Source organism: Aporhodopirellula aestuarii (assembly GCF_023701485.1).
Classification (GTDB): Bacteria; Planctomycetota; Planctomycetia; order Pirellulales; family Pirellulaceae; genus Rhodopirellula; species Rhodopirellula aestuarii.
Window position 1 is genome coordinate 1 of record NZ_JAMQBK010000011.1, and the last position, 81,707, is coordinate 81,707.

The 81,707-nt window shown below is 54.7% G+C and carries 47 protein-coding genes; 9 read left to right on the forward strand and 38 right to left on the reverse strand.

The window, feature by feature from the left end:
• Nucleotides 1-461: 461 nt before the first annotated feature.
• From NB063_RS02965 to NB063_RS03005, 9 genes are all read right to left on the reverse strand, one after another.
• Nucleotides 462-1,973, reverse strand: a complete 1,512-nt coding sequence (locus NB063_RS02965) for a sulfatase family protein (RefSeq protein WP_250927254.1) — start codon at nt 1,971-1,973, stop codon at nt 462-464.
• Entirely contained in the window at nt 1,970-3,025 is a 1,056-nt protein-coding gene (locus NB063_RS02970) for a glycoside hydrolase family protein (RefSeq protein ID WP_250927255.1), read from the reverse strand. The genes NB063_RS02965 and NB063_RS02970 overlap by 4 nt, the downstream gene beginning before the upstream one ends.
• Nucleotides 3,025-4,506 carry a sulfatase family protein gene (locus NB063_RS02975; protein WP_250927256.1) on the reverse strand — a complete coding sequence of 494 codons (1,482 nt, stop codon included), beginning with the start codon at nt 4,504-4,506 and terminating at the stop codon, nt 3,025-3,027. Before NB063_RS02975 ends, NB063_RS02970 begins: the two co-directional genes overlap by 1 nt.
• Nucleotides 4,507-4,726: 220 nt before the next feature.
• A complete protein-coding gene (locus tag NB063_RS02980) occupies nt 4,727-6,505 on the reverse strand; it encodes an arylsulfatase (RefSeq protein ID WP_250927257.1) in 1,779 nt (592 codons plus the stop codon).
• Nucleotides 6,506-7,293: 788 nt separating this feature from the next.
• A complete protein-coding gene (locus NB063_RS02985) occupies nt 7,294-8,508 on the reverse strand; it encodes a zinc-dependent alcohol dehydrogenase (RefSeq protein ID WP_250927258.1) in 1,215 nt (404 codons plus the stop codon).
• Nucleotides 8,509-8,974: 466 nt separating this feature from the next.
• Nucleotides 8,975-10,549: an alpha-L-fucosidase gene (locus NB063_RS02990; protein ID WP_250927259.1), complete on the reverse strand. Its 1,575-nt coding sequence runs from the start codon at nt 10,547-10,549 to the stop codon at nt 8,975-8,977.
• Nucleotides 10,550-10,895: 346 nt separating this feature from the next.
• Complete coding sequence (locus tag NB063_RS02995; protein WP_250927260.1) at nt 10,896-12,386, reverse strand: sulfatase-like hydrolase/transferase; 1,491 nt, start codon at nt 12,384-12,386, stop codon at nt 10,896-10,898.
• Nucleotides 12,387-12,779: 393 nt separating this feature from the next.
• Nucleotides 12,780-13,547, reverse strand: a complete 768-nt coding sequence (locus NB063_RS03000) for a histidine phosphatase family protein (RefSeq protein WP_250927261.1) — start codon at nt 13,545-13,547, stop codon at nt 12,780-12,782.
• A 140-nt stretch (nt 13,548-13,687) separates the two neighbouring features.
• Nucleotides 13,688-15,133 carry an alpha-L-fucosidase gene (locus NB063_RS03005; RefSeq protein WP_250927262.1) on the reverse strand — a complete coding sequence of 482 codons (1,446 nt, stop codon included), beginning with the start codon at nt 15,131-15,133 and terminating at the stop codon, nt 13,688-13,690.
• 128 nt (nt 15,134-15,261) lie between these two features.
• Between NB063_RS03005 and NB063_RS03010 the strand changes: the two genes are divergently transcribed.
• Nucleotides 15,262-15,507: a hypothetical protein gene (locus NB063_RS03010; RefSeq protein WP_250927263.1), complete on the forward strand. Its 246-nt coding sequence runs from the start codon at nt 15,262-15,264 to the stop codon at nt 15,505-15,507.
• 147 nt (nt 15,508-15,654) lie between these two features.
• Here the strand turns inward: NB063_RS03010 and NB063_RS03015 are convergent, their stop codons facing one another.
• Nucleotides 15,655-17,064, reverse strand: a complete 1,410-nt coding sequence (locus tag NB063_RS03015) for a sulfatase family protein (RefSeq protein ID WP_250927264.1) — start codon at nt 17,062-17,064, stop codon at nt 15,655-15,657.
• A gap of 540 nt (nt 17,065-17,604) precedes the next feature.
• Here NB063_RS03015 and NB063_RS03020 point away from each other — a divergent pair.
• Nucleotides 17,605-20,433 (forward strand): PAS domain-containing hybrid sensor histidine kinase/response regulator, encoded by a 2,829-nt coding sequence (locus NB063_RS03020; protein ID WP_250927265.1) that lies wholly within the window; start codon nt 17,605-17,607, stop codon nt 20,431-20,433.
• Between the two features lie 72 nt (nt 20,434-20,505).
• On the opposite strand, the gene NB063_RS03025 is transcribed toward NB063_RS03020, so the two are convergent.
• The 4 genes from NB063_RS03025 to NB063_RS03040 all read right to left on the reverse strand — a co-directional run bounded on the left by NB063_RS03025 (nt 20,506) and on the right by NB063_RS03040 (nt 30,797).
• A complete protein-coding gene (locus NB063_RS03025; RefSeq protein WP_250927266.1) occupies nt 20,506-23,916 on the reverse strand; it encodes a GH116 family glycosyl-hydrolase in 3,411 nt (1,136 codons plus the stop codon).
• Between the two features lie 172 nt (nt 23,917-24,088).
• Nucleotides 24,089-26,275: a right-handed parallel beta-helix repeat-containing protein gene (locus NB063_RS03030; protein ID WP_250927267.1), complete on the reverse strand. Its 2,187-nt coding sequence runs from the start codon at nt 26,273-26,275 to the stop codon at nt 24,089-24,091.
• Nucleotides 26,276-26,775: 500 nt separating this feature from the next.
• Complete coding sequence (locus tag NB063_RS03035; RefSeq protein WP_250927268.1) at nt 26,776-29,466, reverse strand: GH116 family glycosyl hydrolase; 2,691 nt, start codon at nt 29,464-29,466, stop codon at nt 26,776-26,778.
• 371 nt (nt 29,467-29,837) lie between these two features.
• A complete protein-coding gene (locus tag NB063_RS03040; RefSeq protein ID WP_250927269.1) occupies nt 29,838-30,797 on the reverse strand; it encodes a family 43 glycosylhydrolase in 960 nt (319 codons plus the stop codon).
• 733 nt (nt 30,798-31,530) lie between these two features.
• Here NB063_RS03040 and tnpA point away from each other — a divergent pair.
• The gene (gene tnpA / locus NB063_RS03045) at nt 31,531-31,983 is read left to right on the forward strand and encodes an IS200/IS605 family transposase (protein ID WP_250927270.1); all 453 of its coding nucleotides are present in this window, start codon (nt 31,531-31,533) and stop codon (nt 31,981-31,983) included.
• A 227-nt stretch (nt 31,984-32,210) separates the two neighbouring features.
• Here the strand turns inward: tnpA and NB063_RS03050 are convergent, their stop codons facing one another.
• The 4 genes from NB063_RS03050 to NB063_RS03065 form a co-directional block, all read right to left on the reverse strand.
• Nucleotides 32,211-34,700, reverse strand: coding sequence for a glycoside hydrolase family 95 protein (locus tag NB063_RS03050; RefSeq protein WP_250927271.1), 2,490 nt, complete (start codon nt 34,698-34,700; stop codon nt 32,211-32,213).
• Nucleotides 34,701-34,866: 166 nt separating this feature from the next.
• Nucleotides 34,867-36,273, reverse strand: coding sequence for a sulfatase (locus tag NB063_RS03055; RefSeq protein ID WP_250927272.1), 1,407 nt, complete (start codon nt 36,271-36,273; stop codon nt 34,867-34,869).
• Between the two features lie 424 nt (nt 36,274-36,697).
• A complete protein-coding gene (locus tag NB063_RS03060) occupies nt 36,698-37,552 on the reverse strand; it encodes a sugar phosphate isomerase/epimerase family protein (protein ID WP_250927273.1) in 855 nt (284 codons plus the stop codon).
• Complete coding sequence (locus NB063_RS03065; protein WP_250927274.1) at nt 37,536-38,552, reverse strand: hydroxyacid dehydrogenase; 1,017 nt, start codon at nt 38,550-38,552, stop codon at nt 37,536-37,538. Before NB063_RS03065 ends, NB063_RS03060 begins: the two co-directional genes overlap by 17 nt.
• Nucleotides 38,553-38,670: 118 nt before the next feature.
• Here NB063_RS03065 and NB063_RS03070 point away from each other — a divergent pair, with 118 nt between their 5' ends.
• Both NB063_RS03070 and NB063_RS03075 read left to right on the forward strand, forming a co-directional pair.
• A complete protein-coding gene (locus NB063_RS03070; protein WP_250927275.1) occupies nt 38,671-39,726 on the forward strand; it encodes a LacI family DNA-binding transcriptional regulator in 1,056 nt (351 codons plus the stop codon).
• Nucleotides 39,727-39,852: 126 nt separating this feature from the next.
• Nucleotides 39,853-41,544, forward strand: coding sequence for an alpha/beta hydrolase (locus NB063_RS03075; RefSeq protein WP_250927276.1), 1,692 nt, complete (start codon nt 39,853-39,855; stop codon nt 41,542-41,544).
• A 63-nt stretch (nt 41,545-41,607) separates the two neighbouring features.
• On the opposite strand, the gene NB063_RS03080 is transcribed toward NB063_RS03075, so the two are convergent.
• The 3 genes from NB063_RS03080 to NB063_RS03090 form a co-directional block, all read right to left on the reverse strand.
• The gene (locus NB063_RS03080; protein ID WP_250927277.1) at nt 41,608-42,384 is read right to left on the reverse strand and encodes a 3-ketoacyl-ACP reductase; all 777 of its coding nucleotides are present in this window, start codon (nt 42,382-42,384) and stop codon (nt 41,608-41,610) included.
• A gap of 168 nt (nt 42,385-42,552) precedes the next feature.
• Nucleotides 42,553-43,731 (reverse strand): Gfo/Idh/MocA family protein, encoded by a 1,179-nt coding sequence (locus tag NB063_RS03085; protein WP_250927278.1) that lies wholly within the window; start codon nt 43,729-43,731, stop codon nt 42,553-42,555.
• Between the two features lie 170 nt (nt 43,732-43,901).
• Nucleotides 43,902-45,254 carry a glycosyl hydrolase gene (locus NB063_RS03090; RefSeq protein ID WP_250927279.1) on the reverse strand — a complete coding sequence of 451 codons (1,353 nt, stop codon included), beginning with the start codon at nt 45,252-45,254 and terminating at the stop codon, nt 43,902-43,904.
• Nucleotides 45,255-45,668: 414 nt separating this feature from the next.
• Between NB063_RS03090 and NB063_RS03095 the strand changes: the two genes are divergently transcribed.
• From NB063_RS03095 to NB063_RS32405, 4 genes are all read left to right on the forward strand, one after another.
• Complete coding sequence (locus NB063_RS03095) at nt 45,669-46,775, forward strand: class I mannose-6-phosphate isomerase (RefSeq protein WP_250927280.1); 1,107 nt, start codon at nt 45,669-45,671, stop codon at nt 46,773-46,775.
• Nucleotides 46,776-46,925: 150 nt separating this feature from the next.
• Nucleotides 46,926-48,677 (forward strand): sodium:solute symporter family transporter, encoded by a 1,752-nt coding sequence (locus tag NB063_RS03100; protein ID WP_250927281.1) that lies wholly within the window; start codon nt 46,926-46,928, stop codon nt 48,675-48,677.
• Nucleotides 48,674-49,429 carry an SDR family NAD(P)-dependent oxidoreductase gene (locus NB063_RS03105; protein ID WP_250927282.1) on the forward strand — a complete coding sequence of 252 codons (756 nt, stop codon included), beginning with the start codon at nt 48,674-48,676 and terminating at the stop codon, nt 49,427-49,429. Before NB063_RS03100 ends, NB063_RS03105 begins: the two co-directional genes overlap by 4 nt.
• Nucleotides 49,430-49,578: 149 nt before the next feature.
• Nucleotides 49,579-51,705 (forward strand): heparinase II/III domain-containing protein, encoded by a 2,127-nt coding sequence (locus NB063_RS32405; protein ID WP_250927283.1) that lies wholly within the window; start codon nt 49,579-49,581, stop codon nt 51,703-51,705.
• Nucleotides 51,706-52,184: 479 nt separating this feature from the next.
• Here the strand turns inward: NB063_RS32405 and NB063_RS03115 are convergent, their stop codons facing one another.
• The 17 genes from NB063_RS03115 to NB063_RS03195 all read right to left on the reverse strand — a co-directional run bounded on the left by NB063_RS03115 (nt 52,185) and on the right by NB063_RS03195 (nt 80,635).
• Nucleotides 52,185-52,619 carry a hypothetical protein gene (locus NB063_RS03115; RefSeq protein ID WP_250927284.1) on the reverse strand — a complete coding sequence of 145 codons (435 nt, stop codon included), beginning with the start codon at nt 52,617-52,619 and terminating at the stop codon, nt 52,185-52,187.
• The gene (locus tag NB063_RS03120) at nt 52,616-53,611 is read right to left on the reverse strand and encodes a polysaccharide lyase 6 family protein (RefSeq protein ID WP_250927285.1); all 996 of its coding nucleotides are present in this window, start codon (nt 53,609-53,611) and stop codon (nt 52,616-52,618) included. Before NB063_RS03120 ends, NB063_RS03115 begins: the two co-directional genes overlap by 4 nt.
• Nucleotides 53,612-53,735: 124 nt before the next feature.
• Nucleotides 53,736-54,983 carry a DUF1559 domain-containing protein gene (locus NB063_RS03125; protein WP_250927286.1) on the reverse strand — a complete coding sequence of 416 codons (1,248 nt, stop codon included), beginning with the start codon at nt 54,981-54,983 and terminating at the stop codon, nt 53,736-53,738.
• A gap of 1,046 nt (nt 54,984-56,029) precedes the next feature.
• The gene (locus NB063_RS03130; protein WP_250927287.1) at nt 56,030-57,892 is read right to left on the reverse strand and encodes a glycoside hydrolase family 97 protein; all 1,863 of its coding nucleotides are present in this window, start codon (nt 57,890-57,892) and stop codon (nt 56,030-56,032) included.
• Between the two features lies 1 nt (nt 57,893).
• A complete protein-coding gene (locus tag NB063_RS03135) occupies nt 57,894-58,853 on the reverse strand; it encodes a family 43 glycosylhydrolase (protein ID WP_250927288.1) in 960 nt (319 codons plus the stop codon).
• A gap of 12 nt (nt 58,854-58,865) precedes the next feature.
• Complete coding sequence (locus NB063_RS03140) at nt 58,866-60,299, reverse strand: alpha-L-fucosidase (protein WP_250927289.1); 1,434 nt, start codon at nt 60,297-60,299, stop codon at nt 58,866-58,868.
• Nucleotides 60,300-60,366: 67 nt separating this feature from the next.
• Nucleotides 60,367-62,220: an alpha-L-fucosidase gene (locus NB063_RS03145; RefSeq protein ID WP_250927290.1), complete on the reverse strand. Its 1,854-nt coding sequence runs from the start codon at nt 62,218-62,220 to the stop codon at nt 60,367-60,369.
• 59 nt (nt 62,221-62,279) lie between these two features.
• On the reverse strand, nt 62,280-63,719 hold the full coding sequence (locus tag NB063_RS03150; protein ID WP_250927291.1) for a sulfatase-like hydrolase/transferase: 1,440 nt from the start codon (nt 63,717-63,719) through the stop codon (nt 62,280-62,282).
• A 728-nt stretch (nt 63,720-64,447) separates the two neighbouring features.
• Nucleotides 64,448-66,004 (reverse strand): arylsulfatase, encoded by a 1,557-nt coding sequence (locus NB063_RS03155; protein WP_250927292.1) that lies wholly within the window; start codon nt 66,002-66,004, stop codon nt 64,448-64,450.
• A 385-nt stretch (nt 66,005-66,389) separates the two neighbouring features.
• A complete protein-coding gene (locus NB063_RS03160; protein ID WP_250927293.1) occupies nt 66,390-69,479 on the reverse strand; it encodes a sulfatase-like hydrolase/transferase in 3,090 nt (1,029 codons plus the stop codon).
• A 591-nt stretch (nt 69,480-70,070) separates the two neighbouring features.
• Complete coding sequence (locus NB063_RS03165) at nt 70,071-72,353, reverse strand: right-handed parallel beta-helix repeat-containing protein (RefSeq protein ID WP_250927294.1); 2,283 nt, start codon at nt 72,351-72,353, stop codon at nt 70,071-70,073.
• A 56-nt stretch (nt 72,354-72,409) separates the two neighbouring features.
• Nucleotides 72,410-73,939 (reverse strand): alpha-L-fucosidase, encoded by a 1,530-nt coding sequence (locus tag NB063_RS03170; protein WP_250927295.1) that lies wholly within the window; start codon nt 73,937-73,939, stop codon nt 72,410-72,412.
• A 63-nt stretch (nt 73,940-74,002) separates the two neighbouring features.
• A complete protein-coding gene (locus NB063_RS03175) occupies nt 74,003-75,214 on the reverse strand; it encodes a putative glycoside hydrolase (protein ID WP_250927296.1) in 1,212 nt (403 codons plus the stop codon).
• 240 nt (nt 75,215-75,454) lie between these two features.
• Nucleotides 75,455-75,643, reverse strand: coding sequence for a hypothetical protein (locus NB063_RS03180; RefSeq protein WP_250927297.1), 189 nt, complete (start codon nt 75,641-75,643; stop codon nt 75,455-75,457).
• Between the two features lie 159 nt (nt 75,644-75,802).
• A complete protein-coding gene (locus tag NB063_RS03185) occupies nt 75,803-77,026 on the reverse strand; it encodes a DUF1559 domain-containing protein (protein WP_250927298.1) in 1,224 nt (407 codons plus the stop codon).
• Nucleotides 77,027-77,742: 716 nt separating this feature from the next.
• Entirely contained in the window at nt 77,743-78,705 is a 963-nt protein-coding gene (locus NB063_RS03190) for an alpha/beta hydrolase (protein WP_250927299.1), read from the reverse strand.
• A 109-nt stretch (nt 78,706-78,814) separates the two neighbouring features.
• Complete coding sequence (locus tag NB063_RS03195) at nt 78,815-80,635, reverse strand: alpha-L-fucosidase (protein ID WP_250927300.1); 1,821 nt, start codon at nt 80,633-80,635, stop codon at nt 78,815-78,817.
• Nucleotides 80,636-81,707 lie beyond the last annotated feature (1,072 nt).

Genomic DNA, 81,707 nt, shown 5'->3' on the forward strand with positions numbered 1-81,707 from the left:
TAAAAATCAAAATGCTCTAGTAACGGACACATTGTTGGAGGAGTATGGCGGGCTGTTCCCCCAACCGGTGCTGCCTGGGAGAACTTCGCCCCTTCCGAACCCCTACCCCCCTAATTGATTCAGACGCCAATTCGCCCAAACGCAACGAGGCAGCGAGCCCGAGACCCCATTTGTACCGTAGACCCATCGCGTTGATGGATTCCCTTGCCCTGATCGCTTTACTGGCGGCGGATTTGGATTCCGCCAGTTATTCTTATTTTGATGTCCCCGACACCTCGGCTGAGATTCTGATGGTCTGCCGTTCGCTGCGGCTCGAACCGCGACGGAAAAACGGACGACCTCGGCGCCGGGCGGGTCACGCTACGACGTCTACGATCAAGAACGACTCGACCTGCCGCATTGACCGGCCGGCGTTAACAGGCCATGGTCAAAGCGGTGGCGGGTCGATTCGTTCAAAAAGACTACTTTCTAGTTTTGCCCGCGATCGGACTTTTGAGTCTGACCGGGACATCGTTCGATCGTTCTGGCCCGTCGGTGCTGCGGCCGCGGTTCACGTCTGATTTGAGTTGCGCCAGTAGCTGATCGACCACTTCGGGATGGCTGCTGTAGAGGTTGTTTTGCTCTCCAGGATCGGCTTCCATGTCATAGAGTTGCGCCTCGGCATTGTCGGACTGCTTTTCCTTTGTCCATCCCCCCGAGCCCTTTGTAAGAAGGAGTTTCCATTTGCCTTGGCGATAGGCAAACTTCCCTCCGATCGAATGGTGAATCACGCCCTTCCGACTCGAAACGATTGGCTGGCCGCGCAGCGCGGGTAGAAAGCTAACACTGTCTTCTCCCGCCGTCTCAGGCAGCTTGGCTCCGGCCGCTTCGGCACAAGTTGCCATCAAGTCGGTCAGGCAGATCGTCTGATCGCACTTGCTGCCAGCGTCGACCACGGCAGGCCAACGGACGATGAACGGAACACGATGGCCGCCATCCCAGAGATCCGATTTGTAACCACGGAATTGGGCGCTGGGATAATGGCCTTGCTTTTCCAACTCATCTGCCTTCGATGGCTTGGCGGAACATCCGTTGTCGCTGGTCACGATGATCAGCGTGTTTTCAGCGAACCCCGACGCATCCACCGCCGCAACAATCTGTCCGATCACCGCGTCGGTGTGCATCACAAAGTCACCATACTCGCCCAGCTCACTCTTTCCTTTCCATTCGTCCGAAGGCACGATCGGTGTATGGGGTGACGTCAGTGCGATGTACATGAAGAACGGGGTGTCCGCGCTCTGCTGTTGAATGTATTGAACTGATTGCCGGCCGATTTTGGGTAAAACATCCACCGCCTCCAGATCCGGATGTGCCGGTCCTTTGCGATTGGGATGGAATTCTTTGATCGCCGTCGCTTCTCCGACAAAGCGATCGTTCTTGATAAAGATGTAGGGAGGCATATCGAGCGACGCGGATATGCCGTGATAGTAGTCAAAACCCAGATCGACCGGTCCGCCGCTGATGCGTCCCTTCCAATCCACGTTCTGCGGGTTTCTGCCTCGGACGGAGTTTTTATCGGTGGTGGGAAGCCCCAGCCCAAGATGCCATTTGCCGATGCAGGCCGTGTGGTAGCCGTGCTTCTTGAGAAAACCGGCGACGGTTAATCGATCGGGAGTGATCAGCGGTTCGTTGAAACCGAATAGCACACCGCTTTGCAAACGCGAACGCCAGTTATAGCGTCCGGTCAATATTCCATAGCGGGTCGGGGTGCAAACCGAGGAGCTTGTATGAGCATCGGTGAAGTGCATGCCCTCGTCCGCGAGTCGATCCATCTGCGGCGTGGCGATTTTGCATCGCTCAGGATTCATACAACGCACATCGCCGTAGCCGAGATCGTCCGCCAAGATGAAGACAACGTTCGGTCGCGCCGCAAAGCATGTTGATGCAAACGCAACGAACGTGATCGCCGTCGCCAGCGATAGCCGCGAAATCATTTGTCTTCTCCGTTCCAGTCCGTGATTCTCAAAAAGTAACCAGCAGATGGTTTGTCATCATGACAGGCGAGGAACAGACACTCCGGTTTACCATCTTTCCACAAGATGCTCGGTCGTTCGCTGCGAGCGAGCGGGTCGCCGAAGTAGATTTCGTTGGTCTGGTAGCCGATCTTTGGACGGCCCCAGTCGATCCCATCTTTGGACTGATAGATCAGCCCAGGACGTAACCCGCCAGGGCGTCCTTGAGGTGTCTTGCCGGCCAGCATGTCGGCGACTCCACGCCGGTCTTCTACGATCATGTAGTACATGCCGTTGTAATAGAAAGCATAAGGATCTTCGATATCCAGCTTCTCGTCAGCATAGCTGATCACCGGATTTTTCTCGTAGTTCACATAGGGCCCCTCGATTCGATCGCTGATTGCAAGCGATATCTCGCGGATGGCTTCTTTGCGGGAGTATTTGTCCGTCATCGATTTGTAATAGATCCGGTACTTCCCATCTGGTGCCGCGACAAACGTGGGGTTGGATGCATGAACGATGTTTGCCCCTTTTAAGACACCCGATGCAGGGATTACCGGATTGAGCGGGCTTTCGGTCCACGGACCGCTCAGCGACTTGGCCGTGGCGAGGCCAACTTCCTGTTTCGAGCCGTTCTCGTTGAACCTATTAAGCAAGAAGACGAGCACATAGGTGTCGCCGACCTTTTTGATCTGAGGGTTGTGATAGGAAGCTTCATCGCTGGCAAACGTATCCTCTACAAACGTGTAGGGACCCTCGGGTTTGTCTGCCGTGTAGTGTGCGATTTTGCTGTTTTTGACCCAACTGCCGTTCAACGGAATGATGGAATTGAACACGTGCAGTTTGCCGTCGTCGTCGTAGATCGGTGCCATCCCCCAATTCCAATTGCCTTCCTCGGCGGGGATCACATAGGACCCGGGCACCAAAGACTTGGAAAAAGAGGACTCTTCCAACTCCTCGGATCGAACCTGTCCGACAAACGCGAACAGAACCAGGACGACTAATTGGGTGCAGGTGAGTTTGGGAATCATCATTACTTTTCGCTTTTCCAAAGGTCGATTTTGTCGATGTCGTTTTCCGTTGCTGCGCCGTCGGTGCTGCGTCCGCGCGCGACATCGGTTTCGAGCTGTTTCAGCAAACGAGCAGCGATTTCGGGATGTGAATTGTAAAGGTTGGTCGTTTCACCGGGGTCAGCCTCCATGTCGTAAAGCTGCGCGACCGGGCTGTCTGCGGGCATTTGCTTTTCGTTAGGCGAAGTCCAACCGCCGGATCCCTTCGCCAGCGACAGTTTCCACTTGCCCTGACGATAGGCGAAGTGCCCGCTGATCGAATGATGAATCACACCGGCGCGTGAAGACACAATCGGTTCTCCCTTCAACGCTGGCAGGAAGCTAACACTGTCTTCAGCCGATCCTGCAGGAACCGACGCATCGGTCAGTTCGGCGCAGGTCGCGAACAGATCCGTCAGGCAGATGAGTTGATCGCTGGTCGTGCCCGCCGCGACCTGACCTGGCCAACGCACGATGAATGGAACGCGATGTCCGCCGTCCCAGATGTCGGCCTTGGATCCACGCAAGTGTGCACTCGGATAGTGCCTCTGGGCTTGCAGCTGTGGAATTCCCGCCGCCTTCGAACAACCGTTGTCGGCGCTGAAGATGACAAGCGTGTTATCGCTTAAGCCGTTGCGGTCGAGCGCGTCCAGAATTTCGCCGAAGCCAGCGTCTGTTTGCATCACGAAGTCGGCATACGCTCCGAGTCCGCTCTTGCCTTGCCACTCTTGGGTCGGAACGATCGGGGTGTGCGGCGAACCAAACGGCACGTAGAGAAAGAACGGTTCGCCAGGGGCGTTCGCCGCCCGATGATCGATGTACTGCACCGCTGTGCGAGTCAGACGCGGAAGCATATGTATCTCATCTTCATGCTTGATCACCGTGTCGTTTTCGATCACGCCCTTCATGTCGCCGGCATGATGAAATCCGTGGTAATAATCGAACCCGCGGTCGACTGGCCCGTCTGGAATCTTGCTTCCGACCGGCGCCAGCCCTTTGTCTTTACCTTTGCCTTTGCCGCGTTTAATCGGTTTTTTCGTCGCAGGATCGGAATACTGGAAGTTGAGGTGCCATTTCCCGACAATGCCCGTGTGGTATCCCTGCGATTTGAGGAAATCGGCAACGGTCGGACGATCCTCCGTGATCAGGCAGGGTGCGAACCCTTGAACCACGCCGCGTTGCAAGTGGGTTCGCCAGCTGTAACGCCCAGTCAGCAGTCCATAACGCGTCGGCGTGCAGACCGCTGACCCGGCATGGGCATCGGTGAAAACGATCCCTTCCTTGGCGAGCCGATCCACGTGTGGTGTGGCAATCTTGCCGCGCTCAGGGTTGAGGCAATGGACATCGCCATAGCCAAGATCGTCACACAGGACGACAACCACGTTGGGCTTGGATGCTTGCACGCTGCTGCAGGCAAAAATCACCAAGCCATAAACCAGGAAGGTCTTCAAGTATTTTTGAGTCATGTGTTTCTAATGCGGTTCAATGAATCGGATGGATATTCCAAGCAAACGACGTTGGCGATCGAGGCTGCGTGTTTATTTGCCAGTGGCGAAGCAACGTGGCCGTTTGCTCCGCAAACGGAGATGTAAGTGCACGCTCGTTCGCGGAGCGAACGGCCACGTGAATAAATTCACTGCCTAGGCGGGGTTGTCGCTGCCTGACTCAGGGTGTTCTCATAACGGGCTATGGAAGCCATTCTACTTCGGTGAAATACGCGCCTCCAGCCTTTCCTCTTTTGTCATAGAGCCATGTCACGAGCTCGGTCGGTCCGGCGGGTAGATTGACGTCAAACACTACCCCCTCACTTCCAGGCATCACGTCACGTTCCTCCTCCTCGCCGGCGATCTGTAACTTGGCGCGAACCGCTACGACCGGCTTGTTCGCTTCCTCAGGATACTGACGCAGCGTGATCCGATATCGCCCCGCATTCTTCACCTCGACCATCCACGGTCCCGTCACTTTGGGAAGCCTTGCAATGGAGCCAAAATTCCAGGGAGGATTTCCAGTCGGCATGTACCAATCCTGTGAACATAGAACAGTTGGGTTTTGCGCCGGATTGCCCAAATCGATCCGCACGGGACTCAGGCGCGGGGCAACCTTGTCCCAAAACGGCTGATAGGCGTCGCGCAACTGCTGAACCACTTCGGGATACTGCGCGGAGACATCTTGACGCTGGGCTGGGTCGGCCTCGATATCAAACAGCGTCTGGCCGTCTGAGTTCACTAGACGCCAACGCTCAGTCAACACCACTGAATACTCATAGGGTTTTGCCGGCAGCGCGGTTCCGCCAGCCCCGCCATGAAACTGAACCACGTGATGCTTACGCTCCAATGGTACTTGAGAGCCATTCAGTAATGGCTTGAGGGAGATTCCATCCGGATCGTAGCCATCCAAAACGGGAATCTCGCACAAATCCGCCAAAGTTGGCAGTACATCGATATGTGCGGCCAACGTGTCGATGTCTCGTCCGCCGGTCAGCCCGCCTTTGGGCCAGTGAATGAAGAACGGCACGCGGTGGCCACCGTCGTAGACCGATGACTTTTTACCCCGCATTCCGGCGTTGTATCCCAACAAGGCCTCCGAATCCAAGCCTTTGAATTTGGCGCCCGCCGCTGTTCCGTTGTCGGTCATGAAAATGAGGATCGTATTCTCTTCCAGTCCGAGTTCGTGCAAACGTCGGCGCAAGATCCCCATGTTGTGATCGATGTTGGCGATCATCCCGTAGAAGTTCGGATTAGAAACTTGCTTGTTGCCCTGATAAGGCTCAGCCCATTGCGGTGGAACGCGATACGGCCCGTGCGGCGCATTGAGCGGAAGGTAGAGGAAGAACGGTTTGTCACGGTTTTGTTCGACAAAGCGAAGGCCTTCCCGGAACCAAACGTCCGTGCAGTAGCCCTCAAATTTCTCGAAGCTGCCTTGCTTGTTGTTGACGGAGGCTCGCTCGTAGGTGTCGTCGAAATAATCGTTGCCCCAATAGTCAGACGCTTGCCCCACTCCGCCACACCGGTGCCAGACAACATCCTGGAAGCCGCGGTCTTGAGGACGGTGCGGCGCGTTGTCGCCCAAATGCCACTTGCCGACCATGCCGGTGGCATAGCCAGCTTCCGCAAAAAGATGCCCCATTGTTTTTTCGTCCGGGTGCAGCATCGTCCGCCCCGAACTGGTGCGATAGGCCCCCGTGTATCCCGAATGGTTTCCTGTCATCAGCGACGCCCGCGTCGGCGTGCAAAACGGACTGACATGGAAGTCGGTGAAGCGGATCGATTCGGAGTACAGCTGGTCTAACTCCGGTGTCTTCAGGATTGGATTCCCGTGGCAACCGAGGTCTCCGTAACCCTGGTCGTCCGTCATGACCAGGATGACGTTCGGCTTGCTTGCCGCAGTGTCATTGGGAGCCGCATTCACGGCAGTAGCAATCAAACACAACACACACGATAAGAACTGTGGTAGGTGAGTTTTCATGGAGATAGTGGTCATGTTTGTATTGAGGCGAGCTGGAAGCCGCCACGTGGTTGATCTGAAGTGGTTGGTGTCGGGAGTGTTAGAGCAGAAGTGCAAATCGGGACGGGCGACGCGGCAAACGCTTTGCTTAACTTGATCTTTCGGTTTGTTGGAAGCGAAAGGCTGACGCCATAAATCTTAGCGGAACGGCGCGAGCCGTCCGGTCTCACTCCAAAATTGAATGCTGACCAAGTACGGATACTTTCCTTTCTCAAACGTTCTGATTGTCGAAACCGGAGGGTTCGCATCCTGCCTTCAAAAATCTTAGCGGAACGGCGCAAGCCGTCCGGTGCCACGCGAAATCTAAATGCTGACAAATCACTGACGGCGCCTCGAAAACCTTCTCACGGGATTTGGGTGTTCCTTGCCTGCACGACAGGTGATGCACAAACATTTGACGAGCAAAGTCATGCCCTGAAGGCGTGTTAACATGAAGCGTCTTTTCCATCCGATGAAACGGAGCTTAATTCCTTCAAGTCGAATCATTCCTACATAAGTGAGAGAGACACGTTGTCTCATTCTGGCGGATAGGTTGTGACTCCATTCGCCAGGGGACGTCGATTGTTTTAGTGCCTTTTTTAGCGGAACGGCGCAAGCCGTCCGGTCCCGTGTTACCGGACGGCTCGCGCCGTTCCGCTACATTTGAAATCCTTCAGTTTTACAATCGATGTCTCCTGCAAACGAAGGCTAATGGTACGCTCGTTCGCGGGAGCGAACGGCCACGTGGATGAATTCACCGCCTACGAGCGTCACCTCGCTTCCACCATCACTTTGACGCCTTCCTGTCGTAGATTCACCTCAAAGGCTTCCTGTATTTGATCCAACGGGAACTTGTGGGTGATCAACGAAGTAACCGGCAAACCAATCTGCTCGGCCCGCTGCAAGAAATGGTAGGCGTTGGGATATTCAAAGCTATTGTAAACCCAGCTGCCGATCAGCGTGATTTCCTTGCGACAGATATCGTGGTGCGGGTTGATCGCGCATTCACCTCCATCTACAAAGTGTCCGACTTCGCAGATGCCACCTCCTCGGCGGATGCATTTGAACAAGTTTGAGAAAGCAGTCGGGACACCGGTGACTTGAAAGCCGAAATGAGCCCCCAGACCCTTGGTTAAACTTTGCACTTTTGCCGCGAGATCATCTATGCCGGCATAGTCCTTGTAATTCAGCAAATCGTCGGCTCCCAGCGTTCTCGCCATCTCGAGTCGGTTGGAGTTGCCGTCAATCGCAATGATGTTGTTGATCCCGTAGGTTCGTAGCACGGCGATCATGAGCAGTCCGATCGGGCCACAGCCTTGGACTACAACACGCGAGCGAAAGTTCAACGTCGAGCCACAGTTTTTGGCGCGTTCGAGCGCGTGACAGACGACCGCCGCCGGTTCAATCAGACAACGCAAGTCGACGCTCATCTCGTTGACGACAAAGACTGAAGAGTTGGGGCGAATGATCAAGTACTCGCCGAAGTATCCGTTGAAGTGATTGTCAGGTTCGTCCGGTAGGAGCCCGTAGACTTTCAGATCGTCACAGAGATTGGATTTGAGCGGATTGTACTTGGCGATCATGCAGGCGTCGGAGGTGTCCAGAATGCTTGTCACAATCCTGTCGCCTACGCGGACGGGCTTTCCGACGCTATCCATCTTGACGTCGCGGCCGACTTCGATCACTTCTCCGGTGCCTTCATGGCCAAGGACCACGGGAGCCAAGTTAAACGGATCTGACTTGTAGCAATGGATATCTGTGCCACAAACGCCGCAGGCTTCGACTTTGACGAGAATCTCATCGGGACCGATTTGGCGAAGTGGGAACTCGCTTATCTCGATCTTGCCCGCTGCCTTCATGACCGCTGCGCGGCCCAGTTTGGCGCCAGTAGACTCCCCACGTTTGCTGTGGTCACCTGACTGTGACTTCACCTGGCGGAGGATATCACTGACGATGCGATCGATTTGCTGTTCGTTCGGATTCATGGAATGACTCAATGGTGGTGTGGTCACAGCGGACCATCAATGTGTAGTCGGGGCGTCGTTCGGTGGTCCTGTATCGGCCTTAAAATTTGTCTCGATCATAATCGCAATCGTGCGAATGAGGTTGCGACTTTCCGGCGCCGGAGCGGTTGAGCATTGAGGATACTGGCGTAATCCTCATTATCGAACTTGTAGAAATAACTATCCGACGCGTCGAAGACGCCGCCGGGCGATTCTGACTTGCTTTTCTGGACTAACTCGCGGGTTTCCAATATTGACGCCACCCTGCCCCCCGGGATGGGCGAGCGACGCGAGGGGGAGGGGCGAAGCCGGGTGAATGCCTCCCTCGCCGCCTCGCAGAGGTGACGGCGACTTGTGTCGCATGGCCTCCGTGTTCGCGTATCATGTTTTTGCCCCGCCAGGACGTTCGTAAAAGCGGCTGGCGGAACTCACATGCCGCCGCTGACTTTCAATCAACATTTCCGTCGAGATCCACCGCTTTGGTCCCCTTCAAAACCGCCGAAGCGTCGGTGGCAGCCGCGTTGGGGTGATGTTGTTCCTCGGTGGTCACGATTTCAAATGACCACGCATACTCACCGGAACCTAGGTCAGCCGGCGGAGTGATTCGCAAACCGGCGTCGGTCATTGTCCAGGTCACTTCGTCGCTCGAGCCGAGCAGTTTCACAGATTGGACTTGATCGGCACCCCAACCTGCCGTGGCGTTGATCGTGAACGGGTTTGTCGGTTTCTGAAGTGCGATGGCGTAGAGGTTCTTGCCTTTCGTCGTGAATGCGAGGTGGGCTTCTTTTTGCTCGTTTACCTTCCAGTAGCGCGAACCATAGATGGCATCCCCGTTGACATTGAGCCATTTCCCCATCGCATGCAGACGCTCGACCTGAGGTTCGGGGATCGTGCCGTCCGCTTTGGGACCGATGTTGACCAGGAAGTTACCGTTGCGGCTGATGACTTCGATCATCTCATGGATGACGCTTTCAACAGTCTTGTATTTGTCGCCTTCGAGATAACCGAAGGAGGTGCCAAATGTCGTGCAGCTTTGCCATTTCGGGCCGATCACTTTGAGTTTCAAGTTGTCTTTTTCCAGACAACCGACGCCATCGGGCCAGTTGCGGTTGCCGCCCTTGTTGTTGCAGTACACCGCTTGCCCTCGTGCGGCACCATCATTCATGAAGTCCGTGATCATCAGACGGCACTGATCGTAGAAATATTGCACTTCCGGTTTTGCTTTTCCTTGAAGCACTTTGTTTCCGTCACGCGTCCAGATGGGCACATCATCGATCCACAAAAAGTCGGGCTGATACTTGGCTTGGATCTCTTTCCAACGAGCCACATAGTCGTCCACGAACTCCTTGTCGATTCCAAACGGACCATACAGAGACGCCGCTTCCGGGACCCGTTCGATCTCCTTGGCAATATCCGTCTGGGGCTCGGCGTCGACCACATATAGCTTTTTGGCGAAGAATGATGCGTGACGCTCACGATGATAAGACGGGGCATATTTAAGTCCCCGCTTACGAAGGGCTTTGCCCAAGTCACCGACGAGGTCGCGTTTCGGCCCTTTGTCCACCGCATTCCACGGGGTCAATTCCGAATCCCAGTTGGCCCAGCCATCGTGGTGTTCGGCGGTCATCACGACATATTTGGCGCCGACTTCTTCAAAGAGAGTCGCCCATGCGTCTGGATCCCAGTTCTCGGCTTTGAACTCAGGGATGATGTCCTTGTATCCGAACTCAGGTGGCGTCGCCCCCCATCGCTGCTGCATGTAGGGATAGTAATGAGCCGAGTCGGCATAGAACATCTTGGGCACATGCTCTGAGTAACCGCGGCCGCCCTTGCGGTAGCCGATCACGCTGTATGGCCCCCAGTGAATGAAAATGCCGATCTTTCCATCGTCAAACCATGCCGGTACCGGCATCTTCTGAAGCGATTCCCAAGAGCCGTCGTACGGTTTGGGGTCTTCAGCCTGACTCGGCGAGGTGAACACGAGCAACGCTCCGATGACGGTTGCGATAAACGTGGTTTTCATTGCTATTTTCATTTTTGGATTCGTCGGTTGATGGGAAAAGACACTTTCACGGGCATCCGCGTAGGATCTTTAGATCGATGGGCGGCAATGGCTTCCAGCCTTTGACAATCCATCAATTGAAATTGTTTTGTCAGGCCAACGGCCAGTTCGTCTTTTGGGGATCAGTCTCAAACGTATGGGGTATCGATTTCAAATTTGTGTCGTTGGCAAACGGTTCAAGACTCACCGTGGAACGGTAGCTTCACGCGGTGCCTGGCTTGACCTTGAATATAGCTAGCAACCTCTCCAGGCTTCGAATGGCTGATAACGAAATCGCAGTACCCGGTTTGTCGTGAGAGAAAAACGTTCAACTTTCGCTCGGATCCGCACTGTCATTCGCAAAGCGATTAAAGAGTTCTTCGGTCTTTTTTCGAAGCTCAGCGAGGATGCCGGAGTACTCGGGATTGTTGACCAAGTTGTTCTTCTCCAGCGGATCGTTTTCCAAGTCGTATAACTCTTCAATCACGGGCGAGTGCTCGTTGTAAACGAAGTATTTAAAGCGTTTCGTCCGGACTCCTCGGCTGCGATACGATTTGTTCTCAGCAATCAATTTGTTGTTTGTCTTGTCGAGCTGCTCCACTTTCTTGAGTCGTGCAGTGAACATGGCCTGCAGGAACAGGTTTTCCATGAAGACGGTGTCTCGCCACTGCGACATATCCTGCGTTTGATTCAAAATTCCAGTGAAGTCACGTCCCTGCATGCTCGCAGGGATTTCCACATTTGCGAGTGAAAGGATCGTTGGTGCGAAATCGGTGGTGGAAATCATTGCCGATTCACGGCGGCCTCGCTTCTGTTTTGCGACCCGACCGTCAAATACGATCAACGGAGCCTTTACGGATTCATCGTAGAGCAAAGCCTTGTCGTAGAGACCATGCGACCCATGGAATCTTCCGTTGTCGCTCGTGTAGATCACGATCGTGTTATTCAAGACACGCATCTCTTCTAGTTTTTCGATCAGTCGGCCGACCTGTTGATCGACTGTGTATCCTTGCGTCGCAAAGCGTCTCGCGAGTTTCTGATAAAGCTCGGGTGTTGAGGTGCGGCCGCGATGGAGCGGAACGCCGCGAGCATTTTCTTTGACGACTTTGGGCAGACTCTCGTTATCGCCTTCGACCCAGTTTCCTGGCACCGAGAAGACTTTGTCTTTGAAAATCTCAACATGCGGTCCATACATGTCGCTGTCACGATCGTTCTTAACCGCGTCGAAACTGACCGAGAGGCAGAAAGGTCGATCTTCCGGTTGCGTGTCGAGGAAGTGAATCATGGCGTCACCTTTCTTGATGGTGCGCTCTTTGGGATCCCGGTCAGCTCGAAAAATGTTTTGCAGGACGGCATCGTCTTTTGGATATCTCGCTGCTCCTACCGCGTAGTAGTCGAAATAGTTCTCCATCTTGAAGCCTCCCGCGGTGTAGATACCGAACTTTCCAATGAAGCCCGTGCGGTAGCCCGCTCTTTTGAGTCTCGCAGGATAGGTGTCGTCGAAATCCGCAGGAGTCAATTTCACGTCAAAGGGATAGGTGAAGCCGGATTGGTGACTCGCGAAGTAGCGGCCGGTCATGACCGTTGCGCGGCTGGGCGCGCAGATCGCAACGGCGTGAAAAGCGTTATCAAAAATGACGCCTTCTTGGGCAAGCTTGTCGATGTTTTCAGTTTGGAACTCAGGACGTCCGTAACAACCGAACGTGTCCCAACGCTGGTCGTCGGTCATCAAATAGACGATGTTCGGTTTGTCATTGTCCGCATAGGCGGTCACAACGGAGATGAGGAAGAGACCGAACACGAGAAGAAGTGTTTTCATGGTTGCTGTCATCAAATTGGGGCCGTGCTCAATATTGGATTGGGGAGTAGCTGGACAGCGCCACTTTCTGGCAGACGTATCGGAGTTTTCGACGTTCACGTAGCGGAGCCTCTCCGGGGCTGTGAATCTATTCGCCAGAGGCGAAGCAATGTGGTCGTTTGCTCCGCAAACGAAGCTTACGGGAACGCTCGTTCGCGGAGCGAACGGCCACACTAATAACTTCACAGTCTGCTCGGGGCTCCCAAAGCGGGTAACGCCCGCAATTCTCGGTCTCGGAAAGACCGAGCTACGTGAGAAGTGGCGATGTCCAATTAGCCACGGCGTTGTTTGCATGTTTGGTACACCGGATGAGCCAAGGGTGAGGCGTTCGTCCCTGCTGGGGCCGGTCATCGTTTAGAGCTCTTGGTCGTTATAGATCTTCAAGTGATAAGTCCCGTCGTCTTGTTGTGCGACCATCCACATCCCGGTGCTGTTGAGGCCTCTCTTAATCGCTGGTTCTTTCCCGAGAAGGAGCTTGAGCAGAGAGACCCCGGAACTATTGTGCCCGACCAGCAAAATCGACTTGTCTGTTCCGCCAAATCGCTCTTCGATGAGTTTGATCGCATGCAGCGAAGCGTGCTTGGTGTAGGCGACCTTCAGATTCTCGTCACTACCTTTTGGGGCCGACTTGTAATCATTGGGTGAGTCTTCTCGAAGTACCAAATTGCCCTTTTCATCGTCGGGTACGTCGATCGGGTCGCCGAGGTTTATTATCTCAATCTCTAGGTCGGGAATGTCTTCGGAGAGAATCGTGACCATGCCCGGGCCTTCTCTGAGTTCAGGCCAGACTTCGGCAGACTGCTGCGTCGCTCTGAGATAGGGCAAGATCGTATTACGGGCTCGCCAAATGCTGCTGCAAGCGATGAAGTCGAACTTGTAATCTTGCAGTTTCTTGGTCGCGGCAATCACCTCTTTCTTGCCACGGGGAGTGAATTCATTCGGATTGCCGACATAGGACGGCCATTCGGATTGGGGGATGGCTTTCTCTTCCCACTCCTTCTTCACATTGTGCCCGCCCTCGGCGTGCCGCATGTAATAGATTTTGAGTTCTGCATGCGCTGGGATCGAAAACGCAAGCTGAATGATGATTGCAAACGCTGCGAGTAACGCGGGATGTCTCATTGGACGCTCATTGATGTCGGTGGGTGGGGCCAAGCGAGTAATTGGTTTCGTGAACCGACGCTTGTTGAATGGATGCCTCGTTTGCGATCACCGAAGCGATCGCAAAAGGGCTGGTTACTGCGCATCACTGGCAGGAAGTCCTAGTTGCCGATCACAGCCTTCGGTAATTCAAAGTTCCCCGCGTTTGCACGGTTACTGATCTTGGAGTGACGCTTGCTCCGCGTAGTGTACCAATGATACGTGCCCGTCGCATTCTGATCGGCCACGATCGGCGTCTCATATTCCACGGCGATCACCGTGTTGCGTTGGTCCGGCGCGGTTGCCGGTACTGCGATTTTGGTGACATGCCCGTTGGCGTCGTAGGTCATAGGCAGGGCCGTACGTTTTGGATCTGCTAGGAAATAGGCTTTGGCTGGCTTGCCGACGATGCCGTTAAACTCGATGCCTTCCGGTTTCCACTCCAGAACGTGTAGAAACAATGTCTGGTCCTTTAGAGTCATCGCGCCCCACCAGAAATCGAAGTCCACGGGGGAGTAGTTTGTCGCGTAGATCGCTTCACCGTTGACATCCATCCATTGACCAACTTCTTTGAGACGCTCGATCTCTTCAGGAAGCAAGTTGCCCTGCGAGTCGGGACCTACGTTGAGCAAGAGGTTTACACCTCGGGCAGCACATAGCGCTAAAAACTCGATGATGTCTTTAGAGCTTTTCCAGTGGTCATCGTTCCGGTCGTAGCCCCAATTGTGACGCATCGTCATGCACGTCTCGGTGTCTTGCGTCATCCGCTCGCTCGGAAGCATCCGATCTGGAAGTGACTCGAAGTCTGCGTACTTGCGATTGTTCTCTGGGACCCGGCGGCTGTAGAGGCGACTGCAAATGACCGCGTTTGGCTGCAACTCGCGAACCCGTGCACCTTGCTGATCGGCTTCGATCACGTTGTTGCCGCCGACATCAAACCACAAGACCGCCATCTCGCCGTAGTTGGAGAGTAACTCATCGAGATTTTTTTCGACGAGCTCGAGGTATTCGTCGTTACTCATCGTTCCTGGTTTCCTTTGGAACGAACGATGGTACCAGTCTTTGAACTGCGAATAGTAGACGCCGAACTTCAAACCTTGCTTGGCGCACTCTTCAGAGAGTTCCTTGATGATGTCGCGTTTGAACGGCGTGGCGTCCATCACGTTGTAGTCCGTGGCGTCGGTATCAAACAAGCAAAAACCATCGTGGTGCTTGGACGTGATGACCATGTATTTCATTCCCGCCGCCTTGGCGATCGACACCCATTCTTTCGCATCAAATTCCGTCGGATTGAACTGCGGTGCCAGTGTGCTGCGATACTCCTGCCCCGGGATCTTGACGCTGTTCATCAACCATTCCGCGCTGGCACCGCCCTGTTCTTTCCCGTAATCCTTGCCCTCCCATTCGCCTCCGGCGATCGAATAGAGCCCCCAGTGGATGAACATGCCGAAGCGGGCGTCACGCCACCACTCCATGTGGGAATCGTCAGTGGATTGCGAGAATGCCGATACAGGCATGAGCGTCAAGAACACGATCAGCACGCATTGGGTTGTTTTTCTTGCGTTCATAATGTTCGCTGGTTTGAGGTTGTCCAAGAGTTTGATGAATGTTTCTGATACTTCGTGCTTCCCGACGGATGCTGATTGCTGCGGTCAGAAATGGGGGCGTGTAATGGTTTTCACGAAGGTCCAAAAAAATGTGGAAAGCTATTCCGAACCGCGACAAAGCACCTCACCCAACAGACTTTGTCGAAGTCAGAGTCAGGTACCTCGCACCCGTTCGCATCGACTGCATCGTGGATCATGACTTGGTCGCTCGGCTCGTCCCCATGGACCTTCCATGGGCGAGTCCGGTCGACGCCTATGCCATTTATTTTGGAATTACGCCGGTGGGTAGGCTGGCGAGAGCGACATTATGGTCGACAGAAACCGCCGCGGAGTAATGAACTGCGACATGTCGATGACGAAATGCGTTATTTCCCAAAAGTGACGCGGCGGAGGTGTGCGGGAGAGCGGCGAAGGCGATGTCGGCGGTCGTTTATTGACTCCGAAGGCAGGTATTGCTTCATCGAAGTCGCGGGCGTTTTCGCCTAGCCCTTTTCGTTGGGGTTAATCAGTCCGTGAGGCCGCTGATCTGAACCTTGGATATGGACATCGCCAATCTCGGCGCGGATGCGGTCGGCTTGTTTCATCAATTCAGTCACCACTTCGGGATGCTGTGAAACGACGTTCTGTGTTTCGCTGATGTCACTTTCGAGGTTGAACAACAGCGGTTGATTCAGCGAGAGATAGGGTTTGCGAACACTGTCTCCCTTTTTGGCCCAGTACGGCTGATCGGCTTTGGTGCGGGGCAAATGAAGTTTCCACTTGCCTTTGCGGACGGCCTGTAAGTTCAAACCGTTGTAGTAGTAAAACCACTCGTGCGGACTTTGGTCGGTTTCGCCTGTTAAGAGATCGATGATGTTCTTTCCGTCAATCGTTCGGTCGCTCGGCGGCGCGACTCCTGCCACGTGACAAAAGAGCGGCAACAAATCCATGCTGGTGATCAAAGCGTCCGAGACTTGCACGGCCGGGATTTTACCGGGCCAACGAAAGATTCCAGGCACGCGATGACCGCCTTCCATGGTGACGTACTTGCCTCCAGTCAACGGCTCTGCCGATCCGTCTCGGGCCGGTCCGTTATCGGACATCAGAACGATCAACGTATTTTCCGCGATCCCCGATTCCTCTACCGCGGCCCGTACCCGTCCGACGCTGTGGTCGAGTTCCGCGATGAAGGCACCGTAGGCAGCCGCCCGTCCTTTATCGGCTGGGTTCTTGAACGGTTTGCTGGGTAGAATCGGAGAATGGGCAATGTGATGTGAGAAGTAGATGAAGAATGGCTCTCGTCGATCACCCTTGATAAACTCGACGACTTCATCGGTGTACAGCTTCGTCACTTTCTCGAAATCGACATGGGCTTCTTCCACCTCGCGGTTCCGGTAAAGCGTGTCGGCATCAGCAACCGTGTCGGAGTAGTTGCTGTGAAGCCCCAAGTATTCGTCGAAACCGGCGTCGAGTGGATGGGAGCCTTCGACGTGAAACCCGAGGTGCCATTTGCCGACCATTTTGTTGTAGTACCCGGCGGATTTGAGAAGTTCCGCGATGGTCAACTCGTCGGGAGCGATCCCGTATTGTTCGTACTTAGGAGTGTTGTGCCTGGAAATGGGATGCCCGCAGCGCATCGGGTATCGTCCGGTCATCAGTGCGGCGCGCGAAGGCCCGCAGACGTTCGCGGCGACAAGACAATCGGTCGAGCGAAAACCGTCACGTGCTAAACGGTCGATCTCCGGGGTCTTTCGATTCGAGCCATAGCAACCTAGATCCCCATATCCGACGTCGTCAACGAAGAGGAGAATTATGTTCGGCTTTTGAGACGGCTGCTCCGCCCACGCCAAATTCGCCCCAAAGAGAGTCATGCATGCGGCCGCCAACGCGAGTATTTGATGACAACGTTTCATTCCTGGTACTCTCTTTTCGTCAAGGGGTTCGCGTCGGCTACAAGTTCAGTGATCCGAGCTTTCTGTCTTGGGGTGAGTAACGGAGTTGACCGCATCGCCTCTTCTCAAGCCCATGCATCGCCCCCTCGGGAACGATCGGTTACTGCTCATATTCAAAACAACAATTCAATTATAGACGAGATGCGTTGACGCGCAACGGAGCCCGGTGAGGTGGTTCTGAATTGTCCTGTCCCCGCGAACATCGCGGTTTACCAAACTTGAACTTTCGGGCTGCTGGAACCGGAGAGCTCGCGCCCTGCCGCTAAGAGAACTCGCGGAACGGCGCGAGCCGTTTGTTTGACCGCAAGTTTGAACACTGATCGAGTTTGTAGCAGTTTGGCGGCGATCCGCCGGCTGTCGAAAGCAAACAGGAGTTTGGTCATCTCAACTCTCGGAGTTCTGCCGTCGAGTTAGCGTGAATTGCGTACGCCGCTGGCGATAAATAGGTAGGATTGAGTGCAACGCATGAAGGGTCGACCCGTTTGCTGAAAAGATAAACCCATGAATCTATTCGATACCTCTGGATTTCCTCCCCGTTGGTCGTGTGGTTGGGCGTGGGCCGAACAGCCCTGGGTTGGATGGATGCACATCCTTTCTGACTTGGTGATCTTTGCCGCGTACTTTGCAGTTCCAATCGTTGTGATGTATTTCGTGAGGCAACGCAATGATCTGAAATTCCCGCCCATCTTCTATGGGTTCTTGGGGTTGATTTTCTTTTCCTGCGGCACCGTTCACCTGGTCGAAGCGGGAATCTTTTGGTGGCCGGTTTACAAACTCTCGGCCGTGGCAAAGTTGGTTACGGCCGTATTCTCCGCCAGCGGTGTGGTTCTGCTTGCACGTGTTCTGCCCCTGGCATTGGAGCTCAAAAGTGGGGCGGCGTACGCCGCGCTGGTCGACGACCGACGCAAGACCGAAGCGATGCTCAAGCGTGAACAGTTCCTGCTGGGGACGATGATGAAAACGGTGCCGGACCTGATTTACTTCAAGGACACCCACAGTCGCTTTACCCACGTCAGCGATTCGTTTGCAAGGTTCATGGGAGTGGATACTCCTGAATCGGTAGTTGGCAGAACCGACTACGACTACTTTCCGAAGGATTTTGCGGACGAAACGCGCGCTGAGGAAGTCGAGCTGATGCGGACTCGTGAGCCTATGATCGGAAAGGAAGAACCCGAACGCTCAGCAGCTGGCGAACAGATCTGGCTATCCAGTACCAAACTGCCGCTGCTCGATGAGTCAGGCGAAGTCATCGGACTCTTTGGTCTATCCCGTGACATCACCCCCCAAAAGCACGCTGCCGAAGTGATGGAAATTGCCAAGGAAGCGGCTGAGTCGGCGAGCCGCGCGAAAAGCGATTTTTTGGCCAATATGAGTCACGAAATACGCACCCCCATGAATGCGATCATGGGCATGACTGAGTTGGTTCTGGATACCGACCTGACGCCGTCGCAGCATGACTTCCTTTCGATTGTCTACGAATCGGCTGAAACTCTGCTGTCGGTGATTAACGAAATCCTTGACTTCTCAAAAATCGAAGCCGGAAAGCTGGAACTGACTGCTGAGGACATCTCGTTACGAGACGAGGTCGGGAACACTCTCAAGAGTCTTGGGTTGCGAGCGCATACCAAGGGAATCGAGTTGGCGTGGCAGGTGCATGCTGACGTTCCCGAGCACTTTCTGGCGGACCCGGTGCGACTCCGACAGGTGTTGGTCAATCTGGTCGGGAACGCCATTAAGTTCACGTCCGAAGGGGAAGTGGTTGTTGAAGTCACGCTGGAGAAAATGCAGTCCGATGTTGCGCGACTTCACTTCATCGTCAGTGACACAGGTATTGGGATTGCTGAACACAAACTGGATTCCGTGTTTGATGCGTTTGAGCAAGCTGACCAGTCCACCACGCGTCAGTTCGGCGGAACCGGGTTGGGGCTCGCGATCTCGAAGAAGATTATCCAAGCGATGAACGGTCGCATTTGGGTGGAAAGCACTCTCGGCAAGGGCAGCGAGTTCCATTTCATCGTGGAACTTCCATTGGGGGAAGTGCCTCCGGACGGGACCTCACTCGCGGATCTGGATCTCTCGAGAATTCCAGTGGTGATTGTGGATGACAACGCCACCAATCTTCGTATCTTGACCGAAGTTTTGCAAAGCTGGAACATGACTGTCCAAGCTGTCGCTAACGCGCCTGCCGCTTTGGAAGCGATTCACGAAACGCTCGCGTCCGAAGGCGAGTTGCCGCTATTGATCAGTGATTCCCAAATGCCTGGCATGGATGGTTTTACCCTCGCCGAGAAGATCCGAGCGAGTGATGAATTGCGAGAGACCGTGATCATCATATTGACATCGGGCGCCCATTCCAGTGATGCGATTCGGTGTCGTCAGCTAGGTATCAATGCCCATATGATGAAGCCGGCGAAACAATCTGAGTTGCAACAGGCGATCACACGCGTCCTTGGCCGACGGCCGTTGCCGAGTCGACCTGCGGCTGAAAAAGCAGGTCTTGATCGACCCGCCGGCCGATCGCTTCAGATCCTGGTCGTCGAAGACGGATACGCGAATCAGAAACTGGCCATGGCTCTGCTTGAAAAATGGGGGCACCAAACAACGCTCGCCGAAAACGGTCAACAGGCGGTCGATGCTTGGCGAACAGGTTCCTTCGACGTGATCTTGATGGACGTACAAATGCCAGTGATGGACGGGCTCACCGCGACTCGCACGATCCGTGATTTGGAGCGAGCGTCGCAGACCGGCAAGCACGTTCCGATCGTGGCGATGACAGCCCGGGCGATGAAGGGGGATCGCGAAAAATGCCTTGAGGTGGGCATGGATGACTACGTGACCAAGCCGATCCAACGCGAGGAATTACTCAACGTGTTGGAATCGCTCGTCTCATCCGGCATTTTGTCAGAGCATGACGATGCGGAGCCAACCAGTGACACGGCGACGGGCCAAGGCATCGCTTCCGGCCAAGGCACCGCTTCCGGCGGTCTCATCGATTGGAACGTCGCGCGTAAAAACGTCCAAGGTGATGAGGAGATCCTGAAAGTGATCGTCGAAGCGGCGCTCGATGAATTTGCGAAACTCATGGCAGAGCTTACCGCGGCGATGGAAGCAGGTGACGCACCGACGGCGCTACGCTGTGCTCATACGCTCAAGAGCACCGCCAATACCTTTGGTGCCACGCTATTGCAGGAGTGCAGTTTGGCAATGGAAACCGACGCAAGATCAGGAGACTTGGATGGCGTCCGCGAACGGCAACCGGAAGCCGAACGGTTGTGCCAGCAGATTCTGATGGAACTGAAAGACCGCTTGGCGTCGATGGACTCGAACTAGATCACTACGTTCGCCAGAACGTGTCCCACCCTCTGGGGCCGGTGGCGACAGCAAAAGTCAAATCTCTTTCGTTCAAGCCAACTCAACGTCAATCTCCAGTTGCTGTCCGGCCGTTAAAGTGATCGCGCTTTCGAATTCCAAGGTCAGAGTGCTGCCATTCACTTCGACGCGGGGCGTCACTGAATTGCCACCGCTCGTCACCCGGACGGACTGGGGAAGTTTGCTTTTGGTTGCGGCCATAGACACCTCGCTCAGGCGAAGCTGACCTTCCCGCAGATCCAGAGTCGCTTTGAGCTGGTTCGCCTCCTGAACCTGGGTATAAAGCCCATAGCCCTCGGCGACGGTAAAGAAGCTGGCGTGGTCTTCCGGATTTAAACGAGGCCGGAAGCCGATGATTCCCGCCGGTCCGTCGTATTGAAAGCCTTGCAAAGCAATCAAGGCTGACCAGACGCTAAGGGAACGGCCGTAGAATTTGCCACACTCATCGTCGCCGTAAGGATTGCCCGAGTATCCCCAGGCACCGTTCGCAAAATCGGAGACCCCTTCGGTCCGCAAGCGGCCGTTGTAGCGATCCGAGATCACCTTCAGGAGCATCAGGCCCTCATGCAGCATGCCGTTCTGAATCAAGGACACCGCGGCGCTGTATTCGAAACCGGTCATCACCTCGTCCCCGTATTTCATTCCGGGGATCGGCTGAGGGTTATTGGGCCACGTAATCATCTTCATGCCGCCATCATCGACTTCGCAGTACTGACGCGGCTTGAGCGATTGACCATGGAAGTCGGCGAAGAAGTTGTGCTTCAGCAGAGCCTGCATCGCCTGGTGGGAGCGATCGGTTGGAAAGTTCCGATCAATGCCAACTTGATCGGCCCACCACTCGCCCAGGATCTGATCGATATGGCAACCGTCCAAATAGTCTTGGATTCGCTTCTCACCGACTTCTTGGATGTAGTATTCACCGTTCCACAAACGGTCGTTTTGGAGCTTCTTGCCGGACTCGCGAATCCTGCGGTATTCCGCGGCGGCATCCGGTTCGCCCATCGTGTCTGCCATGCGTGCACCGGCTTCGAGGGAGGACAGATACAAGCTACCGATCCAGGACGAGCAGCCTGTCATATCTCCATCGAGCGTGTTGTGCTGAACGGTCTGCAGGAATCCGTCGCGTTTGGGGTTGTAATGATTGATGCCCCAATCGATCGCCTTCTTCACCTTCGGCCATTGTGACTTGAGCCAGCTTTCGTCTGTCGCGCAGAGATGCTCTCGGTAAGTGTTGAGGATTGTCCCAAAGTGACCATCGGCAGCTGAACTCTGATTGGTATGTCGATACGGCGTCAGACCGCTGGGCAGTTGCATCGAATAGTCTTGCTCACGCATTTTACGCCCAAGTTCAGGCAGAAGTCGTGCGTGAGCTTGAGCGTAGTGCCAAACGTGCGTGCAGTTGCCAGCACAGCATCCTTTTGTCGGATTGCAGCCCTCCCAAGCACCGAAGTAACCATCGGCGGCCCACCAACAAGTTTGGCTGCGCAGAACCGCCAGCTGCGAACTCATCCGATCCAACAACCACACCGGAAGTGTTGACTCGTAAAGTGTGTCGTGGAAAAGGCGGGTCCGAGCGATCAGCTCAGCCAGGTTTTCTTGCAGGTATTCCGCCAAACCGATTGCGTTTGGCCACCAATTGGTGTAGTTCTGGCCCGCGCGATTCCACTTGCCCCCCTTGGAGCCTCCTTCTCCTTCCAAATTCCTTCTGGCTTTGCCTTCGCCATGTCGGCCACCTTCGAAATACCACGTCAGTGCAAAAGTGACCGACTTAGTCTCGCCAGGAGCGAGCTCAAGCGGCACCGACAGCGCGCCGTTAACCGTTTTGCCAGCGGCGGAGATCTCTGACGTTGCAGGACCCTTACACGAGCCGTCTGCGTCAAAGGCACCATGTAATTCCTCCACGCTATCCCACGAGGCACAGCCCGATGCACCAACAGCCCGCGTCATCAGCACCATGTCCGATCCGGCTATTCCGCTGCGGGTCATGTGCAACAGTGTGGCATCGCCTTCTTGCTTGACGCGATTTTGGTTCTTGCCAAAGTTCCCGCCGTTGCCTTCGGCGTAGCCGAGTGCGTTCTTTTGTGCTGCCAGCACGTCAACCTTCACCGCGGACGGCGAAGGATTGGTAACCGTTGCCGTATAAATCGCACAGGGAATCGCCGAGTTCTTCAGGTCCATCGGGATGAAGGGGTTGAAGACTTCCAACTCCACCTCCAGCGGCAACGCTGGTTCTTCAAATCGATATTTGGCAAGGGGATACTCGCCTTCGAATTTCAACGAAGACATCGCCGCAAAAGGACCGACCGATTCGGTTTGCAACGCGCGAATCACTGGTTCGCCACCCGCGGTTTGAGCCCGCACCGCGAGAAAACTGTCAGCGATGCGTTCTTCCGAATAATTACAGGCGATCTGCCAAATGGCAGGTTCAGCTTTGCCGTTGAACTGAATGCCGCCGGCACCGATACCACCGACGGTGAAGTTGATCGCATCGAGATGCTCGCCTTCGTAGACGCGAGTTTTCCCCGGGGCGGTCAGCGCGGGGTCGCTTAGGATTGCCTGCGTCTTGCGAGCCCGGCGGGCGTTGCGTTCGGCCTCGACGCGAGCAACGATTTCCCCCGATTCTTTTAGACGCTGCTCCCATCCTGCGGCCCGAAGATGGTTCTGGAAATCCGCCAATGTCAAACCCTCGGCGTAGCACGCGACTTCGTCGAGACAGACATCGGTTGAGCCCCAACCGTTTACTGTGGTCGATCCAAACGTCATGGTCGATTTGGCTGGCCCCCTGCGCGTGAATTCAAATGCACCGCCCACCAGGCTGCACTCGTAGCCATCCACATAGGCCCGCAGGTCGAGATCGAAACTGGTGATCCCCAAGTGGTACCACCGCCCCACTTCGATCGGCTGGTCGGTGGGCAGATTGATCGTGGTCAGCACATCCCCGTTGACGTTTTGATAGATCAGTGCGGATAGGTCGTTCTTGACCCCGACGATGTACCGCGCCTGTTGCCCGGCGGTTTGTGCAATGATCACCGGATCTTCCACACCCTGCGGCGGCGAAGCGAGTTTGAAGAACAACTCCAGAGTCGCTGATCGGCCTCTCAGGTGATCGGTATTCTGCACCGCAACCGATTGTTCTGGCATCAAACAAATCGCTTTGCCATCCACAACGCCCTCGGCAAACGAAGCTGAGCCCTGGCCTTTAGCGGGGGCCTTGCCCATGGCGTCGACCAGATCGCCATCAAACTGCCAATAGCCACGCAACGACGCATGTGCCTTGACCGCGTCCGAATAGTTTGCCTGTTGCCCAGCGGCCAGCAGCGGACGGGTGCTCAACCCTGCAGTCAGAACGCTAGCGGCGACAAGGAATCGACGTCGGGACATGTCGAGATTGGAGTCGCAGCATACTGAGTCGTTCACGGAATCGTTGAGGACTTTGAGGTGCATGTTTCATTGCCAGGTTAGTAGATGTGGTGGATTTCGCCAGGAATCCCGTGACGACAGATTTTGCGTGGTGGTTTTGCCAGAACTCCTGTGGCGTCTACGCGTTCCCGATATCTTGGAATTCTGGCGAGTCCCATGACGATTTCCTGCTGCTTGGGAACTCTGGCGAGTCCCACTACGATTTTTTGCGTTTTACATTCCTGGGCGTCTTTCCATTTTGCGGCTTAGTAGCCTTGTTGGGAACGTTCGCGGCGGGCTCGTAGGATGTTCGGCTCAACAGCCCACTCGGAAGCCCCGACACTTTGATTTCGGGAACGACGGAAATGGGGCTGTACTTCTTAGCAAACTGCTCCGCGCGGGCCATCGTTTTTGGAACATCGATACCGTAGGGCATCCAATCACTTCCTGCGGACCAGCCTTTGTCCCGATAGTCGTAGGCACCTCGATAGGTTCCCAGGTCCGTCACGCCTTCGGCGATCAATTTGGGGGTGGGGGCAACGCCACCTTCGACGATCCTATTGGATGGGACTAAATTCAGACCGCCCAAGTTTCCGTTCGTGAAGATCGTTGGCTGGAACCCGGTCAGATTGCCCTGAATGTCTCCTCGATCTTTGACGCGGATGTATTTGCCTGTTTTCCTCTCCGGATGAAGGGTGCCTTTCGCTTTCGATTGATCAAATGGCCCCTTCTCGCTAGGCCCGACACTGTCCGCGAATCGATGCACTAGGTTGTTTAAGACATTCCAGTCATCAATCGGCGGGAAGCTCGTATCGTTGCTCACCATTTGTGGGTTGGATCCCTTTGGTTTCGAAACGACGTTTCTGATCAAATCGCAGGCTTCCTTGTTGCGATAGGAGGTGTTGTTGTAGACGTTGAATTTGCCGTAGCCTTCAATGCTCATTCCCCGCTTGCATGACCAAAAGACATTGTGATGCACCGTGAACTCTTCACCTGCTTGGTCGAGACGCACCCCGTTTCCCTTGACGTTGTGCACCCAGTTGTGGTGGAACTCGGTGTAGTGCTGGCTCATTTTCGGAAAGTATGCTCCCGATACGTCGCTGTTGTAGATCCCCGCATTGCAAATGTTGTTGTAGGACACATCAGGATTGCGGCTTTTTTCATAGTCGTCTTGAAAGCCAATCCGTATCGCGTCCGAACAGTTATTGAAGAACGTGTTGTGCGTCACGAGGTACGTGCCGCTGGCGCTGATGAAAAGCGGCACACTTTGAAAATTCCCATGGCGATTGTTTTCAGCGAAGACACAATTGCGGACATAGAGCAAGGAACCCACCAAATTCAGGGCTGTATTATGGGCCCCAGCGAACAGGCAATCGTCGAAACCAATCCGCGTACCCGCAACGTGAATGGGCTTGGATGCTCGTTTGCCATTGGGAGTATCGACAAAGAGAGGCTCTGCACCGATGTAGCTGAAGTGAACGTCGCGGAAGACGATCTGTTGATTGGCCGGGTTGGCCAACTTGACCGAGGTAGCCAAAAAATCGACGCCTACAATCGTTACCTCGGACAAAGCGTCTCCTTGGTAGATGGCATAGTCATTTGTCTTAATCAGAATATCTGCGGCATTGGGCTGCCTTCCCCCAGGGGCATGGAAATACAAGGTGCCGTCCTTCGCGAACCATTCACCTTCGCTGTCGAGCAAGTCGAGTGCTCCGGCGAGGAAGAACATTCCTCGAACCCCCTTGGCTCCTTCGGCAATTGCCATCCGACCACGTTTTCCATCTTCTCCAGTGAACAGCCGGTTGTAGAAATTTGTGTCATCCCACAACAGCGTCGTGCCATCAAATCCTTTGATCGCCCTGCTGTAGCAGCTGTTTCCTTTGGCGTAGCGAATGAAGCAATACGCGTCGGTCAAATCAAGATCCCGAAATCCGGCAAAGGCTTTATGGTTCAGGGTCCCCAAGCCGGCTGCACCGCTGACCCACTTTTTGCCCCGGTTCCAGTTTTCTGACCACTGTATGTTTGGCCAACGGGCCCAGGTCATCGGTTTGTTTTTGTAGAACAATTGTTTGGGATCCGTGCTGACATCGATCTTGTAGATGTTTCCCGAGTGCTTTTCGAAATTTCCCTGCAAGGGTTCTGCGCCGCTGAAGACCACCCTGCGTGGGTTCTTGGCCCCGATGGTGATTCCTGATTTCAGCTTAAGCGTACCGGTGTAGACGCCATCCAACACCACCAGCGTGTCTCCGGCCTTCATTCTATCGATGGCATGTTGCACCATCTGGAATGGTTGAGCTTCGGAAGTTCCCGAGTTGGAATCACTGCCCAAGGGAGAAACGTAGAAAACATTCGCCAGTGCGGTGCCCCCGATGGCGATCGACGATGTGATCGTTAGAACGATCATCAATATTTTTGTCATTCTCCTGGTCGCCTAGTTAATTGTCTTTGGTGTGGGATGTGCTGGAATCGCTTTGCCGCAAGGGACTTCAAAAGGTCCCTAGGAATGATTTTGGTGATTTCGCATAAGTCGTTTGGTGTTAGCACCGGTTGTACGTTGGATCCGCGGCCGACGGTCTGTTGATTTGATCGAGATTCGAGATTGAACGAACAATTCATTACCCGAGGCGTGAATATGGCCGTTGGCCAAATGATGCCGTGTTTCGATGTACTCCAGGGGCGTTGCTCCTGGCTATGATGACAATGGCCTTTGGCCAAGAATCATTGTGGCAAAAAACGCAACTTCTAAACTCATGCTTCGCGTTAATATATTAGCAGCCCGCTGACGCCAAATCGATTGATAAGATGAAAGACTCCTGCTGACTTGTTTACCGTAGCGGACGTCGCCAGACTTCCTTGTGCCGTTTCGATGTTAACGGAATTCGGGCGAATCCCACGACGCTATTTCTATCCCTCGAACTTGATTTCTAAACGCTGGTCCGCAACGAGCTGTAGCGGATTGGTGAATCGCAAGACGTGCCGATCGGCTTCGTGAAGGAAGTTCGCTTCAACGGGCTCACCGTCGACTTCCACCTTGGCCTGGCTCGCGGAGGTTCCCTTCACTTTATCAAGTGCGAACTCCTTCAAAGTAAGTTTACCGTAACGCAGTTCTAGCGTCACGGATTGTTGACCGTCGGTAACGTTCTGGGACAACCTGCCCCAGCCTTCTGCGGTTGTGAACGCGGCGCGGAAATTCTCTGGGCTCAGCCGCGGGCCGAAGGCTAACTTTCCTTCGGGACCGTCATAGCGATACCCGCATGCGGCTAGGTACGCTCCATAGCTGGCCATCGCCCGTGAATAGTGGTCGCTGCATTCGACTTCGTTGTAGGGATTGCGAGCGGCGGGCCGATACCGGTCGTAGATTGCTCTGCCAATCGCTAAGCCTTCCTGAATCATGCCTTCCCAGATCATGTGCGCGGCGACCTGCCATTCGAACCCGGTCATGCACTCGTTGAGATAGCCGGCATAACTCGCCTTGCCGCTCTTGGGTTCGATCTTGCCAAACGGGAAGCTGCACATGACCAACCCCGCGTCACCCGCGGCGGCGTACCAGCGCCCATTGGTCATCACTTTGCGGAACGCACCGACGTTCGGTGTGAAGTTGTATTTCCACAGGGACTGCAATGATTGACGGATCTTGTCTTTCGGCAAAATCGGTTCGATCCCGACGTTGTACAGCCACGAATCTCCCAGCACCTGATCGATATGACAGCCGTTGGTCGATCCGTGCTTCTGGTCATCAGGATCGCCGGGCTTGTGAACGAAGTAGCCGAAGTCATCGTTCCACAACAGGTCCACCATCGCGGGGACGCCCTTTTCGACAATCCGCTCGTAGCGACTAGCGGCCTGAGGTTGATTCATCTGCCGAGCCATCACCGCCGATGCCTTCAGCGCCGCATGGTAGAGATTGATCAACCAATGCACCTGACCGAACCACGGCTCGTCGAGCGTGTTGTGTTGGGAACCAGCGAGCAGGCCATCTTCTTCCGGGTCCCATTTCTGAATGACGTGATCCATCGACAGCTTCACACGTTCCCAAATGCTTTCCAGAAAGCGGTAGTCCGTCGTCATCTGGCTTTCACGCAGCACACGCAGGATGGTGCCGCAGTTGCCATCGATGGCATCACCGAACCGTCCTCCCATGTAACGATGCGCAATCGCTCCAGTGTTCGAATCAAAGCCCAATCCATATTCAATCTTGTCGCGGTTCTCGCGTTCGATCATTGGGAAGACACGAGCCAAACCTTGAGCGTAGTGCCAAACGTGAGTGCAGTTGCCGGGACAGCACCTGACGCCTTCTTCGAAATTGTAGATCTCGGTGTCGTTGTCCTTAGGAAACACCCGCTGGCCCATCTGCGTCTGCACGCAATTGATAGGGATAAACGTCCGCTCCAAAAACCAATATGGCAACGTTGAATCGTACCAAGTCTCCACCCAGGTCTTGGTTGCGCTGTGGAGTTCGCTCTCACGGATAGCCAGTTGGCTGGCGGCGTCCGAAGCAGTCGGCCAGATCGTTGCATAGTGATTTCGACCGAGAGACGTCCCACGTGGTCCGAAGGCGGTACCGTATTGGACATACGGCAGTCGCCACGAAACGGCGAAGGACACCGTTCGAGACTCACCTGATTTTAGCTCGAAAGAGCGGCCCATTGATGCGAAGGCGGCTTGCTTGGCATCCTGTTCCGTACGGGCGCCGTCTTGCAATGTAATGTCCGTATCAAAGACGTCGTCGGGGCCAGGATTCGTTTTCGCCAGATTCAACAGTTCCGGTTTCTCTTTGCCAAGGATACCGAGCGCGATTGCATTGGCGTTCTTAACTTTTGCCGAACATTCGACCGCGGAGACCTCATCGAGTTCACGATACAGGCACGTTTTCGCGCCCTTTGAACCGTTGGGGTTGTTCTCGATCCAACCCGCAATGGACACCTCTTGCGGTGTGGATGATACATTCGTCACTGCGTACCGCATGACGATGACCGGGTAGCTGGATTCGTCGCGGTTGAGCGGAATGAAGGGTGTGTAGGCTTCCAGTTGCACTTGCACGGGACAAGCGTCGTCGGCATAGTCCACGCGACCCATCGGGTATTGATTGGTGAATTTGACGTTTTGAAAACCGCTGGCGTCGAGGGTGTGGACCTTCCCGCCTACTCGCACCGCAAAACCTTGGCCCGTCGACGGTCGAGCCACGTCGGGCTGCATGTAGCGAAGGCCTTTGGGCGTGTGCTTCCGGTCCTTCGTCGCGTTGAGATTCCAGTTCCAGAGTCGACCGTCGCCAGAAAGATAAACTTGCCCGGTGCAGATTCCATTGATGGGCATGCCGATGTACTTCAGATCATCACCGGTTGCGGTCAACGCCTCCCCACGTGCATAGAGACTCGCGATCCATTCCTTGCTCAGCTTTTTGTCGGCGGGAATGATGTTGTCAAAATCCGCCGCATCGAAGGGGCCAGCCATCACATCGGTCTGACCGGCGATCAGCATCGCTGCGGTCAGCCCTGTTGCTTTGACGAATTGGCGACGATCGACAGTTGTGTCTACCTCTCCACAGCAACCGGGGGTGGTGCAGCAGCTTTCAGACGCTTCAGATTTGTTGTGCATGGTTTGAGTTCCAATGTCGCGGAAGCCGCGGAGGCATTCGATTTCGGTAGCAAAAAGCGAACCGCGTTTTGGTGGTCATTGAGCGTGGACGAAAGCTTTCGGCCTTCGTCGATTTGGTCACGTTCGACATTCGCTCCGAGGTTAGAAACGTATGCACGTGGCCGTTCGCTCCTAGCCTGTGAGCTATCCGCGTGGCCGTTCGCTCCGCGAACGAGAGTTTTTGAGGGCGTTCGTTCGCGGAGCAGACGGTCACGTCGTTTCACCTCCGGCGAATAGACTCACTGCCTATCCGTGAACGCTCTTTCTCAAGAGCAAAAGGCGACCATCCCTTTCTGAATCGGATTGAGTCAACAAGCTGTCCGTGGCTTCCTCTACTTGACGGTGCATTCAAAACGGCCGATGAACGGGAGGTGTCCTTTGGCTCTTCCGATCTCGACGCCCCACTCGGGAATCTCTCCTTCGCCGCTTTGCGTGAACGCCTCCGGACGATAGGCGCCGCCTGCCCAGGGTCCGTTTTCGACGTTGTGGGTTTTGGAAAAATGGACTCCATCTTCGGCGTACTGGATCGTGTTCGTGATCTGTTTGGGCCCGGTGGTGCCGATCATCGCGGCAACGCCTTTGCCCTGCGGCCACACCAAAACTTCGTGGTTTCCGGGAATGACAGGATTCGATTCATGTCGTACATACGGGCCTTGCGGGTGATCCGCAATCGCCAACCCCATTTGGGTTTGGCCTGGACTTTTGCCCAATTGACGACCTTTGTAATAGAACCAGTATTTCCCGTCGCGAACGATCAGGCACGCGTCATCAACCAAGTGACTGTCGAAGTCTTCCGGATTGTCGCTGTTTTTCAATGCCGGGTTCGTGTCCAGTCGCTCCCAAGGCCCATCGGGTGAATCTGAGACGGCGATCCCGATTTTCGAATCCGGGTTGAATTGCTTTTTGAAAGGTCTCGAAGTCCCCGTGTAGAACAGCCAGTAACGTCCCTCGGCAACGAGGATATTGGGCGTAAAGACACTCGCCCCGTCCCACCCGCCGGCTTCCCCCTTGGCTAACGCTTCTCCTTGCTCGGTCCACACGTGGCCATCGGTCGAAGTGGCATACCACACGGTCGCGTCGTAGCCGGGAGAAATTTTGCCCTTGGAATACCAGACGTAGAAGAGATCGCCGACCTTGATAATGTCGCTGGGGTCACGCCGCATGACACCCTTCTCAGCACCGATTCCGGTGAGCTCAGAGTGAGTTACTGTCACAGTGCCGATTTCTTGTCCTTGGGCTACGGACGACACAACGACCAAGCTTAGCAACAACAGGGTTTGCAACGACTTCATACCCAACTCTTCAAAAGACGTTCCGAGTTGATGACTAAGTTGCTTAAGTGATCGTCTGGCCAATTGTCGACTCCAGTAGAAATGGGGAAATCGCCACGCACATGACAACAGATCGGATCAAGCTCTCTGAGCGATCCAGCGGCATGCCACAGAGGTTGGGCGAGTGACTGGTGAGATGAACACTTTAGTCTACTGACTAACGTCCAAGGTAACAATTTGCGACTCGGCGGTGCTGCTTTGCGGCAAATTAGCCAGCGTTGAGGTCGCCATGTTGTGGATTTGCGACGTGCCGTGAGGTGCCTGGGGAGTTGCCCGAGGCTACGGTGATTGTGGCCGTTGGCCACAGGGATTTTGGCTCTCAGTCATGCTGAAATTCGCCGTTCTTATATTGGCCAAAGGCCTTCTGTCACCGTAGCCAGGGGCAACGCCCCTGCGACGTGAAGGACGCAACAAACGGTTTGGCCAACGGCCATATTCATCGTTCCACATCGGGGGAAACCGGGTGAATATGGCCGTTGGCCAACATTCGGTCACCGGTTTTCAAGGTCCTGGGGCGTTGCCCCAGGCTATGGTGATTGTGGCCGTTGGCCACCGGGATTGTGGCTGTAAGTCGTGTTAGAATATTCCGGTCTGATGTTGGCCAAAGGCCACTCGTCACCGTAGGGACGTGAAGGACGCATCAAAACGGCTTGGCCAACGGCCATATTCACCATTCCGCATCGAGAGGCCAGTCATGCCGCAATCCCATTCCGCGTTGTACGCCCATTTGATCTTCAGCACAAAAGATCGCTTCCCATTCTTGAAGGATGTTCTCCGCCAGCGAACTCACGCATATCTTTCAACCCTGTTTCGTGACATGGGATCGGCTTTTGTGGTCGTGGGGGGCGTAGCCGATCACGTACATGTGTTATTCGATTTGGGACGGATTCATGCAGCGAAGGACTTTGTTGAACAAGTCAAACGTGAGTCTTCGAAAATGATAAAGACGTGGGAGCCAAACTTGGACAAGTTCTATTGGCAACGCGGATACGGGATCTTTTCGGTCAGCCCCACGCATCGAGAATCGGTTGAGGCGTACGTCCGGAATCACGAGGAGCACCATCGCAAGAAATCGTTTCAGGAGGAGTACCGTAATTTCCTCAATCGATATGGCATTGATTTTGACGAGCAATACGTATGGGATTGATTTGTCCGCCGCGACATGGCCGCGGGGGAATCAGGGTTGAATATGGCCGTTGGCCAACATTCGGTCACCGGTTTCCGTGCTCCTGGGGCGTTGCCCCAGGCTACGGTGATTGTGGCCGTTGGCCACGGGAATTTTGGCTAAAAGCGGTGGCAGATCTGCGAGTCCGGGGAAAGGCCAAAGGCCTTCTGTCACCGTAGCCAAGAGCAACGCCCCTCGAGAGAATTTGCCTACGGACGCGAAGGCCATGTGATTGACTGGCCTTTTTTGAGTGAAATCACTTGGCTCAGTTTGTGTTGCGCGTAGATCCGCAAGTTGGTGTCGCGGTGTGCTTGAATGGTTGATTGGGTGAGCTGGCCGTTTTTCCATTGGAGATCGACTTCGAGTCCACCGCGCGCTTTCAGTCCGTTGATTTGTCCGTTGGGCCAAGCCGATGGGAGTGCGGGGAGCAGGTGCAGGATGTAGGGGGCGTCGGCCAGTTTCTCGTCGGGAGTGACCGGTATGAAATGTTTTGGCTCGTTCGGATCTTTTTGGTAGGCCACAAATGCGGCTTCTTCGATCGTTTGGGCGTCCGCGTTCACGCTGCGGAGATGACTTTGCAAAAGCATTTCGCAAACGCCAGCGGCGCCGCCGAAATTGCCATCGATTTGGAACGGCGGGTGGAAATCGAACAGGTTGGGGTAAGCCCTCTTAGACGTCAGGAACTGGTAGATTTTGTGTGCGCGGTCGCCGTTGTGGAGACGTGACCAGAAGCAGGTTTTCCAACCCGTGCTCCAGCCGGTGGACTCGTCGCCGCGATGCTTCATCGTGACGAGAGCTGCCTCGTGCAATTCCTTCGTCGTCAGCGGCGAGATATCCCGACCGGGATGCAACGCAATCAAATGGGAGATGTGACGATGCGTGTCTTTGGGGTTGTCCCAGTCTTCAGGCCACTCTTGTAGCTGGCCGTACTGGCCAATCTTTTGCGGGCACAGTTTTGGGATCATGTCCTGTAGCGTCTTGCGGAAAGCCTCGTCACGGCCGAGCACCGTGGACGCCTCGATACAGTCCGTGAACAGATTCAGCACGAGTTGCTGGTCCCAGGACGCGCCATAAGCCTGCTTGTTTAGCTTGCCGTACTGCTTGACCAAGTAACTATTCTCGGGCGACCAAGTGGGATAGACAACCAAACTGCCGTCCTTCCACGGAGCGAGATACTCGACGAAGAACTCCGCTGCGCCCTTGAGGATTGGATAGATCTCTTCGAGATACGCACGATCTTGGGTGAAGGCGTAGTGGTCGAAAAGGTTCTGGCAAAGCCAATGTCCGGACTGCTGGTTGCGGCGGCCGTGTTCGTTCTGCGCGGTGAAGCCAAAAACATTGCCGTTGAGTCCCATGCTCCAGCCTTGGTTGATGCCAAAGGTTTGACGTGCGGTATGAACGCCGGATTCAGCGAGAACCTTTGACCATTCGACAAACGGGCGGAACGACTCCGAGAGGTTTGCCGGATCCACCATCCAATAATTCATCTGCACGTTGATGTCGGTGTGGTAGTCGCAATTCCAGGCGGGCTTGAGGTCCGAGTTCCAGAGACCTTGAAGGTTGGAGGGGACTGGAGCCCCACGCGAACAGCTCAATTGCAGATAGCGGCTGTAGTGGAAGTACAGATTTTCTAGCTCCAAGCTTCCACCGCTGGCTACCAGTTCGTCGGTGGTGCTGCCCGAGGGCTTGAACTCCAGTTCCAATCGACAGCGGTCCATCAGAGATGAGACGTCCTCGACATGAGCTTTCTTGAGCGACTCAAACCCCAGTTGGGTCGCTGCCGAGATCGTTGTTTCGCAGTCTGTTTCGTAGTCGCGGCCATTGAATGAAGGATAGACGGGCAGGTAATCGCAGTAACCCGCTAAGTAGATCGTTACCTCGCTCGCGTCAGAAATTTGGATCGAACCATCGGCTTGCGGCGTGACCTCTCCGTCTTCGGCATCGATTTGAACGATCTGCATGAACTCCACATCATCTTGAACCATGCTCGCTTGGCCGCTCAGAACGATTCGGTTTTCAATTGCATCGGTGTGCGCCCCTTTATGCTTGGTGGTTGCGGAAATGGTCAGATTCAGCTCCGAGTTTTCCGCCGCATAACGAGCCACCACCACATCGTGCGGATAGCTGCAGAAGAATTCTCGGGTGAATGTTCCCTCGCCGAGCGAATAGCTGACCGTTCCCAGACCCGTGCGTGAATCGAGCGAGCGGTGGTAGTCGCGTACCTGGGCGGGATCATGTCCGGTGGAAATCAACACATCGGTGAACGGTGCGTAGTTTCCCAGCGGTTCGGTGCTGCTGAGGTATTTTGTGGACTGACTTTCCATGCTGCCCGGTTTGGTGCCGTACTTACCGTCCCGATAGGCTTGGCGGACGGTTTCAAACTCTGAGCTGGAAACCATGCGAGTTCCCGACTGCGAGGCTTCATCCATGCCGCGTTTGGAGTTCATCCATAACGTGATGTCGTTGATCAACAGATGCTCGGTATCGATACCGCCGGAGAACATCGCGCCCAGTCGGCCGTTGCCCATCGGGAGTGCTGTTTGGATGTAGCCGAGCCCCTTGGATCTTCCTTTCGAAACGCCAAGCAAATTATCGGTCGCGGGCGAATCGTACCGCAGCACATAGCGTTCATCGGCAACGGCGATCGTTGCAAACGCGAGCAGCAATCCGAGGAGGTTGGTCGTTCGAAATAGGTTCATTTCAAGAATCATCGTGTTGTAGAATTCGTTTCGTGTCGTTGAGTGCATCATCGGCTCAACGACACTGTTGTCGCCGCCAAGCCCCGTGGCTCACAACGTTCAATATAAAGGCTGGTTGGCCTGAGCCCTTGCGAGATTCCGATCCGAGTGGAATCAAATTAATGCATCAGTTTTCCAACGGTGGCGGCATTTTGGCATTCACTTTGGTGAGCCAGTTTGTGAGTTTTGCTCGCAGGCGGTCGGCGAGTTCCGGATTGCTCTTGAGTACGTTTTCGCGTTCCATCGGATCTGCATTGAGATTGAACAACGCATCTTCCTTCACTCCATGACTGACGTAGAGTTTCCATCCGTCTTGGAGAATGGAACTGCCCATGTAGTACCGAACATCGGGACGGTTGTGTGGGTAGTGCCAATACAACGCGTCACGGTCCAGTTTGTTCTTGCCCTGAAACAACGGCATCAGATCCGAGCCTTCGAGTTGTTCGATGTCCGAGGTCGAACCGCCTGCCGCGTGCACAAAAGTCGGGAAGAAGTCCATGGATGTGACGGGCGTGTCGCATGACGTTCCGGGTTGAATCGCTCCCGGCCAAGCGACCGCCATGGGGACGCGGACGCCTCCTTCCAGCAAGGACCCTTTCTTGTCTGCCAGCCACTTGGTCGGTTTGTCGCCTCCGTTGTCGGAGTAAAAAACGATCAGCGTGTTTTTAAGGGTTCCGGTTGCTTCGAGCGTGTCGAGTACCTTGCCGATGGCATTGTCCATGCTCTCGAGCATAGCCAGATAAGCATTTCCGCCATTCTTTTTGACAAGGTCTCGTGGTGCTTTGATCGGCGTGTGAACCGAATAGAACCACAGGCTCAAATGAAAGGGTGTGTCCTGGTTGGTTTTGATGAACGAGACCGCTTCATCGCCGAGTCGATCGGTCAGGTATTCGCCTTTCTTGCGATCTTCAATCGTGCCATTCTTGTATGGATCAAACCAAGATTTGGGTTGTCCGTAGGCGCAGCCGCCGATGTTGGTGTCAAAGCCGTAGTGCACGGGGTGCCAGTCACTGTTAACGACCCCGTCGTTGGTCTTGATTGACCCGTCGCCCGCGAGGTGCCATTTGCCAAGGAAGCCGGTGGTGTAACCCAGCTGCTTAAGTTCGCGGGCGTAGCTCGGCAAGTCCAGCGGAAGGTGATTCAGCGTTTCTGCGTCCTTGGGACCACCCTTCGGTGCGGGCCGCTCTCGTCCCGCAATGCCGGGAATATGAGTTGTCAAACCGATCTGTGCAGGCGACATCCCGGTGATGCAGGCGGCGCGAGTCGGGGAGCAAACCGTTGCCGCCGCATACGCCTTGCTAAACACCATTCCATTGCGGGCAAGTCGTTCGAGATTGGGCGTGTTGATCTCGGGGCTGCTGCCATCAAAATCGACCCAGCCCGGTCCCAAATCATCGGCCATCATGAAAACGATGTTTGGCTTCGACGATTCCGCCGTGGCGGTAGTTTCCGATCTCGCAAGCGTTGCAAAGCCGACGTGGAGGGACAGTGTCAGCAAAAGGGCATAAGCACTGCGTCGAAGGTGAAAGATCATGTTGACACAGGTGGGGAGATTCGGTGGGGAAGGACCGGCTCCTAATCGAGCCCGCCAATCCATTTAAATTGGCTAGGCCAGCTCCGTCGAGCTAAATTTGCGGCATGTCGCTAACGATTGGCGACATTCACGCCCCCCATTCTGATTCGAAATTTTGTCGTAGCAAGCTGCATGGTCCAACCGGGACTGCGAGCACCTGAGCCCGGTATTGGCTGCGAATTCGTGGTCGTAGCTCAGAGTCGACGGCTGAGTTAAGCGGGTAAACGAATCGACCGCTGATCCCCATCGCGGTCAGCCATTTACAGATACAGAGGCGGCGTCGTGTCCGGTCTGGCTACGTCAGCGACACGCCACGACATCGCGTTTCGAAACGATGCCATCTTCGAATCCGCCGTGTCGGAAACGGTTTGACAGCGGCAGAGTGTCACAGTGCGACGGAGTGTGGCGTGCCGGCTTTCCAGCCGCTATCGGCGAGAGCAGTGAGTGCGGTGTCGAGATCCGGCAAATAGGGATGCCACTTGCGTTCCCATTCGAGGCTGATGACGCCCCGGTAGCCGTTGTCGCGCAGCACGTTGTACACGTCGGCAGCGGGGAACTCACCTTGGCCGGGCAAGCAATACGTGTATGGGTGACGGGCCGATGGCACCGAGATGCTGTCTTTGATGTGCACGTGTCGAATCATCGATGCCATCTGTTCCCACGATTGCAAGGCACTTTCATCACCCATTTTCCAAGTGTGATGTGTGTCCCAGATAATATCGAGAGGACCGTCGAACGCATCTTGCAGTTGGAGGCATCGTTCGGCGCTACTGAACCCGTCGTGGGTTTCGAGTGCGATACGTGTCATCCATTCGTGCTTTTCACGTTGTTGCTTCCACCAACGCAAGTTGTCGACGGCGATCGCCAAGTCGTTTCGGCCGAGCGGTGTATCCATGCTTCCGCCTCCAAAAACGCGAATGTATGGAATGCCGAGTTGATCGGCCCAGCGGGCGAAGGCAAGCAGTTCGTCGCGGTCCGACTCCTTCGCTCCGGTCAGGCTAAATCCGCTGTTGAGAGCGATGATGGATTGGTGATATTGAGCGAGGATCTGCTCAATTGCGGCGGGATCGTTCGGATACGTCGCGTCGAGATATTCCGGTAGGTTGAGACAGTCCGCGAGACTGCGGATTTCCAAGCATTGGATTCCGTGTCGGAGCGCCAACCGGCAGATCGCGGGCAGGTCGAGTTCGTGACATCCCAACGTCGAGATGCCCCACTTGATATCAGGTCGCACGGTCATAGGTATTCAGATCGATAAGGTTAATCAACGGTTTGTCGTTGAGGTAGTTTTCAAGATTCTGCAACGCAAGTTCACCACAGTCACGGCGTCGGTCCGGTGTCGGGCCGCCGAGGTGCGGAAGCAACGTGATGTTGTCCAGGCTTCGTAGTGGCGAGTCGACCGGAAGCGGTTCGGTTTCGTAGACATCCAACGCGATATGCAGACCTCGCTCGCGACTGGCTCGTACCAACGCGTCTTCGTCGACCACCATGCCACGGCCAAGATTTACAAACACGGCTTGCTCGGGTAGCAGCTTGAGCAGGTCATCGCCGACGATGTGATAGTTGTCCGGTTTGCCAGGCGCCAGTTCGACCAGCACGTCAGAAGTTGCGAAGAGATCTTCGAGCGTTTCGCAGCGACGGATGTTGAGGTCGTTGTAGATCTGATCCGGTACGCTCGGCGAGAACGCGGAGATTTGCACACGAAACGGTTCGAGCAGTTTGACCAGCTCGCAACTGATCGCACCGAGGCCGTGTAGACCGACCCGCCGGCCGAACAGGCTGAGCGTGTCGGGATGGCGACTCGTTTTCCACTCACCTTTGGTCCGCATCGCAACGCTCCAATTACCGACCCGTCGCAGCGCGGCGAGGATCAGAAGGAGCGAACATTCGGCGACCGTGTTGCTGATGCTCGATCCCCAATTGGTAACGCTGAGTCCACGTTCGATCAGTTCGCGAGGCACAAGCTTGCGAATGGAGCCGCAGAGGAAGCAAACGTATTTGAGATGTTCGGTGGCTTCGATCGGGAGCGTCGGAGTTTCCCATGCACACAGCACGATCTCGGGTTTTTGCTCACGGAGAACCCGGTGCCACTCGTCTTCCTGGACCGGAGCCTCGATCCAGATCAGATCGGGAAAGAGTTCTCGCAATCGGCTCTCCAAGTCCGGCGGCAAAAACTCTTTCTTCTCCTGCTCGGTCAGCAGGACCAGGGCGGTCGGTTGGGGGCTGGGTTTGCTGTTCATGATTATTAAGTGTACCGGCCCGGCAACTTCAAGGCAATCGACTTGTTGTCTGAATTATGAAATCTACAATCTTGATTATGAAATCATGGGTGATTGTGGGTAACAAGGAGTGATTACGGTGGCAAAGCGTATTTCTCAGAGTCAGATCGCGAAGGAATTGGGGGTGTCCCAATCGTTGGTGTCGTTGGTGCTCAACGGACGTCGCGATGGCATCTCCGATGAGTCCTACAACAAAATCTGGCGGGTGGCGGTGGCTAATGGCTATGTTCCGCGGGGAATGCAGCCGGTTCACGCTCCCGAAGCACGCCGGAATTACGTGGGGATTGTGCAGCGGAGTGGGTTGAAGCTGGATCGGCCCAGCAACACGTTTAGCCATGTGCAGCAGGGACTGTTCAAAGTCCTGCAGCAAGCGCGGATCAGCACGACGTTCTTGGGTGGCGAACGAGACCTCGATGAGAAGAAGCTATTCGAGTTGCTCGGACAACGCGACCCTCTCCAGGGAATTGTCTTGTTCGGCGAAGTGAGCGAGCCGTTTTTGCGGGCTCTTGGGGCGCTTCGCGTGGTGTTGTTAAGTGTCTATGCCAGTGCGCCTGGGCTGTGTCACTCCGTTGTGCCCAATGAAAAGCAGTCGCTCGAACAACTCGTCGCCCACTTGGTAAAACTGGGGCACACTCGGTTCGCGTGGCTGGGTGGGAATTGTCGTCTGGGACGCCATCGGGCGCGTCTGGGAGCGCTTCGCGAGTGTCTTGCATCCCGCCAAATCGAGCTCGACGAGCGACATATCGTCAGCGTGGAGAACGGAGATCGTCAGGAGGGGTTTGACTGCGCCGAGGAATTGATGAATCGGTTGGGTGATGATCCTTCGGAGGCACCCACGGCGTGGGTTTGCCACAACGGGCTGATGGCTCGGGGGGCCCATCAATTCGCGTTGCTGCGAGGTATCCGTGTTCCGGAAGAGGTCAGCATCGCGGCGGTGGACCGCACGCGGATCTGCACCGAGATTCATCCCTATCTGACCAGTGCCGGCAGTAATCCCGAAGTGATCGGCGAGGAGGCGGCTAAGTTGCTCTGCAAGACTGAGGAGCCCGGAGAAAATCGAATCTTTGTCGATCTGGTCGTGCCGTCCGAGTTTGTTGAGGGTGAAACAAGCGGGCCTGCGCCAAATCATGCCTAATTATTCGACCAGATGGTTTGTTTTTATGATTTTTGAAGCTTGACATGTTCATAAGTATTAATTCGAATCAGGCGAGTTGTTTCATAAAGTCATATTGAATCGAACCAATAAAGGCGGAGGCTCTCGATGCTTACCAAGGCGTGTGACGTGTTAGTTGGCGGGCTCCATGTGCTCGGCGGGGTGGGTAATCGCTTGTTCGGCGTCATCGTCCTCAGCCTGAGCTTGCTGAATGCGGGCGAGTTGGCGGCGGAGTCGGAGGGAACATCCACGGGTGACCGCGGACTCGGGGGAACCGTTTATCTGCACGAAACCTTTGCTAGCTACGATGTGGGAGCCATCCCGGGCAATCCATCGCTGCAGCGGATTGATTTGGTGAGTGTTGTCGAAGGAGACGGCCGGGTCGGTTCGGGCAAAGTCGCCCACTTCAATGACTCCGACACCGATCTTGGTGGCGCGATGGAGTACAACGTTGGAGAGGGCAGTCGCGGCAGTCTGTACGTGGAACTGGACGTTCTCAACAATGATCCGTCGAGCGGAGAATCTTCGGCAAGCGTGATTTTGGGAGTTGGGCAATGGGGCCCCGGCAAGGGGCTTGTCCTAAATGCGAAGGCGACTCGGGCGTTCGGGTTTGAGATGTATCAGCAGAAGTATCTCAAACTGCGAGTTGGCGACGATACCACCGCGTCGGTGAAATACGATCCTACCGTGCCGTTCAACGTCAAGATGTGGGTGAACGACCACGACAAAAACACGCTTTCTTACAAACGCCCCGACACCGGCGAAACTGCGTTGCTCGATCCCGATTCTGTTGTCGTGTGGGTAAACGATTCGTTGCTCGGTGAGCTCAAACCCAGCGGCAGTCCGATGAATCGTGAAGTCACGAAAGGGGATTCCGTTGTCGGTCGCGTAGGATTCAGTTCGTCGTCGACAAAGACCGCTGACTTCCTATTCGACAATCTGCACATCGAGGATCCGTTGGGCGAATCAGCACCAGCTCCAGCGAGTTCGTTGGCTCCTGCCGAAACCCAAGAGGTGACGCTTGAGCAATTGCCGGGCGCCGAAACGATGCGTTATCGCGAGGGCGAAAACGCGATGAATTTGTTTGTCTACAAGCCCAACAATTGGAAGCCCGGCGACAAACGATCGGCGTTCATCTATTTCTTCGGAGGCGGGTGGACCACGGGCACGCCTCAGAAGTCGGCGTCCATGGCAGCGTGGGCGGCTGAGCAAGGTATGGTCGGCATCGCACCGGACTACCGCACGAAGAACCGATTTGACACCAGCCCCCACGCTTCCGTTGCCGATGGCCGTGCGGCATTCAATTGGGTGTTGAAGCATGCCGATGAACTCGGCATCGACCCTGCACGCGTCGCCGTTGGCGGCACATCCGCGGGCGGGCATGTTGCCCTCTGGACGGCGATCGAAAAATCACCGCCCAGATCCAATCCCGCTGAAGCGCCGACGCAGAAACCTGCTGCCGTGTTTCTAGTTTCCGCGGTCACCGACACTTCCTCGGATACCGGGTACACCCCATCGCGGTTTGGTGATGACGCAGTCGCTCTCTCTCCGGTGCATCAACTCGACGCAAAAATGCCGCCAATCGTGATGTTTCATGCGGCGTACGATGAGCTGGTGCATTACAGCACCGCAGTGGCGCTACACGACAGGCTGATTGCGGGGCGTAACGAGTGCGAACTCATCACGGTTCCTGTTGGAGGTCATGGCTTTACCAGTGAATACGCGCAATGGAAGACCAAGGTGATGGCTAAGCTGGACGAAGTGTTGAAGCGTGAAGGGCTGCTCCCCATCGTCCGCTAAGATTCGGTGGTCCCGTTGAACGCAGCGTCGCAAAGCGAGCACGCATCGAATGTTTGCGGCGAGTTAGAGCCTGTTCATTGTGAGACCGCCATCGACGTAGATCACTTGTCCGGACGCGTAAGGCATGTCGCCACGCGCCATTGCGGCGGCCAGTTTGCCGATATCTTCGGGAACACCCCAGCGTTTTTCGACCAGCAACTCGGTGTTGAAGATCAGGTTGTCGTATTTCTCGGTCACGCCCGCGGTCATATCGGTTTTGATGATGCCTGGGCGGATCTCGTAAACTGGAATGGCAAACTCACCGAGGCGGGCGGCGAAGAGTGAGCTCATCATCCCCAGTCCTGCTTTGGAGATGCAGTAATCGCCTCGGTTTGGCGAAACCACGGTCGCAGAAATCGAACCGATGTTGATGATGCACGCTTCGAATGAGTCATCAGAGCGTTTCTGTTCGATCATCCAATTCGCACAGGCCTGTGTCAGGAAATAGGGGCCTTGCAAGTTGATCTTCATGATCCACTCGAAGCTGTCTTCGGTTGCTTCGAGAATGTCGGCCCGCACCTGCGGGGCAACGCCGGCGTTGTTCACCAGCACATCCAATCGTCCGAAGTAATCCTTGATCTCCGCCAACATAGCCGCGCGATCGTCGGCGGAAGAGACATCGCCAGAACAATAGAGGACATCTGCCCCCAATCGTTCCAGCTCCGCGACCGAATCAGCGACTTTCGACGCATCCGAACGACCGCTCAACACCAAGTTGAAGCCGTCCGCGGCCAACTTTTCACAGATCCCAAAGCCAATGCCCCGACCGCCGCCGGTCACCAACGCTACTTTCTTGCTCATCCAATCAATCCTAGAAAATGTGGAGTGGGGAAACTCTGTCGAGATGATGGAAACGGTTCTGCCGTCCCGAGTCTCGGCAAGAGTTTCGACTCATCGACGCGATGACTGCAAGTCTCGGCGACTGGCTTTCGCTGCGTGTGACTGTGCCGGACAAAGTTTCGACGGTATTTATACAAGCTCAGGAACGTCGACCCATTTGCGTTCTTTCCAGCTCTCCATGCCGAGTTCGGCGAGCTGGACTCCTTTGGCGCCTTCCATAAGCGAGTAGCTCCACGGTTCGTCGAGGACGACGTGCCGGATGAACAGTTCCCACTGAATCTTGAAGGCGTTGTCGTATTCGATGTTATTGGGGACGTCTTCCCAACCGGCAAACAAGTCGATCGGTTGTGGGATGTCTGGGTTCCAGATGGGTTTCGGTGTATTGGCCGCGGATTGGGTTTTGACTTCACGCAGACCGGCTACCGCCGACCCTTTGACGCCATCGACATGCACGGTCAGCAAGTCGTCGCGGCGGACTCGGGTACACCAGGAGCTGTTGAACTGCACCATCGTTCCGTCTTCAAGCACGAACATTGCGTAGGCGGAATCGTCCGCGGTGCACTTAAACGGCGTGCCATCTTCGGCGCGGCGCTCATCGATATCGGTTGCCCCATACGCCACCAAGCTTTTGACGGGGCCAAACACATGATCGATGACGTAGCGCCAGTGACAGAACATGTCAATCATCATTCCGCCCCCGTCTTCGGCGCGATAGTTCCAGGACGGACGCTGTGCCGGTTGGTCGTAATCCATGCCGGTGAAGACCCAGTAGCCGAAGTCGCCTTTAACGGAAAGGATCTTTCCAAAGAAGCCGAGTTCCTTGAGCATCTTGATTTTACGGAATCCCGGCAGCCAAAGTTTGTCCTGGACAACACCATTTTTCAGTCCAGCTTCGTCAACCAACTTGGCAAGGCGAACGGCTTCCTTCGTTTCAACAGCGGTCGGTTTTTCGCAGTAGATCGCTTTGCCCGCCTTCACCGCCATTTCGATAAAATTGGCGCGTTGTAGCGTACCAGAGGCGTCGAAGAAGATCTCGTAGTCGCCATACTTGCCGTCGAGTGCCCCCTGTACGTCCGTGGTGTACTTGTACGCTTCGCCACGTGCTTCGTTACCGTACTGTTCGGCAAGAGCTTTCAAGGCAAAGTCACGTCGACCGGTCAAAATGGGATCAGGGACAATGGTCAGGTCGTTGCTGACCCGGATGCCGCCTTGTTTGATAATGGCAGTGATGGAACGGGCCAGATGCTGGTTGGTGCCCATGCGTCCGGTCACACCGTTCATGATGATACCGATTCTTTTGATTTCCATTTTTGATACTTTGCGTGGTAACAGATGTTGGAAGTGGTGATGAGGTGGCCAGCTCGGTCGCTGTTTCATGCTGCTTGGGGAAGCCCGAGCCGGTCGAAAGTCTTGGCGGCTTCCGCTACGAGCGTGCGTTAATGGCAGGCTCGAGAACGACGTTGCTTGGTGCAGTCCGATTACAGATAGAATTTGTAGTACGGTTGATCATTTGCGAGTCGTTGAACGTACAAGGCTGTTTCCCGGGCGTGGTAGTCGCCCCACATGCATGATTCGCCGCATGGCACAGACTGGCCCTCTGGGATGTGGTCCCAACCGTTGGGGCGATGATAAACCGAGTGTAAGATCAGCCCTTGGTGAGACGTGTCCAGGCTCAGATATTTGTCGCTGAGTAAAGTCTGCATGACTGTTAGCCCGGCCTGCATGTATTTGGGATCATTCAAATAACGTCCCAGCCTGAGCAAGCCTTGAGCCCCGATCGCCGCCGCTGACGAATCCACCGGTTCAGCATCGTTGAACGGATCCGACTCTCGCGAGTAGATGTCCTCGCCGAGTTTGTGCAGGTCGAGTGCCCCGGTGTCCCAGTACGGGATGCCGTCGGTGGGCGTGTTGTCGATGTAGAAATCGCAAGTGGCCCTCGCCATCTTCAACAGAAAGCCTTCGATCGCTTCACGCCCGCCGAGCGGTTTGAGTTCAGCGTCATCGACAGTTTGCAAAAACTCCAATTGTTCTGCCGCACCGACCATGATCCATGCCAAGCCACGGGTCCAGGTCGTGAAGGGTGAAAAACCTTGCTGGGAGTTGGGGCATCGGTAGTTGCCGTCATTAAGGTTGAAGATGCTTTCGTGAGCAGTGCGGCCCCAAACATCGTAGAAGTCACGGCCCTCGCCGTAGAAAACGGCAAAGTCGGCGGTTGTCTTGGCGTGTTGCACCAATCGCTCTAGCAAGCTGGTCTTCTTATCGTTCTCACCCATAACGGCGTGGCCGAGTTGATGACCGACGGCGAGGGCACGCAGCGAACGGATCGTGTCGGCGAACAGAGAGTGCGGACCGTTGAAGGAATAGATGTATCCGCCCGAAGGAAGATCGGTCCAACGTTTGGCCTGCACGGCGCTCGATGCTTGCAGGGCCATCACATAGAAGTTGCGTTCCCACTCGTTTTCAGGGATCCGCCCCTCATTCATCAGACGTAGCAAATTGCCGTAGGTGCTGACGTTGTTGAAGCCATGGTCATGAACACCAAAATGGGTAACGTGGGGCGCCATTTTTTCGACGGTGTTGCGTTTGCCCATCTCCAGAAATGACTCGTCGCCGGTCGCGTCGAACTGAAGAATTTCAGAACCATACTGAAATCCTTGCGTCCATTCGGTCCACCCGCGAGTCGTGTACTTGCCAGCGACCGTGAAAACCGGCGATCCCTGGGATACATCGTACTCACGATTGATCAGCTCGATTTTCTGGGCAGAGACCGACCAGAACCGTTCCAGACTCTGCTTGAGGTCGTTCGTCGTGATCGAAGTGTCAGCTCTCATAGATAATTACCTCTTGATTTGAAATGCGAGTTTTGAACGGTTGATGCATAAAGATGAAACGCTTTGCCAATAGGCGAAACAGGTAATCAGACGCCTTTCGGGTGTCTCTGCGGTGGAGTGTTGATCCTTGTGCCGGCTGAATCTGAAAAAAGTCGACGAAATCCACTTGCACGCAACCGTCTTTACCAAGATGATGTAATAATTATTACTCGTCTAGTCCAAGTTGTGGATGCTACTTCGAAAGGACTTGATGGTGCCCCGCCCCGTTTGTGTATCCCAGCGAAATCGCAAGATGAATTTGATGACGCCGCAATCAGCTTCACGCCCACCCGAGATGGTAGCGGAAAACCGACCGGTAGAGCGATTTGGGGACCGTTTTACAGAGCCGTCACGCGTCGGTTTACGAGGTGGTATATGAAAAATTTGCCGCTCCAACTGACACCCAATTACGCGTGGCGGAGTTACTTGGGAGGTTCGCGTCTGCGTGAGTTTCGCAAGGAAGCTGCCGGCGATGACGACCATTTCCCTGAAGATTGGCTCGCCTCGACATCGCGGGCGCGAAACGGCGAGCATCAACAGCGAGAGGACGAGGGAGTCTCGCACGTAACGGTAGACGGAAACGACATCGCTTTGACCGATCTGATTACCTCGGAACCGGCGTGGTTCTGGGGAAATCAGACGCCGCCGGTCGATGAACCCGGACAGATCGGCGTGTTGATCAAATTGCTCGACGCTGGCGTCCGTCTTCACTTGCAGGCACATCCCAATCGCGAGTTTGTAAAGCAGCGTTTTGGCGGCAACGCTGGCAAGACCGAATGTTGGTACATCCTTTCTGTCCGTGACGAGAACGCATACGTCTACCTCGGTTTTCAGCATCCGCCAACACAACAAGCGTGGGCGAAGATGGTACGCGAACAAGATCTCGAAGGCATGCGGGGCTGCTTTGAAAAGATTCCCGTCAAGCCGGGCGATTGCCTGATGGTTCCCTCGGGCACACCACACGCGATCGGCGAAGGGATCTTCATGATCGAACTGCAAGAGCCGACCGACTGGGTCGTGCGATGTGAGTTCAGCGCAGGCGGACATGTCCTCGAACACAACGCCCGCTTCATGGGACTCGAGCTAGATGACGTGTTGTCGATGTTCGACTACCGCGAGCATCCACTCGCGTCGCTCGAGGAGTCATTGATACAGCGACCCCATGTCATAAGGACGACGGATGCTTTCACCGAGGAGCGGGTCATCGATTCGAGGCATCAGGATTTTTTCCGGCTGCGCCGCTTCACTGGAAGCGGAGCCGCGGACTGGGTGGGAGGCGAACCGATGGTTTTGATCGCCCTCGCGGGATCGGGAACGCTCAATGACGCAGCAATTTCCGCCGGTGAAACCTGGCTATTGCCTGGGGCGTCGGAGCAGTGGGATTGGCGTCCATCGACTTGCAAGCCTGGCAATGCCGCTTCATCGGCCACCGAGAAATGGTCGCTTTTGTTAGCTCAGCCTCCTCTACGACCAACACCTTAAGGCCAAACCGGGAAGGATGGGGGACGTCTTCAAGGCGTTCAGGATCTATCCCGCAACCGACCAATATCGCGACGAATTCTGCTGCGAAATGACTACGAAGACACCGTGAAATCGCAGCAAAAACGCTGGTAGCGTATTTAGGAAATACTCATGCTGACCGTCTATGACTACGCAGTAATCGCATTCTTTTTTGCATTCATGCTGGCGCTTGGTCCGATCTTCAAGCACTTCAGCAAGGACGACAGCGACTTTTTCCGCGGCGGCGGTCAGATGCTCTGGTGGATGGTCGGAGGATCAGCGTTCATGACGCAGTTCAGCGCGTGGACCTTTACCGGTGCTGCTAGCAAAGCGTACGAAGACGGTACGCTCGTTGCGTTGATCTTTTTCGCCAATGCTGTTGGTTTTTTTCTGAACTATGCATGGTTCGCTCCGCGTTTTCGCCGGATGCGATTGGTCTCACCAATCGAAGCGGTGCGTGAGCGTTTCGGACCCGTCAACGAGCAAGTCTTTACTTGGCTGCAGATTCCAATGAGTCTCGTCTACGCCGCAATCTGGCTGAACGGACTCGCGGTGTTTGCGTCGGCCGTGTTCGGCTTTGATATGCAGCAGACGATTTGGGGCGTCGGTCTCGTGGTCATTGTACTGTCGGTGGCCGGCGGTTCATGGGCGATCGTTGCAGGCGACTTTGTGCAGTTATTGATTCTGATGGCAGTATCCATCGTGACCGCGGTCATGGTGCTCGGTCATGCCGATATTGGAGGGCTGTCTGGTCTGATCGAAAAGGTGCCGAGCCATCACTTCAACTGGACCGAGGTAGCCCGTCCGCAGATCATTTGGTTTTGGGTGATCGCTACGTTTGTGAAGCAATTCTTGATCCTCAACAACATGCAAGATTCGTATCGTTATCTAGGCGTCAAGAACGAACACCAGTCGCGTAAAGCGGCATTGCTCGCCTCGGGGTTGATGGTGGTCGGGCCGTTGATTTGGTTCATCCCGCCGATGGCAGCTCGCGTGTTGAGCCCCGATCTCGCGGTGGAATTTCCAACGCTTAAGAACCCCGCTGAGGCATCGTACATTTTTGCGGCGATGAATGTGCTTCCGATCGGAATGATGGGGCTTCTCGTCTGTGGCCTGTTCGCGGCAACGATATCGTCGATGGACAGCGGACTGAATCGCAATGCAGGCATCTTTGTTCGATGTTTTTACCATCGGGTTAAACCCGAATCTTCTTCAAAGCACCTGCTTGTGGTCGGACAAGTGATGTCGGGGCTGTTCGGTGTCATGATCATCGTGATTGCGATCTATATCAGCAAACTGGAAGATTTGGACCTGTTCAACGCAATGCTGTTGTTCAGCGGTTTGATTGCGATTCCGTATGTCATTCCGTTGGTGTGGGGCTTGATTCTGAAGAACACACCGCCGTGGTCGGGGTGGAGCACTGTGCTGATTGGCCTGCTCGTGTCACTTTCGATCAAATACTGGATCGATCCGGTCTGGTTTAGCAACATGTTCGGATTCGATTCCGAGATGAGCACCCGTGAAACCAACGACTACTATTACTTTTTCGGTATCTTCGCGAATGTTGTGATCTGCTCGGTTTGGTTCTTGTTCACGTCGCTGTTCAATCGATCGGCGAGTCCTGAGCACCATGAGCGGGTGGAGAAATTTTTTGCTTCGATGCGGACACCGATTGACTTTGCACGTGAAATTGGCGAAGCGAAGGATCAAGTGCAATCGAAGACCTTGGCGGTCCTGTGTTTCATCTACGGCGGTTTCGTCGCATTGATGTCGCTCGTTCCCAACTTGCCCAGCGGACGGATCGCGTTCCTGTTCTGCGGAGCGTTAATCGGCGGCGTCGGATTCTTACTTTACCGAGCATCTAAGAAGGAAACTTCCACTTGAAAAATAAACTCCATGGCAAACGTGCGTTGGTCACCGCCGGCGTGCAAGGAATCGGATTGGCGATCAGTCGAGCGTTGTTGGATGAAGGATGTCAGGTCGCGGTGCACTATTTCTCGTCCGCCGATGCGGCGACAGAACTCAGAAACGAATACGGTGGGCGGGTGCATGCATTTCAAGCCGACCTGACAGACCCGGCGCAAGCAAAGCAAACGGTGGAGGCCGCCATTGAAGCTTTGGGGGGGCTCGACGTTTTGGTCAATAATGCAGGTTCGTTGGTAGCTCGACGAAATCTCGACGAAGTCGACATGAGTTTTTGGCAAACGGTCCTCGACGTCAACGTGACCTCGATGATGAACGTTACCAAGTTTTCTGCGCCTGCGTTGCGGAAGGCAAACGGTGCGAGCATCGTGAATCTCGCTTCGTTGGCCGGACGTAAGGGCGGGCACGCCGGTTCGCTCGTTTACTCAACTGCCAAAGGCGCTGTGCTGACGATGACCCGCGCATTGTCCGCCGAGTTGGGGCGCGACGGCGTGCGGGTGAACGCTCTCGCTCCCGGCCTGATTCTCGAGACGAGTTTTCATAACACCCACACGACCAAGGAATCGGCCGACGCCACGATTGCGCAAATCCCGATCGGACGCGCAGGCAATCCTAACGATGTCGCTCACGCGGCGGTCTTTTTAGCCGAACAGTTCGACGGATTTATTACCGGATCAACACTCGATATCAACGGTGGAGTTTATTGCGCATGAAGATACTCATTATCAAACCGAATGAATTTAACGGATCATCCCATGGGGGAATTCGCCCAGACTTGAGTGCGCGCTCTTGGCGGAATGCTATAGCGAGTTCCGTTACGGCTTTAGTCGCGTGTTTGCTCATGTCGGTGACGAGTCACGCGGTGGAAAAAGCAAACTATGAATCCTACAACGGCTTCACATGCTATTCGGTTCCAAAATTGCCGGGTAAAGAAACGCACCCGTCGCTCTGGTTCCGCGCCGAAGACGCTGAAACGCTGCGTGCTAAGAAAGACCGAGACGAACAGGCCGCGCGTTTGTGGAAACAGATCGCCGAAAGCGAATTCCTGACGATGGATCTGATGCCGACCCCATCGGCCAATGATGACAAGAATCCGATTCACAAGTACTACGGCTACATGTCGCAAGCCGCCAAATATTCCGGCTTTATGATCTGGATGAGCGAAGATCCGGCGGAGCAAAAAGGTTGGATCGACCGCACGGTAGCTTTGCTCAACCGCGCCTACGACGGACCGATTTATCTACTTGACCCAAAACAGAAGGGCGGTCCGACCGATGAAATTTATCTCGGTACGTGGCTTCAGAACTACGCATCTGCGTACGACTGGGTGCAACCGTTCCTCACCGAAGCACAGGACAAGGGAATTCGCGAGAAATTGATTAAACAGGCCGACTGGATGGGAAAAAATATCTATAAGTGGTCGTCACGCCCCCATAACCACCTGTCCAAACCTGCTTGGGGATTGGGGTCGGCGGCTCTTACGCTGTGCGAAGAAAAAGACGCTTACAGTTGGCTCGGTGTCGCGTTGGCGGCAGGCAACGACAACACACGCTACTTCTTCAGCGGCGACGGCATCTACCGCGAGGGATCGCATTACATGATCTTCAGTTGGACAAATTTTCTGCCCTTCATGATCCACTACAACAATGTTTCAGGTGTCAACCAGTTCCAAGAATTTCAGCCTTTGATGGAGTGGGGCGTGGCGGTGCGTAACAGCATGGGATGGCTACCGAATATTGAAGACTCGTTCATTCGGCCGTTCCCGGCACACATGGCTGCGTCGATGTACAAAGGCAGTTCGACTTACCTGCACAGTTCTGCGCCGCTCGCGGAAATCATGATGTGGGCGTGGAACACGACCGATATGACGCCGTTTGATGAGGCACTCGAGCGGACCGGCTACAACTACACCGGTGCCTCATGGGACGACTCGTTGCCGCTCGACGAATACTTAACGTATGACCCGTCGATCAAGTCCACGGCCCCCGATGTATCGCCGACGGTTTTTCTCGACGGTGGACAGAGCATCTTCCGCAACACGTGGAAAACCAGCGATCCCGCCGGGCGTTATCTACTGTTCCAGGGTGTGGCGGAAGCTGACAACCATCAGCATGCCGAGCACCTCAGCTTTATCATCTCGGCAGAAAATCAGATGATGGCCTCTGATGCCGGATATAGCCGCGCGAGCTATTCCGAAAAGATCCGTACCGAGTGGTACAACCAGGCCGCAGCACATAACGTGGTCACGCTCGACGGCATGGCTCCGGTCGACATTGCAGAAAACGTTACGCCGGTATCACGTCACCGCATCGACACCACGTTCTTTGATTTCGAAGAGAAAGAGGCTCCCTACCCGTCCGGCGGCAAACTGCGTCGCGCGGTTGCCTTTCCCGGCGAGTCGTATTTTGTTGTCGCTGATATCGTCAGTTCCCCGCATGAAGCGGAAGCGGTGGCGTTGTTGCATGGAGGCCGAGCAACGATGAATGGTGACGGAAATTACCGCGTTTGGAACTATGAAGACGACACCTATGGTCCTGCGGCGCATCTGCACGTATGGACGTTTGGATCAGCCGATAACTTCAAGATTGAAAATGCGATGGGCGAACTCACCTACCTGAAGGGTGACTTTGATGAGTTCCCGTGCACGAAAGCCCGCGGAACGGACGCCGAGCAGGTGTTCCTGCAAATCCTTTTCCCGTCGGCAAAAGGAACGGATCCGCCAAAGGTTTCTTCCGTCAAGAATGGCAAGCAGGTGTTGGTAACGGTTCAGGATGGAAACGTTACCGATAGGTTCCTACTGCAACCTGCCAATGCACCGGCGGTGTTCCAAGATTTGGAATCGGACGCGACGTTCGCGTGGGTTCGCGAAGAGGACGGAAGAGTAACCAAACTTGCCGTTCGCGAAGCAACCAATCTTAAAGCAAACGGAACCGTCTTCCTTCAGTCGGACGAGCCGCGAACGGGCGCACGCGAGAGAGGAGCAAAGTGAGTTCGCGTTAGCGTCCCACCGTGAGGTTTCGCAAAAGATCTTTTCACACTGGTGGCAGGTATTGGCCTTAGTCGCAATGAGTCGTAAGACGGCGGCTCCGAAGGAGACGTGATTGAGTGCCCGTTTTAGCGGAACGGCGCAAGCCGTCCGGTCCCACGATATAAGACGGTTTGCAGGATTGATGCTAGCCGCAATGAGTCGCAAGGCGGCGGCTCCGAAGGAGACGTGCTTGAGTGCCCGTCCTAGCGGAACGGCGCAAGCCGTCCGGTTCCACGCTACCAGACGGCTTGCGCCGTTACACTGCGCTTTCAAAAGGTAATTCACGATCTCTTTGGTTCGAGTAACCCAAGATTGCGGGTTAGATAGCACACAAAGATCGACTGGCAGTCGGGCTTACAGATGTGATGTGTGTCCCGAGTACCGACGGCACAAACGATGCCTCATCGAACGTCTTGCTGCGGGAGCTGCAATGCAATCCATCACTTCCACTGCGGACCAACCGTTTGCTTGGTAGGAAACATCGGATTTTGTGAACCTGGTTCGTCGCATCCGATTGTCGAATACTGTGGTCGGGGATCGCCGTCGATGTCTTCCATGACGCTAGACGCGACGGAGGATCGTAATCCTTCGTTTGCGTCAGGACGCAACAAACCGGTCGGATCGCGTTGCCAGGTGACCTTAACCTGACGGCACTTGAGCGGTTTGTCTTTCGCGTGCGGCAAAGCCTCGGAGACGTTTGCGTTGTCAACAAAACGTATGCTCGAGAGATCTGGTCCGGTGCGCAGGATTTCCCGATTCGTCGTGGAAAACAGATTTTGAGCGATCAGAGAGTTGACGGGATAGACTTGCCTGCCCGGTTTTTCGCCCGCTCCGATTTCAAGTGACGAATAGCAGTCGATGACGGTGTTGTTCAACAATTGCGCGTTTTGGACGGGGCGTACCCGTTGAGCGGGGAGTTCTTGATTCCGCAATAAAGGCAAAGCGCTGCAAGATTGGAGGTTCCCGTGATGCCTTCAAAATAGTTGTTTCTCACGACGTGATCGTTCCCGATCACACGCACGCCACCCGTGTTTGGCTTGCCGCGTCCAAGGAATACGTTTTTCTCAACAAGGCATCGGTGACCGTGGCGTAGCGTCAGGGAGCCGATGCAGGCATCGAACACATTTCGTCGGTAGATGTTCCCGCAGGATTTGCTGGAGATGATTTCTGCTTCGCCGTCGCAAGCTTCAAAGTAGTTGTCTTCGACGATCGTCTGCGAATCGAACTCAGAGACGTCGCTTGTTCCGACACGAATGGTTTCACCTCCATTCTCTCCAAGTTCCGGCCGCGGGCCGAAGTGATTGTGATCGATACGGTGGTGGCCGGCCGTCTCGGTCACTCGCACGACCAACGTGGTGCCCGCATTGGATTTACCGCCGAGGTAACAGTGGTCGATCCGATTGTTCGTTCCGTAAATAGCGAGCCAATGTGTTGACTGGGTTTCCTTCGCTGGGAAAGTCGGTTGGTCGAAGACACACTGGGTCAAACGGCTGTGCACCGCCAATGACTTACTATCGGCGCGGAACTCGACTGCATCGGAATTTTGGGTGAGGTCGCGAAACACGAAATCCTTAACGACAACGTGTTGGCCGGAAAATCGGAAACGTGAGGCACCGGTGATGATTGTCTTGCCGGGAGTCCGAGCCTGCACTGTAATCGGAGCTTGGGACGTACCAGGAAGGTCTTTTAGCCGGATGTCGACGTCCTTCCATTGTCCTTCAGCGAATGTGATCGTGTCGCCAGCTTTGACGGACTTCGCAACATCGCTCAGCGAATTTGTGTTTGTGATGAGGTGATCGCCCGCATTTGCCAGCGGGGCAGCCAGTAGAAGCGCCGTAGCGAAAACCGTTTGCAAGTTTGCATTCATCGAAGTGACCAAATCACCGCTGACTGAAAAAGAAGGCCAATTTTTGTTGTTGGCGATTGCATAAAAAAACTCGGGCCCTGCACTCAGGGCCCGAGTTCACATGGTTACTTCAGGTTAGTGTTCCTTAGAAGCTCTCGTCGATGACTTCTTTATTGGCTCGGGTTCCCAGTGAGCCCCACAAGCCGTAGTGACTCTCGTGGCCCACGAATGAGCTGCTGACCTTGACAGGAGCTTTCGTTTGATTGCCCGCTTCGATCGAATCGGTGACAAACTTGACCGCACCATCTCCCATCAGCACGTGGCAGCCTCCTTGGTGACGACTGCTAGGCGGCAGGTATCCGGTCGCGTTTACCGCCACGATTGACGCGTCCTGGTCCATCACGTTGGTTGAGGTCGAAGGAATTTGACTCAAACCGGTGGCAGAGTTCGGCGGAAGGATCGTGTTCATGACTGAGAACACTGGGTTTCCATCGGCCCAACGGTAGCCACGAGCTTGCCCTGAGCTGCCTGCTGCTGTCAGTGTCGTGACAGAGCCAACGTCCCAGAATTGAGGGCGAGTCGCGTCTGCGCCGATGCTTACTTGGTTGGGTGACTGCGACCCGAGATCCATGCCAGTTTTCGGGTTCGTGCGAGTGTCATTGTCACCAAGATCCGTGGTGATCTCACCCGCGATAATCGTGTTGGCGAGACCATCCAGTATGTCGCGAAATGCTGTCTTTTGGTGAGGCACGAAGGCACCCCGTTGCGTTGTGCGGGTCGCTAAAGCACGGCTGGAAGTCCGCTCAAGCTTTTCATTGCAGGCACCGTCGGTTCCGCGGTTGGGGCTGTCCCCTAGACACGCTGCGTAGTTCGTTCGTCCGAATGCGGGCAGTCCGACACCTGGGTCGCTGGGGCAGCGAAATGCGGGAACTTCCGTTGAATACGGTCCGTAGGTTGCGTTTTCTGGTGTCGGTCCCATTGCTGGCCAAGTTCCAGGCGTGCCGTTGGTGTTGGGGGCATTAGGGTTGCTGATCTGCTCCCACAGTGCCTGACCTTCGACGAACGGAATGATGCCAACCAGAAAACTCTGTTGCTCGTTATTCTTCGTAACGCTCGGAGTCGGCCACCGGTCCGGGCTGATCAACTTACCGCCGCCACCGCTGGCAAATCCACTTGTTCCAGACTTGTGCGTGGGCAGTTGGTTGTATGCGGAATGGTAGTTGTGAATTCCAAGGCCGAGCTGCTTGAAGTTGTTACTGCAGCTCATCCGTCGTGCCGCTTCACGAGCTGCTTGGACGGCAGGAAGTAATAGTCCAACGAGCACGCCAATGATTGCGATGACGACCAGCAATTCGACGAGCGTGAATGCCTGTCGTTTGGAACGTGAGTACATGACAAAAACCTTTTCGATAATGAACAAAAGAGATGGGAACCGCGAGGGTCCGTTCAACCGATGCTTAGAGAAGTCGGGTTAGATGAAACGGGAAAAGTGGATTAACCGACCGCGACGTAATGACCTCCTCAGTACTCGCTTAAGAGGAAGGGGGAGATGCAAGCTGTAAACGTACTTTAACGTTGCCTTACGGCCCACTCAAGTGATAAATATGAAATTATTAGTGCGAAAAATTAGCATCTAAGCGCAAGTCGTTTGTTGTCAGTGGTTTAGGTGGGTGTCAAGCTATTTATTATTATCGATTCGTGGCGGTTGATGCTCATGGCGGCCCCTTTTTGAGCGAGTTGGGGCTAGCAAACCAAATGCACACGCGTGAACGACGGTCGCTTGGCCCGATTGCACGCCCGTGAAGCGACTCAGCGGGCGATTTCGAGACGCGGCGGATGTCGTTTGTTGCGAGGGCTCGAAAGTGGGTCGTCGGTCCGTCGACGCTTCATTTCGCCGCAAGTTGCCGGATTCGCGTCAGGCCTAGAAAAGCCTCTGGTGGCAAGTCCGGGACACACGTTGAATCAATTGCCCGGCATGACAGGTAATGATTCCATTCTCAGTGGCGCCTTCCTTGCGAAGAACGCTCGGTCGCCGCAGGCGAAAAGGAGCTGTCGCGTCCACCCAGTTTGAGAGCCAATGTGATTGAATCCACGTCCATGTTAGAAGGGCACCGTGCGCGAGATTGACGGTCCAACGCGACATTATCATCGACAATAGCGTGGCCACGAATGGGGTGGGCGCATGGAAGAACCCGACGTGTCGTCGATGATACCAGTGGATGCGCCCGAGCCAATTACCATCGACAGCATGAAAACTGGCAGTGTGCGCCGCTCCTCTTTCGAAAAAGTTGGGCCTCGCAAACGCCCAAAAACGCGTACCTTCTTAGCGGCAGGATGCGAGTCCTCCGGTGTCAGAAATCTTCAAGTTGAGCGTTAAGAAAAACACTAATCAACGGCTCACATCAATAATCCCTGGCACCCGTGCTATTAAACTTCCGTCTACTTAGTAGGCCGTAAAATCATGGCGTGTCCGCCGCCAACGGCCATCTCGGCTGGAATCATGTCGCTGTGTTTCACTAGTGCCGTCGTAATCTGATAGGCTTCTGGATTCTTCGAACCGTGTGAATCCGGCGCGTCCTGATAGATCGTGGCTTCGTAAGTTTTGTCTGGATCGAGGAAGCCCAGCGAGATGTTGAGCGTCTGTGCCGTCTGATCGCTGACCGATCCGACGAACCAAGCGTCACCGCTACGGCGTGCCACGGTGATGTACTTTCCAATTTTGGAATGAAGCACTCGCGAGTCGTCCCATGTGGCGGGCATCTGCTTCAGGTACTCAAACAAGTCGGCCTTCTTCAGGTACTCTTCCGGTGCGTCTGGCAGTGTCACCAGTCCGGTGTAGATGACCAAGTTGCGAGCCACTTCGCTGACCACCGTCGAGATGTAGCTATTCATTTTTCGGGGGCCCTTCTGACGCTCGCCCGCATTGATGCTGTTGATCCCAAAGTTCCCGTTGGACATGTCGAGCGGTCCGGTCAACGAGCTAACCATGGCCATTTTGAGGAACGTTTCTGGCGTGAAGGCACTTCTGCTGTCCTGCTGTCCGTGGCAGTACTCGCGGGTGATCAAATTGGGCATCGTTCTTTCGACGCCTGCCATTGGTACCGGCCCGTCGTGGAAATTGATTAGCAGTTTGTTTTCGGCAGCGGCATCGATGGCGGCGCGAGTGAATTCGGCCCGATTGCCCATGAAGCCATACTTCATGCCCGTGGCACCGAGGTCGGCGTAATGACGGAACAAGGTCGCATCGCCGAAGTCGCCCTTTTTTCGATCGTAGTACAGCATGATCTTGACGCCTTTTTCTTTGGCGTAGCTCATCACCTTCGCGATATCCACATCCGGTGACACGGTCATCTTCCCGTTCCCAGCTTTCGTAAACCAGAAATCGTCCACGGTGAAGTACTCGATCCCCTGCTCGGCGCAGAAGTCAATCAAATGCAGGTAGCTACGCGTGTTGATGTCGTAGACGAATTCCCCGTTGTCGTAGCCGTGAATCCTCCAATCCCAAAGCCCCTTGCCGGGTTGGATCCAGCTCGTGTCGGATAACTTGCAGGGGGCCGCCAGGTTCAGTGCGACCGTATTCAAGGTCAGATCGCCGGCTGTTTCTCCGATCAAGATCACACGCCAGGCAGTGACCTGTCCGTCGCCAATCGAGACGGCGGAGCTGGACGCTTCGAGCGTGCCGGTCGCCGCGACAAAACGGATACCCATGATCTCAAACCCGCTGGCAGAATAGAGATCGGACTCCAAGAAGCCGATATGCAGTCCATCTTTACGCTCTGTCACCAGCGGCACGGCGACTCGGTTTGCTTTCGCGAGAGTCTTGACTTCTCCGCCGCGCTGACCGGCGTAGTGTGCGGCACTGCCGAGCAGCTTGTACTCGCTGAGGTACGTCATCTTTTTGCCCGCCGACTCCTTCGGCAATACAAAGCGGAACCCGACTCCGGTATCGAACACGCGGCACAGCAGTTGGATGGGTGTGCCGTCAGCCGTCAGTGAAAGTGTCAGCTCGCGATGGTGATCACGGATTGTGCTGAACTGCCCGTAGACCGGTGACCAGCTCGTGTCATTCTCGCGCACTGACTGATCGACAAGTGTCATCTTCGCATCGGGAAAGATCTCCACTTTGGACGCATCCACAATGGGCGATCCCGCTTTGGACACGGAATAGAACAGCTTACCGTTTTGGACATCGAACGATGCCGAAACCTGTCCATTCGGTGATTGGACCGCGACCGGCGCCGCCATCAAGCCCGCCGTAATGAACATGTTTAACAACAGGCTCGCAAAAATTGACTTCGTCATGTTATTTCCCTCTCTGGAGATCGAACCTGTGAATGAACGGCACTTTCCCTTTTGCTTTTCCGATCTCGACACCCCAGGTTGGGATGTCGCCGGTGCCGCTTTCCGTGAAAGCTTCGGGGCGGAATGCTCCGCCAGCCCACGGGCCGTTTTTCACATCGTGAATTTTTGAAAAATGAACGCCGTCTTCGGCGTACTGAACTGTGTTGATGATGTCTTTGGGCCCAGTCGTGCCGATCATCGCTGCGACTCCATTGCCGTGCGGCCAAACCAAGACTTCGTGATTGCCCGGGATCACTGGGGTCGCCTCGTGCTTCACGTAAGGGCCTTGCGGATGCTGGGCGATCGCTAGCCCCATTTGGGTTTGTCGTGCATTTTTGCCCAACTGCCGGCCTTTGTAGTAGAACCAATATTCTCCATCGCGAACGATCAAGCAGGCGTCATCCACCAAGTGGCTGTCAAAGTCGTTCGGGTTGTCGCTGTTCGTCAGTGCCGGGTTGCTCGTAAGTCGCTCCCACGGACCATCGGGCGAGTCCGATACCGCGATACCGATTTTCGAGTCGGGCTTCACCTTTGGGTTTTTCGAGATCCCTGTATAGAACAACCAGAACTTGCCCTCAGCGACCAGAATGTTCGGTGTGAAGACACTGGCCTCATCCCAGGCACCCGCGACGGGGCTCTTGTCGAGAGCCATCCCTTTTTCCGTCCAGTCGTGACCGTCCGAGGACGTTGCGTACCAGACCGTCGCGTTGTATCCACTCGACTGTGGGCCTTTGGAATACCAAACGTAGTACAGATCCCCGACTTTGATGATGTCGCTCGGGTCTCGACGCATCACGCCGTGCTCTGCACCGATGCCCTGGAGTGCAGTGTGCGAAACAGAGAGCGTTGGCACACCCGCTTGAGCCACCACAGCGGCAAAAAGGGGCAGGCATGCTATCAACAAGGATCTGAATGCGTTCATGTCTACGTCGAGTTAATCTTGCGGGTATGTCAGCTTGACCACGGTGTCGTATTTGTCCAGCGGTTCGTCGGCGAGCATCAATTTCAGGTTGTCGCCATCTTGTGCAAAGTCGACCTTTTGACCATTGGTTAGGTAGACAGCGGAGGTTACCGCAGACGTCAGTCCATTAACAGTGATAGAGCCCGATTCGGGCCAATCTAGGATATGGAGGTAAAGTGTTTGCCCGTCTTTACTGGCGGAAATGTCGCCCCACTGTGGTCTCGCGTCCAAAGGATTTCGGACGCTTGAGTAGATGGATTCGCCGTTGATTTTGAGCCAGTCACCGATCACGCCGTAAAGCCGAACGGCCTCAGGATCGAGGCGCCCGTTGCCCATCGGGCCGTTGTTGATCAGGGCATTGCCGCCTGCACAGACTGTGTGCACAAAACGATGGAGCATTTCCTCTTCGCTGTGGTAATAACAATTTCCCTTCGTTTTGTAGCCGAACGAGGAACTGACACTGTCAGGCGATTCGACGTAGAGCGGCAGTTTCGTGGTGGGGACTTCTTTATCGCCGATCGACACGTAGTCGTAGAGCGGAAGGTATTGCTGCTCAATTTTCGCTTTTCCGCTATGGATCAGCCGGGAATTGATCAGGCAGTCGGGCCGATATTTTCGAACCATGTCGCTGAACAGTTTCGCGCGTTCAAAATTGATCCCGACCGGAGTGTCAAACCAGATCAGATCGAGTTCATAGTTCTTCACCAATTCCTCGACCTGGGGAAGACTCTTTTTCTGAATGTAGCGATCCATGTCTTGATCGAAGTCGGCTGGCAGATCGGGATGGATGTCTCGCAGTGTGGCCCGTTGATTCAGGTAGGGAGCGTCCGGTTCATCCCAGTCCTGTGCATGAGAATAATACACACCGAATTTGAGGCCATGGCGATGACACGCTTCACTGAGTTCTTTGATGATATCCCGTTTGAACGGTGTGTAATCAACGATATTGTAATTGCTCACCATGGACTGAAAGAGTGCAAAACCATCGTGGTGCTTTGATGTGATCACGACATAGCGGATTCCAGAATCTGCAAACGTTTTTGCCCACTGGTCGGCATCAAATTCCGCCGGGTTAAATTGGGCGGCGACTTGGTGATACTCTTTTGCCGGGATCTTGGCTGAAATTTGGATCCACTCCGAGTAACGAAAATCGGAGCCACGGCCCTGGTATTCTCCTTCCAGGGATGAGTAGACGCCAAAGTGAATGAAGGCGCCGAATTTCGCGTCACGAAACCACTTCTCTTGCCGCGCTAGTGAATCAGCCGTTTGCTGTAGCGAATCGTCAAAGCGGTATTCAAAACGATGTTTCGGATTCGCTTTTCGTTGGGCTCGCTTCGCAGGTTCCTGTGCGTGCAATGGAAATAAGCCGCCCGCCATGACGACTAATGTCAGTATGAAGGATCTCATTGGTTTCGCCTTAAGTAGGGGTATCGAAATCTGAAGTTGTTTTAAGGAAGGAACAAACGTGTCGCCACTATCGGGCCGGTGTCAGAATCACTTCTCTTAGAAGCATCAGGCCCTGATCCCATTCGACTGCTTGAGGGTCAATTTCCAACGCTTTCACCATGAGCGTGTAACGACCGGGCGTTTCAAACTGAACTTCCCCAAGGCTCTCGACTTTGAAGGCAGCTTTGAACGGAGAAAGTCGACCTCTCTTAGTCACGCCCGCAGTGACATCATGCTCGAAAGTTTGTCCGGCAATTTTCACGGCGAATTTTCCGCTGTCCATCCAGCTCGAATAGTTGATTTTGATCTCATAGCTGCCTGGTTCGTCGACGACAATTTCCCACTGAGCCCAATCGGAAGGATTCGTCCAGCCTTTTAAGTTTTCACGCTGGCCGCCCGCGCCGGCGCCAAGCGAGAAATGCAGGTCGTCACCGTTGATTTCAGCAAAGGCAGAGGACAAAAAGTAGTCACCTACGCTCACGTCGGCATTGCCTTGCTGTGGGCGGAGGGGTCGGCTCAAGGGGCGAATTGGGTTGTCGACTACAGGCGGACGCTTCAACTCAACCTTGATCACGCTCATCAAAGGATCGACCGGCTTACGCGGGACGGACACCACGACATCACTACCGGACTGAGTAAACTTCAACGGAGCTGCGTCTGAGTCTCCGAGGAAGGTGATTTGATGGATGCCTGCATCAGGCTGGCCTTCGTTTAAGCCAGGGATGACGAGCCGGCCATCTTTTGGCCACTGCGCGATCTGGTAATACAGTGTGTTGTTTCGACGGGTGCACGTGCCCCATTCCAGCAAATAGTGGGGGCCACGCTCGACGCCATAAATTGACTCACCATACTTCCGAAGCCAATCGCCGAGTGGTTTGAGCTTTGCGACACTCACGGGAGGCAGCTCACCTTCGGGAGTCGGCCCCATGTTCATCAACAAATTGCCACCACGGGACACTGTATCGACCAGGTTGAGCAACGCCCACTCCATGGATTGTGAAGTATCTTTGCCTTTCCAGAACCAGCCGCCGTCAAATCGCTGGCAGCTTTCCCACAACCGATGATTGATGTTGTCACCAATGTAGGGCGTGAAATTTTCGCAAGAGCCGTAGTCACCATCACCCAAACGGCGCTGCCCGATACGATCGACCAACAGGATGTCAGGTTGTAGCTTGCGCACATGATCGCGGTATTCTGAGGCGCGTTCGTGGCTCCAGGTATTTACCCATTCGCCGTCCATCCACAAGGTAACGATCGGGCCGTAATTGGTGAGCAACTCGGTGGTTTGATCGAGCATGTATTGGTGGTAGTTCGCATACTTCGGGCTTCCGAGGTTCGCCGTGTAGTCGGGATGCTTGATGTCCCAAACGGAGTAATAAAACCCGAGCAACATGTCGTGTTTGGAACAAGCATCGGCCAGCTCTTTCATCGGGTCGCGGCCAAACGGCGTCGCGTCGATGATGTCATGTTGGGTGTACTGCGAATCAAACATGCAAAACCCGGAATGGTGCTTGGTCGTGATCACGATGTATCGGAAGCCAAGCTTTTTGGCAGTGAGCACCCAATCCTCAGCGTCAAATTTTACCGGATTGAAATTGCTCAATACTTCGTCGCTAATCACTGATTCTCCACCGGCCTTTTGCGGTCCCCAATGAAGGAAGAGCCCGAATTTCGCGTCTTTCCATCTCTGAACGCGTTTTGTTCGGTCCGCTTCTGACTCACCGGGAAACCCTGCCACAACAGGATCGCCCGACATGAACTGAGCGAACCATGGACGGTCCGACTTCGCTCGCGCACGAGACTCCATTGGATCCGGTTGAGCCAGGGCAATGGTTGGCAAGCCGAGAGTCGCCAACAAAGCAAGTGACCAAATTCGGTACATCGGTCGGTGTGGGGTAAAGGCTCGCGGGGACAAATCTCTTCTTTGACTTGCCATGAACGTTATTTGCTTGATCGGGGTTTGATGAAATTGGGGGAATTCAAATTGCCAGGGTACGCATTGGCAGGCCGGTCGCTTCCGGAACTGTTCCAATCTCCTAGTTCACGGCGAGTTTTCGTTGCCTGGTTCTGCAACGCTGCGGTTTGCTCTGGATGAGATAGCGACACATCACGTTTTTCCGAAATGTCGTCGGACAGATTGTTCAACACGATGTGGTCCAGGTTTCGATATTCGCCTTTGTTCCGGGCCCAGTGGACGAGATTCGCAGGCTCACGCGGCAGGTGTAGTTTCCACGAACCACTGCGAACCGCTTCAAGCGTTAGGCCATTGTAGTAAGCGAAGTCGGTTCGAGGGCTTTCGTCGACTTCGCCGCTCAGCAACGGCGTTGGGTCAAAGCCGTCATATTTTCGATCGGTAGGCAATGCGGCACCACTGACCGTAGCAATCGTGGGCAGGAGATCCAGTGACGACACCATCTCGTCACTCACCCGTCCCGCAGGGACTCGGCCCGGCCAACGGATCATTGCCGGCACGCGGTGACCGCCTTCCTTGGTGCTGTATTTCCCTTCCGATAAAGGTCCCGCCGAACCGGCAGGCAGCCAGGGACCGTTGTCGGATGCAAAGATTAGAAGCGTGTCTTTTTCAATATCGAGTTCCTTCAACATCGACATCACGAGCCCAATGTGATGATCCAGTTCACGTACCATTGCAGGCAAGGCTTTGGGATTCATCCTGCCTTTGTGTTTCTGAACGGAGGCCCATTCTTCAGGCGTGCAAAACTCCTTGTTAGGCGACCAGGGCCCATGCACCAGATAGTGTGCGAGATAAATGAAGAAAGGCTTCTGCTGCGCATGTTGCTGCTTCACGAAATCGATGGTCGCGTCGGTCAGTTTCTGATGCGCCGCGGCGAAACGGACCATGCCTTGCGGCTGCTCGTTGTGCAGCCAAATATTGGGTTTGCCGACCGGAAAGTTGTAATGGCTACCCACATACTCATCAAAGCCTTGCTGGCGGGGGCCATAGGGTTCGAGTTCGCCCAAGTGCCATTTGCCGAAAGCGGCAGTTGCGTAGCCAAGTGGCTGCAGCAACTCGGCGATTGTGATTTCGCTGAGCGGTAAGCCCACGTGCTCGTTCCAATCAGGATCTCTGCCGCCATTGGGGCAAACGGGCAGGCCGTTGCGTTGAGGATAACGACCGGTGAGCAGCGCCGCTCGGCTGGGAGAACAAACATTGCTCGCCGAAAGATAGTTTGTAAAACGTATCCCCTCGGCGGCCAGCTGGTCGATGTTCGGCGTCTGGGTTTCGGAGCCATAGCAGCCCAAGTCGCCGTAGCCCAAGTCGTCGGTGAGGATGATGATGACATTCGGCTTGGTGGCTGAAGCGGCAGGCACGAGGGTTGTCCCCAGGCAGATGCACGCAAACAAGCAGATGATTCGATTCACGAATTCTCTTTCATAGACTGATTGGATCAAATCCAGTTGCGGGGTACGCAAGCGGTTCGCATTTCCTGTCGACGTTTGGGGAGCGAGAACTCCAGAGAGCGAAACGCCCGTTCAAAAGACCCCACCACTTCACCGGAGATCGTTGAAACTAAAACCAGGGTTCGGTTGTAAGAGCGTGCCAAATGCCCTCATGCCGGTTGAGTTGTCAGCTTCCAAAGAAAAAAAGACGTCCAAGCGGCTCGTTGATATCAGAAGTGAAAATGCAGAGCCGTGTAGCACCGCGTTGGAGACATCGAGTGATTGAGTGCTCTTCTTAGCGGAACGGCGCAAGCCGTCCGGTCCCACGTTTCCGGACGGCTTGGGCCATTCCGCTACTAATGGAATCCCTCAACAGTCAATTCGACACTCCATATGACAATGTGGTCCGCGAGACGACACAATCAAGGAGGAAACGCGACTCTGGAGTAACGAAATGCGACGCATGTCCAGCGTGGGAAGCTCGCGGCAAAAAGAAATGAACTCGCCAGCGTGTGCCGCTCCGAGTGGCAGATTGTCGCGGTTGCGAATTTGGTCGGTTCTCACCCACAGCGAATGTTCCGCGTCATGCGCGAAAAGGGGCGATCATCGAGACTTCATGCGCCAGCTAACTGGCACGCCGCGGCCCTCGACGACGTGCGTTATCAGGGTCGGCTGGATCGCGTCTAGCAAGCGTGCGTTTACGTCTCGGCCTACGAAGCCTTCTTTCTCTTGGTTTGAGTGTTTAGTCCAGTTCGCTCGGCCCAGGCGATCCATGCTTCACTCAAACGACGAGTGAGTTCGGGGTGACTCGCGGCCAAATTAGTTGTCTCGCAACGGTCCTCACCAAGGTTGTAGAGTTCCCACTCTTTGACATCTTTTTGCCAGACCACTTTCCAGTCGCCTTCTCGGAGGGCGCGATTGCCAGCCCATTCCCAAGCGAGTTGCGCGTGTGGTTCGCGGTGCTCGCCGAGAAGGATCGGAAGCATGCTTTTGCCTTCCACCGGCAGGATATCGTGTCCTTCGTAGGTCGTCGGATACTCACCGCCAGCGAGTTCGAGCAAGGTAGGCATGATGTCGATGATGTGGGCCGGCTGACGAGTGATTTCGCCCGCTGGCACTCGGCCAGGCCACCACGCAATACACGGCGTGAGGATGCCACCCTCGCACGAGTGGCTTTTATGTTTCTTAAACGGCGTGTTCTGAGCCCAACCCCAAGCCGGTCCTACCGCCGCATAGTGGTCTTTGGGGCCAGGAATAATTTCAGGTCCACGGCCTCCGGGCTCTTCGGCGCATCCGCCATTGTCTGACAGGAAAAGAATCAGCGTATTGTCGGCAACTCCTGCTTGCTCTAACGCGGTGCGCAGACGTCCGATGTTTTGATCCATTGAGTCGATCATGGCTGCATAGACAGACATGCGTAGATCTTCGTGATCGTGATTGGCCGTCTCCCAGTCGTATGACCGCTTGTCTTCTTCGCTCAGTTGCCAGCTGTCGGTAGCCAGTCCCATGTCTTGGATCCGCTGCCATCGCTGCTCTCGCATTTTCAGCCACCCGCCCATGGCTTTGTACTTACCGCGATACTTGGCAATGTCTTCGGGCTTGGCGTGCAGCGGGTAGTGCGGCGCCGTGTAGGTGACATGAAGCAAAAACGGGCTGTCACTCTTGGCAAACTTCTGCACACATTCGACGGCGTGGTCGGTAAAGGCATCGGTCGTGTAAAAGTTCTCGGGGAACGAAGTGATCAGTTGATCGCGTTCGCCAAACTTGCGAACCTTGCCGCCCTTGTATGGCGGGTCGGGCATCGAAGGATCGAAGAAATTGCAGCAACCGTCGAGCAATCCGTAGAATTCATCAAAACCTCGATGATAAGGATGTGCTTCCTTTTGGCTGCCGAGGTGCCATTTGCCGCTCAACGCGGTTGAATAGCCTGCCAGCTTCATCGCTTCCCCAATCGTGACCATGTTCGTTCGCAGCAAGCCGCCTTTGTCGCGTCTTGGATAGAGTCCCGTGACGATCGACGCCCGCGTCGTTGTGCACTTGGCGTTGTTGTAGAACTGCGTGAATCGCATTCCTTCCGCTGCCAGTTGATTGAGATTGGGCGTGTCCACCTCACCTCCGTAGCAACCGATGTCAGACCAGCCCATGTCATCACACATGATCAGTACGACATTGGGAGATCGCTCGGCATCCTTCGCTAACGCGGATTCATCGCCAGCAAACAAGTAAAAGCATACAAAGAACAAACAGATCAATCGCATTAACATCATGAGTATTCTTTCTTCTCGGGCGGGGCGTTTGGGGGGACGGTTGGATTCGGGGGCATCACCCGAATCCACTCGAGATGCGAATTGTTGAGTATAGCAAGAAGGCATGCGTGTCGCTCTTGCCAAGCATATCAAATTAGCAACGGTGGCATGCGCATTTTGCCTTTCGATCCTCGCAGCGTCAGTTGTCGCTCGTCCGTTTCAGCCCACGGTGCTCGCCAAAAATAACACGACGGTGTTGTCGGCAAAATCGAGTTCGTCAAGCCATGGGTGAAGTGGGGCCGCGGGTCGCGATGTATTCAGATGTTTTGGCAATTCCCGCTACAAGAAATTCGCAAGCGCGAGAGACGGGTGCCGATAACACTGAATTGAAAATTCGTGAATGTTGCTAATTCGAGAGGGGCTTCGGATTATCAACAAACGCGGCGGGGCGACTGTTCTCAGCGATATCGGCTGCGAACGCGTCCATGTGAGTAACCAGTTTCTGCACCACATCTGGATGCGACTTGATGACATTGTTCTTCTCGCTAATATCAGTCTCCAAATTAAAGAGCTTCGCGGGGCGTCCTTGTTTGGTGTGGAGTTTCCACTTGCCGGATCTCACAGCCTGCAAATCGTTGCCTGAATGATAAAAGAACGCTTCGTGAGGCGTGGGAGCTGCACCGGAGAGTGTGGGCCAGATGTCTTTGCCATCGATGACGCGATCGGTTGGAATTTCGGCGCCGGCGAGTTTCGCGAAAGTGGGCAGCAAGTCCATCGTCGTCATTAATTCATCGTTTGGTTTGCCCGCGGGGATTTTTCCAGGCCAACGAATGACGGTTGGTTCACGCATGCCGCCTTCCAGCGTGCTGCCCTTCTTGCCGGACAGCGGTGTCGCCTTGCCAGGAATCGAGGGGCCGTTGTCAGAGGTGAAGATTACGAGGGTGTTGTCATCGATGCCGTTGTCTTTCAAGGCGTCGAGGATCTCCCCGACGGACCAATCGATTTCGCTGATGGCTTGTTTGAAGATCTTGTCGCGTGTTTTGTAATCGACTCCTTTCTCCTGTTCGAGTGCCGTCTTGATCTCATCAGATGCGTCTTCCATGAATGGCGGGGAGGCATGTAAAGGACGATGGGGAATCGGGTGCGGGACATAGAGAAAGAACGGAGTCTGCTTGTTTTGCTCGATGAACGCGACCGCGTGTTCCGTGATTCGCTTCGTCAGGTAGTCAGCGTCTGGATCCATCTCGATTACCGTTTCACCGTCGAGCAAAGGCAACGAGGGGAACTGGTGTTTCTTCTGGTTGCCATGAAAAGGGTGAATGTCATGGCTGTAGGGCAAACCAAAGAATTCGTCAAAACCCTGTCGCGTAGGCAGAAACTCCGGTTGATCGCCGAGGTGCCATTTGCCGAACATGCCCGTTTTGTATCCAGCCGACTTGAGGACTTCGGCGATCGTGATCTCCTCGGGGTTCAAACCTTTGCGGTCACTCGCCAGAAGCACACCGAAGTTGGAGCCCGTCGCCATCTCAATCCGTTTGGGATAGCAGCCTGTCATCAGTGCGGCACGCGAAGGGGTGCAAACCGGGGCGGCGACGTAAAAGTTCGTCAGTCTCGAGCCTTCCGCCGCCATCTGATCAATGCGAGGCGTGCTGACATGTTTCGCACCGTAGCAACTGAGGTCACCGTATCCTTGATCGTCGGTGAAGATGATGACAAAGTTGGGGCGAGTTGTTTCGATTGCATTCGATACCAAGGTCGTCGCAGAAACTATCGAGCGATTGGTATTCCCGTCCTGTCCGGCTGATGTGGCGGATTCGGTCCGTGCGACGGGCGGCAGCGGACTACTCGTTCCCGATTGGAGTGATGGTTTGGTCGGTTTTTTCTGAGGGCCGCCCTTCCTGCGAGTTGCCGCTTTCTCGGGGCGGTATGAATCGAGCAGCGCTTTCATTTGCGATGCCACTTCAGGGTTTTCGCGGTAGAGGTTTTGGGTCTGAGCGACGTCGTTCTCTAAGTCGTAGAGTTGAGCGGGAGGGGCATCCTTTTTGATTCGCCCGTTCTCGATATCGCTGTTCACGTTTCCGACAAACGACGCGCAGGCGGCACCACCGGCAGCATGAGTGCCAGGTTTGCCTTTAAACCCTCCCTCGTCTTGTGCATCGATATAGACCCATTTTCCTTTGCGTACCGCGAGATGGGACTGTCGATAGGGGCAAAGAATGAGGGTATCTCGCAATGGAGACTCAGGCTCACCAATCAGTGCAGGCAATACATTGACGCTGTCGGCGAGCGATTCTTTATCAAGGGTTTGCTGCGTGAGTTCGGCGAAGGTGGCCAACATATCGACGCCACTGATTAGCTGCGTCGAGGTGGTTCCCGGTTGGATGTGTCCGGGCCATCTCGCGATGAAGGGAACGCGATGCCCGCCTTCCCATGCGCCGAACTTAAAACCAAGCAATTCTCCGTTAGACCGGTGCCCCATGCTGAAGGCTTTCTGGCCTCCGTGGTTGAACATGCCACCGTTGTCGCTGGTGAAGATGACCAATGTATTATCTGCGATTCCTTTTTCTTCCAGCGTCGTCATGACTTCGCCAACGATCCAGTCGAGTTCGTGGATGAAGTCCCCATAGAGACCGCACTCACTGCTGCCTTGAAAACGCGGAGCCGGCGTGAACGGATGGTGAATGTTGGTCGTCGCGAAGTAGAGAAAGAAGGGATTGTCTGACTGTTCACGGATCCAGTCGGTCGCACGTTTGGCTAGCGTCGTCCCCAGTGTGAAGTCGTTGTAGAGCGAATGAGCGTTGCTTGCGCCGGTAAAAAAGTTTGGGACGCGATTGCCGTGCTCTGCGGTGAGGGGCGTGATTGGGGTAGCCTTGTTTCCAGCGTTTCTGCCTACATATACCAACGGGTCGTCAGCGACACGCCCGAAGACACGGTCATTTTCCACAAACACATACGGCGGCGCGCTGTTCACGAGCGGAACACCAAAGTAATAATCAAACCCGAGGTCGAGCGGCCCTGGGCGTAACGGTTGCTTCCAGTCATTGGTTCCGGTTCCGAACCCCAAGTGCCATTTGCCAATGGCTGCCGTGTTGTAACCACCGTCCTTGAATACATCGGCAATGGTGAGCGTTTCGGTATCAACTAGTAGTGGCGCGGTGACCGGTGCGGGCCCCCAAATGTTTTTGCGCATCGGATATTCACCTGTCAGCAATCCGTAGCGAGACGCTGTGCAAACCGCAGAGGCTGAATGAGCATCAGTGAAACGCCGGCCGTCCTTGGCCAGTTGATCGATATTCGGTGTCTTCACCTTTGTTGCGCCGTAGCATCCAACATCGCCGTAGCCCAGGTCATCGACAAAGATCAAAACGACATTAGGCGGATGTTCTGCCGCATCGGAGTACGTGACGAACTGCAGAAAAGAAAAAAGGAACAGGAAGAGTATCCGCAGAGGTTTTCCAATCTCGCTTTTGTCGTCGAATTCAGAAACGAAAGGCATGTTGATTCAACCGAGTGGGGAGTGTTTGAGTGAGGTTCGGCGCACATCCGGCGTGATGACCGAGGCAAATACAAGCGGCGTGAATATCCGATGGGGGCAGTATAGCTGGTGGCTGACTACGCGAACGGCAATATCGCCATCGACTCGCCGAGCGCGGACGTGGGAAACGCGGCGTCAGTGAAGGCGGTAAGCCAAGTTGTTATCCAATATCACGCATGCCCAGTGGAATGATCTGCGGCACGCTTACGGCGAGAGAAAGTGACGCTGTCTGGTTATTATGGCGTATTGCGCCCGTTTGCCGAGAACGGGATGCGACATCCGGTCAATGATTTGCGACATCGTGCACTGGAGCGTAGTGGTGGCTTCCAGCCGCCATCGTGTGCAAGGGGATGTGTGACTTCATCCAAGTCTATCACGCGGGCGTTTAGAAACCACGCTACCTTATTCGGAACCGGCGTCGTGGTGGCTTCTAGCCCTCAATCAAGCGAAGCTTGATTAACGGCTAGCGCGGCTATCGCATTCACCGCGTATGCAGGCAAACGCAGAGCAAAGCATGAAAGTGATTTCAGAACGAATAAACAGAACGGACTGTTAGTTCTCGTGAACGCTTCCTGCGTCGTTGACATGGGAGGGTTTGTTCAAACGCCCCATTTTTGACGCATCGAGCGGTTCGATTCCCAAGGTCAATGCCGGACTGCCGGGGCGGAAACTGAAGTCTCCCGTCGACGGATCATTGAACAACGGGTCTCCGACGAGGCTGCTCCGTTCCTTGTCAATCGCTCGCATTTTGGCGAAGTGCTCATCCATCCAGTGAGGGTTTGTTGGATGGTAGTACAGGTTCGCGTTCATCTCCGTGGAGGCGATTTTGGGGCCTCCCGAGGTCTGCCCGCTTCGCATCCTTTCGGAATGAGCGAGCCCACCGTCTGGATGCGAGATAACGATGTTGCGTTCGACTTTCGAGCCGGTTACCGGAACCCACTCAAAGCTGATGTAACCGTTTCTGGGCACGACCGTTTGATCCACGATGAAATTGTTGATGATGTCATTGGTGCCTTTGGATGCGATACCGGCTGCATGCCCGCCGTTTCGATAGAGTATGTTTCCGTAAATTAGCGTTTCGTGTTGGTCATCATCGCAGCGAATCGCCGCTGGCAAAGAGTGTGCCTGGTTATTGTGCACGTAGTTGTAGCGAATGATATTGCCTGTTCCAGTTCCGGAGACATAGATGCCGTTCCCATCGGAGAGCAATTGCACGGCATGTGAAATCTCGTTGAACTCAAAGAGATTGTGACGGGAATGGAGATACTTTTCACGAAGTTTCCAATTGTCATAGCCGCCCCGTCGCCTTCCCTCGTCGGGGTGAGCTAGCTCCTGATGACGTATCGTTTTGCTGCCGCCCTGGCGGGTGCTGATGACGACCGCACAATAACCGCTGTGGTGCAATTCGTTGTTCACGATCCGATTGTGTCCGCTTTGCCAAGCCCAAAGCCCCGGTGATTGCCAAGTGATTTCGCTGAAGTGATGCAGATGATTGTTGACGATGTCATTGTGGTGGTTGACGTCTTTGGTCCCGAGTCCATAGCCGACCAGCAAAATGCCGGCTTCGCCGAGATGAGCGAATTCGGAGTCGGAGATGCGGTTGCGTTGAGCGTGTAGATCGAGACGCACGCCCGTGCCACCGGAGTTTACAAATCGGCAATTTGTCACCTGGCAATCTTCCGCACCACGGAATCGGAGCAACGCGGTGGGGCGATCGAAGATGTCCCATGCGTGCTGCAATTCCCAGCCCGCAAGATCGTCTTCGCTGGTCCATGCCCATCGATCAGCGTGTGAAAAGGTCAGGCCGGAAAAGGCGATGCCGCGAACAGGAGTGTCGGTAGGACCGTCGAAGTCGATGTCGCCCTCAACTCGAATCAGTTCGCTAGTCGTCGGTGCGAGAATCCCGTGCGGGGATCCGTCGGTCGCCGGATCGGAAGGCCAGAGATAGATTTTGCGTGACTGAGTGTTGACCACCCACTCACCAGGCTCATCGAGTTCTTCCAAAACATTCTCGACCCAAACGGAAGCCGCAGAATCTCCCATCAGATTCAGCAAGTAGGATGGCAGGTTACCGATCCGGCCCGCGGCGGATACATGCGTTTTCGCAACACCTGCCGCTTCGTCGACCGATGAAAGCGGCAGCATGTTGATCTCATAGGCAACGCCCGGCCTCACTTGAATTTCCACGTCGTTCAAATTCGCCCAATTCTTCAATATCCCTTTTGGGAAATGCAATGTTCGGTTGTCGCCGTTTTTAGTCGGCAAAAAACCGTCTCCGCGGGCGCGATTTAACCGCCCCTCCGCATCATAAAGCGTGTAGAAACGATCCAATGATTTGGGGATGTCTGCGACCCAAACTTTGCCAACTGCATCTTCCGGCAATCCAGCCGGTGGGGAGGTCAATCGTTTCCAACCAACGACTGGCACACCACCACTCACGACCGGGGTTTCGCCCGGGAAGGCGGCGAAGGTCAGATGAGCGGGCCCCGAGGGGGATCCGGCGCCATACTTCTCCAATGCAGTGGCACCCGATGCTGTGGGCGAGCCGTCGGCAACGTCCAATACCAGCGTCCGCTTGAGTTGATGTCGTCCCGATCTCAGGTAGATCGTCGCGGGTTCGGTGTCACCCGCTTGACGTAACGCCCGCACCGCCGCGACAGCGTCAGCGAGTGATCGGTAGGGTCTCGCTACGCTGCCATCGGCTTGCACACTTCCATCGATGGCTACATAAACGTCCGCTGCAAATCCTTTTCCGGGAGTAGCGATGATGGTGAGTATCACGAGCCACTGAGCAATCAACGATTGCGGACGAAACAAAAACGATTCGAGTTTCATTTTAACTTTGCCATTTGGGGGATTGCCGTAGTCGCTGTGTCGTTAATTGAACGCTGCTATTGGAGTGTGATGCGAAATCCGATCGCATGTTTGCCTGGTAGCGTTTCTGGACGTTTGATGGTTAGCCCGTCGGGCGACCGAGTCCAATGAACTTGTTCATCGCTTCCCATGAGCGAGATCTGTGCGATTTCCTGGTCCAGCAAACCGCCGGTCGCGAGTGTACTGATGGTGATGTCGCTTGTTGGCAAAGCAAGAGCGAACGCGTACAGAGTGCCGTCCTTGGTGGTGAAGCGAATGTCTTCTTGGGTGAAGGAGTCATGATTTTCGCCTTGACGTCCGCCTTGAATTTTGAGCGGGCCTTCGCCGAAAATCTTCCAGGGACGACTTCCGTAGATTCCTTCGCCGTTGGTCTTGAGGAAGTCACCGAAGGCGTTCAGGTACGCGGCTTGGTTCTCGGGAACCGTTCCATCACCGCGTAGGGCGACGTTCATCATCACAACCCCGTTCTTGCTGATTGCGTCGATGGCGTTTCCGATCATGACCGGAATACTCATCCGGTTAACCGCCCCTTTGCGATAGAACCAACCGCCGGAGAGATCGGTTGCCCACATCCAGGGTTCGGGTTGGATATCGGCGGAGCTGCCGCGTTCGAGGTTGTAGGTGAAGGCGGCCTTGTTCAGGTTTCCGCTCTTGCAGGAAAACACGACGGTTTGATCGCCGTTGTTCTCTTTCAAATCTCGGTTGATGTATGACGAAAACAGTTTGACTCCGAGGCTGTTTCCTCTCTTTTCATCCGGAAACGGCGCGTCATTGTTGAACATGTCGGGATCGTATTTCTCGATGATCTCCCAACAACGTGCGTACCAGTGCCCGTTCCAACTGTCTTGGCTGGGATAGTTTTTGGGGTCGAACTCCATGTTGAACAGCTTCGACTCCAGCGTGCCTGGCGTCTGGTGTTTCCTTGCGGCATTGAAGAAGCGTGGTGACCAATACAGGTGCGTCGAGACTCCGAATTTGAGTCCATGTTTCGCGGCCGCCGCTTTCCATTCCTTCAACGTGTCTCGCTTCGGCCCCATGTTGACGGAGTTCCACGGATGGAATGAGTCGTACATGTCAAAGTTGTCGTGATGGCAGGCGACTGGCATCACGAACCGAGCACCGCAGTCCTTGAAGTATTTCACCAACGCATCTGGATCCCATTTCTCGCCCTTGAAGAGCGGCACCAAATCTTCGTACCCGAATTCGGAGGGCGGGCCGTAACGCTTTGTATGAAACGCCGTGAGTTCCTCTGTCATTTTCAACTGTCCGCCCGTTTCTCCGTCGTTGGGTCCGTACATCCGACGACCGTAATGCGATCCGTCGTTGGGCCGATTTTCATCGCTCGCGGAGGGGACTCCCCAATGCGTCCAAACACCAATCTTTCCATCGATAAACCACTCGGGAACGTCATAATGTTCCGCCATCGATTCCCACGTCGGTTTGATCTCCTGGCCAACGGCCAATTGCGACCACATGCACAGGGCTACGACTGCGATTGAAAGTGCAATTGATCGTGATTGTTCAGAGTCGGGGATGTCGAATTTCATGGTGTTTCTGTTTAAAGGAGGGTTAAGAGCGAGCGGGGACATTCGATTTCATGAAAACGTTTGTCAGTTCGCCGGTGTATCCTTCCACACAACTTCGCCCGTTTCGTTTTCAATATCGAGCCGAACGGACGCGTGGGCGAATTCGCGAGTGTAGGTGTAGCCGTCTCGCGTCGCCGGACCATTGGGAGGACCCAATGGACGATCATAGTCAGAAGGACGTTGCATCCATGTTTTGCTGGCTTTCGCGTCATAGCTGTCTTTTAGATCAAAGTAGCTGTACTTTTCGGCGCAGATAAGAAACATCGCCAACTGGTAGTCGAAACGGCTCTTCGCGTCGCCGCCCCGTCTCTGGCTTCTGTCAGCAGCATTGTTGAATCTAGCGGAAACCCTCGGAGTTTCATCCGCGTCTTGCTGGTTGCTGCCCAGTCCACAGGTGAATGCGACGATTGACCCTTGCTGAGCTGCTTTCTGAAACGCTTCCATGCCCTTGGCAACGTAGTCTTTCTTTGACATTCCCACGGCGCCTTCGAACCCCTCAATGTAGGATCCGTCTAACGCTTTCATGTAACTGAGTCCTGAATCCGGAAAGCGTGCTCGCAACACGTTGGCGATCATGAGTTTCTGCGGACCAAGCATCTTCCGCGTGTCGTTTATCATGGTCACGTAGCCTGCGAGCTCGGCGTTCTTTTTATCGCTCCCGATGACGCCCTTCAGGAAAGCGGGTTCCAGAATCTTGACCACACCATCGAGGAAAACGCCATCAATCGACGGATCAGAACAAACGTCATTCGCTGCGTTTATCCACCATTCACGCACGGCCGGGTTCGAAAGATCGTAGGCTTGGAGGCGGTCGCGGATAAGCTTGTCGTTGCCCTGGCCGTTAACCAGAAATGCTCCCTGAATAGCGTTGAGTTCTTTGTTAGCGGCGTAGCCACCGTAGTGCACGATCACATTTCGGTAATACAGGATTTTGGTATCAGGGTTGATCGCTTTGACAGCCCGAGCCGCCGTGAGCGTTCCCGCTTCGCATGACCCTGAATCTGTTGTGCCGGTGCTTTTTTCGAACGTGATGAGCGGAAACGTCGCCAAGTAGCGAATTTCCTCGTCGGTAAACGCGGTGTCCTTGCGGATATGAACATATAGGGGAACGTGGTCCCAAGAGAAGTCTGGCATCCGCTCGCGATCCGCCGGAGGCGCCGACGGTTCAACCGCTCGAACCGAGTTGTTCGGTGTAAGCAAGATCGCCAGGAAGGCAAACACGCAAATGGGTTTCATGCTGATTTCTCTCTACAAGGTTTCATTGATTCTGCTGGCTACGATTGCCTAGCATGCGGAGCATCCGTTTTGGGGCATCCAGCAAGTTCTCTCCAATGCCGTCGGCTTCCGTCGCCAGCGTCACCCCGTTAGCGGTGTTCTGGACTTTTCAATACACCGCGATCAGTTCTCAGGGCTTCTGGTGATGGCGGTCCAGAACCAACGCACTTGTTAGAAGCGGATGCAAACAAACGGTTATTGTTAGTTCTCTTCAGCTAGCTCTCTCTCTGCTTCTGCCTCCATTTCTTTGAGTCGTGTTTCGTAGTCTTCAATTTCACTGATGGGAATGCCTTCAGTTACTGATTTAGGTTGATCTTCTCCACAGCCGGCTAGGAAGATCAGTGACATCGCAGTGAGAAGCAAAGGGAGTGATAAGGAAAGAGTTTTCATAGGAGTTCGTAGCCAATCAAATCGAATAGTAAACTTGGAATGAACGTGAAACTATGCTGCCCAAAAAGTCAACAATCGGAAGCGAAAACCGGAGACGAGAGCAAGACTCAGCGTCTCCGGGTGTTTGTGTCACCAAGTCAAAGCGACTTAGTTCCGGTGTTACAGGCTCTCAGTTTCTTTGCCGCCGCGAGTACCGAGTGCTCCCCAAAGTCCATAGGGGCTCTTGTTTCCGGGGGCCCGATCTCCGGTAGCGCCATGCCATACCATGCCGGCATTTCGGTTTCCGGCTTCGATCGAATCGGTAATGAAGACCACGGCTCCATCTCCCATCAGAACGTGAGCACCACCGACGTGCCGGCTAGACATGGGCGCGGGGAATGATAGGTCCTTGGCATTGTGGCGTCCGCAGTACACGTCATTGGGTGGCAAGACGGTGAAGCAGCCTGTAAACATTTGTTTGGCTTCGGCCCACTTGAAGCCGCGGGAATGGTCTGGGGTTGCGCCACCGTTGAGCCAGAATTGTGGTCGCTCGGGATCCTTGAATGAATCACAGGCTGCGGGGTTGTCTCTCACCGCCGCGATGGATCCGTTGTTGCCGCCCAAGGTGGAGCCATCGTTCGGGGCGCTAGTCGAAATCGCGCCATCACCTAGATCGGTTGCGATTTCGCCCATCGCAATGGTGTTCGACAATCCGTCGAGAATGTCGCGGAAACGGGTCGGCTGATAGTATGGCCGATAAAATCCGCGGTGAGCGGCACGGCAGGATTCTTGGCGTGCTGGGCTGAGTCGTCGGTTATTCCACGGACCAAAACGGGTGTGGTAGGTGCTGTCGCCTAAGCAGGCTGCATAGTTGGTTCGTCCGAGAGCGGGTAGGCCCACACCTGGGTCGCTCGGGCAGCGGTAAGTTGGAATCTCGTACGTCCAAGGGAGGTACTGTATGGTTCCCGGAGTTGGCCCCATCGCCGGCCATGGATTGGTCGGCGTCCCAATTGCCGCCGCGGTGTCACCGTCAGCCCGTCGTGAATTTGGGTTTGTGATTTCTCCCCAGATCCCCTGTTGTTCAACGAACGGCAGGATTCCGACAAGCGTGCTAAGTCGTTTGCTGTTGGTTCTGTTGTTCTCTGCCCAATAGGCGTTTTTGTCACCGCTGCCGATTTGCAATACAGTGCCGGTACCGTGCGTGGGGATTTGCTTGTACGCAGAGTGATAGTTGTGAATGCCCAAGCCGATCTGTTTGAAGTTATTACTGCAGCTCATTCGGCGAGCGGCCTCGCGGGCGGCCTGCACTGCAGGCAACAGCAATCCCACCAGAACGCCGATAATGGCGATGACGACGAGTAGTTCAACAAGTGTGAACCCGGACCGACGTTTTCGGAAACTCATAAAGAACCTCATTGTGAAAAGAGAAGAGAAGTCGAAGGCAAGCTCAAGAGTCTTCCACGACGACCTTGCAACGTGACTGCTTCTCAATCGGTGGCGATTGACAATAAGCGAACGCGTTGAAGGGCCACTGTGGCAACGCAGGAATGAAAAGGCGTTCACCTGTTGGGAACTTGGCGTTACGTTCAGACCTCCGAGATTGCCGCTGGCAATTGCCACAGCGAAAGGGTTTGAGGTTGTGGTAACTGCCTGTCCGAAGGAAAACAAAACGAGATTGAGGCGTGTAAAAATCAATTCATGCATTGATTTCATCATGAGCTCGCGACCGTGCGTCTTGTTGTCTAGGAATCCCTAGCGACGCTTTACTGAGTCTCATGGTACCCTTGTGTGTGTTCCTGTCTGTCGTCCGTAGGAATGACACGGTCGGATTTTTTCGTGAGCACCCGTATGTGAACGACTCAACACCTTTGCGGCTGGTTCACTCGTTCATCGGCGTTTCGATTAAGCCAGGGCGCGCGACAGCGGAGCAGCAGCCTCGATGGACCAGTCCGACTCAGATCGGCTGGCTAACAATGTCAAGAACGGCTTATCACGATAGGAGCGTCGGATGGAGGAGATAGGCCGTCAGCTTGAATTGATGCAAACGACCGGATTGCAGATGCGTCGGAGACAACCGCCATGTGTCTCGCTGAGTCCATTCGAATCTCAGGTTATGCCTATCAATGATCGACGAAGAATTGGACACTTCGATTAACGATGACTTCGAAGGACGGTTCGATATCGGCATCGACTTTGCGCCAGTTGTGTCCGGCATTGTGGATGATGAGGACCTCTACTGGTGCGTTTAACTCTTTCGCTTTTGATTGCATGTGCAGAGCATGCATGACCGGAATGGTGGTGTCTTTATCGCCTTGAATCATCAGCAGCGGCGGACTGTCCTTGGTCAAATAGTTGATGGGACTCATTTCGCGGTAGAGCGCGAGTTTGTCTTCGGTGCTCGCACCGCTATTGTGGATGCGAGCTCCGAAGCGATCGGGATTTTTGGTCGGATCCGAGGTTTTGAATAGCTCGACGTTCTCGAAGTCGCATGGACCATACCAGGAAACGCCAGCAACAACGTTGTAGGAAACTTTCGCAAGATTCACATCACCCGGAAGACTATGTGGAGGAGATAGCAACAACATCTGTGCAATTTGTCCGCCAGCGGAATCTCCCATTACAAAAAATCGCGTTGGATCCAACTTCAATGAATCGCTGTTTTTGCAGAGATATCTGACCGCGTCTTTGCAATCGGTCACGCAGTCCCGCATCAAGACGCCGCTGCCGTTTCTTGCCAGCCGGTAATCGACCGATGCCACGCAAAAGCCCTTCTCGATCAGTTTTGTAAACAGTGGCTCGAATAACGGCTTGGTGACTCCGTGCCTGTTGCCTGCCGCCCATCCTCCTCCGTGCGTATAGATGACTAGCGGGCAATTGCCGTCAGCGCCGCCGGTCGGATAGTAGAGATCCAAGCACAACTGCTTGCGATCGACTTGCTTATAAACGACGTTGAGCATTCGCTCGCCAGCCGTCTCAAGATAGGAGGCGTTTTTCGCTTTCGGTTTTTTTGCGTCTTGCGAAAATGCGGGGGCCGTTGATGTACAAACGACAACGGCAAGCAAGAAGGTGTGTCGCAGATTCATCTAGCGGGCTTTCAAGGCGATTAGCAAGGAAGAATGATTTTTGATGGGGAAGTCACACTGGTCGAACGTTCTCAAGGTCGCTCGTTGACGGATGTTCTGATGGATTCCGCTACGGTTCGCTGTTGAACGTTGCTTCGAGGGCGTAGCCGTTTTCACTGGTTTGGACGTTCGAGAAATCGATTTCCAACGCCTCGGACGTTTGTTTCCAGGTCAATGACGTGTCGCTGCCAAGCAAACGCAATTGAGTGATCTGGCCAGCCGATTGGTTGAGCGAGAAAATCCGAGTCGCGTCGTTCGGCGGTGCAAGTGACATCGCGTAGACCTTATTGCCTTTCACGCTGAACCAAAATTCGGTCGGAAGTGAAGATACATTCTTAATTTGGGTCACGCCTTCGCTGAACGTCGTCCATCGATTTGTTCCGAAGATTGCGTCGGCGTTGGTGTGCACCCACTGCCCCATTTCAAGGAACCGTTCGACGCAAGGTTGGGGGACTCGGCCTTTTCCATCAGGGCCGATGTTAAGAAGATAGTTGCCGCCCTTCGATACGATATCAACGAAGTTGCGGAGCAGTTGATTGGAAGATTTCCATTGATGGTCGTGAGCCTTATAACCCCAGGAATGATTGGCCGTTCCGCACGTTTCAAAGTGTTTGTCCGCCAAGTCGTTTTCGCCGGGCGTTTTGTTGTCACCGGCATCGACATAGTCGCCGAAGTCATAGCCGACGCGGCGGTTGATGATGATGCTGGGGTTCAGCTCATAAACCAGCTTGTAGAAATCAAACGCTTGTTTTTCAGTAATCAGCCCTTCGCCGTCGAACCAGATCAGGCGCAGGTCCGGCAATCGCTGGATCAGTTCAGTGATTTGCGGATAAGCTTTGTTTTTTAGATAGTCCGCGTGATCGGTGGGACTTGGATCCCACAGGTTTTTGCCTTGCTCTCGGGTGGGCACACCCAATGAATCGTTGCGAGCCTTCACGTTGGCGTAGTTGCCATCGCCTCCTTCTCCCCAGTCGTTACCGTGCGAGTAGTAGACGCCGAACTCAAGACCTTCGGCCCGACAGGCATCGTAAAGTTCTCGGATTAGATCGCCGCTGTAGTTCGTCGCATCCGTGATATCGAATTCCGAATGGTTGGAATCGAATAAAGCAAATCCGTCATGGTGTTTTGCCGTGATGACGACGTATTTCATGCCCGTTTCTTTCGCCAGCCGAGCGATGTTGACGGCAAACGATGGATCGGGGAGGAAACCCTTGGCGTATTCGCGGTACTCGCGGCGCGAAATCTGGAACGCGTTCATGAGCCATTCGGCCACCTTCGGTCCCTGGCCTTTTTCGATGCGGGTTCCTTTCCAAGATCCCGCCGCTTCCGCATAGACACCCCAGTGGATGAACATGCCGAAACGCGCGTCTTTGAACCATGCCAAAGCAGCCTGTTTTTCAGGCGATCGGTGCATCGCAATCCACTGGTCAAAGTAACTCTGTGAACTGACCTGGATTTTGGATTTCACGTACCCCGTCGGAACCAGCCGAACGCGTTTGATGGCTTTGGTGGAGGGAATGGAAAGAGTATGGGGGCCTGAGTCTTTAAACTCAGCGGGGCGGCTAAAGTCCCAGACCAATCCGTCTTCGATCACGTAGGACTTGTTCCAAACGCCGCTGAGCGGCAAATCATCGATCTTGATTGTGGTGGGTTGAGCCACGTCAGCATCGTCGATCGACGAGACCAACTGCACGGACAGCGAACCGGGCTGTTGAATATGGAAGTCCCCAACGAGTTGGTCTCCATCACCGCGCGCCTGGCTCATCTCCATCACGACACAGCCGTCCGACCGTTGGCTGACTTGCGTGTCTGCGTGGACCATGGTTGCCGTTAATATAACCAGCGGCGCGATTGCACGGCCGCGTTTTAACATCGAATGAAGCCATGGCATGAGTGTCGGCCTCTGAGTTCTGTAGCTAGTCGGCATGGTGGGTGTAGGCTCCTGCGTGTTTGTTGAAGGAAACCGTTCTCCTGAGCGAAAGTCTCTCCAAAGGGGCGGAGAGGAGAAGCGTTGTTCGGCTTCGCCTCTCTCCTCGCTTCGCTCGATCTTCCCGGAGGGGATAGGGGTGTTCGGTCTTCAAGCACGTTCTAAGACGATTCTGTTCGATCGCCCCGACTTCTATTTTACGGCATTGCAGGGTGGAAACGCTGCTCAGAGGCGGCGAATTTCCTGCTGACCCCGGTTTAGTGGTCGCGTGCCTTCCGCCTGTCGTCCGTACGAACGACACCCTGGTATATCTCGAGGGGCGACAAATTGCCTGTTGAAGCGTTTCACAACGGCGCCATCGAGCTGCTGGATACTCAGCTAAGCAGGTAGGTAGGAATCATTGGGCAAAATCCGATGAGCCATCTGGGCATTAGCCTGGACTGCTAACTCTCTGGACCGCTAAATCGTAGCGTTGACGTGGAAATACAAGGCCACGCCAGTATTGCTTCCATTCCAAGTCGCGATAGCGACGACATACGAAAGCCCCGGACGCGAGTCCGGGGAGGACGTCGCCCCAAGCAACCCCAAGGCGCGAAGCGACGACAGATGTCATTCTTGTGGTCCAATTCGGCAACGCGTGAGTCTTTCGTCGCAAACCAACGACATGCAACTGCGCCGGACTCCAGTCCGGGGGACGGCATCGCCCCAAACGCTTTCACGCAACCATCCGCGTCAAGTCAGTTGCGCCAAGTACCGATTAAGACGAAGATTAGGATTAAGATCAACCAACCTTCCTCACAATCTTAATCATACTCTTAATCCTAATCTCTCCCCCCGCACGCAACCCTCCTTTCACTCCCGACACCCAAGAGCATCGCCACCAGAAGGCGGATCGGCGGTATTTCGCAGCGTTCACTTGCAACGGCGTCAAACCAGTCGCGTCAACTTGGGATTAAGAATAAGAGCAAGATTAGGATTAAGCATGTCTGCAGGAATCATCTGGCGAAACTGCCGCGAACTGTAGGCCGGACCCAGG

What these genes read in the sequence shown, in the direction of transcription:
- NB063_RS03020 (WP_250927265.1), top strand. Translation starts at nt 17,605, where the DNA reads ATGAATCTATTCGATACCTCTGGATTTCCTCCCCGTTGGTCGTGTGGT.
- NB063_RS03190 (WP_250927299.1), bottom strand. Translation starts at nt 78,705, where the DNA reads ATGAATCTGCGACACACCTTCTTGCTTGCCGTTGTCGTTTGTACATCA.
- NB063_RS03015 (WP_250927264.1), bottom strand. Translation starts at nt 17,064, where the DNA reads ATGAAACGTTGTCATCAAATACTCGCGTTGGCGGCCGCATGCATGACT.
- NB063_RS02965 (WP_250927254.1), bottom strand. Translation starts at nt 1,973, where the DNA reads ATGATTTCGCGGCTATCGCTGGCGACGGCGATCACGTTCGTTGCGTTT.
- NB063_RS03175 (WP_250927296.1), bottom strand. Translation starts at nt 75,214, where the DNA reads ATGAAACCCATTTGCGTGTTTGCCTTCCTGGCGATCTTGCTTACACCG.
- NB063_RS03000 (WP_250927261.1), bottom strand. Translation starts at nt 13,547, where the DNA reads ATGAGACATCCCGCGTTACTCGCAGCGTTTGCAATCATCATTCAGCTT.
- NB063_RS03090 (WP_250927279.1), bottom strand. Translation starts at nt 45,254, where the DNA reads ATGAGAGCTGACACTTCGATCACGACGAACGACCTCAAGCAGAGTCTG.
- NB063_RS03170 (WP_250927295.1), bottom strand. Translation starts at nt 73,939, where the DNA reads ATGAAATTCGACATCCCCGACTCTGAACAATCACGATCAATTGCACTT.
- NB063_RS03085 (WP_250927278.1), bottom strand. Translation starts at nt 43,731, where the DNA reads ATGGAAATCAAAAGAATCGGTATCATCATGAACGGTGTGACCGGACGC.
- NB063_RS02975 (WP_250927256.1), bottom strand. Translation starts at nt 4,506, where the DNA reads ATGACTCAAAAATACTTGAAGACCTTCCTGGTTTATGGCTTGGTGATT.
- NB063_RS03050 (WP_250927271.1), bottom strand. Translation starts at nt 34,700, where the DNA reads ATGAACCTATTTCGAACGACCAACCTCCTCGGATTGCTGCTCGCGTTT.
- NB063_RS03095 (WP_250927280.1), top strand. Translation starts at nt 45,669, where the DNA reads ATGAAAAATTTGCCGCTCCAACTGACACCCAATTACGCGTGGCGGAGT.
- NB063_RS03125 (WP_250927286.1), bottom strand. Translation starts at nt 54,983, where the DNA reads ATGTACTCACGTTCCAAACGACAGGCATTCACGCTCGTCGAATTGCTG.
- NB063_RS03025 (WP_250927266.1), bottom strand. Translation starts at nt 23,916, where the DNA reads ATGCACCTCAAAGTCCTCAACGATTCCGTGAACGACTCAGTATGCTGC.
- NB063_RS03145 (WP_250927290.1), bottom strand. Translation starts at nt 62,220, where the DNA reads ATGTACCGAATTTGGTCACTTGCTTTGTTGGCGACTCTCGGCTTGCCA.
- NB063_RS02995 (WP_250927260.1), bottom strand. Translation starts at nt 12,386, where the DNA reads ATGAAAACACTTCTTCTCGTGTTCGGTCTCTTCCTCATCTCCGTTGTG.
- NB063_RS03180 (WP_250927297.1), bottom strand. Translation starts at nt 75,643, where the DNA reads ATGAAAACTCTTTCCTTATCACTCCCTTTGCTTCTCACTGCGATGTCA.
- NB063_RS02970 (WP_250927255.1), bottom strand. Translation starts at nt 3,025, where the DNA reads ATGATGATTCCCAAACTCACCTGCACCCAATTAGTCGTCCTGGTTCTG.
- NB063_RS03035 (WP_250927268.1), bottom strand. Translation starts at nt 29,466, where the DNA reads ATGCACAACAAATCTGAAGCGTCTGAAAGCTGCTGCACCACCCCCGGT.
- NB063_RS03010 (WP_250927263.1), top strand. Translation starts at nt 15,262, where the DNA reads ATGTGGAAAGCTATTCCGAACCGCGACAAAGCACCTCACCCAACAGAC.
- NB063_RS02985 (WP_250927258.1), bottom strand. Translation starts at nt 8,508, where the DNA reads ATGAATCCGAACGAACAGCAAATCGATCGCATCGTCAGTGATATCCTC.
- NB063_RS03100 (WP_250927281.1), top strand. Translation starts at nt 46,926, where the DNA reads ATGCTGACCGTCTATGACTACGCAGTAATCGCATTCTTTTTTGCATTC.
- NB063_RS03030 (WP_250927267.1), bottom strand. Translation starts at nt 26,275, where the DNA reads ATGATCGTTCTAACGATCACATCGTCGATCGCCATCGGGGGCACCGCA.
- NB063_RS03155 (WP_250927292.1), bottom strand. Translation starts at nt 66,004, where the DNA reads ATGATGTTAATGCGATTGATCTGTTTGTTCTTTGTATGCTTTTACTTG.
- tnpA (WP_250927270.1), top strand. Translation starts at nt 31,531, where the DNA reads ATGCCGCAATCCCATTCCGCGTTGTACGCCCATTTGATCTTCAGCACA.
- NB063_RS03165 (WP_250927294.1), bottom strand. Translation starts at nt 72,353, where the DNA reads ATGAAACTCGAATCGTTTTTGTTTCGTCCGCAATCGTTGATTGCTCAG.
- NB063_RS02990 (WP_250927259.1), bottom strand. Translation starts at nt 10,549, where the DNA reads ATGAAAACCACGTTTATCGCAACCGTCATCGGAGCGTTGCTCGTGTTC.
- NB063_RS03005 (WP_250927262.1), bottom strand. Translation starts at nt 15,133, where the DNA reads ATGAACGCAAGAAAAACAACCCAATGCGTGCTGATCGTGTTCTTGACG.
- NB063_RS03040 (WP_250927269.1), bottom strand. Translation starts at nt 30,797, where the DNA reads ATGAAGTCGTTGCAAACCCTGTTGTTGCTAAGCTTGGTCGTTGTGTCG.
- NB063_RS03160 (WP_250927293.1), bottom strand. Translation starts at nt 69,479, where the DNA reads ATGCCTTTCGTTTCTGAATTCGACGACAAAAGCGAGATTGGAAAACCT.
- NB063_RS03065 (WP_250927274.1), bottom strand. Translation starts at nt 38,552, where the DNA reads ATGAACAGCAAACCCAGCCCCCAACCGACCGCCCTGGTCCTGCTGACC.
- NB063_RS03135 (WP_250927288.1), bottom strand. Translation starts at nt 58,853, where the DNA reads ATGAACGCATTCAGATCCTTGTTGATAGCATGCCTGCCCCTTTTTGCC.
- NB063_RS03140 (WP_250927289.1), bottom strand. Translation starts at nt 60,299, where the DNA reads ATGAGATCCTTCATACTGACATTAGTCGTCATGGCGGGCGGCTTATTT.
- NB063_RS03120 (WP_250927285.1), bottom strand. Translation starts at nt 53,611, where the DNA reads ATGAATGCAAACTTGCAAACGGTTTTCGCTACGGCGCTTCTACTGGCT.
- NB063_RS03075 (WP_250927276.1), top strand. Translation starts at nt 39,853, where the DNA reads ATGCTTACCAAGGCGTGTGACGTGTTAGTTGGCGGGCTCCATGTGCTC.
- NB063_RS03130 (WP_250927287.1), bottom strand. Translation starts at nt 57,892, where the DNA reads ATGACGAAGTCAATTTTTGCGAGCCTGTTGTTAAACATGTTCATTACG.
- NB063_RS03080 (WP_250927277.1), bottom strand. Translation starts at nt 42,384, where the DNA reads ATGAGCAAGAAAGTAGCGTTGGTGACCGGCGGCGGTCGGGGCATTGGC.
- NB063_RS03185 (WP_250927298.1), bottom strand. Translation starts at nt 77,026, where the DNA reads ATGAGTTTCCGAAAACGTCGGTCCGGGTTCACACTTGTTGAACTACTC.
- NB063_RS03195 (WP_250927300.1), bottom strand. Translation starts at nt 80,635, where the DNA reads ATGCCATGGCTTCATTCGATGTTAAAACGCGGCCGTGCAATCGCGCCG.
- NB063_RS02980 (WP_250927257.1), bottom strand. Translation starts at nt 6,505, where the DNA reads ATGAAAACTCACCTACCACAGTTCTTATCGTGTGTGTTGTGTTTGATT.
- NB063_RS03060 (WP_250927273.1), bottom strand. Translation starts at nt 37,552, where the DNA reads ATGACCGTGCGACCTGATATCAAGTGGGGCATCTCGACGTTGGGATGT.
- NB063_RS03055 (WP_250927272.1), bottom strand. Translation starts at nt 36,273, where the DNA reads ATGATCTTTCACCTTCGACGCAGTGCTTATGCCCTTTTGCTGACACTG.